Origin of the sequence: Streptomyces sp. NPDC002564 (assembly GCF_042889645.1) — a bacterium.
In the GTDB taxonomy this organism is placed as follows: domain Bacteria; phylum Actinomycetota; class Actinomycetes; order Streptomycetales; family Streptomycetaceae; genus Streptomyces.
Genome location: NZ_JBIARE010000014.1, coordinates 57,672 through 156,520, shown reverse-complemented (window position 1 = coordinate 156,520; position 98,849 = coordinate 57,672). Strand labels below are relative to the sequence as shown.

95 protein-coding genes, 2 tRNA genes, 1 other RNA gene, 1 pseudogene and 2 riboswitches (1 of these 101 only partly in view) are annotated in these 98,849 nt (G+C 72.0%); of the genes and pseudogenes, 30 read left to right on the top strand and 69 right to left on the bottom strand.

What is annotated here, in order from left to right; genetic code table 11:
* Positions 1–190: 190 nt before the first annotated feature.
* The 3 genes from ACFYXE_RS34365 to ACFYXE_RS34355 form a co-directional block, all read right to left on the bottom strand.
* A complete protein-coding gene (locus ACFYXE_RS34365; protein ID WP_361166116.1) occupies positions 191–511 on the bottom strand; it encodes a multidrug efflux SMR transporter in 321 nt (106 codons plus the stop codon).
* Positions 512–558: 47 nt separating this feature from the next.
* Positions 559–618, bottom strand: a riboswitch (guanidine-III (ykkC-III) riboswitch).
* Between the two features lie 86 nt (positions 619–704).
* Positions 705–1,052, bottom strand: coding sequence for a co-chaperone GroES (locus ACFYXE_RS34360; protein WP_361166113.1), 348 nt, complete (start codon positions 1,050–1,052; stop codon positions 705–707).
* Positions 1,053–1,130: 78 nt separating this feature from the next.
* Positions 1,131–1,457, bottom strand: coding sequence for a DUF3618 domain-containing protein (locus ACFYXE_RS34355; protein WP_389319377.1), 327 nt, complete (start codon positions 1,455–1,457; stop codon positions 1,131–1,133).
* Between the two features lie 139 nt (positions 1,458–1,596).
* Between ACFYXE_RS34355 and bcp the strand changes: the two genes are divergently transcribed.
* The 4 genes from bcp to ACFYXE_RS34335 all read left to right on the top strand — a co-directional run bounded on the left by bcp (position 1,597) and on the right by ACFYXE_RS34335 (position 5,076).
* Positions 1,597–2,064, top strand: a complete 468-nt coding sequence (bcp, locus tag ACFYXE_RS34350) for a thioredoxin-dependent thiol peroxidase (RefSeq protein ID WP_361166107.1) — start codon at positions 1,597–1,599, stop codon at positions 2,062–2,064.
* Positions 2,065–2,216: 152 nt separating this feature from the next.
* Positions 2,217–3,719 carry a glycine betaine/L-proline transporter ProP gene (gene proP / locus ACFYXE_RS34345; protein WP_361166104.1) on the top strand — a complete coding sequence of 501 codons (1,503 nt, stop codon included), beginning with the start codon at positions 2,217–2,219 and terminating at the stop codon, positions 3,717–3,719.
* A gap of 138 nt (positions 3,720–3,857) precedes the next feature.
* Positions 3,858–4,940: an HNH endonuclease signature motif containing protein gene (locus ACFYXE_RS34340; RefSeq protein WP_389319374.1), complete on the top strand. Its 1,083-nt coding sequence runs from the start codon at positions 3,858–3,860 to the stop codon at positions 4,938–4,940.
* Positions 4,941–4,992: 52 nt separating this feature from the next.
* Positions 4,993–5,076 (top strand) — tRNA-Leu (locus ACFYXE_RS34335).
* 65 nt (positions 5,077–5,141) lie between these two features.
* Here ACFYXE_RS34335 and rdgB read toward each other — a convergent pair.
* The 4 genes and pseudogenes from rdgB to ACFYXE_RS34315 form a co-directional block, all read right to left on the bottom strand.
* Entirely contained in the window at positions 5,142–5,744 is a 603-nt protein-coding gene (gene rdgB / locus ACFYXE_RS34330) for an RdgB/HAM1 family non-canonical purine NTP pyrophosphatase (protein ID WP_389319372.1), read from the bottom strand.
* 50 nt (positions 5,745–5,794) lie between these two features.
* On the bottom strand, positions 5,795–6,190 hold the full coding sequence (locus ACFYXE_RS34325; RefSeq protein ID WP_361166095.1) for a hypothetical protein: 396 nt from the start codon (positions 6,188–6,190) through the stop codon (positions 5,795–5,797).
* A gap of 111 nt (positions 6,191–6,301) precedes the next feature.
* A complete protein-coding gene (gene rph, locus ACFYXE_RS34320; protein ID WP_389319370.1) occupies positions 6,302–7,042 on the bottom strand; it encodes a ribonuclease PH in 741 nt (246 codons plus the stop codon).
* A 116-nt stretch (positions 7,043–7,158) separates the two neighbouring features.
* A pseudogene (locus ACFYXE_RS34315) lies at positions 7,159–7,401 on the bottom strand (glucose PTS transporter subunit EIIB); the annotation flags it as partial.
* A 258-nt stretch (positions 7,402–7,659) separates the two neighbouring features.
* Here ACFYXE_RS34315 and ACFYXE_RS34310 point away from each other — a divergent pair.
* The 3 genes from ACFYXE_RS34310 to ACFYXE_RS34300 all read left to right on the top strand — a co-directional run bounded on the left by ACFYXE_RS34310 (position 7,660) and on the right by ACFYXE_RS34300 (position 11,579).
* Positions 7,660–8,973 (top strand): PTS transporter subunit EIIC, encoded by a 1,314-nt coding sequence (locus tag ACFYXE_RS34310; RefSeq protein ID WP_361166089.1) that lies wholly within the window; start codon positions 7,660–7,662, stop codon positions 8,971–8,973.
* 256 nt (positions 8,974–9,229) lie between these two features.
* Positions 9,230–10,495 carry a PTS transporter subunit EIIC gene (locus tag ACFYXE_RS34305; protein WP_389319367.1) on the top strand — a complete coding sequence of 422 codons (1,266 nt, stop codon included), beginning with the start codon at positions 9,230–9,232 and terminating at the stop codon, positions 10,493–10,495.
* A gap of 181 nt (positions 10,496–10,676) precedes the next feature.
* Complete coding sequence (locus ACFYXE_RS34300; protein WP_389319365.1) at positions 10,677–11,579, top strand: hypothetical protein; 903 nt, start codon at positions 10,677–10,679, stop codon at positions 11,577–11,579.
* 4 nt (positions 11,580–11,583) lie between these two features.
* Here ACFYXE_RS34300 and ACFYXE_RS34295 read toward each other — a convergent pair whose 3' ends face one another.
* The gene (locus ACFYXE_RS34295; RefSeq protein ID WP_361166080.1) at positions 11,584–12,336 is read right to left on the bottom strand and encodes an MBL fold metallo-hydrolase; all 753 of its coding nucleotides are present in this window, start codon (positions 12,334–12,336) and stop codon (positions 11,584–11,586) included.
* A gap of 194 nt (positions 12,337–12,530) precedes the next feature.
* On the opposite strand from ACFYXE_RS34295, the gene ACFYXE_RS34290 reads away from it, so the two are divergent.
* On the top strand, positions 12,531–12,998 hold the full coding sequence (locus ACFYXE_RS34290) for a type II toxin-antitoxin system PemK/MazF family toxin (protein ID WP_361166077.1): 468 nt from the start codon (positions 12,531–12,533) through the stop codon (positions 12,996–12,998).
* 72 nt (positions 12,999–13,070) lie between these two features.
* Here the strand turns inward: ACFYXE_RS34290 and ACFYXE_RS34285 are convergent, their stop codons facing one another.
* The 10 genes from ACFYXE_RS34285 to clpS all read right to left on the bottom strand — a co-directional run bounded on the left by ACFYXE_RS34285 (position 13,071) and on the right by clpS (position 21,095).
* Positions 13,071–14,024 (bottom strand): PLP-dependent cysteine synthase family protein, encoded by a 954-nt coding sequence (locus tag ACFYXE_RS34285; RefSeq protein WP_389319362.1) that lies wholly within the window; start codon positions 14,022–14,024, stop codon positions 13,071–13,073.
* 12 nt (positions 14,025–14,036) lie between these two features.
* Positions 14,037–14,315, bottom strand: a complete 279-nt coding sequence (locus ACFYXE_RS34280; RefSeq protein ID WP_389319360.1) for a MoaD/ThiS family protein — start codon at positions 14,313–14,315, stop codon at positions 14,037–14,039.
* Positions 14,316–14,438: 123 nt separating this feature from the next.
* Entirely contained in the window at positions 14,439–14,543 is a 105-nt protein-coding gene (locus ACFYXE_RS34275) for a putative leader peptide (RefSeq protein WP_361180086.1), read from the bottom strand.
* A 66-nt stretch (positions 14,544–14,609) separates the two neighbouring features.
* Complete coding sequence (locus ACFYXE_RS34270) at positions 14,610–15,419, bottom strand: ABC transporter ATP-binding protein (protein ID WP_389319358.1); 810 nt, start codon at positions 15,417–15,419, stop codon at positions 14,610–14,612.
* Positions 15,416–16,420: a FecCD family ABC transporter permease gene (locus tag ACFYXE_RS34265; protein ID WP_389319392.1), complete on the bottom strand. Its 1,005-nt coding sequence runs from the start codon at positions 16,418–16,420 to the stop codon at positions 15,416–15,418. Before ACFYXE_RS34265 ends, ACFYXE_RS34270 begins: the two co-directional genes overlap by 4 nt.
* A gap of 110 nt (positions 16,421–16,530) precedes the next feature.
* Positions 16,531–17,502, bottom strand: coding sequence for an ABC transporter substrate-binding protein (locus tag ACFYXE_RS34260; RefSeq protein ID WP_389319356.1), 972 nt, complete (start codon positions 17,500–17,502; stop codon positions 16,531–16,533).
* A 44-nt stretch (positions 17,503–17,546) separates the two neighbouring features.
* Positions 17,547–17,710: riboswitch (cobalamin riboswitch) on the bottom strand.
* Positions 17,674–18,096, bottom strand: a complete 423-nt coding sequence (locus ACFYXE_RS34255; RefSeq protein ID WP_361180092.1) for a M67 family metallopeptidase — start codon at positions 18,094–18,096, stop codon at positions 17,674–17,676. It overlaps the preceding riboswitch by 37 nt.
* A gap of 92 nt (positions 18,097–18,188) precedes the next feature.
* A complete protein-coding gene (locus tag ACFYXE_RS34250; protein WP_389319354.1) occupies positions 18,189–19,682 on the bottom strand; it encodes an amino acid permease in 1,494 nt (497 codons plus the stop codon).
* A gap of 380 nt (positions 19,683–20,062) precedes the next feature.
* Positions 20,063–20,683, bottom strand: coding sequence for a DUF2017 domain-containing protein (locus ACFYXE_RS34245; RefSeq protein ID WP_389319352.1), 621 nt, complete (start codon positions 20,681–20,683; stop codon positions 20,063–20,065).
* 43 nt (positions 20,684–20,726) lie between these two features.
* Positions 20,727–21,095 (bottom strand): ATP-dependent Clp protease adapter ClpS, encoded by a 369-nt coding sequence (clpS, locus tag ACFYXE_RS34240; RefSeq protein ID WP_389319350.1) that lies wholly within the window; start codon positions 21,093–21,095, stop codon positions 20,727–20,729.
* Between the two features lie 91 nt (positions 21,096–21,186).
* On the opposite strand from clpS, the gene ACFYXE_RS34235 reads away from it, so the two are divergent.
* Together ACFYXE_RS34235 and ACFYXE_RS34230 are read left to right on the top strand one after the other, a co-directional pair.
* Positions 21,187–22,515: a nicotinate phosphoribosyltransferase gene (locus ACFYXE_RS34235; RefSeq protein WP_361180101.1), complete on the top strand. Its 1,329-nt coding sequence runs from the start codon at positions 21,187–21,189 to the stop codon at positions 22,513–22,515.
* Positions 22,516–22,666: 151 nt separating this feature from the next.
* Complete coding sequence (locus tag ACFYXE_RS34230; RefSeq protein WP_389319347.1) at positions 22,667–23,251, top strand: nicotinamidase; 585 nt, start codon at positions 22,667–22,669, stop codon at positions 23,249–23,251.
* A gap of 28 nt (positions 23,252–23,279) precedes the next feature.
* Here ACFYXE_RS34230 and ACFYXE_RS34225 read toward each other — a convergent pair whose 3' ends face one another.
* Positions 23,280–23,624 carry a hypothetical protein gene (locus tag ACFYXE_RS34225; protein ID WP_361180106.1) on the bottom strand — a complete coding sequence of 115 codons (345 nt, stop codon included), beginning with the start codon at positions 23,622–23,624 and terminating at the stop codon, positions 23,280–23,282.
* Between the two features lie 156 nt (positions 23,625–23,780).
* Positions 23,781–26,192, bottom strand: coding sequence for an immune inhibitor A domain-containing protein (locus ACFYXE_RS34220; RefSeq protein WP_389319344.1), 2,412 nt, complete (start codon positions 26,190–26,192; stop codon positions 23,781–23,783).
* A gap of 491 nt (positions 26,193–26,683) precedes the next feature.
* Between ACFYXE_RS34220 and ACFYXE_RS34215 the strand changes: the two genes are divergently transcribed.
* The gene (locus ACFYXE_RS34215) at positions 26,684–26,968 is read left to right on the top strand and encodes a hypothetical protein (protein WP_389319342.1); all 285 of its coding nucleotides are present in this window, start codon (positions 26,684–26,686) and stop codon (positions 26,966–26,968) included.
* A gap of 88 nt (positions 26,969–27,056) precedes the next feature.
* On the opposite strand, the gene ACFYXE_RS34210 is transcribed toward ACFYXE_RS34215, so the two are convergent.
* Both ACFYXE_RS34210 and ACFYXE_RS34205 read right to left on the bottom strand, forming a co-directional pair.
* Positions 27,057–27,761: an RDD family protein gene (locus tag ACFYXE_RS34210; RefSeq protein ID WP_389319340.1), complete on the bottom strand. Its 705-nt coding sequence runs from the start codon at positions 27,759–27,761 to the stop codon at positions 27,057–27,059.
* Positions 27,762–27,827: 66 nt separating this feature from the next.
* The gene (locus ACFYXE_RS34205) at positions 27,828–29,369 is read right to left on the bottom strand and encodes an RDD family protein (protein WP_389319338.1); all 1,542 of its coding nucleotides are present in this window, start codon (positions 29,367–29,369) and stop codon (positions 27,828–27,830) included.
* Positions 29,370–29,638: 269 nt separating this feature from the next.
* Between ACFYXE_RS34205 and ACFYXE_RS34200 the strand changes: the two genes are divergently transcribed.
* Positions 29,639–30,124, top strand: coding sequence for an SsgA family sporulation/cell division regulator (locus ACFYXE_RS34200; protein ID WP_361181445.1), 486 nt, complete (start codon positions 29,639–29,641; stop codon positions 30,122–30,124).
* Between the two features lie 34 nt (positions 30,125–30,158).
* On the opposite strand, the gene ACFYXE_RS34195 is transcribed toward ACFYXE_RS34200, so the two are convergent.
* On the bottom strand, positions 30,159–31,529 hold the full coding sequence (locus ACFYXE_RS34195) for an FAD-binding oxidoreductase (RefSeq protein ID WP_389319335.1): 1,371 nt from the start codon (positions 31,527–31,529) through the stop codon (positions 30,159–30,161).
* 96 nt (positions 31,530–31,625) lie between these two features.
* On the opposite strand from ACFYXE_RS34195, the gene ACFYXE_RS34190 reads away from it, so the two are divergent.
* Complete coding sequence (locus ACFYXE_RS34190; protein WP_389319333.1) at positions 31,626–33,146, top strand: tetratricopeptide repeat protein; 1,521 nt, start codon at positions 31,626–31,628, stop codon at positions 33,144–33,146.
* 50 nt (positions 33,147–33,196) lie between these two features.
* Here the strand turns inward: ACFYXE_RS34190 and nthA are convergent, their stop codons facing one another.
* The 4 genes from nthA to hppD all read right to left on the bottom strand — a co-directional run bounded on the left by nthA (position 33,197) and on the right by hppD (position 35,683).
* On the bottom strand, positions 33,197–33,784 hold the full coding sequence (nthA, locus tag ACFYXE_RS34185) for a nitrile hydratase subunit alpha (RefSeq protein WP_389319331.1): 588 nt from the start codon (positions 33,782–33,784) through the stop codon (positions 33,197–33,199).
* Positions 33,781–34,059: an SH3-like domain-containing protein gene (locus tag ACFYXE_RS34180; protein WP_361178003.1), complete on the bottom strand. Its 279-nt coding sequence runs from the start codon at positions 34,057–34,059 to the stop codon at positions 33,781–33,783. Before ACFYXE_RS34180 ends, nthA begins: the two co-directional genes overlap by 4 nt.
* Positions 34,052–34,333: a hypothetical protein gene (locus ACFYXE_RS34175; RefSeq protein WP_361178000.1), complete on the bottom strand. Its 282-nt coding sequence runs from the start codon at positions 34,331–34,333 to the stop codon at positions 34,052–34,054. The genes ACFYXE_RS34180 and ACFYXE_RS34175 overlap by 8 nt, the downstream gene beginning before the upstream one ends.
* 201 nt (positions 34,334–34,534) lie before the next feature.
* Positions 34,535–35,683, bottom strand: a complete 1,149-nt coding sequence (hppD, locus tag ACFYXE_RS34170) for a 4-hydroxyphenylpyruvate dioxygenase (RefSeq protein ID WP_389319328.1) — start codon at positions 35,681–35,683, stop codon at positions 34,535–34,537.
* A 121-nt stretch (positions 35,684–35,804) separates the two neighbouring features.
* Between hppD and ACFYXE_RS34165 the strand changes: the two genes are divergently transcribed.
* The 6 genes from ACFYXE_RS34165 to ACFYXE_RS34140 all read left to right on the top strand — a co-directional run bounded on the left by ACFYXE_RS34165 (position 35,805) and on the right by ACFYXE_RS34140 (position 40,818).
* Entirely contained in the window at positions 35,805–36,275 is a 471-nt protein-coding gene (locus tag ACFYXE_RS34165) for an Lrp/AsnC family transcriptional regulator (RefSeq protein ID WP_361177996.1), read from the top strand.
* 57 nt (positions 36,276–36,332) lie between these two features.
* Positions 36,333–36,980 carry an ABC transporter permease gene (locus ACFYXE_RS34160; RefSeq protein ID WP_389319390.1) on the top strand — a complete coding sequence of 216 codons (648 nt, stop codon included), beginning with the start codon at positions 36,333–36,335 and terminating at the stop codon, positions 36,978–36,980.
* Positions 36,973–38,259, top strand: coding sequence for a betaine/proline/choline family ABC transporter ATP-binding protein (locus tag ACFYXE_RS34155; RefSeq protein WP_389319325.1), 1,287 nt, complete (start codon positions 36,973–36,975; stop codon positions 38,257–38,259). The genes ACFYXE_RS34160 and ACFYXE_RS34155 overlap by 8 nt, the downstream gene beginning before the upstream one ends.
* Before the next feature lie 26 nt (positions 38,260–38,285).
* Complete coding sequence (locus tag ACFYXE_RS34150; RefSeq protein ID WP_389319388.1) at positions 38,286–39,158, top strand: ABC transporter permease; 873 nt, start codon at positions 38,286–38,288, stop codon at positions 39,156–39,158.
* Positions 39,155–40,123: a glycine betaine ABC transporter substrate-binding protein gene (locus tag ACFYXE_RS34145; RefSeq protein ID WP_389319323.1), complete on the top strand. Its 969-nt coding sequence runs from the start codon at positions 39,155–39,157 to the stop codon at positions 40,121–40,123. Before ACFYXE_RS34150 ends, ACFYXE_RS34145 begins: the two co-directional genes overlap by 4 nt.
* A 98-nt stretch (positions 40,124–40,221) precedes the next feature.
* Positions 40,222–40,818, top strand: coding sequence for an ArsR/SmtB family transcription factor (locus ACFYXE_RS34140; protein WP_389319321.1), 597 nt, complete (start codon positions 40,222–40,224; stop codon positions 40,816–40,818).
* A 154-nt stretch (positions 40,819–40,972) separates the two neighbouring features.
* Here ACFYXE_RS34140 and ACFYXE_RS34135 read toward each other — a convergent pair whose 3' ends face one another.
* The 6 genes from ACFYXE_RS34135 to ACFYXE_RS34110 form a co-directional block, all read right to left on the bottom strand.
* A complete protein-coding gene (locus tag ACFYXE_RS34135) occupies positions 40,973–41,773 on the bottom strand; it encodes a S16 family serine protease (protein ID WP_389319319.1) in 801 nt (266 codons plus the stop codon).
* Between the two features lie 101 nt (positions 41,774–41,874).
* Complete coding sequence (locus tag ACFYXE_RS34130; protein ID WP_361177988.1) at positions 41,875–42,516, bottom strand: helix-turn-helix domain-containing protein; 642 nt, start codon at positions 42,514–42,516, stop codon at positions 41,875–41,877.
* Between the two features lie 342 nt (positions 42,517–42,858).
* Positions 42,859–44,655 carry a DEAD/DEAH box helicase gene (locus tag ACFYXE_RS34125; protein WP_389319316.1) on the bottom strand — a complete coding sequence of 599 codons (1,797 nt, stop codon included), beginning with the start codon at positions 44,653–44,655 and terminating at the stop codon, positions 42,859–42,861.
* 191 nt (positions 44,656–44,846) lie between these two features.
* Positions 44,847–46,304: an MFS transporter gene (locus ACFYXE_RS34120; protein WP_389319314.1), complete on the bottom strand. Its 1,458-nt coding sequence runs from the start codon at positions 46,302–46,304 to the stop codon at positions 44,847–44,849.
* A 79-nt stretch (positions 46,305–46,383) separates the two neighbouring features.
* Positions 46,384–46,656, bottom strand: coding sequence for a DUF397 domain-containing protein (locus tag ACFYXE_RS34115; protein ID WP_389319312.1), 273 nt, complete (start codon positions 46,654–46,656; stop codon positions 46,384–46,386).
* Positions 46,653–47,504, bottom strand: a complete 852-nt coding sequence (locus ACFYXE_RS34110) for a helix-turn-helix transcriptional regulator (RefSeq protein ID WP_389319310.1) — start codon at positions 47,502–47,504, stop codon at positions 46,653–46,655. Before ACFYXE_RS34110 ends, ACFYXE_RS34115 begins: the two co-directional genes overlap by 4 nt.
* Before the next feature lie 155 nt (positions 47,505–47,659).
* On the opposite strand from ACFYXE_RS34110, the gene ACFYXE_RS34105 reads away from it, so the two are divergent.
* On the top strand, positions 47,660–48,082 hold the full coding sequence (locus ACFYXE_RS34105; protein WP_389319308.1) for an ATP-binding protein: 423 nt from the start codon (positions 47,660–47,662) through the stop codon (positions 48,080–48,082).
* 38 nt (positions 48,083–48,120) lie between these two features.
* Here the strand turns inward: ACFYXE_RS34105 and ACFYXE_RS34100 are convergent, their stop codons facing one another.
* Both ACFYXE_RS34100 and ACFYXE_RS34095 read right to left on the bottom strand, forming a co-directional pair.
* Complete coding sequence (locus tag ACFYXE_RS34100) at positions 48,121–48,783, bottom strand: class I SAM-dependent methyltransferase (protein ID WP_389319306.1); 663 nt, start codon at positions 48,781–48,783, stop codon at positions 48,121–48,123.
* Positions 48,784–48,854: 71 nt separating this feature from the next.
* Positions 48,855–49,373 (bottom strand): hypothetical protein, encoded by a 519-nt coding sequence (locus ACFYXE_RS34095; protein ID WP_389319304.1) that lies wholly within the window; start codon positions 49,371–49,373, stop codon positions 48,855–48,857.
* A gap of 235 nt (positions 49,374–49,608) precedes the next feature.
* On the opposite strand from ACFYXE_RS34095, the gene ACFYXE_RS34090 reads away from it, so the two are divergent.
* From ACFYXE_RS34090 to ACFYXE_RS34075, 4 genes are all read left to right on the top strand, one after another.
* The gene (locus ACFYXE_RS34090; protein ID WP_389319302.1) at positions 49,609–50,361 is read left to right on the top strand and encodes a DUF6879 family protein; all 753 of its coding nucleotides are present in this window, start codon (positions 49,609–49,611) and stop codon (positions 50,359–50,361) included.
* A gap of 22 nt (positions 50,362–50,383) precedes the next feature.
* Positions 50,384–51,247 carry a helix-turn-helix domain-containing protein gene (locus tag ACFYXE_RS34085; RefSeq protein WP_389319300.1) on the top strand — a complete coding sequence of 288 codons (864 nt, stop codon included), beginning with the start codon at positions 50,384–50,386 and terminating at the stop codon, positions 51,245–51,247.
* 90 nt (positions 51,248–51,337) lie between these two features.
* A tRNA-Cys gene (locus ACFYXE_RS34080) sits at positions 51,338–51,409 on the top strand.
* Between the two features lie 132 nt (positions 51,410–51,541).
* Positions 51,542–52,384, top strand: a complete 843-nt coding sequence (locus ACFYXE_RS34075; protein ID WP_389319298.1) for a hypothetical protein — start codon at positions 51,542–51,544, stop codon at positions 52,382–52,384.
* Between the two features lie 3 nt (positions 52,385–52,387).
* Here ACFYXE_RS34075 and ACFYXE_RS34070 read toward each other — a convergent pair whose 3' ends face one another.
* The gene (locus ACFYXE_RS34070; protein ID WP_389319296.1) at positions 52,388–53,221 is read right to left on the bottom strand and encodes a helix-turn-helix domain-containing protein; all 834 of its coding nucleotides are present in this window, start codon (positions 53,219–53,221) and stop codon (positions 52,388–52,390) included.
* A gap of 153 nt (positions 53,222–53,374) precedes the next feature.
* Between ACFYXE_RS34070 and ACFYXE_RS34065 the strand changes: the two genes are divergently transcribed.
* Positions 53,375–54,439 (top strand): aldo/keto reductase, encoded by a 1,065-nt coding sequence (locus ACFYXE_RS34065; RefSeq protein WP_389319294.1) that lies wholly within the window; start codon positions 53,375–53,377, stop codon positions 54,437–54,439.
* A gap of 12 nt (positions 54,440–54,451) precedes the next feature.
* On the opposite strand, the gene ACFYXE_RS34060 is transcribed toward ACFYXE_RS34065, so the two are convergent.
* The 6 genes from ACFYXE_RS34060 to ACFYXE_RS34035 all read right to left on the bottom strand — a co-directional run bounded on the left by ACFYXE_RS34060 (position 54,452) and on the right by ACFYXE_RS34035 (position 63,552).
* Entirely contained in the window at positions 54,452–56,746 is a 2,295-nt protein-coding gene (locus tag ACFYXE_RS34060) for a xanthine dehydrogenase family protein molybdopterin-binding subunit (protein ID WP_389319292.1), read from the bottom strand.
* Positions 56,743–59,025, bottom strand: coding sequence for a 2Fe-2S iron-sulfur cluster-binding protein (locus ACFYXE_RS34055; protein WP_389319290.1), 2,283 nt, complete (start codon positions 59,023–59,025; stop codon positions 56,743–56,745). The genes ACFYXE_RS34060 and ACFYXE_RS34055 overlap by 4 nt, the downstream gene beginning before the upstream one ends.
* Positions 59,022–59,927: an FAD binding domain-containing protein gene (locus tag ACFYXE_RS34050; protein ID WP_361179706.1), complete on the bottom strand. Its 906-nt coding sequence runs from the start codon at positions 59,925–59,927 to the stop codon at positions 59,022–59,024. Before ACFYXE_RS34050 ends, ACFYXE_RS34055 begins: the two co-directional genes overlap by 4 nt.
* Positions 59,928–60,313: 386 nt before the next feature.
* Complete coding sequence (locus ACFYXE_RS34045) at positions 60,314–61,939, bottom strand: beta-N-acetylhexosaminidase (protein ID WP_389319288.1); 1,626 nt, start codon at positions 61,937–61,939, stop codon at positions 60,314–60,316.
* Positions 61,940–62,061: 122 nt separating this feature from the next.
* Entirely contained in the window at positions 62,062–62,367 is a 306-nt protein-coding gene (locus tag ACFYXE_RS34040) for a DUF3039 domain-containing protein (protein ID WP_361179701.1), read from the bottom strand.
* A gap of 15 nt (positions 62,368–62,382) precedes the next feature.
* Entirely contained in the window at positions 62,383–63,552 is a 1,170-nt protein-coding gene (locus tag ACFYXE_RS34035; RefSeq protein ID WP_389319285.1) for an MFS transporter, read from the bottom strand.
* Between the two features lie 144 nt (positions 63,553–63,696).
* On the opposite strand from ACFYXE_RS34035, the gene ACFYXE_RS34030 reads away from it, so the two are divergent.
* Positions 63,697–64,602, top strand: a complete 906-nt coding sequence (locus ACFYXE_RS34030; RefSeq protein WP_389319283.1) for a LysR family transcriptional regulator — start codon at positions 63,697–63,699, stop codon at positions 64,600–64,602.
* On the opposite strand, the gene ACFYXE_RS34025 is transcribed toward ACFYXE_RS34030, so the two are convergent.
* Positions 64,575–65,210, bottom strand: a complete 636-nt coding sequence (locus ACFYXE_RS34025; protein WP_389319281.1) for a YqgE/AlgH family protein — start codon at positions 65,208–65,210, stop codon at positions 64,575–64,577. The two genes, ACFYXE_RS34030 and ACFYXE_RS34025, sit on opposite strands and share 28 nt — an antisense overlap.
* A gap of 254 nt (positions 65,211–65,464) precedes the next feature.
* Here ACFYXE_RS34025 and murA point away from each other — a divergent pair, with 254 nt between their 5' ends.
* Positions 65,465–66,805, top strand: a complete 1,341-nt coding sequence (gene murA / locus ACFYXE_RS34020; protein ID WP_361179691.1) for a UDP-N-acetylglucosamine 1-carboxyvinyltransferase — start codon at positions 65,465–65,467, stop codon at positions 66,803–66,805.
* 92 nt (positions 66,806–66,897) lie between these two features.
* On the opposite strand, the gene ACFYXE_RS34015 is transcribed toward murA, so the two are convergent.
* The 11 genes from ACFYXE_RS34015 to ACFYXE_RS33965 all read right to left on the bottom strand — a co-directional run bounded on the left by ACFYXE_RS34015 (position 66,898) and on the right by ACFYXE_RS33965 (position 79,448).
* Positions 66,898–67,179 (bottom strand): HU family DNA-binding protein, encoded by a 282-nt coding sequence (locus ACFYXE_RS34015; protein WP_016645140.1) that lies wholly within the window; start codon positions 67,177–67,179, stop codon positions 66,898–66,900.
* Between the two features lie 304 nt (positions 67,180–67,483).
* Positions 67,484–68,914, bottom strand: coding sequence for an NAD-dependent malic enzyme (locus tag ACFYXE_RS34010; protein ID WP_361179689.1), 1,431 nt, complete (start codon positions 68,912–68,914; stop codon positions 67,484–67,486).
* Positions 68,915–69,326: 412 nt separating this feature from the next.
* Positions 69,327–71,723, bottom strand: a complete 2,397-nt coding sequence (locus ACFYXE_RS34005) for a HelD family protein (protein ID WP_389319278.1) — start codon at positions 71,721–71,723, stop codon at positions 69,327–69,329.
* A gap of 109 nt (positions 71,724–71,832) precedes the next feature.
* A complete protein-coding gene (locus tag ACFYXE_RS34000) occupies positions 71,833–72,630 on the bottom strand; it encodes a zf-HC2 domain-containing protein (protein ID WP_361179684.1) in 798 nt (265 codons plus the stop codon).
* A complete protein-coding gene (locus ACFYXE_RS33995) occupies positions 72,627–73,208 on the bottom strand; it encodes a sigma-70 family RNA polymerase sigma factor (protein ID WP_389319275.1) in 582 nt (193 codons plus the stop codon). The genes ACFYXE_RS34000 and ACFYXE_RS33995 overlap by 4 nt, the downstream gene beginning before the upstream one ends.
* Before the next feature lie 146 nt (positions 73,209–73,354).
* On the bottom strand, positions 73,355–73,942 hold the full coding sequence (locus ACFYXE_RS33990) for a CGNR zinc finger domain-containing protein (protein WP_389319273.1): 588 nt from the start codon (positions 73,940–73,942) through the stop codon (positions 73,355–73,357).
* Between the two features lie 441 nt (positions 73,943–74,383).
* On the bottom strand, positions 74,384–75,538 hold the full coding sequence (locus ACFYXE_RS33985) for a uroporphyrinogen-III synthase (RefSeq protein ID WP_389319271.1): 1,155 nt from the start codon (positions 75,536–75,538) through the stop codon (positions 74,384–74,386).
* A 151-nt stretch (positions 75,539–75,689) separates the two neighbouring features.
* A complete protein-coding gene (locus ACFYXE_RS33980; protein ID WP_389319269.1) occupies positions 75,690–77,030 on the bottom strand; it encodes an MFS transporter in 1,341 nt (446 codons plus the stop codon).
* Between the two features lie 172 nt (positions 77,031–77,202).
* Positions 77,203–78,279 (bottom strand): hypothetical protein, encoded by a 1,077-nt coding sequence (locus ACFYXE_RS33975; RefSeq protein ID WP_389319267.1) that lies wholly within the window; start codon positions 78,277–78,279, stop codon positions 77,203–77,205.
* A 226-nt stretch (positions 78,280–78,505) separates the two neighbouring features.
* The gene (locus tag ACFYXE_RS33970) at positions 78,506–78,682 is read right to left on the bottom strand and encodes a hypothetical protein (protein ID WP_389319265.1); all 177 of its coding nucleotides are present in this window, start codon (positions 78,680–78,682) and stop codon (positions 78,506–78,508) included.
* 13 nt (positions 78,683–78,695) lie between these two features.
* A complete protein-coding gene (locus tag ACFYXE_RS33965; protein ID WP_389319263.1) occupies positions 78,696–79,448 on the bottom strand; it encodes a MarR family winged helix-turn-helix transcriptional regulator in 753 nt (250 codons plus the stop codon).
* 129 nt (positions 79,449–79,577) lie between these two features.
* Between ACFYXE_RS33965 and ACFYXE_RS33960 the strand changes: the two genes are divergently transcribed.
* Positions 79,578–80,621, top strand: coding sequence for an EamA family transporter (locus tag ACFYXE_RS33960; protein WP_389319261.1), 1,044 nt, complete (start codon positions 79,578–79,580; stop codon positions 80,619–80,621).
* Positions 80,622–80,669: 48 nt separating this feature from the next.
* Positions 80,670–81,317, top strand: coding sequence for an NAD(P)-dependent oxidoreductase (locus ACFYXE_RS33955; RefSeq protein ID WP_389319259.1), 648 nt, complete (start codon positions 80,670–80,672; stop codon positions 81,315–81,317).
* Positions 81,318–81,425: 108 nt separating this feature from the next.
* On the opposite strand, the gene ACFYXE_RS33950 is transcribed toward ACFYXE_RS33955, so the two are convergent.
* The 7 genes from ACFYXE_RS33950 to ACFYXE_RS33920 all read right to left on the bottom strand — a co-directional run bounded on the left by ACFYXE_RS33950 (position 81,426) and on the right by ACFYXE_RS33920 (position 89,883).
* Positions 81,426–81,989: a DUF664 domain-containing protein gene (locus ACFYXE_RS33950; protein WP_389319257.1), complete on the bottom strand. Its 564-nt coding sequence runs from the start codon at positions 81,987–81,989 to the stop codon at positions 81,426–81,428.
* 72 nt (positions 81,990–82,061) lie between these two features.
* Positions 82,062–83,111, bottom strand: a complete 1,050-nt coding sequence (locus tag ACFYXE_RS33945) for a hypothetical protein (protein ID WP_389319255.1) — start codon at positions 83,109–83,111, stop codon at positions 82,062–82,064.
* The gene (locus tag ACFYXE_RS33940; RefSeq protein ID WP_389319253.1) at positions 83,108–83,770 is read right to left on the bottom strand and encodes a hypothetical protein; all 663 of its coding nucleotides are present in this window, start codon (positions 83,768–83,770) and stop codon (positions 83,108–83,110) included. Before ACFYXE_RS33940 ends, ACFYXE_RS33945 begins: the two co-directional genes overlap by 4 nt.
* A 231-nt stretch (positions 83,771–84,001) precedes the next feature.
* Positions 84,002–85,375 (bottom strand): acyltransferase, encoded by a 1,374-nt coding sequence (locus ACFYXE_RS33935; RefSeq protein WP_389319251.1) that lies wholly within the window; start codon positions 85,373–85,375, stop codon positions 84,002–84,004.
* A complete protein-coding gene (locus tag ACFYXE_RS33930) occupies positions 85,372–87,492 on the bottom strand; it encodes a glycosyltransferase (protein ID WP_361178942.1) in 2,121 nt (706 codons plus the stop codon). Before ACFYXE_RS33930 ends, ACFYXE_RS33935 begins: the two co-directional genes overlap by 4 nt.
* A 380-nt stretch (positions 87,493–87,872) precedes the next feature.
* Positions 87,873–88,709, bottom strand: a complete 837-nt coding sequence (locus ACFYXE_RS33925) for a hypothetical protein (protein WP_389319249.1) — start codon at positions 88,707–88,709, stop codon at positions 87,873–87,875.
* A 154-nt stretch (positions 88,710–88,863) separates the two neighbouring features.
* Entirely contained in the window at positions 88,864–89,883 is a 1,020-nt protein-coding gene (locus ACFYXE_RS33920; protein ID WP_389319247.1) for a LysR family transcriptional regulator, read from the bottom strand.
* Positions 89,884–90,158: 275 nt separating this feature from the next.
* Between ACFYXE_RS33920 and ACFYXE_RS33915 the strand changes: the two genes are divergently transcribed.
* Complete coding sequence (locus ACFYXE_RS33915) at positions 90,159–91,454, top strand: MFS transporter (protein WP_389319245.1); 1,296 nt, start codon at positions 90,159–90,161, stop codon at positions 91,452–91,454.
* Here the strand turns inward: ACFYXE_RS33915 and dacB are convergent.
* The 8 genes from dacB to ftsE all read right to left on the bottom strand — a co-directional run.
* Positions 91,375–92,937: a D-alanyl-D-alanine carboxypeptidase/D-alanyl-D-alanine-endopeptidase gene (gene dacB / locus ACFYXE_RS33910; protein ID WP_389319386.1), complete on the bottom strand. Its 1,563-nt coding sequence runs from the start codon at positions 92,935–92,937 to the stop codon at positions 91,375–91,377. The two genes, ACFYXE_RS33915 and dacB, sit on opposite strands and share 80 nt — an antisense overlap.
* A 495-nt stretch (positions 92,938–93,432) precedes the next feature.
* Positions 93,433–94,323 (bottom strand): collagen-like protein, encoded by an 891-nt coding sequence (locus tag ACFYXE_RS33905; protein WP_389319243.1) that lies wholly within the window; start codon positions 94,321–94,323, stop codon positions 93,433–93,435.
* A complete protein-coding gene (locus ACFYXE_RS33900; protein ID WP_361181110.1) occupies positions 94,320–94,592 on the bottom strand; it encodes a hypothetical protein in 273 nt (90 codons plus the stop codon). Before ACFYXE_RS33900 ends, ACFYXE_RS33905 begins: the two co-directional genes overlap by 4 nt.
* Positions 94,593–94,882: 290 nt before the next feature.
* Positions 94,883–95,252, bottom strand: a transfer-messenger RNA (tmRNA) gene (gene ssrA, locus ACFYXE_RS33895).
* A 136-nt stretch (positions 95,253–95,388) separates the two neighbouring features.
* Positions 95,389–95,910 (bottom strand): SsrA-binding protein SmpB, encoded by a 522-nt coding sequence (gene smpB, locus ACFYXE_RS33890; RefSeq protein WP_361181109.1) that lies wholly within the window; start codon positions 95,908–95,910, stop codon positions 95,389–95,391.
* A gap of 18 nt (positions 95,911–95,928) precedes the next feature.
* Positions 95,929–97,125 (bottom strand): S41 family peptidase, encoded by a 1,197-nt coding sequence (locus ACFYXE_RS33885; RefSeq protein WP_389319240.1) that lies wholly within the window; start codon positions 97,123–97,125, stop codon positions 95,929–95,931.
* Positions 97,126–97,203: 78 nt separating this feature from the next.
* On the bottom strand, positions 97,204–98,121 hold the full coding sequence (gene ftsX / locus ACFYXE_RS33880; protein ID WP_389319238.1) for a permease-like cell division protein FtsX: 918 nt from the start codon (positions 98,119–98,121) through the stop codon (positions 97,204–97,206).
* 53 nt (positions 98,122–98,174) lie between these two features.
* A protein-coding gene (gene ftsE / locus ACFYXE_RS33875) for a cell division ATP-binding protein FtsE (RefSeq protein ID WP_055569411.1) crosses the window boundary here: on the bottom strand, positions 98,175–98,849 show its 3' portion. Its footprint extends 15 nt past the window's final position; the window shows 675 of its 690 coding nt (coding positions 16–690); the start codon falls outside the window, past its right edge; its stop codon occupies positions 98,175–98,177.

The window sequence follows — 98,849 nt, the reverse complement described above, 5'->3', positions numbered from 1 at the left end:
CTAGGGGGCGTCTCTCCGATCTTCGCGGGTCCGCGACGCCTGGCACGGCACCTCGCCGCACGGCCGGGCCGCCCTCGTACCACCAGTACGAGGGCGGCCCGGCCGTGCGGCGAGGTGCCGTGCCAGGCGTCGCGGACCCGCGAAGATCGGAGAGACGCCCCCTAGGGCCCCGCAGGCGCGACGGGCGGACTCAGTGACCGCTCGTCGCCTTCAGGCCGACGACGGCCACCAGCAGCAGACAGACGAAGAAGATCCGCGCGGCCGTGACCGGCTCACCCAGGATCACCATGCCGAGGACGGCCGCGCCGGCCGCGCCGATGCCGACCCACACGCCGTAGGCCGTACCGATGGGCAGCGTCTTGGCGGCCTGCGACAGGAGCATCATGCTGGCGACGATGCCCACGCCCGTGAACAGGCTGGGCCACAGGCGCGTGAAGCCGTCCGTGTACTTCATCCCGATCGACCAGCCCACTTCGAGCAGTCCGGCGACGATCAGCAGAACCCAGGCCATGACGGCACCTCCGACGAGTAGAAACGCGAAACGCGTTACCTGATGGGGGTGCGTCGTCTTTGCCAACCCGGTACGGCGCGTCTCGTCGGGGTCCCTCAAAGGTAGCAAAACCCACGCGCGAGGGGCTGGTGACGATGGTCACCAGCCCCTCGCGCACGGGTGCGCACCGCTGCGGGCGCACGGGTGCGCGCCCCTACAGGTACAGCCCCGTCGAGTCCTCGGAACCCTCGAAACGGTCCGCCGCCACCGCGTGCAGGTCGCGCTCGCGCATCAGGACGTACGCCACGCCCCGCACCTCGACCTCGGCACGGTCCTCCGGGTCGTACAGGACCCGGTCACCGGGCTCGACCGCCCGGACGTTCTGCCCGACGGCGACCACTTCGGCCCAGGCGAGCCGCCGGCCCACGGCCGCGGTCGCGGGGATCAGGATGCCGCCGCCGGAGCGCCGCTCGCCCTCGCTGGTGTCCTGTCGCACGAGCACGCGGTCGTGCAGCATGCGGATGGGCAGCTTGTCGTCGTGGGGGGTGGTCTTCTCGCTCACGTCCCAGAACCTACCTGCCCCGCGCCCGGCCATGGGCTCCCGGGTCCGCACCCGCGCCGGGGCCGCCGCCCCGGGACGTCAGTCGCCGCGCCGCCGCGAGCTCACCACCAGGAGCCCCACGAGCCCCACCGCCACCAGGGCAACCGGCACGATCCGCTCCACCCGGGGCGCCCCGTCCTCCGTGACGAACCGGCCGCGCACATCCGAGACGAGGCGGTTCGCCCCGACATAGGCCCGGCCGAGCGTGTGGTCCACGCTCGCGGTCACCTTGGCCTTCGCGTCACCCACGATCGTCTTCGGGTGGACGCGCACCCCGATCTCGTCGAGCGTCTCGGCCAGCTGGTCGCGCCGGCGCTTGATGTCCGCCTCGATCTGCGCAGGGGTCCTGGCATCCGCATCCGACACCGCGCTGCCTCCGTGGTCGTGGTCGAGTAACTGTGAACGTGTGCTCCACAGTCTGTCAGCTTCGCGGTCACCGCACCCCACGGCACCCCCATTACGCTCGTGACCGTCACAGAACCCCCGCGCGAGGAGACCGACGCACATGAGCGAGCGACTGCAGCCCGGCGACACCGCCCCCGCCTTCACCCTGCCCGACGCCGACGGCAAGGACGTCTCGCTGGCCGACCACAAGGGCCGCAAGGTCATCGTCTACTTCTACCCGGCCGCCCTCACCCCCGGCTGCACCAAGCAGGCCTGCGACTTCACCGACAACCTCGACGTGCTGGCCGCCGCCGGGTACGACGTCATCGGCGTCTCCCCCGACAAGCCGGAGAAGCTCGCCAAGTTCCGCGACCAGGAGAACCTCAAGGTCACGCTGGTGGGCGACCCCGCCAAGGAGACCCTGGAGGCGTACGGCGCCTTCGGCGAGAAGAAGCTGTACGGCAAGACGGTGACCGGCGTGATCCGCTCCACCGTGGTCGTCGACGAACAGGGCAAGGTCGAACACGCCTTCTACAACGTGAAGGCGACCGGCCACGTCGCCAAGATCATCCGGGACCTGGGCGTCTGACACCGCGCCCACCGGGCACCACACCGACCGTTCCGCCGGCCGGTCCGCCGATGTGACGAAGCCCCCCTCACGGGGGGCTCTCGTTTGCAACGGTCATCTTCGAGCAAGTGATCTCTCCGGGAACTTGTACGAAGAAGGAAAGGAACCACTCCATGGCGGCCCACGAAGCACCCGAGGCCGAGGCCGACGCCGAGGCGGTGAAACGCCACCGGACCCTGTTCCGGGCGGTCAAACGGCGCAAGAACCCGCCGCTGCGCCGCACGGACATCACGGTCACGGACGAGGCCGCGGTCAAGCGGGCCGTCAAGGCGGCCTCCCTCGGCAACGCCATGGAATGGTTCGACTTCGGCATCTACAGCTATCTGGCCGTCACCATCGGCCACGTCTTCTTCCCTTCCGGGAACGACACGGCACAGCTGATCTCGTCCTTCGCCACCTTCGCGGTCTCCTTCCTCGTCCGCCCCATCGGCGGCATGGTGTTCGGCCCGATGGGCGACAAGATCGGCCGCAAGAAGGTCCTCGCCCTGACGATGATCCTCATGGCGATCGGCACCCTCGCCATCGGCCTGATCCCGTCCTACGCCACCATCGGCTTCTGGGCACCCGTCCTGCTGATCTTCTTCCGCCTCGTCCAGGGCTTCTCCACCGGCGGCGAGTACGGCGGCGCGTCCACCTTCATCGCCGAGTACGCCCCCGACAAGCGCCGCGGCTACTTCGGCAGCTTCCTGGAGATGGGCACCCTCGCCGGATACACCGGCGCCGCGGGCCTCGTCCTCATCCTCAACTCCGCACTCGGCTCGGACTCCATGGAGTCCTGGGGCTGGCGCATCCCCTTCCTCGTCGCCGGACCCCTCGGCCTCGTCGGCCTCTACCTGCGGCTCAAGCTCGACGAGACACCCGCCTTCCAGAAGATGGAGGACGCCACCTTCCACTCGGCGTCCGAGGGCGCCTCCACCGTGGAGTCCACCGCCAAGGGCGACCTCGCCAAGATCTTCCGCGACCACTGGGCGACGCTGCTCCTGTGCATCGCCCTGGTCGGCGCGTACAACATCACCGACTACATGCTGCTGTCGTACATGCCGACGTACCTCTCCGACGAGCTCGGCTACGACGACTCCCACGGCCTGCTGATCCTCATCGGCACGATGATCGTCCTGATGCTGATCATCACCCGGATCGGCAAGCTGTCCGACCGCTTCGGCCGCAAGCCGCTCCTGATGACCGGCATGGTCGGCTTCCTGGTCATCTCCATCCCGGCGTTCCTCCTCATCAAGCAGGGCAGCCTGGTCGCCGTCTCCGGCGGCATGCTCCTGCTCGGCCTCTCCCTGGTCTGCCTCCTCGGCACGATGTCGGCGACGCTTCCGGCCCTGTTCCCCACCTCGGTCCGCTACGGCTCCCTCTCGGTGGGCTACAACCTCTCCGCCTCCCTCTTCGGCGGCACGGCGCCCCTGGTCATCACGTCCCTGATCAGCGTCACCGGCACGGACATGGTCCCGGCGTACTACTCCATGGCGGCGGCCGTGGTCGGCGTCATCGCGGTGGCCTGCATGAAGGAAACGGCCAAGAAGCCGCTGTCCGGCTCGCCGCCCTCGGTCGAGACGAAGGAGGAGGCCGCGGAAATGGTGGAGTCCCAGGCCCCGACCCCCAAGTTCTGACCCCTCCCCCTCCTCCACGGAACGGCCCGTCCCCCGCAATCCGGGACGGGCCGTTCCGCATTCCGGACGTGACGATCCGATAGTCGTTTCGTTACTCCGTACGAGGCCACGAACGCGCGGCCGGGAAGGGAGGGCGACATGGCAGCCAGTCCGTACACCAGGAAACGTCTTACGTCCCACCACGAATCGCCGACCGCGGAAAACCCCGATGACCACGGGCCGCCCCGGAACCCGTACAGCAAGGATCGGCTCGCCCCCATCGTCGCCGAGGCGCGCAACTGGACCGACCTGATGCGACGCCTCGGGCTGGGGTCGAGCGGCGGACAGCGGCGCGTGCTGCAGGAGAAGGTGATCAGTCTCGGACTCGACACGAGTCACTTCGCCAAGCGAAGCCCCTGGCGCAAATACCCGGACGCGGCGATCGCCGAAGCTGCCGCGTCATCGTCTTCGCTGCGCGAAGTAGCGCTGAAGCTCGGTGCCGCACCAGCCACAGGAACGCTCTCCCACATCCGACGCCGCCTCAGTGCGGCGGGCATCGACATCAGCCACTTCCCCGGCATCGATCGCCCCGAGTTGGACCTCCCCTTCACCGTCCAGGAGCTGCGGGCAGCAGCCGCGGCCGCTACCAGCGTGCGCGGTGTAGCGCGCGCCCTGGGCGCGCCAGATGACAGCCGCTCGCGCGCAACTCTGAGCCGCATGCTGCTCACTCAGCACATCGACACCGGGCACTTCTCCTACCAGCGCCTGCCGGTCCCGGAGCGAGAGCTCCGGGACCTTGTACCGAGATCAACCAGCTACGCCGATGTGATGCGCGGCCTCGGCTGGGAGGTCAACGACACCAATCACCGGCGCCTTCGGCGTGCGGCGGCCCGCCTTGGCCTGGACACCAGCCACTTCAAGCGGCGGGCTTGGGGGCAGCTGGAGCCGGCCGCGCCACCGTCGACCGCGCAGCAGGTCCTGGTGGTCCTGCCGGACCACGCCGGGCGGACCAACAGGGCACAGCTGCATCGAGCGCTCGCCGAGATCGGGGTTCCGTACGCGTGCACGTCGTGCGGCAACACCGGCACATGGCTGGGGCGCTCGATCACTCTGCAGATCGACCATGTCAACGGGGACTGGCGCGACAATCGCCGGGAAAACCTGCGGTACCTGTGCCCCAACTGCCACGCGCTGACCCAGACGTGGTGTCGGCGGAAAGACCGGACGCAGCTCGCCGGATAGCCACGGATCGCCGTACACTTGCAGCCGCCCGTCATAGCCGTGACGGGCTTCGGCGGCCTTGGCGGAATTGGTAGACGCCTCGCGTTTAGGGCGCGATGGGAGCAATCCCGTGAGGGTTCGAATCCCTCAGGCCGCACTTGCCTTTCTTTAGAAGGTCTGACTTGCTGCTTCGCAAGTCGGACCTTCTTCAGTACGGGCTCCTCAGCCCACCAGTTCCCGTACCACCGGCACCAGTTCCCGGAACGCCTTGCCGCGGTGGCTGATCGCGTTCTTCTCGTCGGCCGTCAGTTCCGCGCACGTGCGGGTCTCGCCGTCCGGCTGGAGGATCGGGTCGTAGCCGAAGCCGCCCGTGCCCGCGGGGGTCGTCCGCAGGGTGCCGCGGAGGCGGCCCTCGACCACGCGTTCCGTGCCGTCGGGCAGGGCCAGCGCCGCCGCGCAGGCGAAGTGGGCCGCGCGGTGGTCGGGGGCGATGTCGCCGAGCTGGGCGAGCAGGAGGTCGAGGTTGGCCGTGTCGTCGCCGTGGCGGCCCGCCCAGCGGGCGGAGAAGATGCCGGGCGCGCCGCCGAGGACGTCGACGCACAGGCCCGAGTCGTCGGCGATGGCGGGCAGGCCGGTGGCCTGGGCCAGGGCGTGGGCCTTGAGGAGGGCGTTCTCGGCGAAGGTGACGCCGGTCTCCTTGACGTCGGGGATCTGCGGATAGGCGTCCGCGCCGACGAGGTCGTGGGTGAGGCCTGCGTCGGCGAGGATCGCCCGGAGTTCCGTGATCTTGCCGGCGTTGCGGGTGGCGAGGATGAGGCGGGTCATGGGTCCAGTATCGCCGCCGGTCCGGTGGCCCCTGCCGGGGTCCGGGCCCGCTACGGCGTGCAGACCTTCGTCAGTTCGCCCGCGGCGTCGGTGACGGAGCTGACGTCGGGGGTCGCGTCGCCGTTCCTGATGGACCGGCGGACGTTGTCGACGGCCTTCTCCAGGTCGTCCACGGCCTTGTTGACGTCGGTGTTGTCGGTCTTGTCGCCGATCTTGTCGAGGTTCTTGCCGATGTCGTCGAGTGCGCGGTCCGCCTCGGCCGGGTTGTCCCCGGCGTTCTCGACGGCTTGCTGCAGGTCGGTGACGCTGTCGGCGATCGTGTCCGCGGTCTGGACGCAGTCCAGGGCCTTCGAGACGGCGTCGCAGCCGACGAGGCCGAGGCCGGCCGGGACGACGACGAGTGCGGTGGCGACGGCGGTGACGATACGGCGGTGGCGCGCGGCCATGGTTCGGTCCCTCCCCAGGGTGTTGCCGGACGCGCGGCTTTGCCCGCGCGTCCGTACTCGTAACAACGCCCTGCGGGGGGTTGTTGGTTGCCTGCCCGGCGGGCGGGCGGCTCAGCGGGTGGCTTCGAGGGCCTCGCGCTGGAAGGCGGTGAGATCCTCGCAGCCGCCGACGGCCAGGTCGAGGAGCGCGTTGAGTTCCTTGCGGGCGAAGGGCTCGGCCTCGGCGGTGCCCTGGACCTCGACGAAGCGGCCGTCGCCGGTGCAGACGACGTTCATGTCGGTGTCGGCCCTGACGTCCTCCTCGTAGCAGAGGTCGAGCAGGGGCGTGCCGCCGACGATGCCGACGGAGACGGCGCTGACGGTGTCGGTGAGGGGGGTGCGGCCGTGCTTGACGAGCTTCTTGCCCTGGGCCCAGGCGACGGCGTCGGCGAGGGCCACGTAGGCGCCGGTGATGGCGGCGGTGCGGGTGCCGCCGTCGGCCTGGAGGACGTCGCAGTCCAGGACGATGGTGTTCTCGCCGAGGGCCTTGTAGTCGACGACGGCGCGCAGGGAGCGGCCGATGAGGCGGCTGATCTCGTGGGTGCGGCCGCCGATCTTGCCGCGGACGGCCTCGCGGTCGCCGCGGGTGTTGGTGGAGCGGGGCAGCATGGAGTATTCGGCGGTGACCCAGCCCTCGCCGGTGCCCTTGCGCCAGCGCGGGACGCCTTCGGTGACGGAGGCGGTGCAGAAGACCTTGGTGTCGCCGAAGGAGATGAGGACGGAGCCCTCGGCGTGCTTGCTCCAGCCGCGCTCGATGGTGATGGGGCGGAGCTGTTCGGGGGTGCGGCCGTCGATGCGGGGCGTAGAGGACATGGGCCGAGCCTATCGGGAGGCGGGGGCCGGTCCGTGCGTCGGCCGGGCATGGCTGAGGGGCCCTTCCCCGTGGTCGGGGGTGTGGGGAAGGGCCCCTCTGCGGTGAGTTCAGGAACTCACATCATGTCTTCGATGTCGGCGGCGATGGGGTCCGCGTCCGTGCCGATGACGACCTGGATGGCCGTGCCCATCTTGACCACGCCGTGGGCGCCTGCGGCCTTCAGCGCGGCGTCGTCGACGAGGCTGGGGTCGTGGACCTCGGTGCGCAGGCGGGTGATGCAGCCCTCGACCTCTTCGATGTTGTCGATGCCGCCGAGCCCGGCGACGATCTTCTCAGCCTTGCTGGCCATGTGTTTCTCCCTGTGTTTCTTGCGGCTGGGGGTCCGGGGTCACCCCCGGGGAGACGCAGCCAAAGGACGCGGCCTTCGACCCACCGTAGGTCCCGCTTTGTCACGGTAACGCACGGTTGGACCATCTTCGCGGGCGGTTACGGCAGTCGTGCCCAATGATGACGATCACGGTGTCGTCCCCTCGGACGGCACAGCCACCCGTTCCGCAACTGGTCTACACCAGTTTTCAACGACCGCCAAACCTGGCTTGTTCCGGGAGGGACGCCGATGAGTTCCCCAGCCGCCGCGGTGCCGCAGAAGAAGTGGTGGAACGGCCTTTTCCAAGGCCTCCAGAAGATGGGCCGCAGCCTGCAGCTGCCCATCGCGGTGCTGCCCGCCGCCGGCATCCTGAACCGGCTCGGGCAGCCCGACGTGTTCGGTGACGACGGTCTGGGCTGGACGAACGTGGCGAAGGTCTTCGCCGCGGCGGGCGGTTCGCTGCTCGACTCCACGCTGGGTCTGCCGCTGCTGTTCTGCATCGGTGTCGCGATCGGCATGGCGAAGAAGTCGGACGGCTCGACGGCGCTGGCGGCGGTCGCCGGTTTCCTCGTGTACTACGCGGTGCTGCGCGCCTTCCCCGACGACTGTCCGCAGGACACCGTCTTCGGCGGTGCGGGCATGTGGAGCGGGGTGTGCGTGGCCGAGGACGGGACGGTGGCGCAGGCGGCGTACCAGAATCCAGGGGTCTTCGGCGGCATCGTGATGGGTCTGCTGGCGGCCTGGTTCTGGCAGCGCTATCACCGGGTGAAGCTGGTCGACTGGCTCGGCTTCTTCAACGGGCGCCGGCTCGTGCCGATCATCATGGCCTTCGTGGGCCTGGCCTTCGCCGGGATCTGCGTCTGGATCTGGCCGCCGATCGGTGACGCGCTGACCAGCTTCTCGAAGTGGCTGGTGGATCTGGGCTGGCTGGGCTCGGGCATCTTCGGCGTGGCCAACCGCGCGCTGCTGACGGTGGGCCTGCACCAGTTCCTGAACACGTTCGTGTGGTTCCAGTTCGGCGACTACACGAAGCCGGACGGCACGGTCGTGCACGGTGACATCAACCGGTTCCTCGCGGGCGACCCGACGGCGGGGCAGTTCACCTCGGGCTTCTTCCCGATCATGATGTTCGCGCTGCCCGCGGCGGCCCTGGCGATCACGCACTGCGCGCGCCCCGAGCGCCGCAAGGTGGTCGGCGGCCTGATGCTCTCGGTGGGTCTGACGTCGTTCGTCACGGGCATCACCGAGCCGCTGGAGTACTCGTTCCTCTTCATCGCCCCGGTGCTGTACGCGATCCACGCGGTGCTGACCGGTGTCTCGATGGCGGTGACGTGGGCGCTGGGTGTGAAGGACGGCTTCAGCTTCTCCGCGGGGCTGATCGACTACGTCATCAACTGGAGTCTCGCGACCAAGCCATGGCTGATCATTCCGATCGGTCTGTGCTTCGCCGTGGTGTACTACGCGCTATTCCGCTTCGTCATCACGAAGTTCGATCTGGCGACTCCGGGACGTGAACCGGAGGAGGAGGCGGAGGCTCTCGACCGGGAGCAGACCAAGGCGTAACCCTCCGCGCGCGGGGGGCCGCTCGCCCTCTCCAGCAGGCCCTCGGACCTCCGGTCCGGGGGCCTTTGGCCTGCCATTTCGGGATATGGCCGAGCCCACAGGAATCGCGGGTTCCTTATGTCACCTTCACCGTGCTACAACAGGTCTACACCACTAATTGGTGTAGACCACGTGGCCGTCGCGCCGCGTTCCCCGAAGACGCCGCCGTCTCTCACTTCCTTGTCCCCAGGCGGCGCCTTGCCCACTGGAGGAAGTTGTGTCCACGGCCAGTGCCGCCCCCGCGGCCGACAAGAAAAAGGGCTCCGGCGTGATGGCTGTACTGCAGCGCATCGGCCGCAGCCTCATGCTGCCGGTGGCGGTCATGCCCGCGGCCGCGCTCCTGGTGCGGCTCGGCGCCGACGACATGCTGGGCCGGGACTCCTTCCCGACCTTCATCACCAAGATCGCCGGTTACATGGCGGCCGGTGGCGGCGCGATCATCGACAACATCGCCCTGCTCTTCTGCGTCGGCATCGCGATCGGCTTCGCCAAGAAGTCCGACGGCTCCACCGGCCTCGCCGCCGTCGCGGGCTACCTGGTCTTCCAGAAGGTGCTCGCCACCTTCACCGACGACAACCTCCCCAAGATCCAGTCGGTGGTCGACGGCAAGATCGTCGAGAACGCCGCCCCGGTCAACGCCGGCGTGCTCGGCGGTGTCGTGATGGGCATCGTCGTCGCCCTGCTCTACCAGAAGTTCTACCGGACCAAGCTCCCCGACTGGGCGGGCTTCTTCGGCGGCCGTCGCCTCGTCCCGATCCTGTCGTCCTTCGCGGGCCTGATCATCGGCATCGTCTTCGGTCTCATCTGGCCGGTCCTCGGCACCGGTCTGCACAACTTCGGCGAGTGGCTGGTCGGTTCGGGCTCCGTGGGCGCCGGCATCTTCGGTGTCGCCAACCGTGCGCTGATCCCGATCGGCATGCACCACCTCCTGAACTCCTTCCCGTGGTGGCAGGCGGGCGACTTCAACGGCGCCCACGGCGACATCCCGCGCTTCCTCGCCGGTGACCCGACCGCCGGACAGTTCATGACCGGCTTCTTCCCGATCATGATGTTCGCCCTCCCCGCGGCCTGCCTCGCGATCACGCACTGCGCCCGCCCCGAGCGCCGCAAGGTCGTCGGCGGCATGATGTTCTCGCTCGCGCTCACCGCGTTCGTCACGGGCATCACCGAGCCCATCGAGTTCACCTTCATGTTCATCGCGCCGGTCCTGTACGCGATCCACGCGGTGCTCACCGGTGTCTCCATGGCCCTGACCTGGGCGCTCGGCATGAAGGACGGCTTCGGCTTCTCGGCCGGCTTCATCGACTACGCGCTGAACTTCAACGCGGCCACCAAGCCGATAGGCCTGGCCCTGGTGGGCCTCTGCTTCGCCGCGGTCTACTACGTGGTCTTCCGCTTCGCGATCACCAAGTTCAACCTCCCCACGCCGGGCCGCGAGTCCGACGAGGAGATCGCCGAGCTCCAGAAGGCCGAGGGCAAGTAGCTCCCAGCTCGGCAGGAACGCGGCAGGACCTCGGCAGAACAGGGCATAGGGCCCGGGCGTTGATGACCAACGCCCGGGCCCTTTCCCGTGTGCCGTGCCCTAGCGTCGAAACGGCACACGCCGTGGCGGGGGCGCCGCCCCCGGGCCCCCGCTCCCCGATCTCCGGAGGGGCCAGATTCCCGTGACCACCCGCATCCTCGACCTCGACCGCGAGCACCTCGCCGCCCTGCGCGGCCGTGCCCTGACCCGATCCGTGGCCGCCGCCGAGGGCCGCACGATGGTCGCCGAGGTCTTCGCCGACCGCGCCGCGCTGATCCCGATGCCGGGCATGCCCGGCGTGCACAACGCCGAGCTCGTCGCGGCCTTCGGCGCCGACATCGTCGTCCTGAACCTCATCGAGCGCGCCTGGGACGGCGAGCGCCTGGAGCTGCCGGGCCTCGGCTCCTTCACCTCGATCGCCGACCTCGCCGCGTACATCGGCCGCCCCGTCGGCATCAATCTGGAGCCCGGCGACGTCCCCGAGATCCGCCGCGCCAAGCCCGAGTACGCCAAGCGGCTGATCGACATGGGCGCGGCGATGCTCTGCCTGACGGCGAACCCGGGCACGGGCGGCTCGTACGAGGGGCTCGCGCGGGTCACCGAGGAGCTGCGCGCCGGGCTCGGCGACGACGTGGCGCTGTGGAGCGGCAAGATGCACCACGCGGGTCACCCGGAGCGGGTCACCGTGGGGCGGCTGACGTCGCTGGTGGACGCGGGCGCGGACGGCGTCGTGCTCCCGCTGCCGGGCACGCTGCCGGGCGTCACCAAGGAGCTGGCCGCCGAGGCGGTGGCGGCGGTGCAGGACGCGGGCGCGGTGGTGATGGGCGCGATCGGCACCAGCCAGGAGGGCAGCCACGCGAACGTGGTGCCCCAACTCGCCCTGACAGCCAAGGAGGTGGGCATCGACGCCCACCACTTCGGCGACTCGTTCCTGCCCGGCATGTGCGACCCGGAGGTCATGTACGACTACGCGGTCGCGATCCGCGGCCGGCGCCACACCTGGAACCGGATGGCGCTGGGCGGCCGCGGCCGCCGGACGGCCTGAGCCGTCAGATCTCGTACGAGGCGCCGGCGGCCGCGAGGGCCGTCGGTCCGCCGTACACCGTGCGGGCGTCCGCCAGGTTGGCCTGGGGGTCCGTCCACGGCGGGATGTGCGTGAGGAGCAGCCGTCCCACGCCGGCGGCCGCCGCGGACTCGCCCGCCTCGCGGCCGTTGAGGTGCAGGTCGGGGATGTTCTCCTTGCCGTGCGTGAAGGCGGCCTCGCACAGGAAGAGGTCGGTTCCCCCGGCGAGTTCGTCCAGGGCGTCGCAGGGCCCGGTGTCCCCGGAGTAGGTGAGGGACTTCCCGCCGTGCTCGACCCGGATGGCGTACGCCTCGACGGGGTGGCGGACCTTCTCGGTGCGCACGGCGAACGGGCCGATGTCGAAGGAGCCCGGCTTGACCGTGTGGAAGTCGAAGACCTCGCTCATCGAGGAGGCGGAGGGTGTGTCGGCGTACGCGGTGGTCAGGCGCTGCTCGGTGCCCTCGGGGCCGAAGACCGGGATGGGGGCGCAGCGGCCGCCCTCGTGGCGGTAGTAGCGGGCCACGAAGTACGCGCACATGTCGATGCAGTGGTCGGCGTGCAGGTGGCTGAGGAAGACCGCGTCGAGGTCGTACAGACCGATGTGGCGCTGCAGCTCGCCGAGGGCGCCGTTGCCCATGTCGAGCAGCAACCGGAAGCCGTCGGCCTCGACGAGGTAGCTCGAGCAGGCCGAATCCGCGGACGGAAACGAGCCCGAGCAGCCGACGACGGTGAGCTTCATGAAGCTGGAACCTCCGCGCTGGCAGGAGAGCTGGGGAGTGTGCGGTCCGTCGAGCGTAAGGCGCAAAAGGCCTGGTCGCTCCTCGGTCGCGGGCCGTTGTGGGGGAACTCACCTGCGCTGTCACCGGTTCGGGGGCTCTTGGGGCGCCCGGGATGCGGTGGGCGACGGGGGGCGTACGCCGGTACCGTCTGCGTATGGACACGTCGTGGTGGCTCGCGCTGGCCGCCGTGGTGGTGCTCGCTCTCGTCGTCACTCTGGTGGACGGCTGGGGTCGCGGCCACCGGAAGCGGAGCAGCCGGCCGGGAGGCAGGACCCGCCCGCCGCGGGGGCCGAGGCGGCGGCTTCCGGCGCCGCGGCCCGCGGAGATCTGGTGGGCGATGGTGCCCTACGAGGACGGGCCCGGGGGCAAGGACCGGCCCTGTCTGGTGCTCGCGGTGCGCGGGCGGAGCGCGCTGGTCGCGAAGATCACCAGCAAGTACCACGACGAGCGGGCCGGGGTGATTCCGCTGCCGCCGGGCACGGTGGGGGACGCGGAGGGCCGCGCGAGCTTCCTGGAGACGGACGAGCTGCGGGACGTGGCGCTCGCGGAGTTCCGGCGCCGGGCGGGGACGGTGGACCCGGTCCTGTGGGACCAGGTGAAGTACTTGGCGGACTCGGCCTAGCCGGGCGGGCCGGGGAGATTCCGGCCCGCCCGGCGGTCGAGGGCGTACGCGGTGGAGCGGGTGCCGGACACCCTAGGCCCAGAGCTGGCCCTGCAGTGTCTCGATCGCCGCCTCCGTGGTGGGGGCGGTGTAGACGCCGGTGGAGAGGTACTTCCAGCCGCCGTCGGCGACGACGAAGACGATGTCGGCGGACTCCCCCGCGGCCACCGCCTTCTTGCCGACGCCGATCGCCGCGTGCAGCGCGGCCCCGGTGGAGACGCCCGCGAAGATGCCTTCCTCCTGGAGGAGTTCGCGGGTGCGGGTGACCGCGTCCGCGGAGCCGACCGAGAAGCGGGTGGTCAGGACGGAGGCGTCGTAGAGCTCGGGGACGAAGCCCTCGTCGAGGTTGCGCAGGCCGTACACGAGGTCGTCGTAGCGCGGCTCGGCGGCGACGATCTTGATGTCGGGCTTCTGCTCGCGCAGGAAGCGGCCGACGCCCATGAGCGTGCCGGTGGTGCCGAGGCCCGCCACGAAGTGGGTGACCGAGGGGAGGTCGGCGAGGATCTCCGGGCCGGTGGTGGCGTAGTGCGCGCCCGCGTTGTCGGGGTTGCCGTACTGGTAGAGCATCACCCAGTCCGGGTGCTCCGCGGCCAGCTCCTTGGCGACGCGGACGGCGGTGTTGGAGCCGCCCGCGGCCGGTGAGGAGATGATCTCGGCGCCCCACATGGCGAGCAGGTCGCGCCGCTCCTGCGAGGTGTTCTCCGGCATGACGCACACGATGCGGTAGCCCTTGAGCCGGGCGGCCATGGCGAGCGAGATGCCGGTGTTGCCGGAGGTCGGCTCCAGGATCGTGCAGCCCGGCGTCAACCGGCCGTCCTTCTCCGCCTGTTCGACCATGTGCAGGGCCGGCCGGTCCTTGACGGATCCGGTCGGGTTGCGGTCCTCCAGCTTCGCCCAGATGCGGACGTCGGCGGACGGGGAGAGGCGCGGCAGGCGGACGAGCGGGGTGTTGCCGACCGCGGCGAGCGGGGAGTCGTAGCGAGGCATCCGGGGTCGGGCCTAGACCATGCCGCCGGCGACGGCCGGCAGGATCGTGACGCTGTCGCCGTCGGTGAGCTTCGTGGAGATGCCGTCGAGGAAGCGGACGTCCTCGTCGTTGAGGTACACGTTCACGAAGCGGCGCAGCTTGCCGTCGTCGACGATGCGGTCCGCGATGCCCGCGTGGCGCGAGTCGAGGTCGGTGAAGAGCTCGGCGAGGGTGTCCCCGCTGCCCTCGACGGCCTTGGCGCCGTCGGTGTAGGTGCGGAGGATGGTCGGGATGCGGACCTCGATGGCCATGCTGAGGGCTCCTGTCGGGAGTCGAGAAGTGCAGGTGGTGGGCGCGCGGCGGCGCTGTGCTTGCGGTGGTGCGCGGGTGTGCGTGCGTGCTGCGCCGCGGCCCACGGCCGTGCGGCGGTGCGGTCAGCGGGAACAGATCGCGCTGGCGAGGCGGCACAGGTCGACGTGCAGGCGCGCCACGAGCAGCGGTGCGCTCGGCGTCTCTTCACTCACGTCTTGGGGAACCATGCGGTCATCGTATCGATTCCCGGTCCGGATCCCGGAATGTGATCTCAGCTGGTGGACGGATTCCGTTCAGGATGCGGGCGGCGGGAGGTAGACGACCGTGGGGGCGCCGGTCTTGGGGTGTACGTCGACCTCGGCTGTGACGCCGTACACAGTGGCCAGGAGCTCCGCGGTGAGGACCTTCTCGGGGGTCCCGGAGGCGACGACCCGGCCGGCGTCCAGGACGTAGAGGCGGTCGCAGTAGTACGCGGCGAGGTTCAGGTCGTGCAGGGCGAGGAGGTTGGTGGTGCCCAGGCCCCTGACGAAGGAGAGGATCTCCAGCTGGTAGCGGATGTCCAGGTGGTTGGTGGGCTCGTCGAGGACGACGAGGGTGGGCTCCTGGACCAGGGCGCGGGCCACCAGGGCGCGCTGGCGCTCGCCGCCGGAGAGCGAGGGGAAGACGCGGTCGGCGAGGTCCGCGACGCCGACCCGGGCGAGCGCGGCGGTGACGAGGTCCTCGTCGGCGGCCGTGTCCGCCTCCCAGAACCGCTTGTGCGGGGAGCGGCCCATCGCGACGACCTGGCGGACGGTCAGCTCGAAGGCGGCCTGTCCGTCCTGCGGCACGGTGGCCAGGCGCCGGGCGCGTGCCTTCGCGGACAGGGCGTGCAGGTCGTCGCCGTCGAGCAGGGCGCGGCCGGCGGTGGGGTGCAGGGTGCCGTAGACGCAGCGCAGCAGGGTGGTCTTGCCGCTGCCGTTGGGGCCGACGACGCCGACGGTCTCGCCGGGGGCGGCGCTCAGGTCGACGGCGTCGACGAGGGCGCGGCCGGCCACCTCGTAGGACAGTCCCTCGGTGCGCAGGTCCCCGGCGCGCGGGGCGGTGGCGGCGGGTGGCGGGGTCATGCCGGTACTCCTTCGGAACGCCGCCGCAGCAGCCACAGGAAGAACGGGCCGCCGGTCAGCGCGGTGAGCACCCCGACGGGGATGTCCTGCGGGGCGGCGACGGTCCGCGCGGCGAGGTCGGCGGCGACCAGGAACACCGCGCCCATCAGCGCCACGACCGGCAGCAGTGCGCGGTGCGCGGCGCCGACCAGCAGGCGGGCGGCGTGCGGCACCATCAGGCCGACGAAGCCGATGGCGCCGCTGTAGGCGACCAGGACGCCGGTCAGGAGCGAGGCGAGGACGAAGACGGCGGCCCGGAAGCGGGCGGTGTCCAGGCCGAGCACGGTGGCGCCCTCCTCGCCGGCGAGGAGCAGGTCCAGGGGGCGGGCCAGGGCGGTCAGGAGCGCGGTGCCCAGGAGCAGGGTGGCGCAGGGCAGGGCGAGCATGTCCCAGCGGGCGCTGCCCAGGCCCCCGAGCGTCCAGTACAGGACCTCCTTGAGGTGGTCCGCGCTGTCGGCGGTGACCAGGATGAGGCTGGTCAGCGCGGTCAGGATGTACGAGACGGCGACGCCCGCGAGGATCAGGCGCCCGGTGGCGAAGCTGCCGCCGCCGCCTCGGGCGAGCGCGTAGACGACGACCAGCGAGACGAGGGCGCCCGCGAAGGAGGCGGCCGGGATCGTGACGGTGGTGGACAGGGCCGCGCCGAGGCCGAAGACGCCGCCGAGCACGATCGCGCAGACCGCGCCGACGGAGGCGCCCGAGGAGACGCCGAGCAGGAACGGGTCGGCGAGGGGGTTGCGGACGAGGGCTTGCAGGACGGTGCCGATGACGGCGAGTCCGGCGCCGACGGTGGCGCCGAGGACGACCCTCGGCAGCCGCACGTCCAGCACGATCGTGCGGAACGGGGAGGGGCCGGCGCGGCCGGTCAGGATCTCGACGACGTCCCCGGGCGGGATGCGGACGGAGCCGAGGGCGAGCCCGGCGAGGATCGCTGCCGCGAGGGCGGCCGTGAGGACCGCCAGGACGGTGAGCCGGCGTCCGCGGGTGCCCGGTCGTCGGTCCTCCTGCGGGCTCGTCCCCGGTCGTCGGTCCTCCTGCGGGCTCGTCCCCGGTCGCCGGACGGGCGTCGTCCTCACAGCTGGGCCGCCAGCTTCCGCACCGCCTCGGGTGCTCGTACGCCGGTGACCACGTCCGAGAGGCGCAATACCGCGAAGCTCTTGTTCTTGACGGCGGGGACGTCCTGGAGGACCGGGTCCTGCAGGAGGCGCTTCTTCTTCTGTTCGACCGTGGTGGCGCCGTAGTCGAGGATCAGGATGGTCTCGGGCCTGCGCTCGACGACCTTCTCCCAGGACGCGTCGCTGAAGGACTTGTCGACGTCGCCGAAGACGTTGCGGCCGCCCGCCCGCTCGATGATGTCGTTGCCGATGCCGCGGCCGCCGGCGGTGAACGCGGTCTTGTCGCCGCTGTCGTAGACGAAGACGGCGCGGGGCTTCTTGTCCTTGGCCCGCGCGGCGGTGGCGGCCAGTTCGCGCTGGGCGCCCTTGACCCAGCGGTCGGCGCGGTCGCGCACCCCGAAGGTGGAGCCGACCTCGCGGACCTCGCGGTAGACGTCGTCCATGGAGACCGGGCGCTTGGCGCAGCCCTCGACGTTGAGGCGGCTGTGGATGCCGGACTTGGCGAGCGCGGCGCGGCTGCGGCCGTCGCCGGCGAGGAAGGCGCTGGCGTAGCCGCCGTAGACGTAGTCGGGGTCGACGGAGAGCAGCTTCTCGTAGGAGGGGTACTCCTTGGCGATCACCGGGAGGGACTTGTAGGCCTTCTCGTACCGCGGCAGGACCTGGTCGTCGAGGTAGGCGGTCCCGGCGATGCGGTCCTTGAGGCCGAGTTCGAGCAGCACTTCGGTGGCGTGCTGGTTCATGGGCACGGCGCGCTTCGGGGGTGCCTCGTACGTCGTCTTCACGCCGCAGTTGGTGACGGTGTACGGGAATCCGGCGGCCCGGGCGGCGGGCCCGGTGCCGGCCTCGCCGTCGGACGAGGAGCACGCGGCGAGCGGGACGAGCAGGGCGGCCGCGGCGAGCGCGCGTATGCCGGTGGGACGGCGGGACATGGCTGAGCTGCCTCCTCCAGGGGATTTCCGCGTCCCCTGCGTTGCGTGGAGATAAGGCGGCAGGTCAGTTCCTGACTCCCCCGCCCCGGTGGAGGGGTGGGGTCACAGTGGCGGGACCGTGCCGGGTTCGCACCGGCTTCCTGGCTCCTGCCGCCTCGAAGGTGGTCGGGCTCAGTATGCCTGGACGACCTGCACCTCTTCCTCGGTGACCTCGCCGTCCACGATCCGGTAGGAGCGGAACTGGAAGGGGCCCGCGTCGTCGGTGTCCGCGGTGGAGACCAGGACGTAGTGCGCGCCGGGCTCGTTGGCGTAGGTGATGTCGGTGCGCGAGGGGTAGGCCTCGGTCGCCGTGTGCGAGTGGTAGACGATCACCGGCTCCTCGTCGCGGTCGTCCATCTCGCGGTACAGCTTGAGCAGGTCACCCGAGTCGAACTCGTAGAACGTGGGCGAGCGCGCGGCGTTCAGCATGGGGATGAACCGCTCGGGGCGGCCGGTGCCCTCGGGGCCCGCGACCACGCCACAGGCCTCGTCGGGGTGGTCCTGGCGCGCGTGCGCGACGATCTGGTCGTGGAGGGCCTGGGTGATGGTCAGCATGGCAGTCAGGATAAGCAGAGGGGCCCGCGCGTACCGAAGTGTGGTACGCGCGGGCCCGCATGCCGGACGGTGCGCTCCGGGGAGCGCCGGTGTCAGTGCCGGTCGGCCTGGTCGGCCCGGTCGGCCCGGTCAGCCGTCACCTTGCGCTTGCTGAAGGCCGCGGCCTGCGGGTTGCGGCTCTTGAGGACCAGGTAGGAGACGGTGAGGATCGCCGCCCAGACCGGGGCCGCGTACAGCGAGATCCGCGCGTCCTTGTCGACGCCCATCATCACGATGACCATGCCGATGAAGAGCAGGGCGAACCAGCTGGTGTACGGGGCTCCGGGCGCCCGGAAGGTGGACTGCGGCAGCTCGCCGCGGTCGGCCTTGCGGCGGTAGCGGATCTGGCAGCACAGGATCATGATCCAGGCCCACATGCCGGAGATGGTCGCGAAGGAGACGACGTAGTTGAACGCCTCGCCCGGCCACTGGTAGTTGATCCAGACGCCGACCAGCATGAACGCGGCGGAGACCGTGGTGCCGATCAGCGGCAGGCCGTTCTTCGTGAGCTTGGTGAAGAACTTCGGGCCCTGGCCGTTGAGCGCCAGGTCGCGCAGCATGCGGCCGGTGGAGTACATGCCGGAGTTGCAGGAGGAGAGCGCGGCGGTGAGGACCACGAAGTTCACGATGGCGGCGCCGACGCCGAGCCCCATCTCCTCGAAGGCCTTCACGAACGGCGAGACGCCGGGCTTGAAGGAGGTCCACGGCACGACCGACAGGATCATGATCAGCGCGCCGACGTAGAAGACGGCGATGCGCCACGGCACGGTGTTGATGGCCTTGGGCAGGACGGTCTTCGGGTCCTTGGACTCGCCCGCGGTGACGCCGACGAGCTCGACGGCGAGGAAGGCGAACATCACGATCTGCAGGGTCATCAGCGTGGAGCCGATGCCGTTGGGGAAGAAGCCGCCGTCGTTCCACAGGTGGGTCACCGAGGCGGTGTCACCGGCGTCGGAGAAGCCGATGGTGAGGATGCCGACGCAGATCAGGATCATGCCGATGATCGCGGTGACCTTGACCATCGAGAACCAGAACTCCAGCTCGCCGAAGAGCTTCACGGAGATGAGGTTCGCGCCGTACAGGATGACCGTGAAGACCAGCGCGTAGGCCCATTGCGGGAAGGAGTCGTGGGTCCAGTACTGCATGTACTGGGCGGCCGCGGTCACTTCGGTGATGCCGGTGACGACCCAGAAGAGCCAGTACGTCCAGCCGGTCACGAATCCGAAGAACGGGCCCATGAACTCGCGTGCGTACTCCGAGAAGGAGCCGGACACGGGCCGGTACATGAGGAGCTCGCCGAGCGCCCGCATGATGAAGAAGATGACGAGGCCCGCGATGGCGTACGCCAGGATGAGGCTGGGTCCGGCCTTGTGGATGGCCTTGCCCGCGCCGAGGAACAGGCCGGTGCCGATGGCACCGCCGATCGCGATCATCTGGATCTGCCGGGCCCCGAGCCCGCGCTGATAGCCCTCGCCCTCGCCGGACGAGCCCTGCACGACCCCATTGCCGTGCTCGTCGTGGTGCTCTTCGACCTGCACTGAGGTCATGGTGACGCCTTTCTCCATGCTGATCCGCGCCCGCACATCTGCGTTGTGGCTGCGGATCAGGTCCTGATCCCCCCGGATATGGATGGAGTGCTACCGGCGGTCTGCCGGCTGAAGCGCCCTCGGCGACATGGGTGGCGTCACCGAGCGGTCGTGAAGATTTATCACGGTGGCAATAGTGAGGGAACAAGCCATCTGTGGCGCAGCCCACAGGGAGAAGCGGACAAAATGCCCTTGACGCCATAAAGCCGGGCAATGAAGTGACTCGATCGTTATCCGGATTTGAGCATCCGCTGAGCGAACAGGCTCTCCGGGGGCCGGAAATTGTCCGATACAACAATATTCGGTGCCCCCTGCACCGAATTTCGCGGCGCCGCGGCGGCTCAGCCCAGCAACGTCCCGACCAGCGTCTCCTGCAGTCCGCCGAGCCAGAGGTAGGCCATCACCATCGGCTTGCGGGGGTCGGAGTCGGGCAGCCGGTAGAGCAGATCGGCGTCGTCCTCGTCGGCGACCTCCAGGCGGGTGCCGATCGCGAGCCGCAGGTCGTTGAGCGCCCCGAGCCAGTGCCGGGACTCCTCGACCGACAGTTTCAGGACAGCCCCGCCCTCGCCCGCCGACGTCATCGCGTCCAGCGAGCGGATCACGACCAGGGCGTCGTCACGCTTCTTGGCCCGCAGGTCGTTCTCCGTGAACCGGCGGAACTCGGCCGAATACGCCCGCGCCTCCTCCGCGTCGCCCGCGCCGTCCGCGCCGCCCTCGGCGCCCTCGGCGCCGGGCCCGCCGTAGGCGTCGGGCAGCAGGCGCCGCATCACCGGGTCGGCGGGCGGCTCGCTCGGCCCCTCGGCGAACAACTCCGCCAGCGGGTCGTCGGAGACCTCGCCGCCCGGCCCCGGCCCGATCAGCTCCAGAAGCTGCACGGCGAGGGAACGGATGATCGAGACCTCGACCTCGTCGAGCGCGACGGCGGCGCCGCCCCCGGGGATCGGTTCGAATTGTCCTGGCATCAGATGCGTCGCTGCTTCCGGTCCATGCGCTGCTCGCGGGGGGCTACTTGCGGTCCTGCTGAAGGGTGGCCCACAGGCCGTAGCCGTGCATGGCCTGCACGTCGCGCTCCATCTCCTCGCGGGTACCGGTGGAGACGACCGCGCGGCCCTTGTGATGGACGTCCATCATCAGCTTCGTGGCCTTCTCCTTCGAGTACCCGAAGTACGTCTGGAACACGTACGTCACGTAACTCATCAGGTTGACCGGGTCGTTGTGGACGAGCGTGATCCAGGGGACGTCCGGCTCGGGGACGGCGAAGGTCTCTTCGTCCGCTTCCGGGCGGGTGGTCTCGACCGGAGTGGCGCAGCGGGCGGCACCCTTCCGCGGAAGGGTGGCGGCGCAGGACGGGCGGGGCGTACTCACAGGGGCCATGCTGCCACTCCCGCAGGGCCCTCGCACAAATGGCCTGCGCCGCGGGCGTTGAAATCGTCAGAGTGACGAGATTGGGGGTAGCATCCTTCGTATGAACACAGCGGACCTTGGCCTGCCGGTGGATGTTCCGTCGACAGCGCTCTTCACGGACCAGTACGAGCTGACGATGCTGCAGGCCGCGCTGAGGGCCGGTACCGGCGACCGGCGTTCGGTCTTCGAGGTCTTCACCCGCCGGCTGCCCGAGGGCCGGCGCTACGGCGTCGTGGCCGGCACCGGCCGCGTCCTGGACGCCGTGGAGAACTTCCGCTTCGACACGGACGTGCTCGGCTTCCTGCGCGAGCGCGCCATCGTGGACGAGGCGACCCTGGAGTGGCTGGCGGGCTACCGCTTCGGCGGCGACATCTGGGGCTACCCCGAGGGCGAGGTGTACTTCCCCGGCTCGCCGATCCTGCGGGTCGAGGGCTCCTTCGCCGAGTGCGTGCTCCTTGAGACGGTGATCCTCTCCATCCTCAACCACGACTCGGCCATCGCGGCCGCCGCCTCCCGGATGTCCTCCGCTGCCGGTGACCGGCCGCTGATCGAGATGGGCGCCCGCCGCACCCACGAGCTGGCCGCCGTCGCCGCCTCCCGCGCCGCCTATGTGGGCGGCTTCGCGACCACCTCGGACCTGGCCGCCGGGTTCCGCTACGGCATCCCGACCGTCGGCACCAGCGCCCACGCCTTCACCCTGCTGCACGACAGCGAGCGCGACGCCTTCCGCGCCCAGGTCGACTCGCTGGGCCGCGGCACCACGCTGCTCGTCGACACCTACGACGTGACCGAGGCGGTCCGCACCGCCGTCGAGATCGCCGGGCCCGAGCTCGGCGCCGTGCGCATCGACTCCGGCGACCTGCTGCTCGTCGCGCACCGGGTGCGCAAGGAGCTGGACGAGCTCGGTGCCCCGAACACGAAGATCGTCGTGACCTCGGACCTCGACGAGTACGCCATCGCCTCGCTCGCGGCGGCGCCCGTGGACGCGTACGGCGTGGGCACCCAGCTCGTCACCGGCTCGGGGCACCCGACCTGCTCCATGGTCTACAAGCTGGTGGCCCGCGCGCACTCGGCGGACCCCAAGGCCCCGCTGGAGCCGGTGGCGAAGAAGTCGCTCGGCGCCAAGTCCTCCCTCGGCGGCCGCAAGTGGGCCGCGCGCCGGACCGACGGACACGGCGTCGCCGAGGCCGAGGTGGTCGGCACCGGCCCGGTGCCCACCGCGCTGGCCGACGAGCAGCTCCTGGTCGAGCTGGTCAAGGGCGGCGAGGTGGTGGCCCGCGAGCCGCTGGACGCGGTCCGCGACCGGCACGCCGCCGCGCGCGCCCGGCTCCCCCTGTCGGCGACGCAGCTCTCGCGCGGCGAGGCGGTCATCCCCACGGAGTACGTCTGACCCCGGGCACCGTCCGCGGGCGCTCGCGGGCACCCGTCCGCAAGCGCGGGGCCGGTGCCCCCTCCCGCATCAGGACCGGAGTCTCTACGCTCGGATCATCCGGCCGAGTCCCCCACCGATCCCCCGCACGCCGAGCCGAAGGACACCCGCCATGCGCCGCGCACTGATCGTCGTAGACGTGCAGAACGACTTCTGCGAGGGCGGCAGCCTCGCGGTCGACGGCGGGGCGGACGTGGCCGCCGCCATCACCGAGCTGATCGGCCAGGCCCCGGCGGGCTACCGCCACGTGGTGGCCACCCGGGACAGCCACATCGACCCCGGCGCCCACTTCTCCGACCACCCCGACTACGTCGACTCGTGGCCGCCGCACTGCGTGGCCGGCACCGAGGGCATCGGCTTCCACCCGAACTTCGCGCCCGCGGTCGCCTCCGGCGCGATCGACGCGGTCTTCGACAAGGGGGCGTACTCGGCGGCGTACAGCGGCTTCGAGGGCGCCGACGAGAACGGCCTCTCGCTGGCGCGGTGGCTGCGGGAGCGCGGGATCACCGAGGTCGACGTGGTCGGCATCGCGACGGACCACTGCGTGCGCGCCACCGCCGTGGACGCGGCGCGGGAGGGGTTCAGGACGACCGTGCTGCTGGACCTGACGGCGGGCGTCGGCGCGGCCAGCACCGAGGCGGCGCTGGCCGAGCTCCGCTCGGCCGGGGTCGAGCTCATCGGGAAGCCCGTCGTCTGACCCGCGGCCCGCGGACGCAGGACGGCCGTCAGAACCGCATCCCGGACCCGCTGGAGCTCGGCGCGCCACGGGTCTGTCTGCGCAGCGCCCTGATCGGGTGCCACAGCTCGGCCGCGTCGTCCGGGGCCGTGCGCCATATCAGGCCGTCCGGGTGGTGCAGGACGGCCGTGACCTCGTCCGGCGTGGGCGGCTCCGCGTTGCCCCTCAGGTAGACCGCCCGCAGCCCGAGGTTCCGCAGCCGCGTCAGGGCCCTCGCGCGGTTCACGGCGTGCACGATCATCCTGACCGTGCCGCCGCCCGGCGACGGGCTCGGCAGCGTCAGCGCCACCACCACGCTGCCGTTCGGCAGCTTGCAGAAACCTCCTGCGGACATGGTTCGTCACACCCCCGTGAGACATCGTGCGAGGTCCCGGCCGGTCGCAGCCGGGCCCCGCGTCAATAAGCAATCCACAGCACGCACCTAAACACGATCGGCCGCCGCCCGCTAGAGGGCGACGGCCGATCATGGTTTGACCTGCGGAAACGCTAATTACTTCTTGGAGGGGCCCACCTGGACCGTGATCGAGGAGCCATCCTTCGGCTGCTTGATGATCTTGATCTGAGTGTTGGTGTCAGTGACCTTGACACTTCCGGTGGGGTTCTCCTTGTACCAGTAGGTGCCCTTGCGGTCGTCGAAGACCGGGACGCCCTTCTGGGACTTGACCTTCAGCGCGACGTCCGCGTTGTGGAGCGTGAACGCGTCGGTGGCGTACGTGCTGAAGGGCGCGTCGAACGGCTGGATCTTGTTGCGCAGGATCGTGCCGTTCTTCCACTTCAGCGGCTTGGCGTGGGCGTCCACCGGAAGGATCAGACCCTGGCCCGGGTGGGCGCTGGTGTTGTTGTCCTTCTGCGAGGTGTCCCACTGCCAGACCATCAGGCCGGTCTGGTACGGGTAGTGCTCGACCCAGTCGGGACGCGACTGCGAGAAGCCGAAGTTGTACGGGCCGACCTTGAGGGTCTTGTCGTACGAGACGTACTGGCGGTTCTCGGCGAGGTAGTACTGGTCGTACTTCTTGGTGAAGGACTCGCCGATGCGCGAGAAGCCCTTCGCCGTCCAGCCGTTGTCGTCACCCTCGGCGCCGTCCTCGAACAGCTTGGTGCCGTCCGCGGTGACCGCGAGCGCGTCGGCCGTGAAGCCCTTGCCGCCCGCGCCGCCGTCCGTGGAGTAGCGGAAGCGCAGGTCGATCTTCTTGCCCGCGTAGGCGTCGAGCGGGAAGACCAGCTTCTTGTACGCGCCGGAGACACCGGTCAACGCGGGCTTGTCGCCGGCGTCACGGGTGATCGGCTTGCCGTCCGCGGTGCCGTCCACCGGCGTCCAGTTGGCGCCGTTGTCCGTCGACACCTCGGTGTAGAGGTAGTCGTAGTTGGCCTCGATGTCCCACCAACCCGACAGCGAGAGCTCGGCCTTGGCCTTGCCGGTCAGGTCGACGCTGCGCGTGAGGGTGTTCTTGAGGTCGTCGCCCTGGTCGCTCCACCACTGCTTGGCGCCCTCGGCGGGCTTCACGACGGTGGTGGTGACGGCCTTCTTCGGCAGGTCGACGACGAGCGCCTGGCGGTGACGGGTGTTGTACTCCGACACGCCCAGCTTGTGCTCGGACGTCGTCGCGGCCTTGGCCTTGGCGTAGTCGAGCCAGCCCAGCTGGAACTTGTCCCAGGCCGTCATGTCGCCGGGCAGGTCGCCGATGGCGTCCTTGCCGGTGCCGAGCCAGGAACCGGCCGACATCAGCGACCAGAAGCCGACCGAGTTCTCGCCCTTGCCCGAGGTGTCGTACAGGTCGGGCAGACCGAGGTCGTGGCCGTACTCGTGGGCGAAGACGCCGAGGCCGCCGTTCTCCGGCTGCATCGTGTAGTCGCCGACCCAGATGCCCGAGTCGCCGATCTGGGTGCCGCCGGCCTTGTTGTCCGACGGACCGGTCTTGCCCGCGTCGTTGCCGTACGCGTACCAGCGGTGCGCCCACAGGGCGTTCTCGCCCTCGGCGCCGCCGCCGGCCGACTCGTCCTCGCCCGCGTGGACGATCTGGAAGTGGTCGATGTAGCCGTCCGGCTCGTTGAAGTTGCCGTCGCCGTCGAAGTCGTAGCGGTCCCAGAGGTCGTACTTGGCCAGGTCCGCCTTGACCTGCGCGTCCGTGCGGCCCTTGGCCTTCTGGTCCTTCGCCCAGGCGGTCACGCCGTCCTTGACCGCGTCCCAGACGTTCGGGCAGTTGGTGTCGCCGCAGTAGTTCGAGCCGTAACGGGCCTCGTTGTAGTCGACCTTGACCCAGTCGGAGACCTCACCGTCGACCGAGTAGCGGCCGGACGACGTCTTCTCGTAGTAGGTCTTCAGGGACTCCTTCTGCTTGCCCTTGGAGTCCTTGCCCTTCCCGAAGTACAGGTCCTTGAAGTGCTTCTGGTTGTAGTCCTTCTGCCAGGCCGTGCTGTTGTCCTTGGCACGGTCCGGCTTGGCTATCTTGTTGTGCAGCGGGCCGGGCTTGCCGCCGTACTTCTTGACCGGCTGCTCGGGACCCTCGGGGCCGTCCGGGTCGTACATGGTCGTGTCGTCGACCTTGTTCCCGAACTCCACCAGGATCGTGAAGATCTTGTCGGTCTTCTCCCGGCCCAGCTCGACGTACTTCTTGTCGTCGAGCTTGACGACCTGGGAGCCGCCCCGCTTCTGGACCTTCGCGTCGCCCGCGACGACCTGCTGCAGGGCGGCCTTGCGCTGCTGCGCCTGCTGCTTGCTGAAGGGTCCGTCCAGGTCGTGGTCGACCTGCGCCTTGGCCCGCGACGGGTCCTGGCGGTCGACGGCCGGCGCCCCCGAGGTGCCGGTGTCGGCCGTCGCGGTCGCCGCCGAGTACGTCGCGGCGGCCGCGGCCATCGCCACGGCCACCGCGGTGGCTCTGAACGTCCGTGTTCTGACTGTCACTTGATGCTTTCCTCCCCCGCGCCCGCGCGAGAATTGGCGGACCGAATTCCCGGTCGGAGGAGGTCCGCGCGCGATGTACGCGTCACAAGTGACGACATTCGACCGGAAGTACGGGAGAAAAGACAGACCTTGACTTGCACATACCAAGTGCACTATGCAGACGCGCGGCACCGGTATCCGGACGCCGGGGAGCCGCCGCGCCACCGGCCAACGGGCGCGCCCGACCGTCCACTTGCTGGACGCCATGAACCCGTGCGCCCCCCATGCTCCGGCACCGTGGGTTAGGTCACGCTTACTACCCGTTCCGGTCGGGCATGCAGCGGAATAGAGTCAATCGACGGTGCGCCACAGCGCGGGGCGACACATCCCAAGTCGCCGCCGTCGAGCACCCTTTGATTCGTATACAGCCGTTCACACATCCGCATCCGCCCCCGCGGCCACAAGACGCGGGGGGATCCCTGCCGAGGACGGATCACGTCATGCCTCGTCCCATGCCACGTCCGACCACCGCACAGATCACCTACGGGTCGGTGACCGTCGTCTTCTCGACCCTCGCCATGCTGCTGCTCTCCCAGACCAGTTCGGGAGTCGGTATCGCGGTGATAGCCCTGGCCGCGCTCGGCCTCGGGTTACTGGTCGCCCTGACGGTCCCGCTGCCCAAACAACCAGCGGCGCCCGCCGCCCGCTCCGGGCCCGCCGCCGCCTCCGCCGACGGGCGCGTCCCCGCCCAGCGCTCCGTGCTCGCCGACTCCGTACGCGAACCGGCGGGCCCGTGAGTCACGGACCCGCCGCCTGAAGGTGCCGCCGCCGCACCGGGCGCCGTCCGTCGCCGGATGACGCCCGGGGCACCTGGGGGACGCCGCGCTAGACGCTGACCACCACCGTCTTGGCCGCCTTGTCGTGCAGGCCCTGCTTGTAGGGCTTGTCGAAGAAGCTCCAGCCGCCGCAGATCGCCGTCCAGATGCAGGCGCAGCAGAAGGCGAACGGCAGCCACAGGACGGCCGCGCGGGCCAGCGCGGTCTGCAGCGTGGGCGTCGCGCCGTCGTTCAGGTTCGCGACCCGCAGGCCGAGCCACTTCTTGCCGAGCGTCTGCCCGGTCCTGGAGATCAGGAAGGTGTCGTACGCGATGTAGAGCACGGCGGCCAGCAGCGACTGGCCGAACGACTTGCCCGTGTTCACCTTGTCCGGGTCGATGTCGTACTCCGCCGTGCCGAACGCCCACGACAACAGGCCGACGACGATGCCCACCAGAATCATGTCGATGATGCGGGCCAGCACGCGCTTGCCGCTGTCGGCGAGCGGAGGCATTCCGGCGAGCGGGTCCTGCCCGCCGTAGCCACCGGGTCCGCCGCCGTACGGGTCGCCGCCGTAGGGCGGGGGCGGGGCACCGTAGGGCGAGCCGCCGCCCGCGCCGGGCGGCGGGGGCCCCGAGCCCGGCGGCGGGGCGCCGTAGGGCGGCCCCTCGCCCGCGGGCGGGGTGTCGTACGGGGAGCCGCCGCCCTGCGGAGGCTGCTGCTTCTTGAACGGGTCGTCGTCCGGCGAGGGGTATTGCGGCGGTTCGGTGCTCATGGCCCGAGTCGACCGCGACGGCCCCTGCTCCGCATCCGGCGAGCGGCTGACCGGGTTACCCGGCCCTCACCCCGCGACGAAGGTGTTCGCCGCCTTGTCGTGCCAGCACTGGCGCCACGGACGGTCGAAGACGCACCACACCACGCCCACCACGCCGATCACCAGGACGCCCGGCACGCTGTACACCAGCCAGCGCCTGAGCGCCGCCCCGAAGGCGGGCGCCTCGTGCCCCTCGATGTCGCGGACCTGGATGCCGCACACCTTCTTGCCGAGGGTGCGGCCCCACCGGGCGGTGGGCAGCGCCTCGTAGACGACGCCGAAGAGCAGCAGGACGGCGAGGATGAGACCGAGGTAGCCCGCGGTGGTGCCGTCGAGCAGCCAGACCGTGGTCTGCTCACCGGAGAGCTTCGCCGCGTCGATCTTGTCGTCGATGTGGTCGGCGGCCTTGGTGCCCAGCGGCAGCGCGGCGGCGCCGGTCACGGCGAGGAGGACGACGGTGTCGACGAGCCGGGCCGCGAGGCGCCTGCCGAGCCCGGCGGGACGGGCCGCCGCCTGGGCCCGGGCGACCGCGAGGAAGGGGTCCTCGGCCACCGGCTTCCACGGCACGACGGGCTGCCCCTCGCCCTGCGGGGCCGGCGACTGGGCGAGCTGGTGCACCTGCTGGGCCCAGGACGGCGAGCCGCCGCCGGGTCCCGAGGTGACGGGCGTGGGCAGGCCGCCCTGCTGCGGCACGGCGGGCTGCTGGGGCTGCTGGGGGGACTGCTGCGGGGACGGGGGCTGGGGCCGGTGGGCCTGCGGCGACGGCGTGCCCTGCTGCGGTACGGAGGGCTGGGCGGGGGCCGCCGTGCGGCCGCCCTGCTGGGCGGACGCGGGGCGCACGGCGCGGATCGCCATGGTGCCCTCGGCGCCGCCCGACGCGGCGGGCGTGGCCGCGCCGCCCGGCCTGCCCGCAGCGGGGCTCACCGGCCCGGTGGGGCGGCGGAACGTCACGGTGCCCTCGGCCGTCGGCGGCCGGGCCGCGCCCGGCTTCACGGCGCGGATCGAGACGGTGCCGGGGTTGCTCTCGTCGTGCGCGGGCCCGGCGGGCCGGGGCACCTCGGGCGCCTGCCCCGCCGGCGGGTTCGGCGCGGGGTCGGCCGCGGGCGCGGCGCCGTCGGCTTCCGCGCGGGGCGCCCCCTCGTCCGGCACCCGCGGGTCGCCCTGGCCGGGTCCCGCGCCCCAGGACACCCGGTGGTCCGGCTCGGCGCCGAGGCCCGCCTGGCGGCCCGCGTCGGCCTGCCAGGCGGACGCGGGCTCGGGCCGGGCGCCGTGCTGGTCGGCCCGGCCCTGCGGGGCCTGCTGGCCGGACCCCTCCGACGGACCGGGCTGCGGCTCCTCGTCGAAGAAGTGCGGGCCCGTCTCCTCCACGGGCGGCGGCGCGGCCCCCGGGCCGGTGCCCGCTCCGGGGGGCGGTGCGGGCAGCGGCTCGCCGTCGGACGGGGCGGGACGGCTCGTACCGGGCACCCAGGCGGCACCGTTCCAGTACCGGACATATCCCGGAATGGACGGGTCGGGGTAGTAGCCTTCGCGCGGCCGGTCGTCGCCTGGGGCCGGAGTTGGGGCGCTCATGTCCGTCGTCCCGTATCTGCTCGGGGGCTATTTGGGGGGTCCACATCTATCAGACCTCCGTGTGCCACCGGGCGGGTCCGGGCCTACGGACCACTTTCCGGGCACGCTCCTCACACATCCCCCGCGTTCCGTGCGTGCCCCGGCCCGCCGCCGCCGCGAAGTCGTCCGGAGAAATTTTCCGGAACCCGCGTAATGCTCCGGCGATCGCGCGCTCTCCACTCGTACGGGTCCGCTTTCCGGACCCCATGAGGAGAAGGAAGGGCAACGACATGCACTCCGTGGTGGAACGCGAGCTGGAGCTCAAACTGGTCCTGTCGCCGGAACGGGCCATCCCCGTCCCGGCCCGCCTCACCTACCGCACCGACGACCCCTACGCCGTCCACATCGCCTTCCACATCGGCTCCGAGCACCCGGTGGACTGGACGTTCGCCCGGGAGCTCCTGGTCGAGGGGGTGTTCCGGCCGTGCGGCCACGGCGACGTGCGGGTGTGGCCGACGAAGGTGGACGGGCGCAGCGTCGTCCTGATGGCGCTGAGCTCGCCGGACGGCGACGCCCTCCTGGAGGCGCCGGCCGCCGCCGTGTCCGCCTGGCTGGAGCGGACGCTGCGGGTGGTCCCTCCGGGCTCTGAGTCCGAGCGGCTCGGCATCGACGACGGCCTCGCCGAGCTGCTCGCGCCCACCCCGGGCCGCGCCCACGCCGACGAGCTGTGGCTGCGCGACCCGTGGCCCTCGGACGAGTCCAAGGACGGTGAGTGAACCCGGCCGCCACGGGGGCGGAGAACGAGTCGGGTCAGAAGAGCTTGCCCGGGTTGAGGAGTGAGTGCGGGTCGAAGGCCGCCTTGACGGCCTGCTGCATCTCCACTCCCACCGGGCCGATCTCGCGCGCTAGCCACTCCTTCTTCAGGATGCCGACGCCGTGCTCGCCGGTGATGGTGCCGCCGAGCTCCAGGCCGAGGGCCATGATCTCGTCGAAGGACTCGCGGGCGCGCCTGCCCTCGTCGGGGTCCGCCGCGTCGAAGCAGACGGTGGGGTGGGTGTTCCCGTCGCCCGCGTGCGCGCAGACCCCGATGGTCAGGCCGTACTTCTCGCCGATGCGCTCGACGCCGTCGAGCATGTCCGCGAGCCGGGAGCGCGGCACGCACACGTCGTCGATCATCGTGCTGCCCTTGACGGCCTCCAGCGCGGTGAGCGACAACCGCCGCGCCTGCAGCAGCAGTTCCGACTCGGCGGTGTCCTCGGCGGGGACCACCTGGGTGGCGCCCGCGGTCGTGCAGAGCGCGCCGACGGCGGCGAGGTCGGACACCGGGTCGACGGAGTCGAAGGCGCACAGCAGGAGCGCCTCGGTGGTCTCGGGCAGGCCCATCCGGGCCAGGTCGTTGACGGCCTTCACCGTCGTACGGTCCATCAGTTCGAGGAGCGAGGGGGCGTGTCCGCCCTCCATGATCGCGCAGACGGCGTCGCAGGCGGCCTGCGTCGAGGCGAACTCGGCGGCGAGGACCAGCTGTCGGGGCGGTTCGGGCTTGAGCGCGAGGGTGGCGCGCACGACGATGCCGAGGCTGCCCTCGGAGCCGACGAACAGGCGCGTCAGGTCGTATCCGGCGACGCCCTTGGCGGTGCGGCGGCCGGTGCTCATCAGCCGTCCGTCGGCGAGGACGACGTCGAGGCCGAGGACGTACTCCGCGGTGACCCCGTACTTCACGCAGCACAGGCCGCCGGAGGCGGTGCCGATGTTCCCGCCGATGGTGCACGTCTCCCAGCTGGAGGGGTCCGGCGGGTAGTACAGGCCGTGCTCGCCGACCGCGCGGGAGAGCGTGGCGTTGACGACGCCGGGCTCGACGACCGCGATGCGGTCGACGGGGCTGATCTCCAGGATGCGGTCCATTCTGACCAGGGAGAGCACGATGCAGCCGTCGCTGGCGTTCGCGGCGCCGGACAGGCCGGTGCGGGCGCCCTGCGGGACCACGGGGACGCGCAGCTCGGTGGCGGTGCGCATGACGTGCTGGACCTGCTCGACGGTGCGCGGCAGGACCACGACGGCGGGCGTGCCCGCGGCGCAGAAGCTGGCCATGTCGTGGGCGTACGCGGAGGTGACGTCCGGGTCGGTGAGGACCGCCTCGGCCGGGAGGCCCTCCTGGAGGAGTGCGATGAGGGTGCGGCTCATGATCACAGCCTCGCACCCGGGGCCATCGGTGTGAACCCGTGTGCGACGCCCTTCCCGTGCCGGGGTGTGCTCTTCGTATTGACGCACAGTGACGTCATGAAGCCTTCGGTGAAGCGTGTGCTGATCGGCTCGGTCGCGGGGAGCGTGGTGCTCGGCGGCGTCCTCGTGCTGCTGCCCGCGGACGGCGGGGACGCGAAGCCCCCGGCGCTGGGGCCCGCCGGGCGGGCGATGGCGGCGGTGGGGGCGGGCGTGCCGGCCGCGCTGCCGGACCTGGCGGCGCTCATCGGGGAACGCGAGGCGCACCTGCGGGCGCACCCGCGCGACGAGCAGTCCTGGGCGGTGCTCGGCTCGGCGTACGTGGCGCAGGGGCTGCGGACCGCGGACGTCCGGAACTATCCGAAGGCGGAGGGCGCGCTGCGGGCCTCCCTCAAGGCGCGGCCGCAGGGCAATCCGGAGGCGCTGACGGGCCTGGCCGCGCTCGCCAACGCCCGGCACGACTACCGGGCCGCCCGCACCTGGGGCGAGCAGGCGGCGCGGCAGGCGCCGAAGCGGTGGACGGCGTATCCGGCGCTGATCGAGGCGTACAGCGGTCTGGGGGACGCCAAGGGCGTGGGCCGGGCCCTGGAGTCGCTGCAGGAGCTGGGCTCGGGCACCGCGGTGATGACGCGGACCGGGCAGGTCTACCGGGACCGCGGCTGGCGCGAGGACGCGAACGCGGCGCTGACGGACGCGGCGGCGCTGGCCGAGGCCCCGGCGGAGAAGTCCGCGGGCCTGTACCGCGTCGGGGAGCTGGCGTGGGAGCGGGGCGAGCCGGCGGAGGCGCTGCGGTACTACGACGCGGCGCTCGCCGCGGAGCCCGGGCACCATCCGTCGCTGGCGGGCCGGGGCCGCGTGCTGGCCGCGCTCGGCCGCTCCTCGGAGGCGCTGCACGCCTACCGTGCGGCGCTCACCCGGCATCCGCTGCCCGAGTACGCCCTGGAGCTGGGCGAGTTGTACGAGTCGCTGAAGCTGCGTCCGGCGGCGCAGGCGCAGTACGAGGTGCTGCGCACGCGGGTGCGCCAGGAGCGCGCGGACGGCGTCAACAACGAGCGGATCCTCGGCCTGTTCGAGGCGGACCACGGTGACGCGGACGCGGCGGTGGAGCGGCTCACCGCCGAGTACGAGCGGCACCGCAGCCCGCAGAACGCGGACGCGCTGGGCTGGGCGCTGCACCGCTCGGGCGACGGCGAGGCGGGCCTGAAGCTGGTCACGAAGGCGATGGACAAGGGCCCGCGCAGCGCCTTGTTCGCCTTCCACCGGGGTCAGATCGAGCGGGACCTCGGCCACTACGGCGCCGCGCGCCGGCACCTCGGCGAGGCGCTGCGCATCAACCCGTTCTTCTCCCCGCTGGGCGTCCCCACGGCGAAGGAGGCCCTGGAGGCCCTGGGCGAGCCGCCGGAGGGCGGCCCCGCGCAGATGTACGCCCCGCCCCCGGTCCCCCAGGGCCCACCGCCGTCGGCGCGCCGCCAGAACCTCCGCCCGGTCCAGCCCCCGCGCCTGCCGTCGGCGCAGCCCTCCGCCCGGTCCACCGCGAGCGGCTCGTCCGGCGCTCGGGGCGCCTCGCGTCAGGCGCCCTAGGGGGCGTCTCTCCGATCTTCGTGGACCCGCGCAGATCGGAGAGACGCCCCCTAGAGCGCGGCCGTGCCGATGAGGCCGTTGCGGGTGACGCGGGACGCGAGGGTGTCCTCGGGCAGGGTGTCCGTGTCCGCGGGGCGGCGGGGCAGGACCAGGTAGCGGGTCTCGGCGCTGGAGTCCCAGACGGTGATCCGGGTGGTCGCGGGCAGGTGGAGGCCGAACTCGGCGAGGACGGCGCGGGGTTCGCGCACCACGCGGGAGCGGTAGGCCTCGCTCTTGTACCAGCTCGGCGAGGGGCCGAGCAGCCGCACCGGGTAGCAGGAGCACAGCGTGCACACGACGACGTTGTGGGTGTTGGCGGTGTTCTCGACGACGCGCAGGCGCTGGGGCTGGACTCCCCCGGCGGCGTAGCCGAGTTCGGTGACGGCCGTCGTGCCGTCGGCGAGGAGCCGCTCCTTGTACGCCGGGTCGGTCCAGGCCCGCGCGACGACCCGGGCGCCGTTCAGCGGGCTCGCGCCGGCGAGGAACGCGTCCAGCATCTCGTCGAGCGCGGCGCCGACGACGATCCCGCGCTCCTCCAACAGGGTTTCCAGGCGCCGGACTTGGCGGGAGATCCGCGCGTCGGCGTGCGTACCGCTCATGGCGTGTCGTCCTCCAGATAGCTTTCCCACAGGTCGAGCACGACGTCGTGGTCGCCCTCGCCCCACAGCTCGCGTGCCGCGAACCGCACGGCGTAGACCTGCTCGACGGGCGCGTCGTCCCGCCCCTGCGCGCGGACGTCGGCGAGCGGGTGGCGGCCCTCGGGTTCGACGACGACGCCGCGCTTGCCGCGGGCGTAGCGCGGCAGGCGGGTGTGGTGGGGCGGGTCGCGGTGGACGGTGCGGACGCGGGCGCCGGGCGCGTAGCGGTCAGACATCGAGCGCGCCGGGTTCGAGCACGCCCTTGCGTTCGAGGAGGGTGCGGATGGCGTGGAACCAGCGCTCGTAGTACGAGGCGGCGAGGTACGCGGAGGGCTCCATCGTCTCGATGGCGTCCCTGAACTCGTCGAGGTGGTAGACGCCTTCGCGCACCAGGGCGCTGTTCAGCGCGAAGACGCGCGCTTCCCAGTCGGCGCGGAAGGGCTCGGTGTCGTCCCCGGTGTCGAGCGCCCCGAACCCCTGCATGCCCCCGACATCATTGATCCTGGCCATGCGGGCACCCTAGCCCGCCGCCGCCACGAAGACGCCGGGCAGGCGACAAGCACCTGCCCGGCGATGAAGGAGGGGCGCTTCGAGCCCGTCCGGCGTGCGGGGGCGAGCCCTTCGAGCCCGTCCGGCGTGCGGCGGGGGCGAGCCCTTCGAGCCCGTCCGGCGTGCGAGGACGAGCAGGGCGCGGCCCGCGGCAGACGCCGCCTAGAGGTTCCCTCGCTTCTCCTGCTCCCGCTCGATCGCCTCGAAGAGCGCCTTGAAGTTGCCCTTGCCGAAGCCCATCGACCCGTGCCGCTCGATCATCTCGAAGAAGACGGTCGGCCGGTCCTGGACCGGCTTGGTGAAGATCTGCAGGAGGTAGCCGTCCTCGTCGCGGTCGACGAGGATCTTCAGCTCGCGCAGGGTCTCGACCGGCACCCGGGTCTCACCGGCCCACTCGCCCAGCGTGTCGTAGTACGAGTCGGGCGTGTCGAGGAACTGCACGCCCGCCGCGCGCATCGTGCGCACGGACTCGACGATGTCGTTCGTGGCGAGCGCGATGTGCTGGACGCCGGCGCCGCCGTAGAACTCCAGGTACTCGTCGATCTGCGACTTCTTCTTGGCGATGGCGGGCTCGTTGATCGGGAACTTGACCTTCAGCGTCCCGTCGGCCACCACCTTCGACATCAGCGCGCTGTACTCGGTCGCGATGTCGTCGCCCACGAACTCCTTCATGTTCGTGAAGCCCATGACCTTGTTGTAGAAGCCGACCCACTCGTTCATCTTGCCGAGCTCGACGTTGCCGACGCAGTGGTCGATCGCCTGGAAGGTGCGCTTGGCGGGCGGCTCGACGATCGGGTTCGCGGCCACGAAACCGGGCAGGTACGGCCCGTCGTAGTCGGTGCGCTCGACCAGGGTGTGGCGGGTCTTGCCGTAGGTGGCGATGGCGGCGAGGACCACCGTGCCGTTCTCGTCCTTGACCTCGTAGGGCTCGGTGATGCCGCGGGCGCCGTGCTCGACGGCGTAGGCGTACGCGGCCCGGGCGTCCGGGACCTCGATGGCGAGGTCGACGACGCCGTCGCCGTGCTCGGCCACGTGGGAGGAGAGGAAGTGACCCCAGTCCGTGGAGGGCTTGACGACGGAGGTGAGGACGAAGCGCGCACCGCCGTTCGTGAGCACGTAACTCGCGGTCTCGCGGCTGCCGTTCTCCGGTCCGGAGTAGGCGACCAGCTTCATGCCGAACGCCGTGGAGTAGTAGTGCGCCGCCTGCTTGGCGTTGCCCACGGCGAACACGACCGCGTCCATTCCCTTGACCGGGAAGGGGTCGGCCTCGCGCGCGGTGTCAGGGGTGGTGTGGGTGGTGGTCTCAGTCATGACTTGAGGCTCCCGCCGAACCACAAGGTGCGCAATAGTTCGCGTTTTCAGTGGTCAATGTGCACAGCCACTGGCCAGGATGGGCAGGCTATCTGTACATCATGACCATCACGGAGGCGTCATGGCGATCGATCATCTGGACGGCAGGCTCATCGTGCTCCTGGCGCGTGAGCCGCGCATCGGGGTCCTGGAGGCCTCCCGCAGGCTCGGGGTCGCCCGGGGCACGGTGCAGGCACGGATGGACCGGCTTCAGTCCAATGGAGTCATCCGCGGCTTCGGTCCGGAGGTCGATCCGGCGGCGCTCGGCTATCCCGTCACGGCCTTCGCGACCCTGGAGATCAAACAGGGCCAGGGAGCGGACGTACGGGCGCATTTGGACACCGTGGCCGAGGTGCTTGAACTGCATACCATCACCGGTCACGGCGATATGCTCTGCCGCCTCGTGGCCCGGTCGAACGCGGATCTCCAACGTGTGATCGACCGGGTCGTGGGCTTTGATGGCATCGTCCGGGCTTCCACGGCGATCGTCATGGAAAACCCCGTTCCGCTGCGGATCATCCCGCTGGTGGAGCAGGCGTCCGAAGATCCCTGAGTCACCCCGAGTCACCGACTTCGTGAGTACCTCCGGAAGGGCGAGGTGAGCACTTCAGTGAATTTCTGGGACTACCTCGGCAACCGCCACCAGCAACTGCTGACGGACGCGTACCAGCACGCGAGCGCCGTCTTCCAGTGCATGGTCGTCGCCACCGTCATCGGCGTACTGATCGGCGTCTTCACCTATCGCAGCGAATGGGCGGGCAATCTCGCCACGACCACCACGTCCACCATCCTCACCATCCCGTCCCTGGCCATGATCGGCCTGCTGATCCCGGTCGTGGGGCTCGGCGTCGCGCCGACCGTCATCGCACTGACCCTGTACGGGCTGCTCCCGATCGTGCGCAACGCCATCGTGGGCCTGCGCGGCGTCGACCCCTCGCTGGTCGACGCGGCCAAGGGCATCGGGATGTCCCGCATGGCCCGGCTCTTCCGGGTGGAGCTGCCCATCGCGTGGCCGCCGATCCTGACCGGCATCCGGGTCTCCACGCAGATGCTGATGGGCATCGCCGCCATCGCCGCGTACGCCTCCGGGCCCGGCCTCGGCAACGAGATCTTCCGCGGCATCGGCTCGCTGGGCAGCAAGAACGCCCTCAACCAGGTGCTCGCGGGCACCCTCGGCATCATCGTCCTTGCCCTGCTCTTCGACGCCGCGTACGTCCTGATCGGCCGGCTGACCATCCCGAGGGGGATCCGTGTCTGAGACCACCGCCAGCGAGAGCACGAGGGACGAGGGCGCCGGGCGGGCCGCCACCACCACCTCGGGCGCCACGATCGAGCTGGAGAACCTCACCAAGCGCTACCCGGGCAGCAGCGACCCGGCCGTGGACAGCGTGAACATGGAGATCAAGGCGGGTGAGATCGTCATCTTCGTCGGCCCCTCGGGCTGCGGGAAGTCGACCACCCTGAAGATGATCAACCGGCTGATCGAGCCGACCAGCGGCCGCATCCGCATCAACGGCGAGGACGTCACCGACATCGACCCGGTGAAGCTGCGCCGCAAGGTCGGCTACGCGATCCAGTCCTCCGGGCTCTTCCCGCACATGACCGTCGCGCAGAACATCGCGCTGGTGCCCAGGATGGTCGGCTGGGGCAAGTCGCGGATCAAGTCCCGGGTCGAGGAGATGCTCGACCTGGTCGGGCTCGACCCCGCCGAGTTCCACGGCCGCTACCCGCGCCAGCTCTCCGGCGGCCAGCAGCAGCGCGTCGGCGTGGCACGCGCGCTGGCCGCCGACCCGCCCGTGCTGCTGATGGACGAGCCGTTCGGCGCGGTCGACCCGATCACCCGCGACCACCTCCAGGACGAGCTGATCCGCCTCCAGCACGAGCTGCACAAGACGATCGTCTTCGTCACGCACGACTTCGACGAGGCCATCAAGCTCGGCGACCGCATCGCCGTCCTGCGCGAGCGCTCGCACATCGCCCAGTTCGACACCCCCGAGGCGATCCTCACCAATCCCGCGGACGACTTCGTCTCGGGTTTCGTGGGCGCGGGCGCGGCCCTGAAGCGGCTCAACCTCACCCGCGTACGGGACGTGGAGATCGCCGACATCCCGACGGTGACCGTCGACGACCCGCTGCAGGACATCTTCGACAAGCTGCGCGGCGGCACCACCAACGAACTGCTCCTGCTGGACAAGCGCGGGCGCCCCTACAAGTGGCTGCGGCGCGGCGACCTGATGCGCGCCAAGGGATCGCTGGCCCGCGCGGGCACGCTCGTGCACGACACGGTGACCCGGGACGCCACCCTGCGCGACGCGCTGGAGGCGGTCCTCACCGACAACGCGGGCCGGGTCGCGGTGACCGGGCGGCGCGGCGAGTACACCGGCGTCGTCGACATGGAGACGCTGATGAACTCCGTCCACGAGATGCTGGAGGCCGACCGCCTGGAGGCGGTGGAGCACCAGCACGAACTGGAGGAGCAGCGCTCGCAGTTGACCCGTTTCGAGCAGGAGGGTGACGGCGGGGAGGCGAAGGCGTGAGCGGCGACGCCGGGGGCACCCCCCGGATCCCGGACCGCAGGCCCTCCCCCAAGGAGCCGTCCCGCCCCGAGGGCGAGCACGAGGTCAAGGGGCTGGCCTTCCGTGACGCGGGCGAGGGCGAGCAGGAGGCGCCGGTGCCGCCGCCGGTCCGCAAGCAGCCGCCGAAGGTGACCTGGCAGAAGCTGACGTTCCTGCCCGCCGTGCTGGCCGTGATCCTGCTGGCGACCTGGTGGTGGTTCCACGAGGCCGACCTGGACTCGATCTCCCGGAACGCGCTGGCCAACGGCAACGTCTGGCTGCGACTGCGCCAGCACATCCAGCTGACCGCGATCTCGACGTTCTTCGTCCTGATCATCGCGATCCCGCTGGGGATCCTGCTGACCCGCAGGCGGCTGCGCAAGGGCGCGCCGGCCGCGATGGCGCTGGCCAACATCGGCCAGGCGACCCCCGCGATCGGCCTGCTGGCGCTGCTGGTGATCTGGATCGGCATCGGCGAGAAGGCGGCCCTGATCGGCATCATCATCTACGCGGTGCTGCCGGTCCTGTCCAACACGATCGCGGGCCTGAAGGCGAACGACCCGACCCTCCTGGAGGCGGCGCGCGGCATCGGCATGTCGCCGCTGGGCGTGCTCGGCAAGGTCGAACTCCCGCTGGCCGTACCGCTGATCCTCGCGGGCGTGCGCACGGCCCTGGTCCTCAATGTCGGCACGGCGACGCTCGCCACGTTCGGCGGCGGCGGCGGGCTCGGCGACCTGATCACGACGGGGATGACCAACCAGCGCATGCCGGTCCTGATGCTCGGCTCGATCCTGACGATCGCGCTCGCGCTCCTGGTGGACTGGCTGGCTTCGCTGGCCGAACTGCTCCTGCGCCCGCGCGGGCTGGAGGTGGAGTCATGAGGGTCTCACCGCGCACGGCCCTGGTGGCCGTACTGGGCGGAGCGCTGCTCGCCGGGTGCGGGCTCACCAGCGGCAGCCCGATGGTGGACGACGTCAAGCCGGGCTCCATCGGCAAGGGGCTGCCCCTGAAGGGCGCCGATCTGACCGTCACGTCCAAGGAGTTCACCGAGCAGCTGATCCTCGGCGCGATCATGGGCATCGCGTTCGAGGCGGCGGGCGCGGACGTCCTCGACCGGACCGGCATCCAGGGTTCCATCGGGGCCCGGGAGGCCGTCAAGGGCGGTGACGCGGACGCCATGTACGAGTACACGGGCACCGCCTGGATCACCTACCAGGGCAACACCAAGCCGATCACCGATCCGCAGAAGCAGTGGCAGGCGGTGCGCGACGCCGACCGGAAGAACGGCGTCACCTGGCTGACCCCGGCGACGCTCAACAACACCTACGCGCTGGCGATCAACAAGAAGAACGCGGCGAAGTACCGGACCAAGACGCTCTCGGACGTGGCGAAACTGGCCAAGTCCGACCCGAAGGCGGTGTCGCTGTGCGTGGAGAGCGAGTTCGCCTCCCGCGAGGACGGCCTGCCGGGCATGCAGAAGGCGTACGGGATGAGCATCCCCTCGTCCAGCATCACCAAGATGGACACCGGGATCATCTACACGCAGGCGTCGAAGGGGACGTGCACCTACGGCGAGGTCTTCACGACCGACGGCCGCATCAAGGCGATGGACCTGACGACGATGGAGGACGACAAGCACTTCTTCCCCAACTACAACGCGGCTCCCGAGGTCAACACGGAGTCCCTGAAGAAGTTCCCGGCGATCGCCGAGGTCCTGGCCCCCATCACGAAGAAGCTGAACAACACGGTGGCCCGCGACCTCAACTCCAAGGTGGACGTGGAGGGTCAGGACCCCCACGAGGTGGCCCTGGACTGGCTCCTCCAGGAGGGCTTCGTCACGGAGTGACCCCCGGCCACCGGGCGCCGTCCGGAAAGTGACGCTCCAAAGACTCCGTTGCAAAGAAACCGTTGCAACGGAGTCTTTGCATCCCTACGCTGAGCGGCATGACGCACGAGCCGCTGCCCACGATCCGCCGTCTCGACGCCCGCTCCCTGCGCGGGCTCGCCCACCCGCTGCGCATGCGGCTGCTCTCCTCGCTGCGCCTGGACGGCCCGGCGACCGCGTCCCAACTGGCCGCCCGGCTTGGCGAGTCGAGCGGCGCGACCAGCTACCACCTGCGCCAGCTCGCGGAGTACGGGTTCGTCGAGGACGACCCCGGGCGGGGCAAGGGGCGGGAGCGCTGGTGGCGGTCGGTGCACCAGCGCACCATGACCGACGAGCACCTTCTGCTGGCCCAGGACCCGGAGGTGCGCGGCGCGCTCAGCACCCTCCTGCACGAGTACGCGACGCAGCGCGCGCAGGAGGTGTCCACCTGGATCGCCACGCGGCACGAGTGGTCGCGCGAGTGGGTCGAGGCCGCGGACACCAGCGACTACACCCTGGACCTGTCCCCCGCGCTCGCCGCCGAACTGAGCCACAGGGTCCGCGAACTGGTCGAGAGCTACCGCGCGGCGGCACCGCAGGACGGCACCCCGGACGCGGCCAAGGTGCGCGTCCACTCCCACATCTTCCCGGTCCGGCCGCGGACCGACGACAGCTGAGTCCGAGAGGGGCCCACCATGCACCCCGACATCCACCTGATGCTGCACGAGACGCGCGCCGGGGAGTTACGGCGCGCGGCACCCGAACGCCCGCACCGGGCACTGCTGCGCGCCCGCCTCGGCTGGACGCTGGTGGAGCTGGGCCTGCGCCTGGTCAGCAGCTCGGGACCTGCGCGCCCTTCTCCAGGGCCCGCAACGAATCGACCGTGCCCTTCAGCGTGGTGACGGGGATCAGCCGCAGGCCCTTCGGCAGCTCCGCCTCGGCGTCCGCGCACTCGTCCTTCGGTACGAGGAAGACGGTCGCGCCGTCCCGCCGCGCGGCCTGCGTCTTCATGGAGACCCCGCCGACCGGGCCGACCTCGCCGTCGGCCGTGATGGTGCCGGTGCCCGCGATCGTACGGCCGCCGGTCAGGTCGCCGCCGCTGCCGTCGCCGTCCAGCTTGTCGATGATGCCGAGCGACAGGAAGAGGCCTGCGCTCGGGCCGCCGATCCTGCCGAGGTCGGCCCGCACGTCCGCCTTGTCGGTGTCCTCTACGCCGTTCGCCTTCAGATAGGCCAGCGCCGCCTTCGTGGCGTCGTCCTGGGACTTCCGCATGTCGCCGAGATTGTGCTTCTCGACTTCCTTCACGTCGTCGCCGACGGGGTAGACCGAGTCCTTCGGCATCACCGCGCGGTCCGTACGGAACCACCCGCCGATCACGTCACCCAGATACACGTCCGTCTGCGGCCCGGTGGCCACGATGGTCGTCATCCGCAGCTCGCCGTCGGTCTTTCGGGTCGGCACACCGCTGACCGTGAGCACGGGCTTGCCCTCGTGGTCCCCGAGCACGTCCGAGGTACTGCCGGGCTGCGCCACGGCGAACGGCAACGGCGCGAACCCCGCGACGGCGAGCAGAGCCACCACGGGCAGAGCGCAGACGGCGAGGGCCTGGGGGCGCGTGAGACGAGAGAACACGGGCCCAATCTAACGTGTACGCGCCCCCACCCTGCGGGCACCGTGATCGCCGGCTGCGCCTGGCTCGTCCTCAGACGCCGGACGGGCTGAGATCCCCTGCCTCAGCGCAGCGCGTCGGCGACCTCGCGCGCCGCGTCCACCACCCGCGGTCCCACCCGCTCCGGCACCGCGTCCGCGAGCATCACGACGCCGACGCTGCCCTCCAGGCCGGTCACGCCGACCAGCGGTGCCGCCGCCCCGCTCGCCCCGGCCTCCAGCTCGCCGTGGGTGAGGGCGTAGCCGGGGTCGGTGACCAGGCCCTGGCGGGCGGCGAGGATCGCGCGGCCCGCGGCGCCGCGGTCCAGGGGGTGCCGGAAGCCGGTGCGGTAGGCGACGTGGTAGTCCGTCCAGGTGGGCTCGACCACCGCGACCGCGAGGGCCTCCGAGCCGTCGACGAGCGTGAGGTGCGCCGTCGCCCCTATGTCCTCGGCCAGCGAGCGCAGCGCCGGCAGCGCGGCCTCCCGTACCAGCGGGTGCACCTGGCGGCCCAGGCGCAGCACGCCGAGCCCGACCCGCGCCCGGCCGCCCAGGTCGCGCCGGACGAGGGCGTGCTGTTCGAGGGTGGCGAGCAGGCGGTAGACCACGGTGCGGTTCACGCCGAGCTTGGTGGAGAGCTCGGTGACCGTCAGGCCATGGTCGGTGTCGGCCAGCAGCTTGAGGACGCGCAGTCCTCTGTCGAGCGTCTGGGAAGTCTCCGCGGTCACGACGCCCACTCCTTAGGTGAGGGTCGGCGGTCCCCTGACGCGGCGGTTGCGCCGCCGGTCCCGTGGGCGACGCGCGTCAGAGGCCGCCGGTCGGCAACACCGGCTGCGCTCCGCGGCGGCGCTGCCACGGGGCGTGTACGTAGCGGGGACAGTAGCGAGGCCGTCCCGCTCAGCGGAAGACTTCGTCCAGAATCCGGGCACCGGGACGCCCCTAGCGCCCCCCATTGCCCCGTTACGCGGCGGGCGCACGGGCAGCCCCGCGCACCACCTCCGCACACGACCTCCGCACTCGGAACACCCCGCTCCCCACCTGCGGGGCCCGCCCGGCGGGCCCCGGCGGGGTCACTTCATGCGGGTGGCCCACTCCTGGACCTTCTCGATGCGCTGGCGCAGCTGCCCGGCCGTGGCCTCCGCGCTCGGCGGCCCGCCGCAGGTGCGCCGCAGCTCGGTGTGGATCACGCCGTGCGGCTTCCCGCTCTGGTGGACGTACGCGCCGACCATCGTGTTGAGCTGCTTGCGCAGCCCGAGGAGCTCCTTGTGGGAGACGACGGGCCGCCGCTCGGCGGGCAGCTCCAGGAGGTCCGCCTCCTCGTCCGGCTTCTTCCTGCTGTGCGCGATCTGCCGGGCCTGCCGCTTCTGCAGCAGCATCTGCACCTGGTCGGGTTCCAGGAGCCCGGGGATGCCCAGGTAGTCCTGCTCCTCCTCGCTGCCCGGGTGCGCCTGCATGCCGAACTCGGCGCCGTCGAACAGCACCCGGTCGAAGACGGCCTCGGACTCCAGGGCCTCGAAGGAGAACTGTTCCTGCTCGCCGGTGTCCTCGTCCTGTTCCTTGTTCGCCTCGTCCATCTCGGCCTCGGACTCGGCGTAGGGGTCCTCCTCGCCGTCCTTCTTCGGCTTGTCGAGCACGTGGTCGCGCTCGACCTCCATCTCGTTGGCGAAGCCGAGCAGGTCGGGGACGGTGGGCAGGAAGACGGACGCGGTCTCGCCGCGCCGCCTGGACCGCACGAACCGGCCGACGGCCTGCGCGAAGAACAGCGGCGTCGAGATGGTCGTGGCGTACACGCCGACCGCGAGGCGCGGCACGTCGACGCCCTCGGACACCATGCGGACCGCGACCATCCACCGGTCGGTACTGGCGCTGAAGTCGTCGATCCGCTTGGACGCGCCGGTGTCGTCGGAGAGGACGACGGTCGCCTTGCTGCCGGTGATCTCGCGGATCAGCTTGGCGTAGGCGCGCGCGGAGTCCTGGTCGGAGGCGATGACGAGGCCGCCCGCGTCGGGGATGGCCTTCCTGACCTCGCTGAGCCGCTTGTCGGCGGCCTTGAGGACGTTGGGCATCCACTCGCCGCGCGCGTCGAGCGCGGTGCGCCAGGCCTGCGAGACGGCGTCCTTGGTCATCGGCTCGCCGAGCCGCGCGGCGATCTCGTCACCGGCCTTGGTGCGCCAGCGCATGTTGCCGGAGTACGAGAGGAAGATGACGGGCCGCACGACGCCGTCGCCGAGCGCGCTGCCGTAGCCGTACGTGTAGTCGGCGGAGGAGCGCCGGATGCCGTCCCTGCCCTCCTCGTACTGCACGAAGGGGATCGGGTTCGTGTCGGACCGGAAGGGCGTTCCGGTCAGCGCCAGCCGCCGCGTCGCGGGCTCGAACGCCTCCAGGCACGCCTCGCCCCAGGACTTCGAGTCACCGGCGTGGTGGATCTCGTCGAGGATCACCAGGGTCTTGCGCTGCTCGGAGCGGTTGCGGTGCAGCATCGGGCGCACGCCGACGCCCGCGTACGTCACGGCGACGCCGTGGTACTCCTTGCTGAGCGGTCCCGCGCTGTACTCGGGGTCCAGCTTGATGCCTATCCGGGCCGCGGCCTCGGCCCACTGCTTCTTCAGGTGCTCGGTGGGGGCGACCACGGTGACCTGCTGGACGACGTGGTGGTGCAGCAGCCAGGACGCGAGGGTGAGCGCGAACGTCGTCTTGCCGGCGCCGGGGGTGGCGACGGCGAGGAAGTCCCGCGGCTGCTCCTGGATGTACCTGTCCATCGCCCCCTGCTGCCAGGCACGCAGCTTGTTGGCGGTGCCCCAGGGGGCACGGCCGGGGAAGGCGGGAGAGAGGTGGTGGGAATTGGCGGCGGCGCTGGTGGTAGTCACGGTCTCCGTTTGAAGGGTAGGGCCGCGCGTAGCGCGTCGAACAGGGCAGTGGTGGGAGACGGGCGGGCGGTCGGTCGGCGGCACGTATGACAACCGGGCCACCTTACCGGTGATGCGTCCACGGACACCTGAGCGGCGGGCGGCGCCGGAGGCGGGTGCGACGGGTCTCACACCCGCCGGACATCCGCGCCTCAGACGGTACGTTCCTTCAGCCGCGTCCCCACCCACGCCCCCACCAGGGCGACCGCCGCCATCGGCAGGAAGACGGCCACGAAGGCGCCCGGATGGGACCCGGCGGCCTCCCCCGCCCCGTGCGCGGCGCCCGCCGTGCCGCCGCCGAGCGCGGCGAACGCGGCGCCGCCCACGGCCAGCAGCAGGACGTTCGAGAGGCCGTCGGAGATCTGCAGCGCGGCCGAGTTCGACCCGGCGTCGGCGGGCGGCGAGAGCCGCAGCAGGAGCACGCTGGTCGAGGCGATCACCATGCCCATCCCGAAGCAGCCGAAGCCCCACGCGACCCCGACGATCCACACCGGGACGGCCTCGATGAGGACGGTGGGCGCGGTCAGGATCGCCGCCGACACGAGCACCATGCCGAGGGCGACGAGCCGCGACCGGTGGGGCTCCATGCGGGGCCGCGACTGGACGTACGACCCGAGCGCCCAGGTCGCGCCGCCCACGGCGAGCGAGAGCCCGGCCATGGTGGGGCTCAGCCCGCGCTGGCTGACGAGCATCAGCGGCACGAAGGACTCGGCCGCGATGAACGAGCCCGCCGCGACCCCGCGCAGCAGCACCACGGAGGGCAGCCCGCGGGCGGCCCGGTAGGTGCCCCTGGGCAGCAGCCCGAGCACGGCGGGCACCAGGACCGCCGCGCCGGCCGCGGCGGGCAGCAGCGAGAGCCACCGCAGGTCCTGGCCCGCGTACTGGAGCAGCCCCGCGCCCAGCGAGATCCCGAGCGCCAGCCGGATCCGCCGCCGGTCGAAGGCGGCGACGGGCGCGTCCGGGTCGACCGGGCCCGACGCGGTGCGGCGTATCGCGGGCAGCGCGAGGGCGAGCGGCGCGGCCACGAGGACGGGGATGCCGACGAACACCCAGCGCCAGCCGAGGTGCTCGGTAACCGTCCCCGCCACGAGCGGGCCCACCACGGACGGCACGACCCAGCTCGCCGCGAACGCCGCCATGATCGAGGGCCTGAGGTGTTCCGGGTAGGCCCGGCTGACGATCACGTACAGCGCGACGATGACCAGCCCGCCGCCGAGCCCCTGCACGGCCCGCCCCGCGATGAACAGCCACATCGACCCGGCGGTCCCGCTCAGCAGCAGCCCCGCCGCGAACAGCGAGATCCCGGTGGCCAGCGGCCCCAGCGGCCCGCGCCGGTCCGCCCACTGCCCGCTCAGCACCATGCCGAAGAGGCTGGTCGTGAAGTACCCGGAGAACGCGAAGGCGTACAGCGACACCCCGTGCAGCTCCCGCGCGGCCACGGGCATCGCCGTCCCGACGGCGGTCGCCTCGAAGGCGATCAGCAGCACGACGGACACGATGCCGATGCTCAGGGCGCGGTACGGCTTCCCCAGGACGCCGGTTCCTGTGCCGGTGCCCTGCGGGCTGCCGGGCGGGGCTGCGGGGTCGGCGGCGACGCCAGTGTCGGTCATGCACGCCAGAGTAAGAGGCGTCGGGCGGTATGACCCCTGTCCGGGGTCGGGATCTTGCTGGTCCCTTGGTCGTACGACTTCAGCGCCCCGACCAGCCCGTGAGGAACGCGGACCAGGCGGCGGGGGTGAGGGTGAGGTGGGGCGAGCGGGGGGTCTTGGAGTCACGGACATGAACCGTGCGGGGCGTTGAAGCTACCTCTACGCAGTCCTCGCCGTTGCTGCTGTCGCTGTAGCTGCTCTTGAACCACTTCAGGGCGACCTCGACGCATTCGTTGCTGTTACTGCTGTCGCTGTAGCTGCTCTTGAACCACTCCAGCCCCGAGACGTCTCCGGTGGAGGCCTTGCCGATCATGTTTCTCCCAGCGCTCGCTCGATGACGTCCCGCGACTCCCGGGGCGTGAGAGCCTGGCCCCGGATGATGCCGAACCGCAGTTCGAGAATACGGATCTGTTTGGGGTCGGACACGGGGCGACCTGCAAACTCGTCGTCCGTCCGTCCCATCGCGGTTCCGTCCTCGAACTTCAGCACCTGGATACGTCCACCCGTCCCGGCGTGACCGCCATAGGCGGTCGGCATCACCTGAATCTCGACGTTGCGCAACTCTCCTACCTCCAGCAGGCGTTCGAGTTGCCGTCGCAAGACCATTGTCCCTCCGATCGGCCGTTGGAGCGTCACCTCTTCCTGGACGAAGCTGAACTCCGGCGCAGGTGAGCGCTCGAAGACCGACCGCCGCGCCATCCTCGCCGCCACGAGGTGCTCCAACGCCTCGTCCGCGTAGGCCGGTCGACGCGTTCCGAGCAGAGCTCGGGCGTACTCCTCCGTCTGGAGCAGCCCGTGGATGTTGTGGTTGCTGTACATGCCCAACTCCACCGCCTGCGCCTCCAACCTCGCCAGATCCCGAACCTTCTTCGGATACCGCGCCTCCCGCATCTCCTTCTTCATGGCCGAGACGAGGCCCCCCGCACCCAGCACCTCGTCCACCCTGTCCAGGTACTCGGGGCGGGGGATGCGCGCCCCGCGCTCGATCTTGCGGATCAGGTCCTCCCCGTAGCCGATCGCCTCGCCGAACTCGGCGACCCGCAGGCCCGCGGCCTCGCGCCGGAGTTTCAGGTGCTGGCCGACCATCTCGACGACCGCGCTGATCTCGTCCTCGGGGTCGACGTCCCAACCGGGTTCGTCCACACCGTCGTTGCGTTCCACCACGCCCACCTCCGACGTACCGTCCAGGCCCGACGCGCACGTACCCGGGCGGTGTCCGGGACAGCCGGGACAAGCCGGGACAACGGCCGGACAGACGCGGTACGCGCCGCCGGGTCCGCTGTCCACGGTACGCACGTGCGGCCACGCTGAGTGACATGAATCAAGAATCCACGCGGGCGCCGCACCCGGCTCCGGTACGGCAGTTCGCGGTCCTGTTGTCGGCGACCCGCAGGGGGGCGCGGCTGGCGCGGCTGCTGACGCGGGAGCAACTGCACAGCTGGGGACGCCCGTTCGAGTCGGCGGAGCAGATCGTCGCGGAGCTGGCGAACAACGCCGTGCTGCACGGGCACGTGCCGGGGCGGAGTTTCCGGCTGGCGCTGACGATCGGCGGGACGGACACGCTGCGTATCGAGGTGACGGACGCGCGGGCGGAACGGACGCCGCACCCGCGGGCGCCCGCGCCGGACGCGGAGTCGGGGCGGGGCCTGCTGCTGGTGGCGGCGTACGCCGACCGGTGGGGGACGGACACGGCAAGTCCGCCGGGCAAGACGGTGTGGGCGGAGCTGGACGGGCGGTGACGGAGGGGGCGACTCGTCGGTGCGGCGGCGGGCACTGTTCAGGGAGACGCCGCTCGCGCCCGTGCGATCAGCGTCCCGATGTGGCCCGCCTCGGGCGCCGCGACGATCCACGTCTCGACATCGGTGAAGCCGGCCCGGACGAGCAACCGTTCCCACACGGCGGGCTTGTAGCTGTAGCGGTAGGTGAACATGGCCTTACCGGCGAACCCGCCCTTGTACATGCCCTGCGGTCCGTAGGCACCGGGGATGGCGGGCGGCTGGCTGAAGACGAACGTCCCGCCGGGAGCGAGACGCCTACGCACCAGCGGGAACAGCCTGCCCGGGTCGGTGAACCAGGCCGCACCGAAGATCGAGAAGACGGCGTCGTAGGTGTCGGCGCCCCCGCGCAGGAAGTCGAGCACCTCGCAGCAGTCGAACTCCGCCCCTGTATCCGCCCATCGCTCCCGCGTCATCCCGACCATGACTGGCGAGAGGTCGACGCCGCGGGCCTTCACCCCGCACCGCGCCAGATACGCCGCCGCGCGCCCGGTACCGCATCCGATCTCCAGCGCGCTGGACGGCTCCCCCAGCAGTTCCGGGCCCGGGCCGTGCCCCGCATACTGCGTCCAGTTGAACGTCGGTTCCGGATCGCCCTTGAACGCGGACTCCGCGTAGGCGTTCCAGAGCTCGGTCTCGGCGGCGATGTCGTGCGGTACGGGCACGGGTCCAGTTCCCTTGTCGTCGGTCGTGGGGCCGCCCCCGCGCGGGGCACGGGGCGGCGTATCGGCGCGGTTCAGTGGCTGTCGGGGACCTTGTCGTCGCACGGGGAACAGTTGGCGCCGTCCACGGTCCACAGTTCGTCGCTTGGATCGAAGCCCTGGCCCCGGATCACTTCGGCGGTACGGAGCACGAGGCCGTCGGCCCGGCGCCGGACCAGTGGGGCGTGGTGCTTGTAACCGCCGCCCCGCCTGCCGTTGTAGAGATCGCAGAACGCGAAATACACCGGGCTGTCGAGGATGATCTGATGCACTCCCATGTCCACGAGCCTGCCGACGCCGATGTGCAGGTCCGGCCGCTCCATCGCGGTGATCAGATACATCACGGCGTTGCCCAGGATCTCCTCTGCCCAGGAAGGGGCCAGCATGTTGTCGCGCACGAGCAGCGCCACTTCACGGTCCCACAGATCGCCCCCGCCGCCGGGCGCGTCGAAGACGTTGTAGGTGCATTCCTTCACGTAGGGGCGCACCGCGGTCAGCAGTGCACGCGGATCCCGGTACCGCGTTGCAGTCCGGCTCACGGCCCATGAGGTCATCGGCGCCACCTCTCTCGTGGACGGGACAAGACGTCTTCACGCTCGGCGTGTGCTGCCTCGGTCATGAACCGGACGCTAGAGAAACGGTGTTCGCGCGGTCTCGGCATGTTCTCGAATGTTCTCGGCCGATCGCCGGATGTTCTCCGATGATCTCGCGCCGGGGGCGGAACCCTGTGGTGTGTTCCCGCGAGCCCGGTCATCCTGGAGTGGTCGCCGTCCCCGGAAGGACCCGATCGTGACTCGACGCCTGCGCTTCACGGGCACCGACAGCAAGAACGGCGGCTGTCCCGCTCTGCACGAGGACCTGGACTCACGCGAGATCATCGTCCAGGGTCGTCCCCTGACCGACCCGAGGGACATCGCACAGCTTCGCCACTTCGGCACTGGGGACATGGCCGTTGCCGTTCCTCGGCGCCTGCTCGTCAACTGGGCCCCGAAGGAGTTGGACCGCATGCCCGAGGTGATCGGTCCGGACGAGTTCGCCCGCCTCTTCGAAACGTTCGAACACACGGCCTGGCACTTGGAGACCCGGCGCGGCTACGCGTCCGACCGGGAAGATCTCGACTACGAGACGTTCCTCGAGACCGGCCGGGTGGGCTACGACCTCGACAGCGCCTGGCTCCGGAACATCAGGAGGCAGGTGGATGCCGGGAAACGCGTCGGCAGGGTCCGCGTCGTCGACACCCCTCCGACCGAAGGCCAGCGCTTCCTTCTCGGCTATGGCGTCGCCAACGTGGCGTCAGGGGAGGAGGTCGGCTGCCTGTGGCGCGCGGACGCCCTGCGGACCGACCTTCTCGAAGAAGATTTCTGGATCTTCGACTCACGGCTCGTCGTGGTCCTCCACTTCGACCAGGCCGACGCGCTGACCGGCATGGAGCTCATCACAGACCCCGCCGAGGTGGTGCGGTACTCGATCGCACGGGACACCGCGGTGCATCACGCCACCCCTCATGCGGAGTTCACGGCACTGATGACGCCGACGGACTGATCAGGAGCGGCGGGCGCGGCCGGTGAGCACCGACTACCAGCAGGCACGGGAGGCTCTCGGGTTACGGCTCAGAGAACTCCGCACCGATCGGCCGCAGGGAAAGCTCACCGGTCCGCAACTCGCCGGCCTGCTCGGCTGGCCCCACTCCAAGATCTACAAGCTCGAGGGCGGCAGGCAGACCGCCACTCGCGAGGACCTGCGGGCACTGGCGGAGGCACTGGGACGACCCGACGCCTTCGACGAACTCTCCGCTCGTCTCGCCGGCTTCGAGTCACACATCCGTTCGTGGCGCCGACAGCTGGCGACCGGCCATCGGCCCGTACAGGACCGCTGGAACGTGGAGGTCGGCCGCACCACCGTCATCCACGCCTGGGAGGAGGCGGTCGTCCCCGGCATGCTGCAGACCGCTGACTACGCCCGGCACGTCTTCCGCCATTACGCCGCCCTCCACGGGTCGGCCGACGACACGGAGGACGCCGTCCGCGCACGGGCGCACCGGCAGGACTGGCTGACCGCGCGAGGGCACCGGTTTCGTGTGTTGATCTGGGAGGCGGCGCTGCGTTCCCTGATCTGTCCCCCGTCGGTCCTGGCCATTCAACTCGACCGGCTGGCCGGAATGATCGGGGTGGACACGGTCGAACTGGGGATCATTCCCTTCTCGGCCCCCGTGCGCACGGCGCCCGCCAACGGATTCTGGCTGCTCGACAGCAGGCTCGTCATCACGGAGGACTGGCACGCGGAGTTGTGGCTCGACGATGCCGACAGCGTGTCCCTTTACGCGAAAGTCTGGAACACGCTCCGCACCTCCGCCGTCTACGGAGCGGACGCGCACCACGTCATCAATGCCGCACGTCGGTCACTCCCGGGGCACCAGACCCGTTCATGAACGCCATATGGCAGTCCCGTTGCGCCGCCCCCTGATCCCTTGAGCCCCTGCGGACGCACGGCTACGTTCGTGGAGTCAGGTCAACGACATGGCCGTGTGCCCGAGTGGTTTAGGGGCTGGACTGCAAATCCAGTAACGCGGGTTCGATTCCCGCCACGGCCTCAGGTCGACGCGACTGCCGCGCAGCGCGAACGCACCCACCGAAGGGGTGGTCCTCACCGGACCACCCCTTTCGCGTGCCCCGTCTCAGTAAGGTGAGCGGCCGACGGCACGGGCGGAGCGCGGGGGCGCCGGGTGGAAGCTGGGGACTGCATCACGGCGGGCACCTCCGTCGTCGCGGCCGCCGCCGCCTGCACGGCGTGGTGGCAGACCCTGATCGCGCGGCGCTCCGCACGCGCGGCCGACGGCCGGGCCCGCGCCGCGCTCGCGCACGTGGCACTCGTGCAGGACCAGTTGGCGCACGAACGGGAGCTGCGGGGTCGGGCGGACTGTCCCCTCTTCGTCGTCCTGGAGACCGACGTCCACCGGTGCGGCGGCTCCCGCGAGCTGGTCCTCGTCGTGCGGCAGACCGAGGGGGCCGACCTCGCCGAGGCGCGCATCACCGTGCACGTGGACGGTGCGCCCGTCCACGTGACCGGGGCCGGCGCCGACGGCGTGGTCACCTGGCGGCACACCGCCCCCGGCGCCGACCGGACCCTGCGCATCGGGACGGCCGACCGGCACCGGGGACGGCTGGAACTGCGCGTCGACCTCGACTGCCGCGAGGAGGACGGTGAGCGCCGGTGGGCGTGCCGGGCGATCGGGTACGTCCGCGGGGACGGGCGCAGGGACGAGCCGCACCCCCCGTCCGGCGACGACGGCCACCCGCGCACGCCGGCCGGGCCGCCGGACCGGCCGCCTCCCGCCGGCAGGACACGCGTCCCGCCCCGGCCCCGCGCCTTCACGTTCACCGACGACGACCTGCCCCGCTACCCCTGGCCGCCGGACATCCCGCTGCCGCCCCTGGTCCACCCCGAGGACGCCGGCCTGCTGGCGCTGGTGCCGGTGGCGGTCAGAGGAACCCCGGGCGACCCGGCTCCGCCGCCCGCGCGCCCGGTCGGCGAGCGGAGGGACGAGGGCGACGACGACCTCTGGTAGCCGTCAGCCCGCCCGGAGCCCGTCGAGCGCCGCCTGGCTCTCCTCGTCCGCCGCCCGGTGGATCACCAGCCGCTGGTCCCGGTCGTCGAGCGGCATCAGCACCTCGAAGCGCACCGCGATCCGCCCGGCCTCGGGGTGCCGCATCACCTTGAGCCCGCGGCCGTTCACCTTGACGTCCCGTTCCTCCCAGAGGCGCGCGAACTCCTCGTCGCGCGCGCCGAACTCGGCTATGCGGGCGGCCAGTTCGCGGTCCTCCGGGTGCGCGGCCCACGCCGCGCGCAGGTGGGCGATCCCCTCGCGCACGACGCGTTCACGGTCCGCGTAGAAGTCCCGCGTCCCGGGGTGCAGCAGACACAGCCACATGAGGTTGCGCCGCTCCGGCGGCAGGGTGTCGAAGTCGAGGAGCAGCCGCGGCATCTCGGGGTTCCAGGCCAGGATGTCGTAGCGGTGGTTCAGCAGCATGGCGGGCAGCGGCGACAGGTCGGCGAGCAGCCGGACCAGCTGGGGCGCCGCTTCCGTGGCGGGCTCGTCGGCCTCGCGGGGGCGTCGGCGGGCGAGGTCGAAGAGGTAGGCGCGCTCGTCCGGCTCCAGGCGCAGCGCCTTCGAGAGCGCCTCCGCCACGTCCGCCGAGGGACGCAGCCCGCGGGCCTGCTCCAGCCGTACGACGTAGTCGACGCTGATCCCGGCCAGCTCCGCGACCTCCTCGCGGCGCAGCCCCGGGGTCCGCCGGGAGCGCTGCCGCGCGGGCAGTCCGGCGTCGGCCGGGTCGAGGCGCTCACGCCGGGCGCGCAGGAACGCGGCCAGCTCGCGGGTCGAGTCCACGGTGCGGGTCGTCACTCCCGCTCCAACGGCCGGGGTAGGACCCGCATTCCCAGGAAGGGCCCTCCCTTACGCCCGGCCCGCGGCGCTCACAGAGTGGTGCCCGACGGAAGACCACCCGCACGAGATGACCACCCGCACGAGATGATCACCCGCACAAGGAGACGCACCATGCCACTCACCCTCGACACCTACCGGCTGCTCGGCCGCTCCGGCCTGCGGGTCTCGCCCCTGGCGCTCGGCGCGGCGACCTTCGGCACCGAGTGGGGCTGGGGCGCCGGGCCGGCCGAGGCACGCGAGCTGTTCGACCGCTACGTCGAGCGCGGCGGCAACTTCATCGACACCGCGAGCACCTACACCGACGGCAGCTCCGAGCGGCTGCTCGGCGAGTTCGCCGCCGACCGCCGCGAGAGCCTGGTGCTGTCCACGAAGTACACGACGCTGCGCAGGCCCGGCGACCCCAACTCCGGCGGCAGCCACCGCAAGAACCTGTTCGCGTCGGTCGAGTCCAGCCTGCGCCGCCTGCGGACGGACTACCTGGACCTGCTCCACCTGCACGTGTGGGACTCCACGACGCCCGTCGAGGAGATCCTGCGCGGAATGGACGACCTGGTGCGCCAGGGCAAGATCCTGTACGTGGCGGTCTCCAACGTCCCCGCCTGGCAGGTGTCGCGCATGCAGGCGATCGCCGACCTGCGCGGCTGGTCGCCCCTGGTCGCGCTGCAGATCGAGTACAGCCTGATCGAGCGCACCGGGGAGCGCGACCTGATCCCGATGGCCCGCGAGCTGGGTCTCGGCGTGCTGCCGTTCTCGCCGCTGGGCGGCGGGGTGCTCACCGGCAAGTACAGCCGGGCCGACCTGACCGCGGCGGACTCCCCCACCGCTGACGGCACCCGCAGGAGCGTGACCGTCGCGGGCGGCACCCTCACCGAGCGCAACTTCGCGATCGTGGACGCCGTGAAGGAGGTCGCGGCGGAGCTCGGCCGCACGCCCGCGCAGGTCGGCCTGGCCTGGACGCTGCGGAATCCGGCCGTGACGGCACCGGTCGTCGGCGCCCGCACGCCCGCGCAGCTGGAGGACAACCTCGGCGCCCTGGAGGTCGACTTCGACGCCGGCCAGCTGGCCCGCCTCGACGCGGCGAGCGCGATCGGCCTCGGCATCCCGCACGACCTGCTGGCCGGCGACTTCGGCCGCACGCTGACCCGCGGCGACCTGACGATCGAGACCCGCCGCTGACGGGCTCCGCCGTCAGGTGGTGGCGACGGCCGCCTGCGGGCGGATCGGGAGGCGGTTGACCGGGCGGCCCGTCGCCGCGCGGACCGCCGACGCGATCGCCGCGGGGGACGTCACGACCGGCACCGCGCTGGCCGCCTTCGCGCCGAAGGGCGCCACGACGTCCCGCTCCTCGACCAGCTTCACGATGCGGATGTCCGGGGTGTCCAGGGCGGTGGGCAGCGCGTAGCCCGTCAGGTCCGGATGGCGGACCAGGCCGCGCGGCGTGCGCAGGTTCTCCGTGAGGGCGGCGCCCACGCCCTGCGTGACGCCCGCCTCGATACGGGCCCGCAGCTGGGCGGGGTTGAGGATGCGGCCCACGTCCTGGGCGACGGCGAGCTCCACGACCCGGACGGCGCCGATCTCGATGTCGACGTCGACGACCGCGCGGATCGCGCAGAACGCCATGCCGACGAAGGCGTCGCCCTGCCCGGCCTCGTCGAGCGGCTCGGTCGGGTGCGGACGGCACTGGGCCGTGGCCCACAGTTCCTTGCCGTCCAGCGCCTCGGTGACGGTCGTGGAGAGCACGCCGTCGTACGAGGTGATCTTGCCGTCGGTGATCTGCAGGAGCTCGGTGGACATGCCGAACTTGTGGGCCAGCGGCTGCAGGAGCTGCGTGCGGACCATCTTCGCGGCGCGCTCCACCGCGCCGCCCGACACCCAGGTGTGGCGGCCGCGGCAGCTCGGTCCCGCGGGCGGCTGGTCGGTGTCGACCGGCGCGACCCGCACGTCCTCGATGCCCAGCGTCTCCTGGACGATCTGGCGGGCCAGGGTGGTGAAGCCCTGACCGGTCTCGACGGCCGCGCAGATCACCGTCGCCACGCCGTCGTGGACCTTCACGGTGGCCGTGGAGACCTCGTCGGTGCCCTCGGCGCCCAGGAGCTGGACCATGCCCAGGCCGTAGCCCACGCCCCGGCGCACCGCGGCGGGCTCGCCCGCGCCCTCGGGGCCGCCGGGCAGCAGCCACTCGTCCTCGGGGGTGTCCTTGGGCAGGTCGGGCAGCGGGAAGTCCCGTACGGCGGCGAGCAGTTCGGCCACCGGGGCCGGGCACGTCACCGTCTGCCCGGTGGGCAGGATGTCCCCGGTCGCCATGGCGTTGCGCAGCCGCAGCTCGGCCGGGTCGACGCCCAGCTTCTTGGCGATCTTGTCCATCTGCGCCTCGTAGGCGGCGCACACCTGGAGGGCGCCCTCGCCGCGCACATGGCCGGAGGGCGGGTTGTTCGTACGGACCGCCCAGCCCTCGATGAAGGCGTTCGGCACGACGTAGGGGCCGCAGGCGAAGGAGACGGCGGCGGCCAGCGCCTCCGCCGACGTGTCCGCGTACGCGCCCGCGTCGAGCAGGACCTGCGCCTCCACCTTGACCAGGCGGCCCTCGGCGTCCGCGTGGTGGCGGTAGCGCAGCAGCGTGGGGTGGCGGTGGGCGTGGCCGAGGAAGGACTCCTCGCGGGTCGCGGTCAGCTTGACCGGGCAGCCGGTGCGCAACGCGAGGAGCCCGAGCGGGAGTTGGAAGCTCGCGTCCTCGCGGTCGGCGGTCGCGCCGGGCACGCCCGTCACGACGACCTTCACGCGGTCGGGGGTGATGCCGAAGCAGGCGGCGGCGCGGTCCCGGTCGGCGTGCGGGTCGGTGGAGGCGATGTACAGCTCCACTCCCCCGTCCGGGCGCGGCACCGCGAGGCCCGCCTCCGCGCCGATCGGCGCCGGGTCCTGGCGGCCGATGCGGTACAGGCCCTCGACGACGAGCTCGCCCGCCGCCTCCGGGTCGCCGTGCCGCAGCGGGATGTGCCGGATCAGGTTCCCGTCGGGGTGCAGGGGTTCGGCCTCGAAGGCCTTCTCCGGGTCGGTGACCGGTTCGAGCACCTCGTACTCGACGATGACGGCGGCGGCCGCCATCCGCGCGGTGTCGGGGTGGTCGGCGGCCACGGCGGCGATGGCCTCGCCGTGGTGGCGTACGACGTCGGACGCGAAGACCGGCCGGTCCGCGGTCCGCCGTCCGTGCGTCCGCTCGCCCGGCACGTCCTCGTGGGTGACGACCGCGCGTACGCCCGGCATCTCCAGGGCGTGGCTGGTGTCGACGGAGACGATGCGGGCGTGCGCGTGCGGGGAGCGCAGCACCGCCGCCCACAGCAGGCCCTCGGCCCACAGGTCGGAGGCGTAGGGGAAGGTGCCCTCCGTCTTGACCCGGGACTCGGCCGACGGCAGCGACGCGCCGATGCCGTGCGGCGGCTCGGCGCCCGGCGCGGCGGACGTCGCGGTGGTGGCGTCGGTGCTCACGCGTGGCCTCCGTCCTGGCCGTAGGGGCCCTGCGGCCCTTCGGGTCCGGCTCCGTCGTACGGGTGCGGCCCGTCGTAGGGGCCGCCGGGCACGCCGTCGTACGTGCCGTCGTGCGTGGCCTGGTGGACGCCGCCGGCGCCCGGGCCCGCCTGGTGCGGGATGCGCGCCTCGTCGGCGTGCTCGTGCTGGTGCTCGTGGCCGTCGTGCGCCGCGGCCCCGGCGGCCGTCGCGGACGCCTCGCGCTCGGCGACGACCTCGCGCACGGCGTCCAGGACGCCCCGGTAGCCGGAGCAGCGGCAGAGGTTGCCGCACAGCGCGCGGCGGGCCTCCAGGTCGGTGGGGGCGGGGTTGCCCTCCAGGAGGTCGTGCACGGTCATCGCCATGCCCGGCACGCAGAAGCCGCACTGCACCGCGCCGCACGCGGCGAGCGCGCGCTGCACGTCGGAGGGCTGTCCGTCGGCGGCCAGGCCCTCGACGGTGCGGACCTCGCTGCCCGCGGTGGTCGCGGCCGGGACCAGGCAGGAGGCGACCAGGCGGCCGTCCACCTGGACGTTGCACGCCCCGCACTCGCCCTGCGAGCAGCCGTCCTTGGCGCCCGCGAGGCCGAGCCGCTCGCGCAGCACGTAGAGCAGGGACTCGCCGATCCAGGCGTCCGTGACGGGCCGGTCGGTGCCGTTCACGCGCAGGACGTACGAGACGAGGGGGTGGTCGTCGTGGAGCGGGGTGGGGGCCAGGGCGGCGTCGGTGGCGGCCTCCACGGCCTCCACGGACTCGACGGCGGGACTGCCCTCGACCGCCTCGACCGCCTCGACCGACGCGATCGTCTCGGCCGTCTCGACGGCCTGGGCTGCGGTGGCCCCGGGGTCCTCGGCGGGGGCGGCCGACTCGTCGGGCGCGGCGGCCTGTTGCGGCTCCGCGTCCACGGCCGCGTCCGGCTCCGCCGCCGGTTCCGGCGCGGGGGCGTCGTCCGGTACGGGCGTCTCGTCCGGGGCGTCCACCGGCGCGGTCTCGGCGGCGGGGACGTCGGGGGCGGGCGCGGGGGGCTCGTGGGCCTCGGACCCGAACCCGGCCGGGACAGCGGCCTGCATCTCGGCCGTCGCCTCGGTCGCCGTCTCGACCGGGGGCGCGGACGCCTCGGGGCTCTCGGCGACCTCGGGGGCCTCCGGTGCCTGCGGGACCTCCGGGGCCCGCACCGGCTCCTCGGCGACGGGCTCCGCGGCCGGCTCGGCGCCGGGCCGCTCGACGGGCCGCCGCACCGGCTGCTCCACCGGCCGCTCGGCCGACGGCACACTGATGGCCCGCAGCAACTGCGTCTTCTCGAACCGGCTTTCCTGCTCGGGCTCCTCCGGCCGCTCGGGGACGGCCTCGTGCGCGGCGGGCTCGTGCGGGACGGGCTCGTGCGGGACGGGCTCGTGCGGGACGGGCTGCGGGGCCTGCCGCGCGGGCGCGTGCAGGGGCTCGTGCGGGGCCTCGTACAGGCTCTCCCGCGGGGTGCCCAGCGCGTCCTGCGCGGCCTCCCGCGAGGGGGCGCCCCAGGGCGCACCGGCCCCCGCGCCCGTCGCCCACGGCGCGGGCGCGCCGCCGGGCAGCGTCGCGGGCGGCGCGGCGCCGCCCCGTCCCCACGCGCCGAGCTCCGCGGCCAGCGACGAGGCCGTGAACTCCCCGGACTCGTCCGGCAGATCACCGTCGGCGACCGGGATCGACCACTGGCCGGTGACGTCGGTGCCGGACGCCGGGGCGCCGGGACCGTGCGGCTGCTGCCCGTACTGGTGGCCGTAGTCCCGCGACTCGTAGTCCTGCTGCTCGTAGTCCCGCTGCTCGAAATCCTGCTGCTCGTAGTCCCGCTCGTACGCCGGGGCCCCGCCCTGCCCGTACGGCCGGCGCTCCCCGCTCTCCGCGCTCTCCGGGCTCTGCGCGTCGAAGGTCCACTGGCCGGTCGCCCGCGGGTCGTACCCGTGGGTGCCGTCGTGGCCCTGCGCCGGGGGCGCGGGCTGCTGCTGCGCGGTGCCCGCCTCGGGCCAGCGCACGGCGCGGCCGCCGCCCGCGCCGGTGACCTCGGGCGGCATGACCCAGGCGCCGGTGGCGGCCGGGTCGGTGGCGTCGGCGGTGGTGGGGTTGACCGTTATCTGCGGCGGGACGTAGCCGTGCCCGGGCGCGGCGAGCGGGGCGTCCAGCAGGCCCTCGGGGAGCTGCACGAACGCCGTGGCGTCCGAGTCGTACTCGCCCTGCGGGTGCGGCTGCCAGCCGCCGCCGTTGTGGGTGTTCTGGTCGTCGCTCACGACAGCGCCCTCCCCAGTGCTCGTCGGGCCAGTGCGGCGACGGTGCGCCGCAGGTGCAGTACGGCGGGCGACAGCGGCTGTTCGGTGCCGTCGGCCGCCGGGGGCTGCTCGGGGATGCAGGCGGCGGCGACGTACTCGCCGAAGGCGGTGACCGCCTCCGGGACGAGGCTGCCGCGCTCGCCGTCCCAGTCGATCAGCGAGGCCACCCACTCCTCGGCCTCCAGGGGCCGCAGCGGCATCGGCGCGATGGCGCCGACCGCGCAGCGCACCCCGCGCCGCGCGGGGTCGAGGACGAGCGCGACGGAGGCGCTGGCCCGGCCGGGCCCGGTGCGGCCGGTCGCCTTGAGGAACACCTGCGGCGCGTGCAGCAGCGGGACGCGCACGAAGCCGATGAGCTCGCCGGGGCGGAGCATCTCCATGCCGGCGAGCAGGTGCGAGACGGGCAGCTCGCGGCGGGCGCCGCCGGGCCCCGCGATGATCAGGACGGCTTCGAGGGCGGCGAGCACCGGCAGCGCGTCGCCGGTCGGCGCGGCCGAGGCGATGTTGCCGCCGAGGGTGCCCGCGTTGCGGATCTGCGGCGGGCCCGCGGCGCGCGCGGCGGCGGCGAGCGCGGGGATCAGGGCGGCGAAGTCGGGGCGGCCCATGCGGGCGTGGGTCAGGCCCGCGCCGAGCAGGGCGTGGCCGTCCTGGTACTGCCAGCCGCGGATCTCGCTGATCCGGCCGAGGCCGACGAGGGCGGCGGGGCGCAGCTGCCCGGAGTTGACCGACGTCATCAGGTCGGTGCCGCCGGCGACGGGCACGGCGGCGGGCATGGCGGTGAGTGCCGCCACGGCCTCGTCCAGCGTGGCGGGCAGCTTCACCGACTGCGGTGTCCGTGCCGCCTGCGGTGCGTGCGTGCTCAAAACCGGCTGCCCCTTCCCGATGCCCGGCCGCCTACTCCACGTACGACGCGTAGGTGAAGTGCTCGCCGTTTCGCGACGTGTCACCGTTACGCCTGTTCCGCCGTACGGTACGTGCTCACAACCCGGACGTGGCAACTCTGGCACATCTTCCCCGGGCCCCGACGCGGGGGTCCGCTAGGAGGCATTCGTCCGCGGACCTGGTGGATGTACCGGTTTCGCACCCCCTCGCCGGTGGGCGGGAATTGCCCCGGTCCGGTGATGTGCGGGCGGCTTGTTCCTCCGGCATACCCACGTGGTCCGCGGCCCGTGCGCGTGCTCCGCGCCGCCGCTTCCGGCGGCCCACGCTCCCAGCGCGGACCGCCGGGAGCACGCACCCGGAGGGTGACTCACACGTTTGGGGGCGCCCCCTCGATCGGGCGTCCGAGCACACCCGGTCGCTGCTGTCGCGGCAACGGGCCGCCGGGCGGCCGGTAGTCGACGCCGAGGGCGTCAAGTCGCCCGTAGTGGGCGGTCATCCGGCGCTCGAAGTCGGCGAAGTCCCGCTCGGCCGGGGCGGGCAGCGTGCGCCAGGCCACCTCGCAGAAGGCGGCGAGCCGCGGGAACACCTGGTAGTCGACGCGCTGCTGGTGCTCCATCACCTCGGTCCAGACGTTGGCCTGGGTGCCGAGCACGTGGGCGGCCTCCTCCTCGGTGAGCTCGGCGGGCACCGGCTCGAAGCGGTAGACGTCCTCCAGCGTGCGGATGAACCCGATGGGCATCGGCTCGTCGGGGCCGCCGTCCTGGCGGTGGTCCAAGTACACGTGCTGCTCGGGACACATGACGACGTCGTGGCCGGATTTGGCCGCGGCGATGCCGCCGCGGTAGCCGCGCCAGGAGGAGACGGTGGCGCCCTCGGCGAGGCCGCCCTCCAGGATCTCGTCCCAGCCGATGAGCCGCCGCCCGCGCTCGGCGAGCCAGCGGTCGAAGTGCCGGATGAACCAGCTCTGCAGGCCGTTCTCGTCCTCGACCTCCAGCTCCTTGATGCGGGTCTGGGCGGTGGCCGACTCCTTCCACTGGTCCTTGGGGCACTCGTCGCCGCCGACGTGGATGAAGGTGGAGGGGAAGAGGTCGAGGATCTCCTCCAGGACCCCTTCGTAGAAGCTGATGACCTCGTCGGTGGGGGCGAGGACGTTCTTGCTGACCCCCCAGGTGTCCCAGACGGTGAGCGCCTCGGTGTCGACGACGTCGGAGTTGCCCAGGTGCGGGTACGCGCTGATGGCGGCCTGCGAGTGGCCGGGGATGTCGATCTCGGGGACGACGGTGATGTGCAGCGACCGCGCGTACGCGACGATCTCGCGGATGTCGTCCTGGGTGTAGTGGCCGCCGTGCGGGCGCTCCTCCCACAGCGGGGAGGCGCGGTGGCCCCACTTGGAGCGGGCCCGCCACGAGCCGCTCTCGGTGAGCCGCGGGTGGCGCTTGATCTCCACGCGCCAGCCCTGGTCGTCGGTGAGGTGGAAGTGGAAGACGTTGAGCTTGTGCGCGGCGAGCAGGTCCAGGTAGCGCAGGACCCCTTCCTTCGGCATGAAGTGCCGTGCCACGTCGAGCATCATGCCGCGCCAGCCGAAGCGGGGCGCGTCCTCGATCACGCCCGCGGGCACGGTGTGCTCGGCGCCGGGCCGCAGCTGCGCGCGGCGGAAGGCGTCGGGACCGAGGAGCTGGCGCAGGGTCTGGGCGCCCCAGAAGACACCGGCGGCCGCGCCGCCGCGGATCTCGACGCGCTCGCCGTCGACGGTGAGCCGGTACGCCTCCGGCTCCAGGGAGTCGTCGACGCGCAGGGACAGGGAGTTGGCCGCGTCCTCGGCGCCGTCGCGCAGCGGCAGGCCGAGCGCGGTGCCGAGGGCGGCGCGCAGCCACCGCTCGGTGGACCCGGTGCCGGGGCCGGCCCAGAGGGTGGTGGCGGCGTCGATGACGAAGGAGGAGCTCTGCGTGGCCTCGGCGCGTGCGGGCGCCGGGATGAGGTGCTCAAAGGTCATGAAACCGTAGGCTGTCACGCGATTGCACAACGCAAAAGGGGCGTTGCGGCAGGCGCAACGCCCCTGGGGCGAAGGGGTCTCACGAGGGCCCCGGCAGGGCCCTCACGACGGACCGCGAGGGGCTACTTCTTGCCGCCCTTGCCGTCCTTGCCGCCCTTGTCCTTGTCGCCGCCGGCGCCCATGGACTCGTAGATCTCCTTGCACATGGGACAGACGGGGTACTTCTTCGGGTCGCGGCCGGGGACCCACACCTTGCCGCAGAGCGCCACGACGGGCGTGCCGTCCATGGCGCTCGCCATGATCTTGTCCTTCTGGACGTAGTGCGCATAGCGCTCGTGGTCGCCGTCACCGTGCGACACCTGGGGCGTCGGCTCTACGAGGGTCCCCGTACCTGCCCCGCGCTCGGGCTCGGGCTCAAGAGTGCTCATAAGGGCCAAGGGTACTCACGCCCGCCGACTCCCGGCAGCGGCTGTCGCCGGGAGTGCGCCGGGGCGTGCCGTCGCCAGGTGCAGGACGAGCCCGGCGCCCGCGACGGCGGCCGCCGCCCACGGCAGGGCGCGCGGCGCGAGCCCCGTGGCGAGGGCGAGCCCGGCGAGGGCGGAGCCGACCGCGCTGCCCAGGTAGAGCGCGGAGTTGTTCAGCGCGAGGGCGACCGTGCCGCGTTCGGCGCGCAGGGCGAGCAGCCGGTGCTGCTGCGGGACCTGGAAGGCCCAGCCCGCCGCGCCCCACACGACCAGCGCGGGATACGCGGCGGCACCGAGCAGCGGCAGCAGGCCGATCGCGACGACCAGGGTCGAGACGATCCCGGTCACCAGGGCGACCACCCGCCCGGTGCGGTCCACCAGCGGCCCGGCGAGCACGCTGCCGAGCACCCCGCCGATCCCCCACGCCCACAGGTGGGGCGCCACGTCGCCCTCGCCCACGCCGCCCGAGGAGGCGAGCACCGGCGCCAGGTAGGTGTAGAGGCCGAGGCTGGCCACCGCGCCGAGGAAGGAGACGCCCACGACGGGCAGCACCGTCCGGTCGGCGAGCGCCCCGAGCCGTGCCCGCACCGGGACCGGCGGCTCGGCGGGCATCTCGGGCAGCCCGGCCGCGAGGCCGAGCAGCGCGACCGTGCCGAGCCCCGTGACCAGCCACATCGTGGCCCGCCAGGACGTGTGGTCGGCGAGCAGCACGCCCAGCGGCACACCGAGCACGGTGCCCGAGCTCATCCCGCCCATCACCAGCGCGAGCGCCCGCCCGCGCCGCTCGGGGCCGGCCAGCGTGGCGGCGGCGGCCGTGGACAGCGCCGAGTAGACCCCGGCGCCCGCCCCCGCCACGGCCCGCGCCAGGAGCAGCACGGCAAGACCGGGCGCGAGCGCGGTGAGCGCGTTGCCGAGCGCGAAGACGGCCAGCGCGGCGACGACGAGGGCCCGCGGCCGTACGCCCGACAGGAGCCCCGCCACCAGCGGCGCGCTGACCGCGTAGGCGAGGGTGAAGACGGTGACCATCTGCCCCGCGAGCGAGACGGTCGTCCCCAGGTCCTTCGCGACGACCGGCAGCAGCCCGGCCGTCACATAGGCGTCCAGGCCCAGCGTGAAGGACCCCAGCATCAACAGCCACACTTTGCGCACGCGACCCAACTCCCTTGCTCGTGCACGTCGCTGCCCGGCTCGTCGCCGGCACGTCCACCGGCTTCGGCACCGGCGGATCCGGACCGTAGGCAGCCTCCGGTTCCCCGGGGAAATGCCCGCGGCGTGCACTTATGCTCGGGACGCATGGATCACGTACGCACCGCGGACCGGGCGGGGACGGAGGCGGTGGAACTGCGCCACCTGCGCGGATTCCTCGCCGTCGCCGACGAGCTGAGCTTCACCCACGCCGCCGACCGGCTCCGCGTCGGGCAGCCCGCGCTGACCCGCACGGTGCGCGCCCTGGAGGAGAGCCTCGGGGCGCGGCTCCTGGAACGGACCACGCGCCGCGTCGGGCTCACCGAGGCCGGGCGCAGGCTGCGCGACGACCTCGCCCCGCTCCTGGCCCGGCTCGACACCGCCCTGGACACCGCCGCGGGCGCCGAACCGCCGCTGCTGCGGCTCGGCTTCACCTCGGTCCTGCCCGAGGCGTGCGTCCCGCTGACCGCCGCCTTCAAGGCCGCGACCGGCGCGGGCGTGCGCCTGGTCCGCCGTGACGCGCCGCTCGCGGGCCTGGCGTCGGGGGCCTGTGACGTGGCGGTGGTACGCGGTGACGTGCCGGCGGGCGGCGCGGTGCGCTCACGCGTGCTGCTGCGCGAGCCGCGGGTGGCGGTCGTCGCCCGCGGCTCGGCCGAACTCGCGGGCCGCCGCGTCCTGGACTGGGCGGAGCTCGCCGACTTCCCGCTGGTCGTGAACACGGTGACCGGCACGACCCGCCCGGAGCTGTGGCCCGAGGGCCGCCGCCCCCGGCTCGCCTGCACCGCCGACAACCTCGACGAGTGGCTGGAGGCGGTCGCGGCGGGCCACGGCGTGGGCGTGGCGCCCGAGCCGGTGGCCCGCAGGCACGCCCATCCGTCGCTGCGCCGCGTCCGGCTGAAGAACGCCCCGCCGGTCACCGTGTCCCTGGCGGTCGCCGCCCGCGACGCGCACCCGCTGGCCGTGCGCTATCTGGAGCAGTGCGCCGCTCAGTTCAGCGACGGGTCGTCCGGATAGGTCGCCACCATCGCGAGCTCGCTGCGCTGGCGGCGCAGCACCGCGCGCCACAGCCGCTCCGGATCCGGTGAGGAGACGTCGCCCGGCTCGGACTCGACCACGTACCAGGCGCCGTCCTCCAGCTCGTTCTCCAGCTGGCCCGGGCCCCAGCCCGAGTAGCCCGCGAAGATCCGCAGGGAGCCGAGGGCCGAGGCCAGGAGCTCCGGCGGGGCCTCCAGGTCGACCAGGCCGATCGCGCCGTGCACCCGGCGGAAGCCCACCGGGTCGGCGCCGCCCGCACGCGACCGCGCGCCGCGGGCCGACGTTCTGCCGCCGCGCGGGCGGGCGCCCGGGGCGTGCGCCTCGTCGCCCGGGATCACGGCGACCCCCAGCGCCGAGTCGAGCGAGACGGGTCCGCCCTGGAAGACGACGCCGGGCGTGCCGGTCAGCTCGCCCCAGCCCTCCAGGATGTCGGCGACGTCCACCGGCGTCGGGCGGTTGAGGACCACGCCGAGCGAGCCCTCCTCGTCGTGGTCGAGGAGCAGCACCACCGCGCGGTCGAAGTTCGGGTCCGCCAGGGCGGGCGTCGCCACGAGAAGCCGCCCTGTGAGCGAGGACACCTCGGTCATGGACCACATGATCCCGCATCTTTGCCCTGCGCGGGGAGCCAATGCGCATACCGGAGTGAATGCAGCTCAGGGCCCCGCGGGGTCGTGCGGTACGCCTGCGACCTGCGGTGACCCGGAGTGTCCGGTTCCGAACGTTTCGTGTTGTGGCGAAGTCATGACGTGCTTGACCCGTCCTCGGCCTTACGGAAGGGGGGTACGCGGCCATTACGCTTGCCCTTTGGTCCCCCCGTCCATCCAATCGGAACGCGAGATTCATGACCGTCACCGATGACGTACTGCTTGTCCACGGCGGAACCCCGCTGGAGGGTGAAATCCGTGTCCGCGGCGCGAAGAACCTCGTGCCCAAGGCCATGGTCGCCGCGCTGCTCGGCAGCGCTCCGAGCCGGCTGCGCAATGTCCCCGACATCCGGGACGTCCGCGTCGTCCGCGGCCTGCTGCAGCTGCACGGCGTGACCGTCCGCCCCGGTGAGCAGCCGGGCGAGCTCATCATGGACCCGTCGCACGTGGAGAGCGCGAACGTCGCCGACATCGACGCCCACGCGGGCTCGTCGCGCATTCCGATCCTCTTCTGCGGCCCGCTGCTGCACCGCCTCGGGCACGCCTTCATCCCCGGTCTCGGCGGCTGCGACATCGGCGGCCGGCCGATCGACTTCCACTTCGAGGTGCTCCGCCAGTTCGGCGCGACCATCGAGAAGCGCGAGGGCGGGCAGTACCTGGAGGCCCCGCAGCGGCTGCGCGGCACCAAGATCCGGCTGCCGTACCCGTCCGTGGGCGCCACCGAGCAGGTGCTGCTGACCGCCGTGCTCGCGGAGGGCGTGACCGAGCTCTCGAACGCGGCGGTGGAGCCGGAGATCGAGGACCTGATCTGCGTCCTGCAGAAAATGGGCGCGATCATCGCCATGGACACCGACCGGACCATACGGATCACCGGCGTCGACAGCCTCGGCGGCTACAACCACCACGCCCTCTCGGACCGCCTGGAGGCCGCCTCCTGGGCTTCCGCGGCCCTGGCGACCGAAGGCAATATCTACGTCCGCGGCGCCCAGCAGCGCTCGATGATGACGTTCCTGAACACCTACCGGAAGGTGGGCGGTGCCTTCGAGATCGACGACGAGGGCATCCGCTTCTGGCACCCGGGCGGCTCGCTCAACGCGATCGCGCTGGAGACGGACGTGCACCCCGGTTTCCAGACCGACTGGCAGCAGCCGCTCGTGGTGGCCCTGACGCAGGCCGCGGGCCTGTCCATCGTCCACGAGACGGTCTACGAGTCCCGGCTGGGATTCACCTCCGCGCTCAACCAGATGGGCGCACACATCCAGCTCTACCGCGAGTGCCTGGGCGGCTCGGACTGCCGCTTCGGCCAGCGCAACTTCCTGCACTCGGCGGTCGTCAGCGGCCCCACGAAGCTGCAGGGCGCCGATCTGGTCATCCCCGACCTGCGCGGCGGCTTCTCGTACCTGATCGCGGCCCTCGCGGCGCAGGGCACGTCCCGCGTCCACGGCATCGACCTGATCAACCGCGGCTACGAGAATTTCATGGACAAGCTCGTCGAGCTCGGCGCGAAGGTCGAGCTGCCGGGCAGGGCGGCGCTGTAGCGGAACCGGCCCGGCCCGCGCGGGGGCCGGGCCGGACGCACACGAAAGGGGCGGTCACCCGGTGGGTGACCGCCCCTTTCAGCTGCTCGGGGTTACTTCCCCTTGGCCGCTTCCTTCAGCTTGGAACCAGCCGAAACCTTGACGCTGTAACCGGCCGGAATGTTGATCGGCTCGCCGGTCTGCGGGTTGCGGGCGGTGCGAGCGGCACGGTGGGTGCGCTCGAAGGTCAGGAAGCCGGGGATGGTGACCTTCTCGTCGCCCTTGGCAACGATCTCGCCGACGGTCTCGGCGAACGCGGCCAGCACGGCGTCGGCGTCCTTGCGGGTCACCTCGGCGCGGTCGGCCAGCGCGGCCACCAGCTCACTGCGGTTCATGTTTGTACTCCCGTGTTCTTTTGCCGTTGAGGCGTGCCACGCGGCAGAGCCGCATGATGGGCACAGCGAAGACGATGCTGCCAGGGTCCTCGGACAGTCCCCGGACCCGGGTCTGACGTCAGACCCTCGCGCCCGATTACGCATCCTGCCCCCACCTGCGGCGGGAAAGCCAATCCGGCGCCCTTGGGGGTCACACGAAAAGCGTCCGCCGCCCCTGAAATGACGGGGCCGGGAGGGCTTGCTTGCTGCCAAGCCACCCTAGAGGGGCCCCTCGGGCCCCGGGTCCCGCGACGCGCCGGTCCCGTTACGCCGTGGGACCCGTCACAGCGGCCCCGGCGGCCTTCGCGGCGGTCCGCACGGCACCGGCGACGGCACCCGCGACCTTGTCGTTGAAGACGCTGGGGATGATGTAGTTGCGGTTCAGCTCGTCCTCCGCGACGACGTCCGCGAGGGCGCCCGCGGCGGCCAGCATCATCTCCGTGTTGACCGTCCGCGACTGGGCGTCGAGGAGGCCGCGGAAGACGCCGGGGAAGACCAGGACGTTGTTGATCTGGTTCGGGAAGTCCGAGCGGCCGGTGGCGACGACCGCCGCCGTCTGGCGGGCGACCGCCGGGTCGACCTCCGGGTCCGGGTTCGCGAGCGCGAACACGATGGCACCCTCGGCCATGGCGGCCACGTCGTCGCCGTTCAGGACGTTCGGAGCGGAGACGCCGATGAAGACGTCGGCGCCCACCACGGCCTCCTTGAGGGTGCCCGTGAGACCCTCGGGGTTGGTGTTGTCGGCGATCCAGCGCAGCGGCGAGTCCACGTCCGTGCCGACGAGGTCCTCGCGGTCGGCGTGCACGACGCCGTGGATGTCGGCCACCACGGCGTTCTTCACACCGGCGGCCAGCAGCAGCTTGAGGATCGCCGTACCGGCCGCGCCGGCGCCCGACATGACCACGCGCACGTCGCCGATGTTCTTGCCGACCACGCGCAGGGCGTTGGTGAGGGCGGCGAGGACGACGATGGCGGTGCCGTGCTGGTCGTCGTGGAAGACGGGGATGTCGAGGGCCTCGCGCAGCCGGGCCTCGATCTCGAAGCAGCGGGGCGCGGAGATGTCCTCCAGGTTGATGCCCGCGAAGCCGGGGGCGATGGCCTTGACGATCTCGACGATGGCGTCGGTGTCCTGGGTGTCCAGGCAGATCGGCCAGGCATCGATGTCGGCGAAGCGCTTGAAGAGGGCCGCCTTGCCCTCCATGACCGGCATGGCGGCCATCGGGCCGATGTTGCCGAGGCCCAGCACGGCCGAACCGTCCGTTACGACCGCAACGGTGTTCCGCTTGATGGTCAGGCGGCGGGCGTCCTCGGGGTTCTCCGCGATCGCCATGCAGACCCGGGCGACACCCGGGGTGTAGACCATGGAGAGGTCGTCACGGTTCCTGATGGGGTGCTTGGACTGCATCTCGATCTTGCCGCCGAGGTGCATCAGGAACGTACGGTCGGAGACCTTGCCGAGGGTGACGCCCTCGATCGTGCGCAACTGCTCGACGATCTCGTCGGCGTGCGTCGTGGAGGAGGCCGCGATCGTCACGTCGATCCGCAGCATCTCGTGACCGGAGGCCGTGACGTCGAGGCCGGTCACCGAGCCCCCGGAGGACTCGACGGTCGTGGTGAGCCGGGAGACCGCCGTGCCGCTCGCGGGCACCTCCAGCCGGACCGTCATCGAGTAGGAGACGCTGGGCGCCGTTGCCATGGCCGACTTCCTCTGCTTTCACCTTGTAGCTCTTGCCGTCCGATGGTCGCACCTACCGCCGAGTACGTGGTAGTCGCCCCGGATTGAGAACGTTGTGTTCACCGGCCAGTGCGCTGCGTTTTTGGAAACCTGTTTCCACCATACGAGAAGTTGCGGCTCGGTGGAAGGGGCCCCCGAAAACGAGGAAGAGGCCCACGTCACGGTGTGACGTGGGCCTCTTCCGTTCGTTCAATGACACCGACCCGCCATGCTCGCCTCGCGGCAAGTGGTCGCTCGTAGCGACGAAGGTTGGGCCCGGGGGCTTGGATCGGGCCGGTGCCACATCCAAGGTAACAAACGATCCACGTAAGGCAATTCCCGTCCCGCGGGCAAAAGTGTTCTCTCCCGCGCGGACCGCCCCGCGGACCGTCCCTCAGTCCCTCAGCAGGTCCGGCACGCCCGCCGCGTCGGGCTCGTCGCGCTCCCCCGACAGGACGGTGAGCTGCTGCGTCGCGCGCGTCAGCGCCACGTACAGCACCCGCAGACCCGCAGGGGACTCGTCCGCGATCTCCGCGGGCGAGACGACCAGCGTCGCGTCGTACTCCAGGCCCTTGGCCTCCAGGCTGCCGAGCGCCACCACCCGCTCCCCCAGCCCCGCGAGCCAGCGCGCCGCCTGCTCGCGCCGGTTCATCGCCACGACCACGCCGACCGTGCCGGTGACCTGATCCAAGAGCTCGGCCGCCGCCGCGCGCACCGAGGCGGCCAGATCCCCGTCCCGTACGACGGCGAAGCGGGGCTCGATGCCCGTGGAGCGGACCGCCGAGGGGGACTCGGCGCCCGGCATCGCCAGGGCGAGCACCTTCGCGGCGAGCTCGGCGATCTCGGCGGGGTTGCGGTAGTTGACGGTGAGGGTGAAGCGGCGGCGCGGCCGGGTGCCCAGTGCCTCGTCGCGCGCCTCGCCCGCCTCGTCCGGGTCCGACCAGGAGGACTGCGCCGGGTCGCCGACGACCGTCCAGGTGGCGTGCCGCCCGCGGCGGCCCACCATCCGCCACTGCATGGGCGTCAGGTCCTGGGCCTCGTCCACGATGACGTGCGCGTACTCGGTGCGCTCGGCCGCCAGCCGCTCGGCGCGCTCGCGCTGGGACTCCTCGCGCTGCGGCATCAGCTCCTCCAGGCCGGTGAGCAGGTCGAGGGGGTCGAGCTCGCGCTTCTTCCTGGGGCGGTGCGGCGTGCCGAGGATCGCCTGCAGCTCGTCGAGGAGCGCCACGTCGTGCACCGACAGGGCGTCCCGCCGCAGCGAGCGGGCGACCTTGCGGACCTCGCCCGGGTTCAGGATCCGGCGGGCCCAGCGGCCGAGCCGCTTCTCGTCGCCCATCGCGGCGAGCACCCCGCGCGGGGTGAGCTCGGGCCACCAGGCGTCCAGGAAGTGGAGGAAGGCGTCCTCGGACGTGATGTCGTCGTCGAAGGACGAGCGGAGCTCGGCGGCCAGCTCCGGGTCCGTGTGCCGACCCGCCGCGCCGGACTGCGACCACAGGGCGTCCAGGAGGAGCTTGCGGGCGCGCGGGCGCAGCAGGTTGACCGGGGCGGTGCCGCCGAGCGCGGTGCGGCGGATGCGGTCCAGCTGGGCGGCGTCCAGTTCGAGGCGGCGGCCGAAGGCGACGACGCGCAGCCGGGTGGGGGTGCCCTGCCGGGCGCCGGCGCCCCGGGACTCCTCCGCCCCGTCCGCCCCGCCTGTCTCCTCCTGCTCCTCCGGCTCCTCGCCGAAGGCCAGTTGCCCCTGGGCCCCGCGCGGCGCCGCGGCCTTGACGGGCGCGCCCTCCAGGGCCCCGCGGGCGGCCTTGCGCAGCACCCTCAGCATCCGCGAGGAGCCCTTGGCCCTGGCCACCGCCGGGCTGTCGTACTCCGTCGCCGCCACCCCGTCGACCAGCGAGCCGACCGCGCGGATCGCGACCTGCCCCTCCTCGCCGAGGGACGGCAGCACGCCCTCCGTGTAGGCGACCAGGAGCGGGGTCGGGGAGACGATCAGGATGCCGCCCGCGTACCGGCGGCGGTCCTGGTAGAGGAGGTAGGCCGCGCGGTGCAGGGCCACGGCGGTCTTGCCGGTGCCGGGGCCGCCCTCCACGTACGTCACCGACGCGGCGGGCGCCCGGATCACCAGGTCCTGCTCGGCCTGGATGGACGCCACGATGTCCCGCATCGAGTGGCTGCGGGCCTGGCCGAGCGCGGCCATCAGAGCGCCGTCGCCGATCACCGGGAGCACCTCGCCGTCCAGGCGCGCGGTGAGCTCCGGACGCATCAGGTCGTCCTCGACGCCGAGCACCTTGCGGCCCTTGGAGCGGATGACGCGGCGGCGCACCACGCGGCCCGGGTCGACCGGCGTCGAGCGGTAGAAGGGCGCGGCGGCCGGCGCCCGCCAGTCGATGACCAGCGGGGAGTAGTCCGCGTCCAGGACGCCGATGCGGCCGATGTGCAGGGTCTCCGCGATGTCGGCGTGCCGGCCGCTCTCGTCCTCGCGGACCGCGCCCTCGGCCGGCTCGACCGCCGTGTAGGCGCCGTCGGGCCCCTTCTTGCCGTCCTTGCCCTGGAGCAGGTCGATGCGGCCGAAGAGGAAGTCCTCGAACTCGTTGTTCAGCCGGTTGAGGTGCACACCGGCGCGGAAGACCTGCGCGTCGCGCTCGGCGAGCGCGCCGGGCGTGCCGACCTGGGACCGCTTGGCCGCGTCGTCCATCAGGAACTCGGCCTCGTGGATCTTCTCCTCCAGGCGCCGGTAGACCTGGTCGAGATGTCCCTGTTCGACGCTGATCTCGCGGTCGCGTGTGCCTGACGGCATTACTGCGTTGACGTCGGCCACCGAGGCCCCTTTCGCACCGTGCTGCTGCCCGTACCGAGCAGCCGTCCACCTTAGGCGAAAGGGGGCCCTCCTGTGCACGTGTCGACGGTTACGCGCCCACCTTGACCAGCCGCTTGCCGTCGAACGTGGTCACCTCGAAGTGGTCGATGTCGTTGCGGTCCATCGCGGCGCCCCCGTGGACGTACAGCGGGCCGCGGGCCCATTTGTTCGGACTGTCCTTGATGCCGTATCCCCACGCGGGCACCGACCAGCTGCTGACGGTCTCCTTCGCGCCGTCCTTGCCGACCGCGATCAGGGAGCACTTGAGCGGGCCCTTGACGTTCTTCAGCTCCAGGACGGTGTGCGTGCCCCAGGCCTTCTCCTCGGTGCCGACCGTGGCGCTGACCCTGGTCCTCGGGTCGGTGGCGCGGGTCTTGCGCTCCATGTGGTGGAAGAAGGCGTCCTCGGCGGGGCTGGTCGGGTGCGGGTCGGCCACCGCGTCGCGGGAGCCGCCGTCGTCGCCGGTGGCGGCGAGGACCACGAGCGGCCCGCCGACGATCAGCACGGCCGCCGCCGCGACCAGGTACAGGCCGCGCCTGCGCCGGCGCTCCCGGGTCACGGACACCTCGTCGACCAGGCGCCGGGCCAGGCCGGGTCCCGGCCGGGCGGCGAGCCGCTCGCCGATCTCGGGAGTGCCGTGGGGCCCGGGGAAGTCGGCGAGCGCGGCGAGCATCGGCTCCACTCCGGAGAACTCCTCCAGCTGGTGCTGGCAGGGCCCGCACCCGGCGAGGTGCTCCTCGAACCGCGTCGCCTCCGCGTCGTCCAGGATCCCGAGGGCGTAGGCGCCGACGGTCTCGTGGAGCTCCTCGTCCCGCCAGGCGCCGTGGTGGCCGTAGGACTCGGTCATGCCGTCACCCCCCGTTCCTCGAGCGCCAGCTTCATCGAGCGCAGCGCGTAGAAGACCCGTGAACGGACCGTCCCGCTGGGTATCCCCAGCGTCTGGGCCGCCTCGTTGACCGTACGCCCCTTGAAGTAGGTCTCGACAAGTACCTCCCGGTGCGCGGGAGTCAGGTCCTCCAGCGCGTCCGAGAGGGTCATCAGCCACAGCGCCTTATCGATCTCGTCCTCCGCGGGGATGACCTCCAGCGGCGACGGATCGACCTCCTGCGGCCGGGCCTGCCGGCTGCGGTGGCCGTCGATGACGATGCGCCGGGCGACCGTCACCAGCCAGGGGCGTACCGAACCGGTGGCCCGGTTGAGCCGACCGGCGTTCTTCCAGGCACGGATGAGCGTTTCCTGCACGACGTCCTCGGCGCGCTGCCGGTCGCCCGCCACCAGGCGCAGCACATAGGCGAGAAGCGGTCCCGCGTGCTCGCGGTAGAGGGCGCGCATCAGTTCCTCGTCCGGGCCCTGGGGTCGGCCGAGGCGATGTCGGTTCGGCTGTGGGCGCTCATCGGCCACGGCGGAATCCTTGCGCACGCGCACCTCCGTTGTCCGCGCTTTGGGCGGGTCTCACGTCGGAGGTACGTAGGCGGGGGCGGGGGCGTTCAACGGGCGGGGCCTTCGGTGCGGTTCGCCCGGCGGGCGGCGACCGCGTACGAGGACTCAAGCCCGGGGGGACCACCCCGGGTTCAGGTCCGCGCGAGGGCGGCCCTCCTGCGGTGCCGGGCCACCCGCTCACGGTTGCCGCAGACCTCGCTGGAGCACCAGCGGCGGCGCCTGCCGCGGGACGTGTCGAGGTACACGATGGGGCAGTTGTCGCCCTCGCACTGGCGCAGCAGCGCGCGGGCGGCGGGATCGGTGAGCAGGTCGACGGCGTCCCGGGCGACGGCGGCGAGCAGGGCCGGGCAGCCGGGTTCGCCGCGCAGGACACGGACGAGGGTGCCGTCGGGGGCGCGTACGGCGTACGGGGCGGGGGGTGCGGGTGCGGCCAGCGCGTTGATCCGGTCCAGGGCGGGCCCGACCGGGCGCCCCTCGATCTCGCCGCGCACCAACTGGGCCACCAGACCGCGCAGTTCCCGGAACGCCCCGAGCCACTGCGGGCCCGCGCCGGGCAGTTTCGCACCCGCCGGGACGAGGCCCGCGCCCACGATCCAGGCGCGCAGTCTCGGCACGGAGTCGAGTCGTTCCACGGGATGGTTCGTGGCCACGAGGTCCAGGCAGCCGCGCCCGGAGTCGAATCGCAGCTCGTACGGAGCCGGGTCCGTGCCCAACGCCATGCGTCTGTCACCGCCTTGGGGGTCACCGGTGAGTGAATGCCGTCGCCTACCCCCTACAGTGCCTGTCCCCGGGCAGGTCCGGAACCCAGCGCACCAGGTTGCCCCCGGATGCCGCCCGATAGCCCCGGGACAGCCCCGGGATAGCCCCGCAAAACGCGACATGGGCCTGTGCGGGTCGGGGGGTGGGGTGGGGGGTGCCGGATCCCCGGCGGAGCCAGGGGCGCGGGGAACTGCGCGACCAGCCCCATCGGCCCCGCACCCAAGAACAAGACCCGGAGCCCCCTACAGGGGCGCGGGGAACTGCGCGAGCAACCCAGACAGGCCCGCACCCGAGAACGACACCGAAGCCCCCCTCCCAGGGGCGCGGGGAACTGCGCGAACACCCCCACCGACCCGCACCCGAACCCGCACCAGAACCCCGCCCCCTCCCCCTCCCCCCCCTCAACTCACATACTTGGACCCCACCGCGGGGTCGACGGCAAGCCGATACCCCCGCTTGACCACCGTCTGAATCAGCTTGGGCGCCCCCAGGGCCCCCCGCAGACGAGCCACCGCCGACTCCACCGCATGCTCATCGCTCCCCGCCCCCGGCAACGCCCGCAACAGTTCGGCACGGGCCACGACCCACCCGGGCCGGCGCGCGAGCGCCAAGAGCAGCGCCATCCCCGCGGGCGGCACGGCCCGCAGCTCCTCGTCGACCAGCACCGCATGCCCACGGATCTCCACACGCCGCCCGGCCAGCGTCAACACCCGCGTACGGGCGGGAAGTTCCTTGCACAGCAACTGCACCAGCGGCCCGAGCCGGAACCGCTCGGGCCGCACCGTGTCCACGCCGAGGGACTGCAACGGCAGCGCGGTGACCGGCCCCACGCAGGCGGACAGCACATCGTGCCGCAGCACGGCGAGCAGCTCGGCGGTCATGCCGCGCTCCTCCGCCCGGGCGAGCAGCGACGCGGCGGCGGGCGCGCTGGTGAACGTCAGCGCGTCGACACCCCCACCGACGGTGGCGTCCAGGAGCCGGTCCACGGGCGTGAGGTCCTCCGGCGGCAACCACCGGTACACCGGCACCTTGACCACCTCGGCACCCCCGGCACGCAGCGCCTCGACGAAGCCGGGCAGCGGCTCCCCGTGCAGCTGGAGGGCGACGCGCCGCCCCTCGACGCCCTCGCCGAGCAGCCGGTCGAGGACCTCGGCCATGGACTCGGAGGACGGTGACCACTCCTCGGTGAGCCCGGCGGCCCGCACCGCGCCCTTGACCTTCGGCCCGCGGGCGAGCAGTTCGACCCCGCGCAGGCAGCGGAGCAGCGCCTCGCCGTGGCCCCAGCCGTCGGCGGCCTCGATCCAGCCGCGGAACCCGATGGCGGTGGTGGCGACGACGACGTCGGGCGCGTGGGCGATCAACTCCTTCGTGGCGTCCAGGAGTTCACTGTCGTCGGCGAGCGGCACGATACGCAGCGCGGGCGCGTGCAGCACGGTGGCGCCGCGCCGCTGGAGCAGCGCGCCGAGCTCGTCGGCACGGCGGGCCGCGGTGACGCCGACGGTGAATCCGGCGAGGGGCCCGTGCGCGGTCGGGTCGTTCGTGGCAGTGGCGTGCATGGTCCGGTCCCGTCTCGTCCCGCTCGTGGTCCGTGGCTCGTGGTCCGTGGTTCGTGGCGGCGGACGACCGAGCCTGTCAACGGCGCGTGACGGGCCCGGTTCGTGGCGATGTCCGCCGTGTTACGTCCCGCCTCCCGCGTCGCGCCCCGGCTCACACCTCGGCGTAGCCGAGCTGCGGGTTCCGCTCCGGGCCGGCCGCGGGGGCGGTCCGTTCGGCCGTCCTGCGACGGTATACGGCCCAGGTGACGGCCGCGCACACCCCGTAGAAGGCGAGGAAGGCGACGTAGGCCCCGGTTCCGGTGCCCGCGGTCCGGAAGGACTGGCGCAGCGCGAGGTTGATGCCGAGGCCGCCGAGCCCGCCGACCGCGCCGATCAGTCCCATCGCGGCGCCGGACAGCCGCCGCCCCCGGACCGCGGCGGCCTCCCCCACGAGCCCGCCGGCCTCGGCCTTCGCCTGGAAGATGCCGGGGATCATCTTGTACGTCGAGCCGTTGCCGAGCCCGGTGAGCACGAACAGCGCCACGAACGCGCCGACGAACAGCGCGAGCGACTCCCGTACGGACGCCACCACGACGACCCCGGTCGCCGCGCCCATCCCGAGGAAGTTCCACAGCGTGATGCGCGCCCCGCCGAACCGGTCGGCGAGCCGCCCGCCGACCGGCCTGACCAGCGAGCCGAGCAGCGGTCCGACGAAGGTGAGCTGCGCGGCCTCCAGGGGGGTGCGCCCGAACTGCGTCTGCAGGACGAGGCCGAAGGCGAACCCGTACCCGATGAACGACCCGAACGTCCCCACGTACAGGAGCGACATGATCCACGTGTGCGGGTCCCGCGCGGCGGCCCGCACGGCGCCGGTGTCGTTGCGGACGGAGGAGATGCTGTCCATGTGGCGGTAGGCGCAGACGGCGGAGAGCAGGATGAGCGGGATGTAGATCCCGAGGACCACGCGCGGTCCGCCGCCCGCCCCGATCACGGCGAGCCCGACGAGCTGGACGACGGGGACCCCGATGTTGCCGCCCCCGGCGTTGAGGCCGAGCGCCCAGCCCTTCTTTCGCAGCGGGAAGAAGGAGTTGATGTTGGTCATGCTGGAGGCGAAGTTGCCGCCGCCGATGCCGGTGAGCAGCGCACATGCCATGAACGTGCCGTACGACGTCCCCGGCTCCATGACGGCGAAGGCGGCGATGGTGGGGAGCAGCAGCAGCGAGGCGGCGATCACGGTCCAGGCGCGGCCCCCGAAGCGGGCGACGGCGAAGGTGTACGGGACGCGCACGACGGCGCCGACCAGGGTGGCCATCGACACCAGGAAGAACTTCCCGGCGGCGTCGATGCCGTACTCGGGCCCCATGAACAGCACCATCACCGACCACAGGCTCCACACGGAGAACCCGATGTGCTCGGACAGCACGGAGAACACCAGATTCCGCCGCGCGACCCGCTCCCCGCCCTCCTCCTTCCAGAACCTCTCGTCCTCCGGCTCCCACCGCTCGATCCACATGCCAGGCCTCCAGGAGTAGTCCCCGGGCACCACCACCCGGCCCCCCGAAACTAGGCACCCCGCATTTCGCCCCCGTGCCCCCCGGGATGACCTGTGGGGAACGTTGCTCTCACGAAGGAGGGGGTGGGGTGGTGAGGGGCGGCGCGTGCACCTGGCGGCCGTGTCCGCCCGGCTAGGCCGGCACGGTCTGGACTCCCGCGCCGGAGAGCGCCCGGACGATCTCCTCCGCCCCCGCCGTACGGACCTCGATGGACTCACCGGAGCGCAGGAGCAGATCCAGTGCCGGGTCGAGCCAGGCCACCGGGGAGGCCGTACGGACCGCGCCGGCCAGGTCCGTGAACGGAACGTCGAGCGAGCTGCCGTCCGCGCCCCGCAGGTGCACTGCTCCCCCGCCGATCGCCAGCGCCCCGGCACGAGGAGGGGCACAGTCCCAGGCGGCGGCCCCGTGTTCGTCTCCCCGGCCGGAGGGTGCGCCGAGGCCGTACCGGACGGGGTGCACGGCGGTCCCGGGCGGGAAGGAGTCCGCCAGGGCACGTGCCGCCTCGGCAAGCCGAGCCCGCTCCCTGCGCCGCCGGAGGGCGACCGCGGGAATCCCGAACACCGCCACGGCCAGGGCGAGGAGTCCCACCACGCCGATTCCCAGCACGTGCTCCGGCCGGATGGCGACGAAGACCACCGCGACGATGACGACGGGCGCGAGCAGGGCGACGTACGCCAGCGAGGGACGGAGGCCGGTGCGCTGGGCCTCGGCTGCTCCCGACAGGCGACTCCGGTACTGGATCCGCCTGCGCTCGCGCGCCCGGGCCGTGTTCTCCCGCGCGGCCCAGCTGTGCCGCAGCGCGTACTTGCGTACGGTCGCCCAGGCGAAGCATCCGGCCACCACGGGCCCGGGCACCAGGGCGAGCGCATCGGCGTCGTCGGCGTCGGTCAGGGCGAGGACGGCCAGCAGGAACGCCAGAGCGAGAACCACCGCGGCGTTGCCGAACCGGGCGTGCGGGGTCTGCGTTCCGTACCCGGTCACAGGCGCGGATTCGGGGCCCCGGTCGACACCGGCCCACTGCCGCATCAGCTCGGCACGCCGCAGCCCTCGCGCACGCGACGAGCGCAGGACGAGCAGCGCGGGGAGCGCGAGGACCACGGCCAGGAGCCCCGCGCCGACCGCCGATACGGCGACGTCGGTCGAGTCCCCGCCGTCCTCCGTCGCCGCACCGACCACGAGAACCGGCGCCAGCAGGGCGACAAGGGTCACGACCGCCGAACACAACAGGAACACGGCGCCACGCCGCCGCGACAGGTCCTCCCGCACGAGCACTCCGAGCGCCTCTGTCTGCGCCCGCAACAGAGCGGCCCGATCGGACCGCTCCCCGACGGGGCCGGGCGGCCCGGGAAGCGGATCCGCCCGGAACCTCGAACTTCGCGACCGTGAGATGGAGTTGGTGCTATTCGTCATATCCGTTCCTCTGTCGTCCGAGTGGTCACCCGGAGGCCGGCGACACGGTGGGGGCGAAGACGGAATTGCCGGCGATGATCGCAACCAGAGCGGCGAGTTCGCGCACCTGATGCGGATCGAGGCAGGTCCCGATGACCAACAGGCCCTTGCCGCCCTCGGGCGAGCAGGCCAGCGCACCCGCAAGCCCGGTCCACGCGCGCAATCGCAAGCGTCCATCAGCCCAGATGCGTGTCTCCCAGGGACACCAGCAGGCGGCGGAGGGTCGCGTCGAGGGTGGCGCGGTCTTCCGGGGTGAGGGACGACAGCATGTGTTCCTCGTTCGCGATGTGGTCGGCGATCGCGCGGTCGGCCAGGTCGCGGCCCGCGTCGGTGAGGCGGACGCGGATGGCGCGGCGGTCGGTGGGGTCCGGGTTGCGTTCGATCAGGCCCTTGCGTTCCAGCTTGTCGAGGCGGTTGGTGATGGCGCCCGAGGTCACCATGGCGGTCTTCAGGAGGCCGCCCGCGGTGAGTTCGTGCGGGGCGCCGACGCGGCGCAGGGTGGCGAGGACGTCGAACTCCGCGAACTCCAGGCCGTACTCGACGAAGACCCGTTTCATGCCCTTGCTCAGCAGGTGGTCGGCGCGCTTGATGCGGCCGACCAGGGCCATCGCGTCGAGCCGGGCGGGGTCGAGGTCCGGGCGCTCGCGGCGCCACTGGGCGCGGAGTTCGTCGATGGCGTCCGCGGCGGGGGCCTCGGCTCCGGCGGTGGCGTCCGCGGTGGCGGAAGGGCCGGCTTCGTCGAGGGCGTCCGTGGTGGCGGAAGGGCCGGCTTCGTCGGTGGCGTTCGTGCGGGAAGGCACGGCTCCGTCAAGGGCATCCATGGCGGGAGGCTCCTCGCCGGGCGGTCGCTCCCCCGGCTTCCGCACCGGTCGGCCCTGCTCCTGCTCCCGCTCCTGCTGCGTCCGCTGCGTCCGCTGTCGATCGGCCATGTCTCCGCTCCTCCTGCACCGGCGCCAGATCTCTCAACGTTCAGATACTTGACGTTCGTAGATCGGGGGTCCATATTTATCTCAACGTTGAGAATAACAGCGTTCAGGGGAACAGCGAGGGGAAGCGACATGTCCATCACCGACACCATCCGCGGCACCGCCACACGCGGCACCGCGCACCGTCCGGGCACCACTGGCACCACTCGCACCACTCGCACCACTCGCACCACCGACGCCACAGAGGCCCGCCCGGCCGCCGCCTCCCCCGCCGCGACCCCGCCCCCGGCCTCCCGCACCTCCGCCAAGGCCGCCGCCGGCATCGCCGCCCTCGCCGCCATCGGCCCGGCCACCTGGGGCACCACCTACGTCACGACCACCGAACTCCTGCCCCCGGACCGCCCGTTGCTCGCCGCCGCCCTGCGCGCGCTGCCCGCCGGACTCATCCTGCTCGCCCTCACCCGGCGCCTGCCGCGCGGCGACTGGTGGTGGAAGGCCGCCGTGCTCGGCGTGCTGAACTTCGGGGCCTTCTTCCCCCTCCTCTTCTTCGGCGCCTACCGCCTGCCCGGCGGCGTCGCCTCGACGATCAGCGCGGTCATGCCGCTGCTCGTCGCCGGATTCGGCATCGGCGTACTGAAGGTGCGGCCCACCCGCCGCACGTTGGTCGCCGGTCTCGTCGGCGTCGTCGGCGTCGCCCTGCTGGTCCTGCGCGGCAGCGCCGCCGTCGACCTCACCGGGATCGTCGCCATGCTCGCGGCGACGACCCTGATGGCGCTCGCGGTGGTGCTCAGCAAGCGGTGGGGGCGCCCCGAAGGCGTCTCGCTGCTCGCCCTCACCGGCTGGCAACTCACCGCGGGCGGCGTCGTCCTGGCCCCCGTCGCCCTCACCGCGGAGGGCCTGCCGGACCACTTCACCGGCGCCAACGTCGCCGGGTACGCCTACCTCGGCATCATCGGCACGGCCCTCGCGTACGCCCTGTGGTTCCGCGGCATCGAGCGCCTGCCCGCCTCCTCCGTGTCCTTCCTCGGCCTGACCAACCCGGTCGTCGCCACGCTGGCCGGCCTGCTGCTCCTGGGCCAGACCCTCACCGTCTGGCAGGTCGGCGGACTGGTCCTGGTCCTGGCGAGCGTGCTGCTCGGCCAGCTGGGCAGCCGCCGCGCACCGCGAAAGGCGTAGCGCCTCCCCCACTCCACCCACTCCACCCACTCCAAGGAGTCAGTCGCCATGCGCATCACCGTCTTCGGAGCAGCCGGAAACTCGGGCAGCCGCGTCGTCACCGAGGCCCTCTCCCGGGGCCACGAAGTCACCGCCGTCGTGCGCGACGCGGCCCGCTTCACCGAGCTCCACCCGGACGCCGCCCACCGCACCGGCGACGCGGCGGACCCGGACCACGTCGCGGAGTTGAGCGCGGGCCAGGACCTCGTGGTCAACGCGACCAGACCCGCCCCCGGCCGCGAGCAGGACCACCCCGCCGTCTCCCGGGCCCTCCTGGGCGGCCTCGCCCGGACCGACGGCGTACGCCTGATCGTCATCGGCGGTGCGGGCAGCCTCACCGTCCCCGGCACGGAGGGCGTCCTGGCCATCGACGACCCGCGGTACGTCCCCGCGGCCTGGCGGCACATCGCCGAGGCGTCCAACGCCCAGTACGAGGTGCTCCGTACGACGGACACCACCGTGCCCTGGACCTACCTGAGCCCGGCGGCGCTCTTCGAACCGGGCGTGCGCACGGGCGAGTTCCGCCTGGCGAAGGACGAACTCCTCGTCGCCCCCGACGGCAGCTCCGCCATCTCGATGGAGGACCTGGCGGTGGCGCTCCTGGACGAGGCGGAGAACCCGCGGCACCACAGGGCGCGCTTCACCGTCGGCTACTGAGGACGCGCGCCGGGCCCGCCCGCCCAGAGGCGCCACGAGACCCAGGAGGCCCGGGAGGTCACCACGCCTCCCGGGCCTTCGTCGCCGCCGTCACTACCATCGCCGCCGTCACTGCCCCACGCGCCCGTCGACGCACTCGCGCAACAGATCGGCGTGCCCGCAGTGCCGCGCGTACTCCTCGATCCTGTGCACCAGCAGCTCCCGCACGGAGCTGCCGTGCTTTCCCAGGCGCTCGCCCAGATCGGCGTGTTCAGCGAGCACGGCGTCGGTCGCGGCCTGCTCGCGCGTGAGATCCGCGTACGCGGCGTCGACCTGGGCCGGGTCGGCGGCGGCGTCGAGGAAGTCCGCGTCCTTCACCCCGTACAGCCTGGGCAGTTCCTCCTCGACGATCCAGTTCCGCCAGTCCCGTTCCGCCTCGGCGAGATGGCGGAGCAGCCCGAGCAACGACATCGTCGACGGCGGCACCGACCGCCGCGCGAGCTGCGCCGCGTCCAGCCCCTCGCACTTCATGCGCAACGTCAGCCGGTACCCGGTGAGGAAGTCCGCCAACGTGGCGAGCTCACCGTCCGGGCTGGCCTCGTTGCCACGCGGATCGTCGTCGGGGTCGACCCACATGTCGGAGTAGACGGTCGCCTCGGTCCATCGCACGGGTCGCTCACTCATGAACGCCATCCTGAGCGGCGACGGGCCCGGACCGCCAGCGGATTAACCCATCGCCCCGCGGCCCCGACCCCGCTTACGCGCCTACCGGTTGACCGACTGCACTTCCCGTACCGTCACGTCCTGGCCCGCGCCGAACTCGCCCGGCGGGAGCGTGCCGCCCTCGCCGCTCGTGCTCGTCCAGGTCACCTTCCAGGTCACGGTCGCCCGGAGTTCGTACGGGCCGTCCTCGGACGAGCGCAGGTACCGCACCCCGCAGGGCGGATCCGTGTCCCCCGGGGTGCCCTTGGCGCGCGGTTCGCCGATGCGGCCGTTCACGATCGGGCACTCGCCGGAGCCCGGGAACGTCTCGGCGTCGCCCGTGCCCGGGTCGAGGCGCAGGGAGACCGGCTCGGCGGTCGTCGTCGCGGACAGGCCCGTCCCCGGCAGCGTCGCGGTCACCGCGATCTTCTTGAACTTGGCCCTGTCCAGCCACACCCAGGTCGGCAGGTTGACCTTCGTCTCCCCCTCGGGCGCCCTCTTGATCTCGGTCCCGGGGACCGGGAGCTGGCCGTACGCGTACTCCGCGAGGATCTTGGGCGTGACCGCCAGCTTCTCCTTCGGCGGAACGCCGTCCTTCACCCAGAAGGGCAGCCGCGTGCACGCCTTCGCGCCCGGCTCGTCCTTGCGGTCCTCGTCGACGGCCGCCGCCCAGAACTGCCCCTCGCCCTGCTTGTCGAGGTTGTAGTCCTTGTAGGGCTTGCCCTCCTTGAAGTAAGAGTCGAACACCCCGCCCACGAAGTCCCCGATCCCGAAGACCTTCATCTTGCGGATCGCCTTGACCGTCGCCTCGATCTGCTTCGGGGTGTACGCGGGCTCGTACCAGCAGGCCGGCGGGTCCCAGTTGCTGTTGGCCGGGGTGAGCGTGCCGGTCTTCGCGGAACCGGGGCTGCCCTGGACGGTGGTCTGGATCTTCGTCTTGATGCCGAGGTTGCGGCCTTCGCGGGTGGCTTCGGAGGACTGTTGTCCGTTGCCGATGTCTCCGCTGCCGCCCGTGTCGCCGCCGCCGGCGTACGCGGTGGCGGGAATCAGCGCCACCGCCGCGGCGAGAACAGGAGCGGACCAGCGGACAGAAGGCTGCGCCCGTACGCTCACGAGACGCACTTCTTGGATCCCGTCGTCGACGTGACCGAGTCCGTCTGCCAGACGCCCTTGTCGTTCTTCGTCACGCGCGTGTTGACGAAGGCGTAGTCGCTCGCGGAACCCTCGATCGACCGGTCGACCTTGCCGGTCTTCAAATCCTTGGGATACGTCTTGGTGCCGTCCTTGCAGTACGTCACCGCGGCGACGCCGTCCTTGAGCAACGTGACCTGACGGTCGTAGTACCGGATGGTCCCGACGAAGCTCCTGTCCTTCTCCTGGAACCCCTGGATGTACTCCGCCGACGAGATCAGCGCGTCGCCCGCCGCGTAGTACTTCAGCGCCGGGTGGTCCTTCGCCTCGACCGTCACGGCCTCGATCAGGGAGTCGACCCAGCGCTCGTTGTCGGCGAGGATCGCGTCCTTCTTCGCGTCGCCGGTCTTGCCGCCCTCGAAGACGTTGTCCACGCCCTTCGGCAGCCTGATCTCCGGTCGGTCGATGCCGTCGTCCGGTGACTTCGGGGAGGGTGACTCTCTCTTCTTGTCGCCGGAGTCCGCGCCCGCGATCTTGTCGTTGTCCTGGGACTCCCCCTCATCGCTCCCGCACGCGGAGAGCGACAGGACCGCCGCGACAGTCATGGCGGCCGCGGCGACGAGGGTGGGACGGCGATTCACGGTCAGCTCCTGGTGGGACGAGGGTTCTCCGGAGTGAACCAAGCTATCCGTGAGGCATCCGGCATGCCACCGGCGGGCCCACCCGCCCGCAGGGCATATCGGGCCATAGCAGCCCCTGTTGGGCGCCGTCGCCCCGAAATCGTCGCGCACCGCCACGAGCCGCTCACCGGACGGCTCCGGTCCCCCGCCGCCTTCACCGTTGAATACGCAAACAAACCGTCGGCGCCCCGCTCAGGAACGCAGCCTCCGGCGGCCCCGCGCGCCCGTCCCTGAACCCTGCCGCGACGACCCCGCCCCGTTCGGCCACAGCCGCGGCCTCCGCTTCGCCGCCAGGTCCTCGACCCAGCCCACCGCCAGCACCATCAGCCCTATCAACGGCCAGACCAGGAGCGTCATCCACAGCATGTACGTGGTGTCCAGGGCCGAGCTCCAGCGCGCGTCCTCCATGAACGGCAGGTCGTACGCCTGGTCGATGATCGGGACCGTCGCCATGATCAGGAAGTTGTGCCAGAGGTAGATCGTGACGGCCCTGTTGTTGGAGAGCGTCACCAGCTTGTCCCACCGCGCGAGCCTGCCGGGCAACTCCTGCCACGAGGGCGCGTACTGGAGGAGGATGACCACGAAGCCGAAGGACCAGGCGGCCTGCGCGAGAGGGATGTCGTTCAGGTCCCAGCCGTCGGGGCCCAGGTGACCCGAGGCCCACCACAGGCCGAACGCCATGATCAGCGCGGAGCCCGACACCGCCAGATAGCGCGGCACCTGCGCGAGCAGGCCGTCCTGGTGGGCGAAGCCAAGGACCCAGCAGCTGCCGTACACCGCGAAGTCCGAGATCGTGTTGCCCGTCTCGCCGGGGATCGTGACGAGGCCCGTGCCGACCACCGCGGTCAGCGCGAGCGGCGCGAACAGGGTCGCCCACGGCACCCTGCGGAACGCCCACAGCAGCAGCGGCGAGGCGATCACGAACCACAGGTACGCGCGGATGTACCAGAGCGGGCCCGCCGCCTGGGCCGGCCAGGTCTCCTCCAGGAGGCCCGCCTTGTCGCCCAGTTCCCACGGGAAGGGCGGCGCCCCCACCGGGAAGACGTAGTTGGCCATCGACACCAGACCCCACGTGCCCTCGTGGTCGGGGTCCTCGGAGATGTTCCAGCCGCCCGCGAAGAGCAGGCACAGGGCCACCGCGCCGAACACCCACATGGGCGGCAGGAGTCGGCGGATACGCCCCCTGATCACACCCCACGCCGGGCGCTTCAGCGAGCGTGCCATCAGCGAGCCCGCGAGCGCGAACATCACGCCCATGGAGGGGAACAGGATCGTCAGCCAGGCCCAGCCGAACAGGTGGTAGACCACGACACGGACGAGCGCGAGGGAGCGGAGCAGGTCCAGATAGCGGTCGCGGCCGCCGGACGGCTTCCGGGCGGCGGGCGGCGCCGCCGGGCCTGCGCCGGGGACGGCGTCCACGGGTGGCGCTCCCGCGGGAAACACCCCGACTGGAGGCGCGCCCATGGGAGAAGGCCCCACGGGAGGCGCTCCCACGGGATACGCGCCGGGGGGCGTACCCGGCGCCCCCGCCGCCTGCGGAACACCGGGGACATAACCGTGACTCATGCGACGGGCCTCCGCTCGTGGCTGCCCGTCCGCTGTCGCGGAATCGCACCGGGCGCCTCCACCACTCCCGTCCGCCGGAGCTTCTGCCAGCGCAGCCGGCCTCCGGTGAGAGCGGTGATCCAGGACTGCAGCAGCACGACGTACATCAGCTGCCGGTAGAGGATCTGCTGGAGGGGCAGCGAGATCAGATGGGTCATGCGTTCGCGGTCCAGCCGGAAGGCGTACGCGGCGCAGACGCCCTGCACGGCGAGCACGCCGAGCCAGGCGGCGACGGTCTTCTGGGTGGGGCCGAAGACCAGGCCGTACAGCAGGAACACGTCGATGAGCGGCGCGAGCAGCGGGGCCAGGACCATGAACAGCGACACCAGCGGAAGGCCGACCCGGCCGAAGCGGCCGGAGGGGCCCGACTCGACGACCGCGCGGCGGTGCTTCCAGATCGCCTGCATCGTGCCGTACGACCAGCGGTAGCGCTGCGACCAGAGCTGCTGGACGGACTCGGGCGCCTCGGTCCAGGCGCGCGCGTTCTCCGCGTACACGACCCGCCAGCCGTCCCGGTGCAGGGCCATGGTGATGTCGGTGTCCTCGGCGAGCGTGTCGTCGCTCATGCCGCCGACCCGCTCCAGGGCGGAGCGCCGGAACGCGCCGACCGCGCCCGGGATCGTCGGCATGCAGCGCAGCATGTCGTACATCCGGCGGTCCAGGTTGAAGCCCATCACGTACTCGATGTGCTGCCAGGCGCCGATGAGCGAATCCCGGTTGCCCACCTTCGCGTTGCCCGCGACGGCGCCGACGCGCGGGTCGCCGAAGGGCTGCACGAGCTCGCGGACGGTGGACGCCTCGAAGACGGTGTCGCCGTCCATCATCACGATGAGGTCGTGCCGGGCGTTGGCTATGCCCCGGTTGAGCGCGGCGGGCTTGCCCGCGTTCTGCTGGCGCACCACGCGGACGCCCGGCAGGCGCAGGCCCTCGACGATGAGCGCCGTGCCGTCCGACGAGCCGTCGTCGATGACGACGACCTCGATGGGGTGGTCGCTCGCCATCAGGGAACGGACCGTCGCCTCGATGCACTTGGCCTCGTTGTACGCCGGTACGAGGACGGAGACCGGTTCCGTGATCGGCTGCCCCCAGCTGAAGCCGCGTCTGCGCACCCGGCGCGCGTGCACCGCCGACAGGAGCAGCATCAGGCCGAAGCGGGTGAAGACGAGCACGCCGATGACGGCGAGCGCCACGACGAGGCCGTCGGTGATGTGCTCGGAGGCGCCGACGAGGAAGACCCAGGCCCTGCCCTTCCACAGCTCGACGCCGGTCACCTCGGTGTGGGCGCTGGGGGCGTCCAGTGCCTCGGTGAGGTTGCCGAAGGTGTAGCCCTGCTTCTGCAGCCCGGGCAGGAAGCGGTCGAGCGCGGCGACGGTCTGGGAGCGGTCGCCGCCGGAGTCGTGCATGAGGACGATGGCGCCCGCGCCGCCCTTGGGCGTGGCCCGCCGGATGATCTCGTCGACACCGGGGCGCTTCCAGTCCTCGCTGTCGGTGTTGTTGACGACGGTGAGGTAGCCGCGGCTGCCGACGGCCTTCGTCACGGGGTACGACTTGTCGTCCATCGCGTCGGCGAACGAGGAGTACGGCGGGCGGAAGAGCGAGGTGCGGATGCCGGCCGCGCCCGCGAGGGCGAGCTGGTTCTGCGAGAGCTCCCAGTCGATGCGGCTCGCCGACTGGTAGGACAGGTCGGGGTGGTTGAAGGTGTGCAGGCCGACCTCGTGGCCCTCGTCGACCATGCGCCGGACCAGGTCGGGGTAGCGCGAGGCCATGGTGCCGGTGACGAAGAAGACGCCGTGGGCGTGGTGCTCCTTGAGGACGTCGAGGACCTGGGGCGTCCACTTCGGGTCCGGTCCGTCGTCGAAGGTGAGCACGAGCCGGTGGTCGGGCACGCTGAGCGTGGTCTCGCGGCCGCCCCGGGTGTCGATGACGGGGCCGCCCTCCAGGATCTTCTCCGGCACGTGGTCGGTGGGGGCGGGGGGCCGGACGCGGTGGTCGGCCATGATCTCACTGTGCACGTAGCCGCGCAGCATCAGCATCGCGAGCAGCGCGACGAGGAGCAGCGAGGGCAGCAGATAGCGCATGGGCAGCCGCCTGCGCCGCGCGGGCCCGGACACCTTGCGCCGCCGCCCGCCGCGACGGTTCCGGGCGCGGGGGGCCGGGGGCGGAGGGGGCTGGGGGTGGATGCTCCGGGGAGGGCCGTACGGCGCGGGGCCCTGCGGATACGCGCCCTGCGGAGCGCCCTGTGCATACCCGCCCTGCGGATACGCGCCCTGCGCAGGTCCGGGCTGTGGAGGCGCGGCCTGCGGAGGTCCGCCCTGCACAGGTCCGGGCTGCGCAGGTCCGGGCTGCGGAGGTCCGGGCTGGGCGGGGATGCCGTTGCGCGGGGGGACGCCCTGCGCGGGGCCGTTCTGGGCGTGACTGTCCCGGGGGCGGTCGGACCGGCCCCGGGTGGTGCGGGAGTTCATCGCTGTGCGTCCTCCGAGGACGTCTTGGTGCCCGGGAAGGACGCCGTGGTGCCGGAGAAGGACCTCTTGGCCCCCGACGACCGCACGGTGTCGGAGGAGGGCCGCTCGGCGGAGGGTGTGTAGCCGACGGGGACCTCGGCGCCCCCGGCCCCGGCTCCCGTGCCGCCGTCGGTGGCGGGGTCGGGAGGGTTGCTGGAGGGGTCGGCGGGCGGGTCGGTCGGCGTGGTGGGTTCGGCGCCGGGCCCGGCCGTGCCGCCGGCCGGGTCCGGGCGGGGGCCGGCGTCGTCGTCCGCGGGGTCGGGACGCGGCTTCGACTTGCCGCCGCCCGCGCTGCCGGTGTCGGTGTCGGTGTCGGGCGCGGTGTCCTCGCGGTCGTCGTCGACCGCGCCGCGGGAGGGGTCGGGAGCGTCGCCGCCGGCCCCGGGGGTGGCGCCGGCGTCGTCCGTCGCGTCCGGGGACGCGGAGGCGTCGGTCGTGACGGACGGGTCGGTGGGGGCCGCGGGGCGGTTGGGGGTGTCCACCTTGCTGGCCGGCCGGTCGTCCTTGGGGCCCGGCATGGGCAGCCAGGGCGCGCTGGAGTTGCCCGAGAACAGGGTGCCGACGATGACCATCGCGTAGACCGCGCAGGCTATGCCGACGAGGGCCCCGACCCGGCGGTACATCCGGCCGCGGCGGCCCGTCTCGTCGACGAAGACCGGTCCGTCGGCCGGGCCCTGCTGGCCGGGCGCGGCGGAGAGGTCCGCCAACTGCCGCCCCAGGCCGTCGATCTGAACGGTGACCTCGTTCGGATCATGGGTATGTCCCGGTAGGGCATCTTCTCGCCAGGTTTCCATGCGTACGCACAACCCCCACATCACTGACTCGGGTGCGCGCACGATCCCGAACGCCCGCCGTCCGGACCGGGCCCCCACCCTGTCCGAGCGCCCCCTATCACACTGAACTCGGGCCATGAATGTAGCGCACCGGAGTGGCGGGCGTGGTTCTCCGTCAGTTCTGACTCATCATGATGAGTGCATCTGCGGCAGGAACCCATCCGTGGGGCGGGCGCTCCAGCCATCCTTCGGCGGCAGCACACTCCGCGGCCGCCGCGCGCAAAGCGGTAACGCCCGGGTGAATCAGGCCTTTTCGCCACACCAGGGACACCGGGGAGAGCGGTACGGGGTCGATCAGCGGGCGCAGCTCGGCTCCCGGCATGGCCGGAAAGTCCACGACCGCCAGGACCGGATGTCGATGCTTGGCCATGAGGCGTTCGAACTCCTCGGGGCCGACGGCGAGGGGCGCGGGTGGCGCGATCTCGATGCCGCGTCCCTCGAAGAGATGACGGGCGAGGTCGGTCCACTCCCGCGTCCGGGGGTTTCCGGCGCCCGCGTAGACGGCCTCGCCCGCGAGGGCGTCGAGCGGCACCGCGTCGAGCTCCGCCAGCGGGTGGCCGGCCGGCAGCAGGACCGCCATCGGCTCGTAGCGCACGGGCTGCTGGGCGAGGCCGGCCCGCAGAGCGGGGTCGAGCCCCGCGAACCGGCCGAAGGAGACGTCCAGCCGGCCGGCGGCGATCTCCGCGGCCGCGTGCGTGAGGCCGCTCTCGAAGCGGGCCATCAGCTCGCAGTCCGGGGCGAGTTCGCGGGCGCGTTCCAGGATGCGCCCGAAGACCAGGCCGGGGCTGTTCAGGTCGACGAGCAGCGGCCTGGCCGCGCCCGCGGCGGCGGCGACCAGGTCGTCCTGGGCCGCGAGGACGCGCCGCGCGTACGGCAGCAGCCGCTCGCCGTCGGCGGTCGGCGCGACCTGCCGGGTGGACCGTACGAAGAGCTCGGTGCCCAACTCCCTTTCGAGCCGCCGGACATCACGGCTCAGCGCCTGCTGAGCGACGTAGAGGCGGGCAGCCGCGCGAGTGAAGTGCAACTCCTCGGCGACGGCGACGAAGGCACGCAGAAGACGGGGGTCGACGTCGCGACGCGTCGGGGGGTTCACGGGGGCGACGGGCTCGGCGCGGGCTGCGGATTCGGCGGGCATCGCAGGAAACTACCGCCCACCCCCGCCTCCGCCCCACCCTCCACGGACATCCACACCCGCAGCCGCAGCCCGCAGGCCGCAGCCCGCTGCCGCACACACGTCCACGCCCGCACACGCCCCCGCACCCACGCCCGCACCCCGCACCCACTACCGCCACCACACCAGCCCCGCACCCACTACCGCCCCCGCCCCCACCCCCACCCACATCCAAACCGCGTGAATCCGCCTCCAACAGGTGTTGGACCCCGCCGCGCACCCCCGGCCAGGGTGACCTCATGTCCAGTGACACGCGCGCCGGTTCGTCCCGTCGTCCGCCCCGCAATCCCTACGCCCGCCTCTTCGCGATACCCGGCGCCGCCGCCTTCACCGTCGGCAACCTCGTCGCCCGCCTGCCCATGGGCATGTTCGGCGTGAGCGCCGTCATCATGATCTCGGGGGCCCGCGGCTCGTACGCCCTGGCCGGTGCCGTCACCGCGACCGGCCTCGCGGCGACCGCCGTCGTCGCGCCCTGGACGGCGCGGCTCGTCGACCGGCACGGGCAGGCCCGCGTCGCCGTCCCCGCCACTCTCGTCGCCGCGCTCGGCTCGCTCGCGCTGCTGCTGTGCGTGCGCCTCGGCGCCCCCGACTGGACGCTCTTCGCCGCGTACGCCGCGACGGCGACCACCCCGAACACCGGGGGCATGTCGCGGGCCCGCTGGGCGCACCTCCTCCGGGGCGACGAGCGGGCCGTGCACACGGCCAACTCCTTCGAACAGGCCGCCGACGAACTCTGCTTCATGCTCGGCCCGGTGCTCGCCGCATTCCTCTGCGGCACGTTCTTCCCGCAGGCGGGCACCCTGGTCGGCGTGGTGCTGCTGGTGACCGGTGTCCTCCTCTTCGCCGCGCAGCGCGGCACGGAGCCGCCGCCGCAGAAGCGTGCGGGCCACCGCGCGGACGACGGGAGGGGCGGCGGCGCGTCACTGCTCCGCGTGCGGGGAGTGACCCCGCTGCTGGCCGCCTTCCTCGCGACGGGCGCCGTCTTCGGCTCCCTGGAAGTCGTCACGATCGCCTACGCGGACGACCGGGGGCACAAGGCGGCCGCGGGCGTGATCCTCGCCCTCCAGGCCGCGGGTTCCTGCGCGGCGGGCCTCGTCCACGGGGCGGTCCGGCCGCGCGGGCCGCTGGACCGCCGGTACCTGCTGTGCGCCGCCGCGATGGCGGCCCTGATGACCCTGCCGCTGCTCGCGGTCGTCGCCACGGGCTCGCTCGTCGCGCTCTCCGGTGCCCTCCTGGTCGCCGGGATGGCGACGGCGCCGACGATGATCACCGGCATGACGCTGGTGCAGCACCGTACCCCCGAGGGGCGGCTGAACGAGGGCATGACCCTCGCCGTGACCGGCATCCTCGGGGGCATCGCGTGCGGCGCCGCGGGCGGCGGCTGGGCGGTGGAGCGCCTGGGCACCGCCTGGGGTTACGGCGTGCCGGTCGCCGCCGCCTGCGGCGCGCTGCTGCTCAGCACCGCGCAGGCTTGCGCCACGAGCACTCCAGGTCGCCGCCGTCCGTCCCGGCCGCGCGCGTCGCACGCGGGGTGACGAGGACGGCCTCGTCCTTCGTCGAGGAGGCGAGCGTGACGACGATCGCGTCCTCCAGCGCCTTCACCGAGGAGGGCAGGTAGTTGTTGAGGATGATGCTGAAGACGAGTTCGCGCCCGCCCTTGTCCTTGACGTAACCGGACAGCGCCGACGCCCCGGTCAACGACCCCGTCTTCGCGCGGACGTTGAGGGCCGCCGGGGTCCCGCACATCCGGGTGCGCAGTGTGCCGCCGGTGAACTTGTCCGGCGCGCAGGCCACCGGCAGCGACGCGTACCAGTCGGCGAACCACGGCTCGCCCTTCGCCGAGCGCAGCAGCTCGATGTACTGGCCGGGCGGCACGTTGTCCTTGCGCGAGAGCCCGGAGCCGTCGACCTGGCGGATCGTGCCGGGGTCGACGCCCGCGGTCTTGAGGTAGCCGCCGATCGCGGCGAGGCCGTCGCCCCAATTCCCGGGCCTGCCGGTCGCCTTGTACCCCATGGCCTTGGTGAGGCTCTCGGCGTGCATGTTGTTGGAGAGCTTCATGAACGGGACCATCAGGTCCTTGAGCGGCATCGAGTCGTGCGCGGCGAGGCGCCGGGCGCCCTTGGGCGTGCTCACCCCGGCGCGGGTCGCTCCGCCCACCCGTACACCGTGCGCGGCCAGCGCGTCCCGGAAGACGGCGGCGGCGTACCGGGTGGGCTCCCAGACCGTGACCCATTCCTTGGTGGTGTCGCCGCCGACGGGGACCGTGCCGCTGACGGTGATGGTGTTCTTCCCGTGCTGCCGCTCCACGGCGACGGTGTCCGCGCCGCCCGCGGCGACGGTGCTCGCGCGCAGGTCGATGTGCACGTAGTCGGTCTTCGGGGTCACCTTGACGCGCGGCTTGGCCCCGGCCCGCGCCCCCGGTTCGACCTCGACGATGACGGTCCCGGTGTCGTAGTCGGTGTCGGGTGCGACGCTCAGGGCACTGATCTGCGCGGCGTAGTACGAGGACTCGTCGTCGCCGCCCCAGGTGTCGCCGATGCGCCGGTCGTCGAAGCGGGTGTCGTCGGCGACGAGGCGCCCGGCGACCCGGCGGATGCCCGAGTCGGCGACCTTCGCGGCCAGTCGGTCGTAGTCCTTGGCGAGCGTCGTGGGGTCGCCGGTGCCGCGCAGGTACAGGTCGCCGCGGAGCACGGAGCCGCGCCGGGGGGCGTCGGTGCGGACGTCGGTGGTGAAGCGGTGGTCGGGGCCGAGGAGTTCCATGGCGGCGGCCGAGGTGAGCAGTTTGGTGTTGGAGGCGGGCATCAGGCGCCCGGTGGCGCCGCGCTGGTAGAGGACGTCGCCGGACGCGGCGTCGGCGACGACGACGCCGGCCGTGCCGCCCTCCATGCGCGGGTCGCCGAGGATCGTGTCGATGGCCTCGGGCAGCCCCGACCGGTCGCCGTCCGCGCCGGCCGGGGCGCCCGCGGAGAGTCCGGCCGCCGCGACGGCGAGTACGGCGGGCCAGATCCAGCGGCGCATGCGGGGGGCGACGCGTGGTGCGGGCCGCCCGGGCCTCGTAGCTCTCACGGGTCTACTCATGGGCCAGGAGCATCCCTGACGGGACGCCCCCACGACAGCCCCCACACCGGCCACGTCGCTCCCCGGACCGCATCCACCGATCCGCCCCGGCCGCCTCGACGCGATCGCACCCCCGTGTGCGCGGGGACCGGCAGGTCTTCTCGCGGTCGTACGGGACGTCGTCGGGACCAACCCCGCACCCGCGGGGACCACCTGGCCCCGGATCACGCCGCCGCCCAGGCCCTGGGACCACCCACGCATGCGCGGCGCGGGGACCACCTGGCCCCGGATCACGCCGCCGCCCAGGCCCTGGGACCACCCCCGCACGCACGGGGACCGCACGGCCGTCGACACGGTCCGCGGGCCGGGCGAGAAGGGACCGCCCACCGCCCACCACCCCCCGCTCACCGCTCACCGCTCACCGCCGGGCCGGGCCGCCTGCGCGCGGCGGGCCAGTCACCCGCCCGGCCCGCGGCACACCGACGCGGCCTCTTCATCCGCGGGCCGCCGCAGGCCGTGAGCGGCGCAGCAGGAAGGAGCCGCCGGGACGGGCTCCCCCTGCGACGTCCGCCGCCTCCCCCGCCACCGCCGCCCGGCCAGCGCCGCCAGCAGGGTCAGCGCCTGCGCCGGCTGCGAGGGGCCGCCGCCCGCTCTGCGGCACACCAGCGCGTCCGGGTCGTCCGCGGGCTGCTGAAGGCTGTAGCCGTCCGGGCAGGAGGGGCCCGCTCCGCCGGGGTCGCCCTTGGGGCCCCGCTCGCCGGGCGGGCCCGCGGGGCCCACCGGGCCCACGGGTCCGGGAGGACCGCCGGGTCCCACCGCGCCGTCCGCGCCCGCCTGGCCGTCCGCGCCCGGCGCGCCCGGCGGGCCCGTGGGGCCGACCGCCCCGGCCTGGCCCTCCGGTCCGCTCGGGCCGTCCTCGCCCGCCGCGCCCGTGGGGCCGGGCTTCCCGGACTCGCCCGGTTCGCCGGGCACACCGCGCGCGCCCGGCAGGCCGCCGGCGCCCGGGGCGCCCTTCTCGCCCGGCTTGCCGTCCGCGCCGCGCGAACCGGGTGCTCCGGCGGGCGCACGGACCCGGCCGCCGAGGTCGGGGACGGCGTCGGCGGGGTCGGGCGCCGCGGGGGTGTCGCCGTGCGCCTTCACCTGCGCGCGCAGGGTGCGCACGTCCCGGGCCAGGGTGGACACCGCGTCGCCGCGCCGCCCCGCCTCTGCCTCGAAGCGGTCGGCCCTGCGGTCCCCGGCGTCGATCCGGGCCCACAGGATGACCGCGACACCGCAGAGCGCGACCAGGACGCAGCCGACGAACACGCTGCGCCAGCGGCGGGCCAGGAGTCGCTCGAGCTGGATCACGGCGTGCCTCCGAGCCGTTGGTTGTCGATGAGCAGCCGGGCGATCTCGCTCTGGTCATGCACGTGCAGGGCGTTCAACTCGGCCAATTTCGCATCGCGTTCGGCGACCTGCCGCTCCAGCCTGTCCCGCTCTATCTGAAGCTTCTCGGTCAGGTTCGAGAAACCCGTCAGCGCGTTCTCACCGCGTTTTCCGAGGTGCGCCACCACGGCCGCGCCCAGCGCGCCCAGACAGGCGAGAACGGAGCCGAAGAGAGTGACGGTGGCATCCAAAGCGACTGCCTCCTGCTTTTGCGTGCTCAGCGCGGGCGCTGTGCCGCCCTGCTGCGAACCTCCACTCACCCGCAGTAACGAGTCACACGTCCGGAGGATGTGCCTCCGCGCGTATTTTTCGGTACAACGCCCGCTTTGTGCAGGAGAGTTGCCAGGAGGTGCGAACACGCTGCGCCACAACGGCCGGGGCGGACACGGCCAACGGGCGGGGCGGACACGGCCAACGGGCGGGGCGGACACGACGAAAGCCCCCCGGCCGAGGGCCGGAGGGCTTTCGCCTCACATGGGAATTGTGGAGATGGCGGGAATCGAACCCGCGTCCAACGGTGCGGAACCAGGGCTTCTCCGTGTGCAGTTCGCTGCGATTTTCTCGGCCCCGGCAATCTCGCGAACAAGTCGCCGACGGGCCCAGTCACTGTTTGATTTCCTCCTAGGTCCCGTGACCGGGCCTAGAAGTTTAGTTCCCTAGCTGATGCCAGGATCCGGGTCGGGAACAGCCCCGGGCTGACACTTCGCAAGTCGCTACTTAGGCAGCGAGGGCGAAGGAATCGCGCTTGGTATCGGCGATTATTTTTTGCGACATATGGTTAACGAGATCATTGCCGCTTCCTCGACACGCTTCCCCTGCTTCGACATCCGCTGTCGAAACCGATCATCCCCATGTTGATTTTTCAAGACGGATCTTTCGATCCGGGTCGCCCCGTCATCAGCGGAGCAAGACCCATCGTACGTGACCAACGCACGACGGTGCCAGCCTATTCCCGCGGCCCCACGGGCGGGGGCCGCGCGCCGGGGTCTAGCCGATGCCCTGGCGCCGGCGCGCCGACGAGATGGCGCGGTTGGTCTCGCGCGTGTCCTGCTTCTCGCGGAGCGTCTGCCGCTTGTCGTACTCCTTCTTTCCCTTGGCCAGGGCGATCTCGACCTTGACCCGGCTGTCCTTGAAGTACAGCGCGAGGGGCACGATCGTGTGACCCGTCTCCTGCGACTTCGAGTCCAGCTTGTCGATCTCCGCCCGGTGCAGCAGCAGCTTGCGCTTGCGGGTGGCGGAGTGGTTGGTCCAGGTGCCCTGGACGTACTCGGGGACGTGGATGTTGTGCAGCCACGCCTCGCCGCGGTCGATGTGCACGAAGCCGTCGACCAGGGACGCCCGGCCCATCCGCAGCGACTTGACCTCGGTGCCCATCAGCACCAGGCCGCACTCGTAGGTGTCCAGGATGTGGTAGTCGTGCCGCGCCTTCTTGTTCTGCGCGATCATCTTCCGGGCGGGTGCCTTCTCGGCGGCCTTCGCGGCCTTGCGCTTTACCTTTTCCTTCGCCATAGTGCGGTCATTTTCGCACTACGAGGGGGGTCCGAGGCCAGTCAATACTGTCTCGGCCCGCTCCTCGGCCCCGTGCTCGGCCTCCAGGTCCGGGCGGATGCCCCGCCCGTCGACGGCCCGCCCCGACGGGGTGCGGTAGTGGCCGACGGTCAGCTCGGCGACGGAACCGTCCGGCAGCCGGCTCGGCATCTGGACCGAGCCCTTGCCGAACGTCCGCGAGCCCACCACGACCGCGCGGCCGCGGTCCTGCAGGGCGCCGGTGAGGAGCTCGGCCGCGCTCATCGTGCCGCCGTCGACGAGCGCGACCACGGGCCGGTCCGTGTCGCCGCCCCGCTCGGCGTGCAGCGCCTTTTGCTCGCCCCGGACGTCGTACGTGGCGACGAGGCCGCCGTCGACCAGGCCGGACGCGGCGGTGACCGCCTCCGAGACCAGGCCGCCGGAGTTCCCGCGCAGGTCGAGCATGATCCCGGCGCCCTCGGGCGCGGTGCGCACCGCGGCCCGCACGGCGGCTCCGGAGCCCTTGGTGAAGGCGGCCACCTTGATCATGACGGCGCCGTCGGGCAGCTCGGTGACGGTGACGGGGTCCGTGGACAGGTGCGCCCGGTGCAGCGTCTCGCGCCAGGTGCGCCCGGCACGCTCCAGGCCGAGCACCACCGGGGTGCCCGCGCGGTCGCCGCGCAGCAGGGCGAGGACGTCCGTGACGGGCCGGCCCGTGACCCGCTCGCCGTCCACGGAGCGCAGCCGGTCGCCCTCGCGCAGACCGGCCCGGCCGGCGGGCCCGTCCCGCTGGACGCGGGAGATCTCCAGGCGGCCGTCGGCCGTGCGCCGGGCCCACAGGCCGACACCGGTGTAGCCGCCGCCGAGGGCCTTCTCGAATTCCTGGTACTCCCCGGGCGAGTACACCGAGCCCCAGCGGTCCCCGCTGCGGCTGACGGCCTCCTCGGCGGCCTTCTTGCCGGACTTGCCGTCGGCCATCGCCTCGGCGGCGGCGTCGGCGGCCTCCTCGGCCGTGTCGGCGTCGCGGCCCGCCGGCAGGACGGCGTCGGACCGTACCGGCGGAGGAGGGGTCTTTCGGCCGTCGTCGGCCGCGTCGCTCCAGGAGCCGGTGGCGGCTCCGGTGGCCAGGACGCTCGCGAAGACCAATGTCAGGGTCGCCCCGCGGCGGATGCGGCGGGGCCGGGAGAACCGGTCGGCGAACCGGTCGAGGCCTGACATGACGGTGAGTCTAGGACAACGAAGGGCGTCGTACGGCGGGTTGAACCGTACGACGCCCTGACACGCTGGGGGCTCTTGTCACACCTTCAGGTACTTGCGCAACGCGAAGAACGCGGCAAGCGCGGGCATCAGCAGGCCGATCGCGAGGACCAGCGGGAGCTTGGCGAGGACCGCGTCCCAGCCGATGAAGTTGATCAGGTTGATCTTCTCGGAGAGCTCGAGACCGTGGTCGATCATGAAGTACCGGCCGATCAGGAGCATCCCGCAGGCGACGCCTCCGCCGATCAGGCCGGCGACGGCGGCCTCCATGATGAACGGCATCTGGATGTAGAAGCTGGAGGCGCCGACGAGCCGCATGATGCCCGTCTCGCGCCTGCGGCTGAACGCCGAGACGCGCACGGTGTTGACGATCAGCATCAGCGCGACGACGAGCATGAGCGCCATCACGGCGACGGCCGCCCAGTTCATGCCGTTGAGCAGCCCGAAGAGGTTGTCCAGATAGCCCTTCTGGTCCTGCACGGACTGCACGCCGTCCCGGCCGGAGAAGGCGGTCGCGACCACCTGGTACTTCTCCGGGTCCTTCAGCTTGATGCGGTACGACTCCTGCATCTGGTCCGGCGTCAGGGAGCTGGACAGCGGCGAGTCGCCGAACTGCTCCTTGTAGTGCTTGTACGCCTCGTCCGCCGACTCGTGGGCGACCTTGTCCACGACGGGCATCTTCTTCAGATCGCCGAGGATCTGGTCCTTCTGCTCGTTCGTGACGGCGCCCTTGGCGCACTTGGGGTCCTGCTCGGCATCGGCCTTGTTGCACAGGAAGATCGAGACGTTGACCTTGTCGTACCAGTAGCCCTTCATGGTGCTCACCTGGTCACGCATGAGCAGCGAGCCGCCGAACAGGGCGAGCGAGAGCGCTACGGAGACGATGACCGCGAAGGTCATCGTGAGATTGCGGCGGAGACCGACGCCGATCTCCGACAGGACGAACTGGGCGCGCATGGCGGCCTTTCAGTGGATCAGGTGGATCAGACGGTACGAGCGAGACGGGTCCGTCAGTGCTGGTAGCCGTACACGCCGCGCGACTGGTCGCGGACGAGACGGCCCTTCTCCAGCTCGATGACCCGCTTGCGCATCTGGTCCACGATCTGCTGGTCGTGGGTGGCCATCACGACGGTGGTGCCGGTCCGGTTGATCCGGTCGAGCAGCTTCATGATGCCGACGGACGTCTGCGGGTCGAGGTTGCCGGTCGGCTCGTCGGCGATGAGGAGCTTGGGGCGGTTGACGAACGCGCGCGCGATCGCGACGCGTTGCTGCTCACCGCCGGAGAGCTCGCCGGGCATCCGGTCCTCCTTGCCGCCGAGGCCCACGAGATCCAGGACCTGGGGCACGGACTTGCGGATCTCGCCGCGCGACTTGCCGATGACCTCCTGCGCGAAGGCGACGTTCTCGCCGACGGTCTTGTTGGGCAGGAGCCGGAAGTCCTGGAAGACGGTGCCCAGCTGGCGGCGCATGTGCGGCACCTTCCAGTTGGACAGGCGCGCGAGGTCCTTGCCGAGGACGTGCACCTGGCCGTGGCTGGTGCGCTCCTCACGCAGGACGAGCCGCAGGAAAGTGGACTTTCCGGAGCCGGAGGAGCCCACCAGGAAGACGAACTCGCCCTTCTCGATCTCGAGGGAGACGTCCCTGAGCGCGGGGCGGGTCTGCTTCGGGTAGGCCTTGGAGACGTT

What these genes read in the sequence shown, in the direction of transcription:
- ACFYXE_RS34365 (WP_361166116.1), bottom strand. Translation starts at nt 511, where the DNA reads ATGGCCTGGGTTCTGCTGATCGTCGCCGGACTGCTCGAAGTGGGCTGG.
- bcp (WP_361166107.1), top strand. Translation starts at nt 1,597, where the DNA reads ATGAGCGAGCGACTGCAGCCCGGCGACACCGCCCCCGCCTTCACCCTG.
- proP (WP_361166104.1), top strand. Translation starts at nt 2,217, where the DNA reads ATGGCGGCCCACGAAGCACCCGAGGCCGAGGCCGACGCCGAGGCGGTG.
- ACFYXE_RS34340 (WP_389319374.1), top strand. Translation starts at nt 3,858, where the DNA reads ATGGCAGCCAGTCCGTACACCAGGAAACGTCTTACGTCCCACCACGAA.
- rdgB (WP_389319372.1), bottom strand. Translation starts at nt 5,744, where the DNA reads ATGACCCGCCTCATCCTCGCCACCCGCAACGCCGGCAAGATCACGGAA.
- ACFYXE_RS34325 (WP_361166095.1), bottom strand. Translation starts at nt 6,190, where the DNA reads ATGGCCGCGCGCCACCGCCGTATCGTCACCGCCGTCGCCACCGCACTC.
- rph (WP_389319370.1), bottom strand. Translation starts at nt 7,042, where the DNA reads ATGTCCTCTACGCCCCGCATCGACGGCCGCACCCCCGAACAGCTCCGC.
- ACFYXE_RS34310 (WP_361166089.1), top strand. Translation starts at nt 7,660, where the DNA reads ATGAGTTCCCCAGCCGCCGCGGTGCCGCAGAAGAAGTGGTGGAACGGC.
- ACFYXE_RS34295 (WP_361166080.1), bottom strand. Translation starts at nt 12,336, where the DNA reads ATGAAGCTCACCGTCGTCGGCTGCTCGGGCTCGTTTCCGTCCGCGGAT.
- ACFYXE_RS34290 (WP_361166077.1), top strand. Translation starts at nt 12,531, where the DNA reads ATGGACACGTCGTGGTGGCTCGCGCTGGCCGCCGTGGTGGTGCTCGCT.
- ACFYXE_RS34285 (WP_389319362.1), bottom strand. Translation starts at nt 14,024, where the DNA reads ATGCCTCGCTACGACTCCCCGCTCGCCGCGGTCGGCAACACCCCGCTC.
- ACFYXE_RS34280 (WP_389319360.1), bottom strand. Translation starts at nt 14,315, where the DNA reads ATGGCCATCGAGGTCCGCATCCCGACCATCCTCCGCACCTACACCGAC.
- ACFYXE_RS34275 (WP_361180086.1), bottom strand. Translation starts at nt 14,543, where the DNA reads ATGGTTCCCCAAGACGTGAGTGAAGAGACGCCGAGCGCACCGCTGCTC.
- ACFYXE_RS34270 (WP_389319358.1), bottom strand. Translation starts at nt 15,419, where the DNA reads ATGACCCCGCCACCCGCCGCCACCGCCCCGCGCGCCGGGGACCTGCGC.
- ACFYXE_RS34260 (WP_389319356.1), bottom strand. Translation starts at nt 17,502, where the DNA reads ATGTCCCGCCGTCCCACCGGCATACGCGCGCTCGCCGCGGCCGCCCTG.
- ACFYXE_RS34255 (WP_361180092.1), bottom strand. Translation starts at nt 18,096, where the DNA reads ATGCTGACCATCACCCAGGCCCTCCACGACCAGATCGTCGCGCACGCG.
- ACFYXE_RS34250 (WP_389319354.1), bottom strand. Translation starts at nt 19,682, where the DNA reads ATGACCTCAGTGCAGGTCGAAGAGCACCACGACGAGCACGGCAATGGG.
- ACFYXE_RS34245 (WP_389319352.1), bottom strand. Translation starts at nt 20,683, where the DNA reads ATGCCAGGACAATTCGAACCGATCCCCGGGGGCGGCGCCGCCGTCGCG.
- clpS (WP_389319350.1), bottom strand. Translation starts at nt 21,095, where the DNA reads ATGGCCCCTGTGAGTACGCCCCGCCCGTCCTGCGCCGCCACCCTTCCG.
- ACFYXE_RS34235 (WP_361180101.1), top strand. Translation starts at nt 21,187, where the DNA reads ATGAACACAGCGGACCTTGGCCTGCCGGTGGATGTTCCGTCGACAGCG.
- ACFYXE_RS34230 (WP_389319347.1), top strand. Translation starts at nt 22,667, where the DNA reads ATGCGCCGCGCACTGATCGTCGTAGACGTGCAGAACGACTTCTGCGAG.
- ACFYXE_RS34225 (WP_361180106.1), bottom strand. Translation starts at nt 23,624, where the DNA reads ATGTCCGCAGGAGGTTTCTGCAAGCTGCCGAACGGCAGCGTGGTGGTG.
- ACFYXE_RS34215 (WP_389319342.1), top strand. Translation starts at nt 26,684, where the DNA reads ATGCCACGTCCGACCACCGCACAGATCACCTACGGGTCGGTGACCGTC.
- ACFYXE_RS34210 (WP_389319340.1), bottom strand. Translation starts at nt 27,761, where the DNA reads ATGAGCACCGAACCGCCGCAATACCCCTCGCCGGACGACGACCCGTTC.
- ACFYXE_RS34205 (WP_389319338.1), bottom strand. Translation starts at nt 29,369, where the DNA reads ATGAGCGCCCCAACTCCGGCCCCAGGCGACGACCGGCCGCGCGAAGGC.
- ACFYXE_RS34200 (WP_361181445.1), top strand. Translation starts at nt 29,639, where the DNA reads ATGCACTCCGTGGTGGAACGCGAGCTGGAGCTCAAACTGGTCCTGTCG.
- ACFYXE_RS34195 (WP_389319335.1), bottom strand. Translation starts at nt 31,529, where the DNA reads ATGAGCCGCACCCTCATCGCACTCCTCCAGGAGGGCCTCCCGGCCGAG.
- ACFYXE_RS34190 (WP_389319333.1), top strand. Translation starts at nt 31,626, where the DNA reads ATGAAGCCTTCGGTGAAGCGTGTGCTGATCGGCTCGGTCGCGGGGAGC.
- nthA (WP_389319331.1), bottom strand. Translation starts at nt 33,784, where the DNA reads ATGAGCGGTACGCACGCCGACGCGCGGATCTCCCGCCAAGTCCGGCGC.
- ACFYXE_RS34180 (WP_361178003.1), bottom strand. Translation starts at nt 34,059, where the DNA reads ATGTCTGACCGCTACGCGCCCGGCGCCCGCGTCCGCACCGTCCACCGC.
- ACFYXE_RS34175 (WP_361178000.1), bottom strand. Translation starts at nt 34,333, where the DNA reads ATGGCCAGGATCAATGATGTCGGGGGCATGCAGGGGTTCGGGGCGCTC.
- hppD (WP_389319328.1), bottom strand. Translation starts at nt 35,683, where the DNA reads ATGACTGAGACCACCACCCACACCACCCCTGACACCGCGCGCGAGGCC.
- ACFYXE_RS34165 (WP_361177996.1), top strand. Translation starts at nt 35,805, where the DNA reads ATGGCGATCGATCATCTGGACGGCAGGCTCATCGTGCTCCTGGCGCGT.
- ACFYXE_RS34145 (WP_389319323.1), top strand. Translation starts at nt 39,155, where the DNA reads ATGAGGGTCTCACCGCGCACGGCCCTGGTGGCCGTACTGGGCGGAGCG.
- ACFYXE_RS34140 (WP_389319321.1), top strand. Translation starts at nt 40,222, where the DNA reads ATGACGCACGAGCCGCTGCCCACGATCCGCCGTCTCGACGCCCGCTCC.
- ACFYXE_RS34120 (WP_389319314.1), bottom strand. Translation starts at nt 46,304, where the DNA reads ATGACCGACACTGGCGTCGCCGCCGACCCCGCAGCCCCGCCCGGCAGC.
- ACFYXE_RS34115 (WP_389319312.1), bottom strand. Translation starts at nt 46,656, where the DNA reads ATGATCGGCAAGGCCTCCACCGGAGACGTCTCGGGGCTGGAGTGGTTC.
- ACFYXE_RS34105 (WP_389319308.1), top strand. Translation starts at nt 47,660, where the DNA reads ATGAATCAAGAATCCACGCGGGCGCCGCACCCGGCTCCGGTACGGCAG.
- ACFYXE_RS34095 (WP_389319304.1), bottom strand. Translation starts at nt 49,373, where the DNA reads ATGACCTCATGGGCCGTGAGCCGGACTGCAACGCGGTACCGGGATCCG.
- ACFYXE_RS34065 (WP_389319294.1), top strand. Translation starts at nt 53,375, where the DNA reads ATGCCACTCACCCTCGACACCTACCGGCTGCTCGGCCGCTCCGGCCTG.
- ACFYXE_RS34045 (WP_389319288.1), bottom strand. Translation starts at nt 61,939, where the DNA reads ATGACCTTTGAGCACCTCATCCCGGCGCCCGCACGCGCCGAGGCCACG.
- ACFYXE_RS34040 (WP_361179701.1), bottom strand. Translation starts at nt 62,367, where the DNA reads ATGAGCACTCTTGAGCCCGAGCCCGAGCGCGGGGCAGGTACGGGGACC.
- ACFYXE_RS34030 (WP_389319283.1), top strand. Translation starts at nt 63,697, where the DNA reads ATGGATCACGTACGCACCGCGGACCGGGCGGGGACGGAGGCGGTGGAA.
- ACFYXE_RS34025 (WP_389319281.1), bottom strand. Translation starts at nt 65,210, where the DNA reads ATGACCGAGGTGTCCTCGCTCACAGGGCGGCTTCTCGTGGCGACGCCC.
- murA (WP_361179691.1), top strand. Translation starts at nt 65,465, where the DNA reads ATGACCGTCACCGATGACGTACTGCTTGTCCACGGCGGAACCCCGCTG.
- ACFYXE_RS34015 (WP_016645140.1), bottom strand. Translation starts at nt 67,179, where the DNA reads ATGAACCGCAGTGAGCTGGTGGCCGCGCTGGCCGACCGCGCCGAGGTG.
- ACFYXE_RS34010 (WP_361179689.1), bottom strand. Translation starts at nt 68,914, where the DNA reads ATGGCAACGGCGCCCAGCGTCTCCTACTCGATGACGGTCCGGCTGGAG.
- ACFYXE_RS34005 (WP_389319278.1), bottom strand. Translation starts at nt 71,723, where the DNA reads ATGCCGTCAGGCACACGCGACCGCGAGATCAGCGTCGAACAGGGACAT.
- ACFYXE_RS34000 (WP_361179684.1), bottom strand. Translation starts at nt 72,630, where the DNA reads ATGACCGAGTCCTACGGCCACCACGGCGCCTGGCGGGACGAGGAGCTC.
- ACFYXE_RS33990 (WP_389319273.1), bottom strand. Translation starts at nt 73,942, where the DNA reads ATGGCGTTGGGCACGGACCCGGCTCCGTACGAGCTGCGATTCGACTCC.
- ACFYXE_RS33985 (WP_389319271.1), bottom strand. Translation starts at nt 75,538, where the DNA reads ATGCACGCCACTGCCACGAACGACCCGACCGCGCACGGGCCCCTCGCC.
- ACFYXE_RS33980 (WP_389319269.1), bottom strand. Translation starts at nt 77,030, where the DNA reads ATGTGGATCGAGCGGTGGGAGCCGGAGGACGAGAGGTTCTGGAAGGAG.
- ACFYXE_RS33965 (WP_389319263.1), bottom strand. Translation starts at nt 79,448, where the DNA reads ATGGCCGATCGACAGCGGACGCAGCGGACGCAGCAGGAGCGGGAGCAG.
- ACFYXE_RS33960 (WP_389319261.1), top strand. Translation starts at nt 79,578, where the DNA reads ATGTCCATCACCGACACCATCCGCGGCACCGCCACACGCGGCACCGCG.
- ACFYXE_RS33955 (WP_389319259.1), top strand. Translation starts at nt 80,670, where the DNA reads ATGCGCATCACCGTCTTCGGAGCAGCCGGAAACTCGGGCAGCCGCGTC.
- ACFYXE_RS33950 (WP_389319257.1), bottom strand. Translation starts at nt 81,989, where the DNA reads ATGGCGTTCATGAGTGAGCGACCCGTGCGATGGACCGAGGCGACCGTC.
- ACFYXE_RS33935 (WP_389319251.1), bottom strand. Translation starts at nt 85,375, where the DNA reads ATGAGTCACGGTTATGTCCCCGGTGTTCCGCAGGCGGCGGGGGCGCCG.
- ACFYXE_RS33930 (WP_361178942.1), bottom strand. Translation starts at nt 87,492, where the DNA reads ATGCGCTATCTGCTGCCCTCGCTGCTCCTCGTCGCGCTGCTCGCGATG.
- ACFYXE_RS33925 (WP_389319249.1), bottom strand. Translation starts at nt 88,709, where the DNA reads ATGGAAACCTGGCGAGAAGATGCCCTACCGGGACATACCCATGATCCG.
- ACFYXE_RS33920 (WP_389319247.1), bottom strand. Translation starts at nt 89,883, where the DNA reads ATGCCCGCCGAATCCGCAGCCCGCGCCGAGCCCGTCGCCCCCGTGAAC.
- ACFYXE_RS33915 (WP_389319245.1), top strand. Translation starts at nt 90,159, where the DNA reads ATGTCCAGTGACACGCGCGCCGGTTCGTCCCGTCGTCCGCCCCGCAAT.
- dacB (WP_389319386.1), bottom strand. Translation starts at nt 92,937, where the DNA reads ATGCGCCGCTGGATCTGGCCCGCCGTACTCGCCGTCGCGGCGGCCGGA.
- smpB (WP_361181109.1), bottom strand. Translation starts at nt 95,910, where the DNA reads ATGGCGAAGGAAAAGGTAAAGCGCAAGGCCGCGAAGGCCGCCGAGAAG.
- ACFYXE_RS33885 (WP_389319240.1), bottom strand. Translation starts at nt 97,125, where the DNA reads ATGTCAGGCCTCGACCGGTTCGCCGACCGGTTCTCCCGGCCCCGCCGC.
- ftsX (WP_389319238.1), bottom strand. Translation starts at nt 98,121, where the DNA reads ATGCGCGCCCAGTTCGTCCTGTCGGAGATCGGCGTCGGTCTCCGCCGC.